Annotated in this window: 101 protein-coding genes and 5 pseudogenes (2 of these 106 running past the window's edge); 51 read left to right on the forward strand and 55 right to left on the reverse strand. The window is 68.6% G+C overall.

The window, feature by feature from the left end:
- A protein-coding gene (locus tag ACIGWZ_RS03655; protein ID WP_400060392.1) for a TetR/AcrR family transcriptional regulator crosses the window boundary here: on the reverse strand, positions 1 to 410 show its 5' portion. It extends 226 nt beyond the left edge of the window; 410 of the gene's 636 nt are visible here — the first part of the coding sequence; it begins with the start codon at positions 408 to 410; the stop codon falls past the left edge of the window.
- Positions 411 to 513: 103 nt separating this feature from the next.
- Here ACIGWZ_RS03655 and ACIGWZ_RS03660 point away from each other — a divergent pair, with 103 nt between their 5' ends.
- Positions 514 to 1233 carry a hypothetical protein gene (locus ACIGWZ_RS03660; protein WP_400060394.1) on the forward strand — a complete coding sequence of 240 codons (720 nt, stop codon included), beginning with the start codon at positions 514 to 516 and terminating at the stop codon, positions 1231 to 1233.
- A gap of 234 nt (positions 1234 to 1467) precedes the next feature.
- Positions 1468 to 2580: an ABC transporter substrate-binding protein gene (locus tag ACIGWZ_RS03665; RefSeq protein ID WP_400060396.1), complete on the forward strand. Its 1113-nt coding sequence runs from the start codon at positions 1468 to 1470 to the stop codon at positions 2578 to 2580.
- Between the two features lie 48 nt (positions 2581 to 2628).
- Here ACIGWZ_RS03665 and ACIGWZ_RS03670 read toward each other — a convergent pair whose 3' ends face one another.
- The 4 genes from ACIGWZ_RS03670 to ACIGWZ_RS03685 all read right to left on the reverse strand — a co-directional run bounded on the left by ACIGWZ_RS03670 (position 2629) and on the right by ACIGWZ_RS03685 (position 6530).
- Positions 2629 to 2928, reverse strand: coding sequence for a dihydrodipicolinate synthase family protein (locus tag ACIGWZ_RS03670; protein ID WP_400060398.1), 300 nt, complete (start codon positions 2926 to 2928; stop codon positions 2629 to 2631).
- A 75-nt stretch (positions 2929 to 3003) separates the two neighbouring features.
- The gene (locus ACIGWZ_RS03675; protein WP_400060400.1) at positions 3004 to 3444 is read right to left on the reverse strand and encodes a GNAT family N-acetyltransferase; all 441 of its coding nucleotides are present in this window, start codon (positions 3442 to 3444) and stop codon (positions 3004 to 3006) included.
- A gap of 236 nt (positions 3445 to 3680) precedes the next feature.
- A complete protein-coding gene (locus ACIGWZ_RS03680; protein ID WP_400060402.1) occupies positions 3681 to 5900 on the reverse strand; it encodes a hypothetical protein in 2220 nt (739 codons plus the stop codon).
- Positions 5901 to 5972: 72 nt separating this feature from the next.
- Positions 5973 to 6530 carry an SUKH-4 family immunity protein gene (locus tag ACIGWZ_RS03685; RefSeq protein WP_400060404.1) on the reverse strand — a complete coding sequence of 186 codons (558 nt, stop codon included), beginning with the start codon at positions 6528 to 6530 and terminating at the stop codon, positions 5973 to 5975.
- A 584-nt stretch (positions 6531 to 7114) separates the two neighbouring features.
- Between ACIGWZ_RS03685 and ACIGWZ_RS03690 the strand changes: the two genes are divergently transcribed.
- Positions 7115 to 9184 (forward strand): flavin monoamine oxidase family protein, encoded by a 2070-nt coding sequence (locus ACIGWZ_RS03690; RefSeq protein ID WP_400060406.1) that lies wholly within the window; start codon positions 7115 to 7117, stop codon positions 9182 to 9184.
- Between the two features lie 178 nt (positions 9185 to 9362).
- Here the strand turns inward: ACIGWZ_RS03690 and ACIGWZ_RS03695 are convergent, their stop codons facing one another.
- From ACIGWZ_RS03695 to ACIGWZ_RS03705, 3 genes are all read right to left on the reverse strand, one after another.
- Positions 9363 to 9809, reverse strand: a complete 447-nt coding sequence (locus tag ACIGWZ_RS03695; protein ID WP_400060408.1) for a PaaI family thioesterase — start codon at positions 9807 to 9809, stop codon at positions 9363 to 9365.
- 261 nt (positions 9810 to 10070) lie between these two features.
- On the reverse strand, positions 10071 to 11519 hold the full coding sequence (locus ACIGWZ_RS03700) for an MFS transporter (protein WP_400060410.1): 1449 nt from the start codon (positions 11517 to 11519) through the stop codon (positions 10071 to 10073).
- 469 nt (positions 11520 to 11988) lie between these two features.
- A complete protein-coding gene (locus ACIGWZ_RS03705; RefSeq protein ID WP_400060412.1) occupies positions 11989 to 13059 on the reverse strand; it encodes a D-alanine--D-alanine ligase in 1071 nt (356 codons plus the stop codon).
- 294 nt (positions 13060 to 13353) lie between these two features.
- Between ACIGWZ_RS03705 and ACIGWZ_RS03710 the strand changes: the two genes are divergently transcribed.
- The 6 genes from ACIGWZ_RS03710 to ACIGWZ_RS03735 all read left to right on the forward strand — a co-directional run bounded on the left by ACIGWZ_RS03710 (position 13354) and on the right by ACIGWZ_RS03735 (position 20398).
- Positions 13354 to 14232: a GNAT family N-acetyltransferase gene (locus ACIGWZ_RS03710; protein WP_400060414.1), complete on the forward strand. Its 879-nt coding sequence runs from the start codon at positions 13354 to 13356 to the stop codon at positions 14230 to 14232.
- Positions 14233 to 14798: 566 nt separating this feature from the next.
- Positions 14799 to 16331 carry an FAD-dependent monooxygenase gene (locus tag ACIGWZ_RS03715; protein WP_400060416.1) on the forward strand — a complete coding sequence of 511 codons (1533 nt, stop codon included), beginning with the start codon at positions 14799 to 14801 and terminating at the stop codon, positions 16329 to 16331.
- A gap of 111 nt (positions 16332 to 16442) precedes the next feature.
- Positions 16443 to 17105: an SGNH/GDSL hydrolase family protein gene (locus ACIGWZ_RS03720; RefSeq protein ID WP_400060418.1), complete on the forward strand. Its 663-nt coding sequence runs from the start codon at positions 16443 to 16445 to the stop codon at positions 17103 to 17105.
- A 375-nt stretch (positions 17106 to 17480) separates the two neighbouring features.
- Entirely contained in the window at positions 17481 to 18140 is a 660-nt protein-coding gene (locus ACIGWZ_RS03725) for a DUF4097 family beta strand repeat-containing protein (protein WP_400060420.1), read from the forward strand.
- A 188-nt stretch (positions 18141 to 18328) separates the two neighbouring features.
- Positions 18329 to 19111, forward strand: a complete 783-nt coding sequence (locus tag ACIGWZ_RS03730; protein ID WP_400060422.1) for an alpha/beta fold hydrolase — start codon at positions 18329 to 18331, stop codon at positions 19109 to 19111.
- A gap of 348 nt (positions 19112 to 19459) precedes the next feature.
- On the forward strand, positions 19460 to 20398 hold the full coding sequence (locus ACIGWZ_RS03735) for a MerR family transcriptional regulator (RefSeq protein WP_400060424.1): 939 nt from the start codon (positions 19460 to 19462) through the stop codon (positions 20396 to 20398).
- 27 nt (positions 20399 to 20425) lie between these two features.
- Here the strand turns inward: ACIGWZ_RS03735 and ACIGWZ_RS03740 are convergent, their stop codons facing one another.
- A complete protein-coding gene (locus ACIGWZ_RS03740; protein WP_400060426.1) occupies positions 20426 to 21298 on the reverse strand; it encodes a hypothetical protein in 873 nt (290 codons plus the stop codon).
- A gap of 364 nt (positions 21299 to 21662) precedes the next feature.
- On the opposite strand from ACIGWZ_RS03740, the gene ACIGWZ_RS03745 reads away from it, so the two are divergent.
- From ACIGWZ_RS03745 to ACIGWZ_RS03755, 3 genes are all read left to right on the forward strand, one after another.
- On the forward strand, positions 21663 to 22898 hold the full coding sequence (locus ACIGWZ_RS03745) for an MFS transporter (RefSeq protein WP_400060428.1): 1236 nt from the start codon (positions 21663 to 21665) through the stop codon (positions 22896 to 22898).
- 539 nt (positions 22899 to 23437) lie between these two features.
- Entirely contained in the window at positions 23438 to 23950 is a 513-nt protein-coding gene (locus ACIGWZ_RS03750; protein WP_400060430.1) for a lamin tail domain-containing protein, read from the forward strand.
- 156 nt (positions 23951 to 24106) lie between these two features.
- A complete protein-coding gene (locus ACIGWZ_RS03755) occupies positions 24107 to 24391 on the forward strand; it encodes a hypothetical protein (RefSeq protein WP_400060432.1) in 285 nt (94 codons plus the stop codon).
- Positions 24392 to 24678: 287 nt separating this feature from the next.
- On the opposite strand, the gene ACIGWZ_RS03760 is transcribed toward ACIGWZ_RS03755, so the two are convergent.
- Positions 24679 to 25542, reverse strand: coding sequence for a hypothetical protein (locus ACIGWZ_RS03760; RefSeq protein WP_400060434.1), 864 nt, complete (start codon positions 25540 to 25542; stop codon positions 24679 to 24681).
- Positions 25543 to 25836: 294 nt separating this feature from the next.
- Between ACIGWZ_RS03760 and ACIGWZ_RS03765 the strand changes: the two are divergent.
- Positions 25837 to 26343: pseudogene (locus tag ACIGWZ_RS03765) on the forward strand (transposase); the annotation flags it as partial.
- Between the two features lie 442 nt (positions 26344 to 26785).
- Here the strand turns inward: ACIGWZ_RS03765 and dapA are convergent.
- A complete protein-coding gene (gene dapA, locus ACIGWZ_RS03770) occupies positions 26786 to 27709 on the reverse strand; it encodes a 4-hydroxy-tetrahydrodipicolinate synthase (protein ID WP_400060436.1) in 924 nt (307 codons plus the stop codon).
- Positions 27710 to 27779: 70 nt separating this feature from the next.
- Between dapA and ACIGWZ_RS03775 the strand changes: the two genes are divergently transcribed.
- Positions 27780 to 28700 carry a LysR family transcriptional regulator gene (locus ACIGWZ_RS03775; RefSeq protein WP_400060438.1) on the forward strand — a complete coding sequence of 307 codons (921 nt, stop codon included), beginning with the start codon at positions 27780 to 27782 and terminating at the stop codon, positions 28698 to 28700.
- A gap of 368 nt (positions 28701 to 29068) precedes the next feature.
- Here the strand turns inward: ACIGWZ_RS03775 and ACIGWZ_RS03780 are convergent, their stop codons facing one another.
- Positions 29069 to 29881 (reverse strand): sulfite exporter TauE/SafE family protein, encoded by an 813-nt coding sequence (locus tag ACIGWZ_RS03780; protein WP_400060440.1) that lies wholly within the window; start codon positions 29879 to 29881, stop codon positions 29069 to 29071.
- A gap of 84 nt (positions 29882 to 29965) precedes the next feature.
- Between ACIGWZ_RS03780 and ACIGWZ_RS03785 the strand changes: the two genes are divergently transcribed.
- The gene (locus ACIGWZ_RS03785) at positions 29966 to 30775 is read left to right on the forward strand and encodes an AraC family transcriptional regulator (RefSeq protein WP_400060442.1); all 810 of its coding nucleotides are present in this window, start codon (positions 29966 to 29968) and stop codon (positions 30773 to 30775) included.
- A 172-nt stretch (positions 30776 to 30947) separates the two neighbouring features.
- Here the strand turns inward: ACIGWZ_RS03785 and ACIGWZ_RS03790 are convergent, their stop codons facing one another.
- Both ACIGWZ_RS03790 and ACIGWZ_RS03795 read right to left on the reverse strand, forming a co-directional pair.
- A complete protein-coding gene (locus tag ACIGWZ_RS03790) occupies positions 30948 to 31139 on the reverse strand; it encodes a hypothetical protein (RefSeq protein ID WP_400060444.1) in 192 nt (63 codons plus the stop codon).
- Between the two features lie 40 nt (positions 31140 to 31179).
- Positions 31180 to 31938, reverse strand: a complete 759-nt coding sequence (locus ACIGWZ_RS03795) for a helix-turn-helix domain-containing protein (protein WP_400060446.1) — start codon at positions 31936 to 31938, stop codon at positions 31180 to 31182.
- Positions 31939 to 32160: 222 nt separating this feature from the next.
- On the opposite strand from ACIGWZ_RS03795, the gene ACIGWZ_RS03800 reads away from it, so the two are divergent.
- The 3 genes from ACIGWZ_RS03800 to ACIGWZ_RS03810 are packed head-to-tail and all read left to right on the forward strand — an operon-like array spanning position 32161 to position 34602.
- Positions 32161 to 32823 carry a DUF4097 family beta strand repeat-containing protein gene (locus tag ACIGWZ_RS03800; RefSeq protein WP_400060448.1) on the forward strand — a complete coding sequence of 221 codons (663 nt, stop codon included), beginning with the start codon at positions 32161 to 32163 and terminating at the stop codon, positions 32821 to 32823.
- 28 nt (positions 32824 to 32851) lie between these two features.
- Positions 32852 to 33814: an ATP-binding cassette domain-containing protein gene (locus ACIGWZ_RS03805; protein ID WP_400060449.1), complete on the forward strand. Its 963-nt coding sequence runs from the start codon at positions 32852 to 32854 to the stop codon at positions 33812 to 33814.
- Positions 33811 to 34602, forward strand: coding sequence for an ABC transporter permease (locus ACIGWZ_RS03810; RefSeq protein WP_400060451.1), 792 nt, complete (start codon positions 33811 to 33813; stop codon positions 34600 to 34602). Before ACIGWZ_RS03805 ends, ACIGWZ_RS03810 begins: the two co-directional genes overlap by 4 nt.
- A gap of 1095 nt (positions 34603 to 35697) precedes the next feature.
- Here ACIGWZ_RS03810 and ACIGWZ_RS03815 read toward each other — a convergent pair.
- Positions 35698 to 36237, reverse strand: coding sequence for an RNA polymerase sigma factor (locus tag ACIGWZ_RS03815; protein ID WP_400060453.1), 540 nt, complete (start codon positions 36235 to 36237; stop codon positions 35698 to 35700).
- A gap of 150 nt (positions 36238 to 36387) precedes the next feature.
- On the opposite strand from ACIGWZ_RS03815, the gene ACIGWZ_RS03820 reads away from it, so the two are divergent.
- Positions 36388 to 36525, forward strand: a complete 138-nt coding sequence (locus ACIGWZ_RS03820) for a hypothetical protein (protein WP_400060455.1) — start codon at positions 36388 to 36390, stop codon at positions 36523 to 36525.
- 355 nt (positions 36526 to 36880) lie between these two features.
- A complete protein-coding gene (locus ACIGWZ_RS03825; RefSeq protein ID WP_400060457.1) occupies positions 36881 to 37879 on the forward strand; it encodes a RimK family alpha-L-glutamate ligase in 999 nt (332 codons plus the stop codon).
- A gap of 231 nt (positions 37880 to 38110) precedes the next feature.
- On the opposite strand, the gene ACIGWZ_RS03830 is transcribed toward ACIGWZ_RS03825, so the two are convergent.
- The gene (locus ACIGWZ_RS03830; RefSeq protein ID WP_400060459.1) at positions 38111 to 38836 is read right to left on the reverse strand and encodes a dienelactone hydrolase family protein; all 726 of its coding nucleotides are present in this window, start codon (positions 38834 to 38836) and stop codon (positions 38111 to 38113) included.
- Positions 38837 to 39174: 338 nt separating this feature from the next.
- On the opposite strand from ACIGWZ_RS03830, the gene ACIGWZ_RS03835 reads away from it, so the two are divergent.
- Positions 39175 to 39747: a hypothetical protein gene (locus ACIGWZ_RS03835; RefSeq protein ID WP_400060462.1), complete on the forward strand. Its 573-nt coding sequence runs from the start codon at positions 39175 to 39177 to the stop codon at positions 39745 to 39747.
- Positions 39748 to 39931: 184 nt separating this feature from the next.
- Here ACIGWZ_RS03835 and ACIGWZ_RS03840 read toward each other — a convergent pair whose 3' ends face one another.
- On the reverse strand, positions 39932 to 40591 hold the full coding sequence (locus tag ACIGWZ_RS03840) for a hypothetical protein (protein WP_400060464.1): 660 nt from the start codon (positions 40589 to 40591) through the stop codon (positions 39932 to 39934).
- A 290-nt stretch (positions 40592 to 40881) separates the two neighbouring features.
- Entirely contained in the window at positions 40882 to 41850 is a 969-nt protein-coding gene (locus ACIGWZ_RS03845) for a DUF5937 family protein (RefSeq protein WP_400060465.1), read from the reverse strand.
- Between the two features lie 73 nt (positions 41851 to 41923).
- Here ACIGWZ_RS03845 and ACIGWZ_RS03850 point away from each other — a divergent pair, with 73 nt between their 5' ends.
- Positions 41924 to 43156: an MFS transporter gene (locus tag ACIGWZ_RS03850; RefSeq protein WP_400060466.1), complete on the forward strand. Its 1233-nt coding sequence runs from the start codon at positions 41924 to 41926 to the stop codon at positions 43154 to 43156.
- Between the two features lie 240 nt (positions 43157 to 43396).
- Here the strand turns inward: ACIGWZ_RS03850 and ACIGWZ_RS03855 are convergent, their stop codons facing one another.
- A complete protein-coding gene (locus tag ACIGWZ_RS03855) occupies positions 43397 to 43948 on the reverse strand; it encodes a GNAT family N-acetyltransferase (protein WP_400060811.1) in 552 nt (183 codons plus the stop codon).
- A 48-nt stretch (positions 43949 to 43996) separates the two neighbouring features.
- Here ACIGWZ_RS03855 and ACIGWZ_RS03860 point away from each other — a divergent pair, with 48 nt between their 5' ends.
- Positions 43997 to 44617 (forward strand): TetR/AcrR family transcriptional regulator, encoded by a 621-nt coding sequence (locus tag ACIGWZ_RS03860; protein WP_400060468.1) that lies wholly within the window; start codon positions 43997 to 43999, stop codon positions 44615 to 44617.
- Positions 44618 to 44681: 64 nt separating this feature from the next.
- On the opposite strand, the gene ACIGWZ_RS03865 is transcribed toward ACIGWZ_RS03860, so the two are convergent.
- Both ACIGWZ_RS03865 and ACIGWZ_RS03870 read right to left on the reverse strand, forming a co-directional pair.
- Complete coding sequence (locus tag ACIGWZ_RS03865) at positions 44682 to 45593, reverse strand: tyrosine-protein phosphatase (RefSeq protein WP_400060470.1); 912 nt, start codon at positions 45591 to 45593, stop codon at positions 44682 to 44684.
- Positions 45594 to 45767: 174 nt separating this feature from the next.
- Positions 45768 to 46946, reverse strand: a complete 1179-nt coding sequence (locus tag ACIGWZ_RS03870) for a cytochrome P450 (protein ID WP_400060472.1) — start codon at positions 46944 to 46946, stop codon at positions 45768 to 45770.
- A 215-nt stretch (positions 46947 to 47161) separates the two neighbouring features.
- Here ACIGWZ_RS03870 and ACIGWZ_RS03875 point away from each other — a divergent pair, with 215 nt between their 5' ends.
- On the forward strand, positions 47162 to 47650 hold the full coding sequence (locus tag ACIGWZ_RS03875) for a MarR family winged helix-turn-helix transcriptional regulator (protein ID WP_400060474.1): 489 nt from the start codon (positions 47162 to 47164) through the stop codon (positions 47648 to 47650).
- Positions 47651 to 48042: 392 nt separating this feature from the next.
- Here the strand turns inward: ACIGWZ_RS03875 and ACIGWZ_RS03880 are convergent, their stop codons facing one another.
- From ACIGWZ_RS03880 to ACIGWZ_RS03890, 3 genes and pseudogenes are all read right to left on the reverse strand, one after another.
- Positions 48043 to 49647, reverse strand: coding sequence for an amidase (locus ACIGWZ_RS03880; RefSeq protein ID WP_400060476.1), 1605 nt, complete (start codon positions 49645 to 49647; stop codon positions 48043 to 48045).
- Between the two features lie 200 nt (positions 49648 to 49847).
- Positions 49848 to 50000 (reverse strand): annotated as a pseudogene (locus tag ACIGWZ_RS03885) (CbtA family protein); the annotation flags it as partial.
- Positions 50001 to 50423: 423 nt separating this feature from the next.
- Positions 50424 to 51596 carry an epoxide hydrolase family protein gene (locus tag ACIGWZ_RS03890; protein ID WP_400060478.1) on the reverse strand — a complete coding sequence of 391 codons (1173 nt, stop codon included), beginning with the start codon at positions 51594 to 51596 and terminating at the stop codon, positions 50424 to 50426.
- Positions 51597 to 51708: 112 nt separating this feature from the next.
- Here ACIGWZ_RS03890 and ACIGWZ_RS03895 point away from each other — a divergent pair, with 112 nt between their 5' ends.
- A complete protein-coding gene (locus ACIGWZ_RS03895) occupies positions 51709 to 52284 on the forward strand; it encodes a CGNR zinc finger domain-containing protein (RefSeq protein ID WP_400060480.1) in 576 nt (191 codons plus the stop codon).
- Positions 52285 to 52518: 234 nt separating this feature from the next.
- Here the strand turns inward: ACIGWZ_RS03895 and ACIGWZ_RS03900 are convergent.
- Positions 52519 to 52866: pseudogene (locus tag ACIGWZ_RS03900) on the reverse strand (transposase); the annotation flags it as partial.
- A gap of 34 nt (positions 52867 to 52900) precedes the next feature.
- On the reverse strand, positions 52901 to 53275 hold the full coding sequence (locus ACIGWZ_RS03905) for an alpha/beta hydrolase fold domain-containing protein (RefSeq protein ID WP_400060482.1): 375 nt from the start codon (positions 53273 to 53275) through the stop codon (positions 52901 to 52903).
- Positions 53276 to 53329: 54 nt separating this feature from the next.
- On the opposite strand from ACIGWZ_RS03905, the gene ACIGWZ_RS03910 reads away from it, so the two are divergent.
- A complete protein-coding gene (locus ACIGWZ_RS03910) occupies positions 53330 to 53719 on the forward strand; it encodes a MarR family winged helix-turn-helix transcriptional regulator (RefSeq protein WP_400060813.1) in 390 nt (129 codons plus the stop codon).
- A 370-nt stretch (positions 53720 to 54089) separates the two neighbouring features.
- Here the strand turns inward: ACIGWZ_RS03910 and ACIGWZ_RS03915 are convergent, their stop codons facing one another.
- The gene (locus ACIGWZ_RS03915) at positions 54090 to 54911 is read right to left on the reverse strand and encodes an AraC family transcriptional regulator (RefSeq protein ID WP_400060484.1); all 822 of its coding nucleotides are present in this window, start codon (positions 54909 to 54911) and stop codon (positions 54090 to 54092) included.
- Between ACIGWZ_RS03915 and ACIGWZ_RS03920 the strand changes: the two genes are divergently transcribed.
- The gene (locus ACIGWZ_RS03920; protein ID WP_400060486.1) at positions 54910 to 56406 is read left to right on the forward strand and encodes a DHA2 family efflux MFS transporter permease subunit; all 1497 of its coding nucleotides are present in this window, start codon (positions 54910 to 54912) and stop codon (positions 56404 to 56406) included. The two genes, ACIGWZ_RS03915 and ACIGWZ_RS03920, sit on opposite strands and share 2 nt — an antisense overlap.
- 325 nt (positions 56407 to 56731) lie before the next feature.
- On the opposite strand, the gene ACIGWZ_RS03925 is transcribed toward ACIGWZ_RS03920, so the two are convergent.
- Positions 56732 to 57226, reverse strand: coding sequence for a hypothetical protein (locus ACIGWZ_RS03925; protein ID WP_400060487.1), 495 nt, complete (start codon positions 57224 to 57226; stop codon positions 56732 to 56734).
- Positions 57227 to 57273: 47 nt separating this feature from the next.
- Positions 57274 to 57453, reverse strand: coding sequence for a hypothetical protein (locus ACIGWZ_RS03930; RefSeq protein WP_400060489.1), 180 nt, complete (start codon positions 57451 to 57453; stop codon positions 57274 to 57276).
- A gap of 23 nt (positions 57454 to 57476) precedes the next feature.
- Between ACIGWZ_RS03930 and ACIGWZ_RS03935 the strand changes: the two are divergent.
- A pseudogene (locus tag ACIGWZ_RS03935) lies at positions 57477 to 57930 on the forward strand (transposase); the annotation flags it as partial.
- A gap of 27 nt (positions 57931 to 57957) precedes the next feature.
- Here the strand turns inward: ACIGWZ_RS03935 and ACIGWZ_RS03940 are convergent.
- The 5 genes from ACIGWZ_RS03940 to ACIGWZ_RS03960 form a co-directional block, all read right to left on the reverse strand.
- Positions 57958 to 58572, reverse strand: coding sequence for an SUKH-4 family immunity protein (locus tag ACIGWZ_RS03940; protein ID WP_400060491.1), 615 nt, complete (start codon positions 58570 to 58572; stop codon positions 57958 to 57960).
- 1117 nt (positions 58573 to 59689) lie between these two features.
- Complete coding sequence (locus ACIGWZ_RS03945) at positions 59690 to 60178, reverse strand: carboxymuconolactone decarboxylase family protein (protein WP_400060493.1); 489 nt, start codon at positions 60176 to 60178, stop codon at positions 59690 to 59692.
- A 253-nt stretch (positions 60179 to 60431) separates the two neighbouring features.
- Positions 60432 to 61424, reverse strand: a complete 993-nt coding sequence (locus tag ACIGWZ_RS03950; RefSeq protein ID WP_400060495.1) for a hypothetical protein — start codon at positions 61422 to 61424, stop codon at positions 60432 to 60434.
- 1060 nt (positions 61425 to 62484) lie between these two features.
- Positions 62485 to 62850 (reverse strand): DUF1330 domain-containing protein, encoded by a 366-nt coding sequence (locus ACIGWZ_RS03955; protein WP_400060497.1) that lies wholly within the window; start codon positions 62848 to 62850, stop codon positions 62485 to 62487.
- A gap of 85 nt (positions 62851 to 62935) precedes the next feature.
- Positions 62936 to 67630 (reverse strand): hypothetical protein, encoded by a 4695-nt coding sequence (locus tag ACIGWZ_RS03960; RefSeq protein WP_400060499.1) that lies wholly within the window; start codon positions 67628 to 67630, stop codon positions 62936 to 62938.
- Between the two features lie 750 nt (positions 67631 to 68380).
- On the opposite strand from ACIGWZ_RS03960, the gene ACIGWZ_RS03965 reads away from it, so the two are divergent.
- Positions 68381 to 68701 carry a hypothetical protein gene (locus ACIGWZ_RS03965; RefSeq protein ID WP_400060500.1) on the forward strand — a complete coding sequence of 107 codons (321 nt, stop codon included), beginning with the start codon at positions 68381 to 68383 and terminating at the stop codon, positions 68699 to 68701.
- A 33-nt stretch (positions 68702 to 68734) separates the two neighbouring features.
- A complete protein-coding gene (locus ACIGWZ_RS03970; protein ID WP_400060502.1) occupies positions 68735 to 69004 on the forward strand; it encodes a hypothetical protein in 270 nt (89 codons plus the stop codon).
- 126 nt (positions 69005 to 69130) lie between these two features.
- Here the strand turns inward: ACIGWZ_RS03970 and ACIGWZ_RS03975 are convergent, their stop codons facing one another.
- From ACIGWZ_RS03975 to ACIGWZ_RS03990, 4 genes are all read right to left on the reverse strand, one after another.
- Complete coding sequence (locus ACIGWZ_RS03975) at positions 69131 to 69781, reverse strand: alpha/beta fold hydrolase (protein WP_400060504.1); 651 nt, start codon at positions 69779 to 69781, stop codon at positions 69131 to 69133.
- Between the two features lie 413 nt (positions 69782 to 70194).
- Complete coding sequence (locus ACIGWZ_RS03980) at positions 70195 to 71349, reverse strand: ABC transporter substrate-binding protein (protein ID WP_400060506.1); 1155 nt, start codon at positions 71347 to 71349, stop codon at positions 70195 to 70197.
- Between the two features lie 818 nt (positions 71350 to 72167).
- The gene (locus ACIGWZ_RS03985; RefSeq protein ID WP_400060507.1) at positions 72168 to 72527 is read right to left on the reverse strand and encodes a hypothetical protein; all 360 of its coding nucleotides are present in this window, start codon (positions 72525 to 72527) and stop codon (positions 72168 to 72170) included.
- Between the two features lie 174 nt (positions 72528 to 72701).
- Positions 72702 to 74156 carry a serine hydrolase domain-containing protein gene (locus tag ACIGWZ_RS03990; RefSeq protein ID WP_400060509.1) on the reverse strand — a complete coding sequence of 485 codons (1455 nt, stop codon included), beginning with the start codon at positions 74154 to 74156 and terminating at the stop codon, positions 72702 to 72704.
- 139 nt (positions 74157 to 74295) lie between these two features.
- Here ACIGWZ_RS03990 and ACIGWZ_RS03995 point away from each other — a divergent pair, with 139 nt between their 5' ends.
- Entirely contained in the window at positions 74296 to 75021 is a 726-nt protein-coding gene (locus ACIGWZ_RS03995; protein WP_400060511.1) for a TetR/AcrR family transcriptional regulator, read from the forward strand.
- Positions 75022 to 75330: 309 nt separating this feature from the next.
- Here the strand turns inward: ACIGWZ_RS03995 and ACIGWZ_RS04000 are convergent, their stop codons facing one another.
- A complete protein-coding gene (locus ACIGWZ_RS04000; RefSeq protein WP_400060512.1) occupies positions 75331 to 75765 on the reverse strand; it encodes an ester cyclase in 435 nt (144 codons plus the stop codon).
- 446 nt (positions 75766 to 76211) lie between these two features.
- Here ACIGWZ_RS04000 and ACIGWZ_RS04005 point away from each other — a divergent pair, with 446 nt between their 5' ends.
- Positions 76212 to 76745 carry a DUF4232 domain-containing protein gene (locus ACIGWZ_RS04005; RefSeq protein WP_400060515.1) on the forward strand — a complete coding sequence of 178 codons (534 nt, stop codon included), beginning with the start codon at positions 76212 to 76214 and terminating at the stop codon, positions 76743 to 76745.
- Between the two features lie 537 nt (positions 76746 to 77282).
- Here the strand turns inward: ACIGWZ_RS04005 and ACIGWZ_RS04010 are convergent.
- Positions 77283 to 78887, reverse strand: coding sequence for an FAD-binding oxidoreductase (locus ACIGWZ_RS04010; RefSeq protein WP_400060517.1), 1605 nt, complete (start codon positions 78885 to 78887; stop codon positions 77283 to 77285).
- A 72-nt stretch (positions 78888 to 78959) separates the two neighbouring features.
- Here ACIGWZ_RS04010 and ACIGWZ_RS04015 point away from each other — a divergent pair, with 72 nt between their 5' ends.
- Positions 78960 to 79598, forward strand: a complete 639-nt coding sequence (locus ACIGWZ_RS04015; RefSeq protein ID WP_400060519.1) for a TetR/AcrR family transcriptional regulator — start codon at positions 78960 to 78962, stop codon at positions 79596 to 79598.
- Between the two features lie 214 nt (positions 79599 to 79812).
- On the opposite strand, the gene ACIGWZ_RS04020 is transcribed toward ACIGWZ_RS04015, so the two are convergent.
- The gene (locus ACIGWZ_RS04020; RefSeq protein ID WP_400060521.1) at positions 79813 to 80727 is read right to left on the reverse strand and encodes a hypothetical protein; all 915 of its coding nucleotides are present in this window, start codon (positions 80725 to 80727) and stop codon (positions 79813 to 79815) included.
- Positions 80728 to 80814: 87 nt separating this feature from the next.
- Positions 80815 to 80973, reverse strand: a complete 159-nt coding sequence (locus ACIGWZ_RS04025) for a hypothetical protein (RefSeq protein WP_400060522.1) — start codon at positions 80971 to 80973, stop codon at positions 80815 to 80817.
- Positions 80974 to 81133: 160 nt separating this feature from the next.
- On the opposite strand from ACIGWZ_RS04025, the gene ACIGWZ_RS04030 reads away from it, so the two are divergent.
- The 3 genes from ACIGWZ_RS04030 to ACIGWZ_RS04040 all read left to right on the forward strand — a co-directional run bounded on the left by ACIGWZ_RS04030 (position 81134) and on the right by ACIGWZ_RS04040 (position 83812).
- A complete protein-coding gene (locus ACIGWZ_RS04030) occupies positions 81134 to 81436 on the forward strand; it encodes a hypothetical protein (RefSeq protein ID WP_400060525.1) in 303 nt (100 codons plus the stop codon).
- A 277-nt stretch (positions 81437 to 81713) separates the two neighbouring features.
- Positions 81714 to 82997 (forward strand): NAD(P)/FAD-dependent oxidoreductase, encoded by a 1284-nt coding sequence (locus ACIGWZ_RS04035; RefSeq protein WP_400060526.1) that lies wholly within the window; start codon positions 81714 to 81716, stop codon positions 82995 to 82997.
- Positions 82998 to 83326: 329 nt separating this feature from the next.
- Positions 83327 to 83812 carry a transposase gene (locus ACIGWZ_RS04040; protein ID WP_400060528.1) on the forward strand — a complete coding sequence of 162 codons (486 nt, stop codon included), beginning with the start codon at positions 83327 to 83329 and terminating at the stop codon, positions 83810 to 83812.
- Positions 83813 to 83900: 88 nt separating this feature from the next.
- On the opposite strand, the gene ACIGWZ_RS04045 is transcribed toward ACIGWZ_RS04040, so the two are convergent.
- A complete protein-coding gene (locus tag ACIGWZ_RS04045) occupies positions 83901 to 84416 on the reverse strand; it encodes a hypothetical protein (RefSeq protein WP_400060530.1) in 516 nt (171 codons plus the stop codon).
- 170 nt (positions 84417 to 84586) lie between these two features.
- Between ACIGWZ_RS04045 and ACIGWZ_RS04050 the strand changes: the two genes are divergently transcribed.
- Positions 84587 to 85645, forward strand: a complete 1059-nt coding sequence (locus tag ACIGWZ_RS04050; protein WP_400060532.1) for a tetratricopeptide repeat protein — start codon at positions 84587 to 84589, stop codon at positions 85643 to 85645.
- Between the two features lie 208 nt (positions 85646 to 85853).
- On the opposite strand, the gene ACIGWZ_RS04055 is transcribed toward ACIGWZ_RS04050, so the two are convergent.
- The 3 genes from ACIGWZ_RS04055 to ACIGWZ_RS04065 all read right to left on the reverse strand — a co-directional run bounded on the left by ACIGWZ_RS04055 (position 85854) and on the right by ACIGWZ_RS04065 (position 88230).
- On the reverse strand, positions 85854 to 86705 hold the full coding sequence (locus ACIGWZ_RS04055) for a hypothetical protein (protein WP_400060534.1): 852 nt from the start codon (positions 86703 to 86705) through the stop codon (positions 85854 to 85856).
- Positions 86706 to 86714: 9 nt separating this feature from the next.
- Positions 86715 to 87482 carry a TIGR04255 family protein gene (locus ACIGWZ_RS04060; protein WP_400060536.1) on the reverse strand — a complete coding sequence of 256 codons (768 nt, stop codon included), beginning with the start codon at positions 87480 to 87482 and terminating at the stop codon, positions 86715 to 86717.
- Positions 87483 to 87624: 142 nt separating this feature from the next.
- Positions 87625 to 88230: a hypothetical protein gene (locus ACIGWZ_RS04065; RefSeq protein ID WP_400060538.1), complete on the reverse strand. Its 606-nt coding sequence runs from the start codon at positions 88228 to 88230 to the stop codon at positions 87625 to 87627.
- 52 nt (positions 88231 to 88282) lie between these two features.
- Here ACIGWZ_RS04065 and ACIGWZ_RS04070 point away from each other — a divergent pair, with 52 nt between their 5' ends.
- The 5 genes from ACIGWZ_RS04070 to ACIGWZ_RS04090 all read left to right on the forward strand — a co-directional run bounded on the left by ACIGWZ_RS04070 (position 88283) and on the right by ACIGWZ_RS04090 (position 94071).
- On the forward strand, positions 88283 to 88420 hold the full coding sequence (locus tag ACIGWZ_RS04070) for a hypothetical protein (RefSeq protein WP_400060540.1): 138 nt from the start codon (positions 88283 to 88285) through the stop codon (positions 88418 to 88420).
- An 870-nt stretch (positions 88421 to 89290) separates the two neighbouring features.
- The gene (locus tag ACIGWZ_RS04075; RefSeq protein WP_400060542.1) at positions 89291 to 89992 is read left to right on the forward strand and encodes a histone-like nucleoid-structuring protein Lsr2; all 702 of its coding nucleotides are present in this window, start codon (positions 89291 to 89293) and stop codon (positions 89990 to 89992) included.
- 185 nt (positions 89993 to 90177) lie between these two features.
- Complete coding sequence (locus ACIGWZ_RS04080) at positions 90178 to 90738, forward strand: cysteine hydrolase family protein (protein ID WP_400060544.1); 561 nt, start codon at positions 90178 to 90180, stop codon at positions 90736 to 90738.
- A 937-nt stretch (positions 90739 to 91675) separates the two neighbouring features.
- Positions 91676 to 92257 (forward strand): dihydrofolate reductase family protein, encoded by a 582-nt coding sequence (locus ACIGWZ_RS04085; RefSeq protein ID WP_400060547.1) that lies wholly within the window; start codon positions 91676 to 91678, stop codon positions 92255 to 92257.
- Between the two features lie 1292 nt (positions 92258 to 93549).
- Positions 93550 to 94071 carry a hypothetical protein gene (locus ACIGWZ_RS04090; protein ID WP_400060549.1) on the forward strand — a complete coding sequence of 174 codons (522 nt, stop codon included), beginning with the start codon at positions 93550 to 93552 and terminating at the stop codon, positions 94069 to 94071.
- Positions 94072 to 94929: 858 nt separating this feature from the next.
- Here the strand turns inward: ACIGWZ_RS04090 and ACIGWZ_RS04095 are convergent.
- Positions 94930 to 95120: pseudogene (locus tag ACIGWZ_RS04095) on the reverse strand (alpha/beta fold hydrolase); the annotation flags it as partial.
- 21 nt (positions 95121 to 95141) lie between these two features.
- Between ACIGWZ_RS04095 and ACIGWZ_RS04100 the strand changes: the two are divergent.
- A complete protein-coding gene (locus tag ACIGWZ_RS04100; RefSeq protein ID WP_400060551.1) occupies positions 95142 to 95678 on the forward strand; it encodes an RNA polymerase sigma factor in 537 nt (178 codons plus the stop codon).
- Positions 95675 to 96136 (forward strand): hypothetical protein, encoded by a 462-nt coding sequence (locus ACIGWZ_RS04105; protein ID WP_400060553.1) that lies wholly within the window; start codon positions 95675 to 95677, stop codon positions 96134 to 96136. Before ACIGWZ_RS04100 ends, ACIGWZ_RS04105 begins: the two co-directional genes overlap by 4 nt.
- Here ACIGWZ_RS04105 and ACIGWZ_RS04110 read toward each other — a convergent pair.
- Positions 96130 to 97047 (reverse strand): alpha/beta fold hydrolase, encoded by a 918-nt coding sequence (locus ACIGWZ_RS04110; protein WP_400060555.1) that lies wholly within the window; start codon positions 97045 to 97047, stop codon positions 96130 to 96132. The two genes, ACIGWZ_RS04105 and ACIGWZ_RS04110, sit on opposite strands and share 7 nt — an antisense overlap.
- A 425-nt stretch (positions 97048 to 97472) precedes the next feature.
- Between ACIGWZ_RS04110 and ACIGWZ_RS04115 the strand changes: the two genes are divergently transcribed.
- Positions 97473 to 98102 carry a DUF1524 domain-containing protein gene (locus ACIGWZ_RS04115; protein ID WP_400060557.1) on the forward strand — a complete coding sequence of 210 codons (630 nt, stop codon included), beginning with the start codon at positions 97473 to 97475 and terminating at the stop codon, positions 98100 to 98102.
- 310 nt (positions 98103 to 98412) lie between these two features.
- Here the strand turns inward: ACIGWZ_RS04115 and ACIGWZ_RS04120 are convergent, their stop codons facing one another.
- On the reverse strand, positions 98413 to 98742 hold the full coding sequence (locus tag ACIGWZ_RS04120; RefSeq protein WP_400060559.1) for a hypothetical protein: 330 nt from the start codon (positions 98740 to 98742) through the stop codon (positions 98413 to 98415).
- Positions 98743 to 99035: 293 nt separating this feature from the next.
- Here ACIGWZ_RS04120 and ACIGWZ_RS04125 point away from each other — a divergent pair, with 293 nt between their 5' ends.
- From ACIGWZ_RS04125 to ACIGWZ_RS04135, 3 genes are all read left to right on the forward strand, one after another.
- Complete coding sequence (locus tag ACIGWZ_RS04125) at positions 99036 to 99401, forward strand: hypothetical protein (protein ID WP_400060561.1); 366 nt, start codon at positions 99036 to 99038, stop codon at positions 99399 to 99401.
- A 309-nt stretch (positions 99402 to 99710) separates the two neighbouring features.
- A complete protein-coding gene (locus ACIGWZ_RS04130) occupies positions 99711 to 100712 on the forward strand; it encodes an NAD-dependent epimerase/dehydratase family protein (RefSeq protein ID WP_400060563.1) in 1002 nt (333 codons plus the stop codon).
- Between the two features lie 236 nt (positions 100713 to 100948).
- Positions 100949 to 101464, forward strand: a complete 516-nt coding sequence (locus ACIGWZ_RS04135; RefSeq protein ID WP_400060564.1) for a DinB family protein — start codon at positions 100949 to 100951, stop codon at positions 101462 to 101464.
- Positions 101465 to 101479: 15 nt separating this feature from the next.
- On the opposite strand, the gene ACIGWZ_RS04140 is transcribed toward ACIGWZ_RS04135, so the two are convergent.
- Positions 101480 to 102415 carry a GlxA family transcriptional regulator gene (locus ACIGWZ_RS04140; protein ID WP_400060814.1) on the reverse strand — a complete coding sequence of 312 codons (936 nt, stop codon included), beginning with the start codon at positions 102413 to 102415 and terminating at the stop codon, positions 101480 to 101482.
- Between the two features lie 72 nt (positions 102416 to 102487).
- Between ACIGWZ_RS04140 and ACIGWZ_RS04145 the strand changes: the two genes are divergently transcribed.
- Together ACIGWZ_RS04145 and ACIGWZ_RS04150 are read left to right on the forward strand one after the other, a co-directional pair.
- Positions 102488 to 102823: a cupin domain-containing protein gene (locus ACIGWZ_RS04145; RefSeq protein WP_400060566.1), complete on the forward strand. Its 336-nt coding sequence runs from the start codon at positions 102488 to 102490 to the stop codon at positions 102821 to 102823.
- A gap of 265 nt (positions 102824 to 103088) precedes the next feature.
- Complete coding sequence (locus ACIGWZ_RS04150) at positions 103089 to 103589, forward strand: hypothetical protein (RefSeq protein WP_400060568.1); 501 nt, start codon at positions 103089 to 103091, stop codon at positions 103587 to 103589.
- 331 nt (positions 103590 to 103920) lie between these two features.
- Here the strand turns inward: ACIGWZ_RS04150 and ACIGWZ_RS04155 are convergent, their stop codons facing one another.
- Both ACIGWZ_RS04155 and ACIGWZ_RS04160 read right to left on the reverse strand, forming a co-directional pair.
- Positions 103921 to 105894, reverse strand: coding sequence for a collagenase (locus ACIGWZ_RS04155; protein WP_400060570.1), 1974 nt, complete (start codon positions 105892 to 105894; stop codon positions 103921 to 103923).
- Between the two features lie 374 nt (positions 105895 to 106268).
- Entirely contained in the window at positions 106269 to 107243 is a 975-nt protein-coding gene (locus tag ACIGWZ_RS04160; RefSeq protein ID WP_400060572.1) for a LysR family transcriptional regulator, read from the reverse strand.
- Between the two features lie 169 nt (positions 107244 to 107412).
- Between ACIGWZ_RS04160 and ACIGWZ_RS04165 the strand changes: the two genes are divergently transcribed.
- Positions 107413 to 108579: a M6 family metalloprotease domain-containing protein gene (locus ACIGWZ_RS04165; protein WP_400060574.1), complete on the forward strand. Its 1167-nt coding sequence runs from the start codon at positions 107413 to 107415 to the stop codon at positions 108577 to 108579.
- 70 nt (positions 108580 to 108649) lie between these two features.
- Here ACIGWZ_RS04165 and ACIGWZ_RS04170 read toward each other — a convergent pair whose 3' ends face one another.
- The 3 genes in view from ACIGWZ_RS04170 to ACIGWZ_RS04180 are tightly spaced (each overlapping or abutting the next) and all read right to left on the reverse strand, a layout consistent with a single transcriptional unit that may run on beyond the window.
- Positions 108650 to 109630 carry an ABC transporter ATP-binding protein gene (locus ACIGWZ_RS04170; RefSeq protein WP_400060576.1) on the reverse strand — a complete coding sequence of 327 codons (981 nt, stop codon included), beginning with the start codon at positions 109628 to 109630 and terminating at the stop codon, positions 108650 to 108652.
- The gene (locus tag ACIGWZ_RS04175) at positions 109627 to 110631 is read right to left on the reverse strand and encodes an ABC transporter ATP-binding protein (protein ID WP_400060578.1); all 1005 of its coding nucleotides are present in this window, start codon (positions 110629 to 110631) and stop codon (positions 109627 to 109629) included. Before ACIGWZ_RS04175 ends, ACIGWZ_RS04170 begins: the two co-directional genes overlap by 4 nt.
- Positions 110631 to 111292, reverse strand: the 3' portion of a protein-coding gene (locus ACIGWZ_RS04180; protein WP_400060580.1) for an ABC transporter permease. It continues 325 nt past the right edge of the window; only the last 662 of its 987 coding nucleotides appear in the window; its start codon lies beyond the right edge, outside the window; the stop codon is at positions 110631 to 110633. Before ACIGWZ_RS04180 ends, ACIGWZ_RS04175 begins: the two co-directional genes overlap by 1 nt.

The raw sequence follows: 111292 nt of genomic DNA on the forward strand, positions 1-111292 counted from the left end.
GTGGACCGCTCCTCGTCGTTGTCACGGCTCAGCAGCGCTTCGAGGTCGGCGTCGCGGTGGGCCTGGATCATCGCCTCCATGACGAGGGCGGGGACCAGCGGCTGCGTGGCGGGGGCGGCGAGGAGGTCGACGGTGTCGAGAAGGGCGGTCCACGGGTCGTCGGAGGCGCGAGCGGCGGCGAGGCGCTCGGACTTTCCGACGCCGTCGTGCTCGTCGTCCTCGAAGACGGCGTGGAAGATCGCGCGCTTGTTGGGGAAGTAGTGGAACAGGTTGCCCGCGCTCATGCCGGCGGCCTTGCAGATTTCCGCGGTGGTGGTGCGCTCGAAGCCTTTGACGGCGAAGAGCTCGGTTGCGGCGTTGATGATGTGCCGGCGGCGAGCACGGTGCTTGGCCGGGTCGACGGTTCTCATCGCGGGCTCCTTCTGGTCGGCTGTCGGCTCGTCACCTAATGATAGATCGAGCGCTCGGTTTATGATGGCGTCGGTTACCGAGGAAGCGAGGGGGAACATGAGCATGAGCAAAAGTCCTGAGGGGGACCCGCAGGCGGACCGGTTCACCGTGCTCGGTCGGTCGACGTGGGGCACCGTGTGCGTCTACGTCGCGTTCGTGCTGGCGGGGGCGGGCGTCGGCTGGCTCGTCGGCATTCTTGCCGACTGGCTGGTGACGCTGCCCTGGGCGCCTTGGCAGGGACCTGCCCGGCTCCTTGCGTCGATCCCAGGGCCCGTGCTGCCCGTTGCGGGTTCGGTGGCGGGGCTGCTGGTCGGACTCGTCGCGCAGCACGAGGAGTTGGTCATTCGCCTGACGGACGAGCGCGTTGTGCTCCGCCGCAAGGGCCGGGACCGGGAGTTCCCGCACGAGGCCATCGCCACGGCGTGCCGGGACGGCAAGTATCTCGTCCTGCTCGGCCACAACGGCGGGGAACTCACGCGGGAGGAGTGCGACCTGGAGGCCGGCCGCGTTGCCGGCGCCTTCAGCGAGCACGGCTACGCGTGGGCGGACGCAGATCCGTACGAAGGCGAGTTCCGCCGCTGGGTCCCGGATACTCCCGAACTGCCGGCAGCCGCAAGCGCCCTCCTCAAGGCCCGCCAAAGGGTCCTGGAGAAGAAAGGGCCATCCGACGACGATGTGCGAGGGCTCCGCGACGAACTGGCCCGTCTCGGCGTCGTCGTGCGGGACGAGAAGCGACGTCAGTACTGGCGGACGTTCCAGCAGTCGGGTCCAGCCGTGGAATGATCACCCGCCTGCAAGGCAACCAGCCGCCGCAGCGGACCGAAGGGGCCGGCGCCGCCGAACGGCAGAGCTGCCCGAACCCCCTCAGGCTTGATCGGCGGCGCGAGGGTCGACTGACGGCTACGGGACGGGGCGCCGACTCCGGCCATTCTCGGCTCAACTAATCTCGACGCCAATGACGTTCACTCTGCGATCCGGGCAACCGCACCCGAATCGCCACTCGGGAGATGCCAACGCATGCATACGCGACCAACGTCACCTGGAGTGGAACGGACTGGCGGAACATCCGTCCGGATCGGCGCTCTCGTTCCGCTGACTCGGCCCGGCTGGGTCGAGGCCGGCCAACACTTGCTCGCTGGACTCGAGTTGGCCGTTCGCGAAGTCAATGACGCCGGCGGGATTGTCGGAAGGCCGCTCGAGCTGGTGGTCCGGGACACCGCGGCCGATCCACAGAGGGCCGCGGCGCACGTTGAGGAACTGGCTCACCTGGGCGTGGCCGCCTTGGCGGGGGAGTATCACAGCGTCGTCGCGCGCGCCGCTGCTGCCAGGGCCGACGCCGTCGGTCTGCCGTTCCTCTGCTCGTCAGCGGTTCTCGACGCGCTCACCGAACAGCCGACGGACTGGGTCGCGCGCCTCGCCCCGGCGCAGTCCCGCGGCTGGCAGATCTACGCAGACTTCCTCCTCAGCGCGGGCCACAGCCGAATCGCCGTAGCGGCCCAGCCGAGTGTCTACTGGGCGTCCGGGGCCCGCATTCTGCGGGACTACCTCGCTCCACGCGGCGGCACCGTCATCGAACTCGACATGCACGCGCTCGATCCCACGGCGATGTGCGACGAACTCGTCGACACTCGCGCGACAGCCCTTCTCCTTCTGGTCGGCCACCCGGAACCGGCAGTGTCGATCGTCAAGTCTGTCCGCCACGACCAGCGTCTCGCCGAGATCATGATCGGTGCTCCGGCCGGGCAACCGGAGTTCGCCGCATGGGCAACGTTGCTGGGCGACGACGGCGCCGCGATCCCGTTCCTGCGCTACCTGCCCGAGCGCCTCAGCCCACTCGGTGCACGAGTCGAGACGGCCCTCCGTGAGCGGCTCGCCGAAGCGCCCTCCTTCGTCGCCTTCGAGGGCTACGACACGGTCACCGTCCTCGCCGAAGTGCTGCGTTCTCACGGCGCGGACCGGGCGCGTATCGCCGAATCCTGGCCGCGCGTTGCAGTCGAAGGCACCCGCGGGCAGATCCGGTTCTCCCGCACGCCAGGCATCAGCGTGTGGCAATGGGCTTGGGCGCCGATCCAAGTCGTCGATCGAGACCCGGCGGAACCCGATCGCTTTCGGGTCCTCCACTCCGGCTGAGAGCGCTCGGCGGTCCGACTGTCCTGATCTGTCCTGCACTTGAGGTTGTCAACCCGTCGACCTGCCTAGCGGCGGCCAGTTCCGCGAACCGACGGGTGGCCAGGTGCGCTGAGGCGAGGATGCCGCCTGCCGCGCCCAGTGCCAACAGGGGGACAGCGACACGTCTTCGCCGGCCAGAACCGCGAAGTCGGGCGGAGGGTCGCCGAGCAAGTCCACGGTGTCCCGATCGATGCTGCCCTGCGCCAGCTTGGCACCCGCGACGCCGGGGAGCCGTCCCAGGGCGCGCAGGTCGGACGCGCCGAGATGCTGACCGGTGCGATAGGGGATGTGAACGATCGGCGCAGCCATGTCTTCCGCGGCACCATCACGTCACCGCCGCAGCGGTCGTCATCCGGCTCCGCTCGTGATCGGGCCGGACGGACGTCAGGCCAGCTTCTTGTACATGTGGACATCCTCGGCTGCGCCGGGGATCCCCAGAGTCCTGCCCGTCTCGACGTAGCCGTGGCGCTGATAGAACGCAGGGGCCTGGAACGTGAACGACGAGACGCACGCACGGTCGCAGCCACGGCGGCGTGCCTCCTCCTCCGCGGCCAGAAGGAGCTTGCTGCCCCATCCATCCCTGCGGCTTTCCTCGCGGACCCAGAGCATCTCGATGCCGAGCAGCCCTCCCCAAGTCCACGCGGACAGACCCCCGATGAGCGCTTGCGCGTCGTCGACGACCTTCACCGACAGCGCACCTTGATCGGCGGCAGTGGTACCTGTGGCGGGGAAATTGACCTCGTCCAGCCCTTGGGACAACCGCTCGTTGAGTACCGAGTCACGGTGGCCGACGCTCAACGTCACATTCGTATGATCAATCGCCATGCCGCCGAGTGTGGCACAGGCGCGCGAACCCAAGATCGCTGGGACAGACCCTGGTAGAGCACGGCGAGTTGTCGGGTCTGGGCGATCAGGACGCCTCGGGAGTCCCCGATGTCGCAGTCCTCCTCGTGGCAACCGCCGGCAAGCCGCGCGACTGCAGCTGCGGCTGCGCCGGCCGGTAGGGGCCGCTGGGCGGCCCGGGGCGCGACGGTTCGTGCGTGCGCCCCGGCCCGCAGCAGCTACAGATAGTCGTCTACAGACGGTTCCTGGTTTCTGGGAGGCAGTGGCTGGGGGGTCCTGCGCCGGTGGGTGTAAACCCAGATGATTACCGCGGCGACGGCCAGAAGACCGGCACCCACGGCCCAGATGAAGTAGCCACCCGTGGTGTCCGGGGACGCAGATTGTTCGGATTCCGATTCCGGCGCGATGCCGTTGGAGTAGTCCTCGGGCTCATTGCCGCCCGAGTAGTTGATGGTGCGCGCCTTGGGCCGGCCGGACAAACCGAGTACGACCCTGCCGTCCCGATCCCGGGTGATGTTCTGGAAGGAATCCTGCACTGCCTTCGGCAGGTCGGCGTGCTGCCGGCGGAATGCCGACGAACCCATCTTGTCGAGTGGGACATTGCTGAAGTCCACCCCACCATGGGTGTAGGTCACCTGGTAGGTCTTGCCGTTGATCGTCTTCAGCCGCTTGATGTTGAACTCTTTCTTGTTGTACGACTCGACGTAATCGTCGAAGACCTTGCGCGGAGACCACTGCTTCAAGGCCGGCCATCGACTGACGTCACCGCTGTCGACCATCGAGGCCAGCGCGCCGGGACGACGCTGGCGGTACCATTCGGCCGCGACGCGGCTCAGGTATACGCGGCGCAGTTCGGCGAATTCGGGCGCGTCGTTGACGGCATTTTCCACCCTGGGCAGAATCACTGTGCGGAATGCCGACTCCATGCGCTTGTCGGGAACGGCGCATGAGGCCGAGCCGCCGCCGTGTTGCTTCAGATACTCGGTCTCCATTTTCACTTCCAGCGGCGCGTCGACGATGTACAGTCCGCCGTTCTCCTCGTATACGGATGCGGGCTTCGGCACGATCCACTGCCGCATGTTGATGCAGCGTCTGCCCACTACATCGCTCGATTCCCAGAATTTCTTGCCGGTAGCCGTGTCAGGGTGGAGCAGCCGGCCGACGACCTTCTTCATCCGGAAGTCCGCCTCGAGGAGGATCCGGCCCACATCCGTCCCACCGAGCTTGGCGTCCACAATGCGATTGGGCTCGCTGGGGTTGAGATTGACCCAGAACGTCGACGGGGGCAGGCTCAGCCATACGAAGAACGCATCGGACATCTGAGCCGCGGCGACCTTTCCGTCGGTCACCTTGCGGTCATCGCCCTTGTCATTTCCCTTTGCCGGAGCGGCGTCGAGGGCATAGCGCAGTTGGCCGTTCTCGTCCTCGGACAGGTAGCGCAGTTCCAGGGTGGAGAAGTCGATCCCGCCGGGGTCGGCACCCTGATGGAGTGCCGTGGCACCGGCGCCCTTGGGGGCGGGGTTGCCGGGAGGCTGGAAGAGATGGCCGCCCATCACCGCCGGGGCATCGGGACCGGTGGGCATGCCGAGGCTCTTCCATTTCTCGAACCCCTTCTGGAGCAAGCTGTCCGAGTCTTCTCCCTTACTCAGCTTGTCCTTCGCCTCTGGGGTGCCTTCTTTCTTGAGCTTTGCCCGGCTCTCCAGATCGGTGACGAACTTCATGGTCTTCATGTCGTGGAACCAGCGGCTTTTCATGTTCTGCTGGCACCTGCTCGGGGAGACGTCGCAGGGTATCTTCTCCGACAGCCCGCTCGGCACCTTGTCGTGTGCGCCGGACATCTGCTTCTTGAGGAACCAATAGGCCACCCGCTCGGAGTGCATCCGTCCGCTCTTGAGGTCGGCCTTCAGGTCCGGGTCGGTACGCATGTCCCACCGAAAGCTCGGCGTGGACGACGTCCGCCAGTCGACGGGAGTCTTTCCGTCGGCTTCGAGGAGGGGTTTTCCCTCGGGATCCACGAGGTGCAGTTGCCCGCTCGGGTCCCGTTGGTAGAGGTCGATGAGCGCGACTTGGCTGTTCTGCGCGAACCCACTGACATTGGCTGTGACGATGACCCAGTTCACCTGGGTCTCTCCGCGTTGCTCGGCCCACTCGAACTCCGCCACGTTACGGGCCCAGCTGACGAATTCGTCTGGATTACCGCTGTTCTGGGTGAGGAACGTATGCCGTTGGCGATAGATGAGGATCGGTAGGTGCTGGGGATCGCCCTCGTCGGCCGGCCAGAGGACGTATCCGTGGCTGTAGGGCCCCGCGTAAGACGCAGGCGGCGCGACGAGCGCACCGAACAGGAGCGTGATCAGCGCCAGCAGTAGGACCAACCCGCGACGCAGGGCCTGGGTCGGTGAGGGGACCAGACGTAAGTGAACCACCGAGCGCATCATGGGCACTCCGATCTTGAGTTGTATGGTGCGCGGCTGCGGGGTGGTGAGGGGTGGTGAATTGTGCAGACGTTCCTAGCACTCGGCGGCGATCTGGTCCAGCATCGCGCCCCACCAATTCCGGTCGTCCGTCGTTACCGTGTGGTCGCGAGCACACAGCTGCCGCCAGACGTCTGCCACGGCATCCTCGAGTGTTTCCTGGGTCACCACATCCAGGTCCAGCACCCTGGTCTGGAAGATCCCCAGGAACAACACGAAGAGCGCGATATTGGAATTGATCAGTCGGTTGTACTGGGGAATGTCGTCCAGGTAGAACACCCGATCGGTGGCCACCTCGACGGCGAAGAGGTATCCGGGCTCGTCGCCTTCGGCCACGGCGACATACTCGTGTCCTAGCTGAGAGGTGGAATCGAGAAGGCGCTCGTCGTGGAGGGGGACGATGTCCCGCACCTGGACCGTGGGCAGGCCCACGGTCGTGAGGAACTCGCGGGTCGGCGTCGACAGGCGCGGGCTGACCAGGTCCGACGGAACGGGCCGGAGCCGATCCCCCCAGATGCGGCGAATCTCGTCCACGGTGACATCACCGATCTGGCTTTGGCTCTGGTTTTGGTTCTGGCCGGAATCCTCTGCCATCTTCTGCGGTTTCCTCTCTCCCTTGGCTGCTCGGTCGACCGACCGTATCCCGTTCGTCGATGGTGGCGATTTCCTATCGAAGCGCGCTCAGACTGCTTTCGGCGGCTACGGCTTCATCGGGCGGGATCGTTGGTTGTGCGGCGTCCTTCGGTGACCTGGACTCGCCACCGGGTGTTGGAGCTGCGTCGACCCCGATGGATCATGGTGCGGGGGAGAGGGCGAACTGCCCCTGGAGTGCAGGCTCGTGGGGCAGCCGATGTCGGTCGTGGCCTGTTTCGTGTCGCAGGAACCAGATGGTTCGGAAACCCTTCGAAGCCGCGGCACGGTCCGTGGCCCCCCGCGGGTCATGTCGCTTTACCGGGTTCCGCCTCGCAGATCCGTATCTCATGTGTACGGAGGCGAGTTGTTGCCCTCCTGGGGTGACCGGGCCAGGGCGTTGTGCCGAACATTGGGTCGATCGTTCCTGGGGCACAAGTGGACATACGTAAGGGGAGAGTCGCGTTAGGCACCGTCGAGTGGTTTACGGTTCTCGTCCGTGTGAATGTACTTCCGCTGTGTCGCTCGTATGCCAAGAGTGATGCGCGATGAGCACACAGGATATGAGCACTTCAGACGTCAGCATTCCGGCCACCGAGAACAGGAACGTATCGAGCGAGGAGCAAGTCGCTCCGGATACCTCACGCACCTCACACACCTCGCGCCCCTCACCAACGCCGCACGGTTCAGCGCCCTCGCGGCGTTCCGTGGTCACGGCGACCGGTGCCTCGGCGCTCGCTGCCGGGCTCACCGCCGCATCCGCCGCGCCCGCGACCGCGTTGAGCCCCGCCACCGCACCCTCGACGGCGCCGGCCGCGGTGCCGCCCGGCGTCGACCGCAAGGCGTTCACCACGGTCGCCCGCGCCATCGTCGTCTACGACGAACACGACAAACCCCTCGTCCCGTCCTACGTGAAAGCCATCGAGAACGGCCTGCCCGCCAGCCGGGCGAAGGCTACGAAGCGGGTCCTGATCGTCGGGGCCGGGCCAGCCGGCCTGCTCGCCGCCGACCTGCTCAACCGGGCGGGCCACGATGTCGTCGTGATCGAGGCCAACGGCAATCGCGTCGGCGGTCGTATCAAGACGTTCCGCAAGGGCGGCCACGAGAACGGGGAGCAGCCCTTCGCCGACCCCAAGCAGTACGCCGAGGCCGGTGCCATGCGGCTGCCCGACAGTCACCCGCTCCTCATGGCGCTGACCAAGAAGTTCGACCTCACGCTCCAGGAGTTCTACCTGGTGGATGTCGAGGTCGGCGACCCGACGAAGCGGGCCAACCGCACCTGGATCCATGTGAACGGCGTCCGCATGCGCCGAGCCGATTACGAGAAGAACCCCGAGAAGATCAACGACACTTTCGGTGTCACGGGCCCCCACCGCACGCAGACCGCCTCCGCCATCCTCGCGCAGGCTCTCGAACCCGCACACCGGCTCATCCGGGGCAAGGAGGGCACGGCCCTCGTCAACGGGTGGGTCAAGGTCCTCAAGAAGTACGGCCACTGGTCCATGTACCGGTACCTCACCGAAGTCGCCAAGCTCGACACCAGGACCATCGATCTCATCGGCACCGTCCAGAACCTGACCTCACGGCTGCATCTCTCCTTCCTGCACAGCTTCCTGTCCAGCGCGCTGATCGACCCCAAGACCAAGTTCTGGGAGATCAAGGGCGGCACCGGGAAGCTCGCTGACGCGCTGTACGCGCCCGTGAAGGGCAAGGTGAGGCTCGACAGGCGCGCCGTACACATCGAACGCCATGGCGGCAAGGTCAGGGTGCACACCGTTTCCGAGGGCTGCCAGACCGGCGAGGGGGGTGTCACGGAGGTCTTCGAGGGTGACGAGGCGATCATCACCGTCCCCTTCTCCGGACTGCGCCACGTGCCCTTCGACCCTCCCCTGACCTACGGCAAGCGCCGGGCCATCACGGAACTGCACTACGACGCCGCGACCAAGGTGCTGCTGGAGTTCTCCCGCCGCTGGTGGGAGTTCACCGAGGAGCAGTGGAAGGAGACGCTGAACTCCATCGAGGACAAGCTCTACGACAAGTACCGGTCGGGCCAGGTCAAGGACGGCAAGTACCTCGGCGCGCACAAGTCCGTGAAGGGCCTGGGGGTGACGATCCCCGACGAACTCAAGAAGTGCTTCGCCGCCTTCCGCCCCGTCATGAGCGGCGAACCCGATGCCGCCCACACCCGCGGAGGCGGCTCCGTGAGCGACAACGCCAACCGTTTCGTGTACTTCGAGCACTCAGGGGGTGCGGAAGTCGGGGACGGAGGCATCACGCTCGCCTCCTACAGCTGGTCCGACGACGCCCTCAAGTGGGACGCGTTCGCCGACGGCGAGCGGTATCTGCGCGCGCTCGCCGGTCTGCAGGCCATCTACGGTCGCCGCTGCGAGGTCTTCTTCACCAACAAGTGCAAGACCCAGTCGTGGATGCGCGACCACTATGCCTATGGTGAGGCTTCGGTGCTCTTCCCGGGCCAGCACGCGGAGCTGTTCCCCGACATCCCCAGCTCCGAAGGGCCGCTGCATTTCGCGGGGGACCACACCTCCATCAAGCCGGCCTGGATCGAAGGCGCCCTCGAATCCGCCGTCCGGACGGCATTGAAGGTCCACACGGGCTGACAGGGGAGGTAGGTCGGCCAGGACGGCGCCCCGCTCGTCGGGACGCCGTCCTGGGCTCCCCGTCCGCTCAGCACCCCGTGGTGCGCTCGTGGCGAAGTCGATTACTTTCCACGTCGAGTCCGTAGGGGAGTTGGGCGGTGGCACGCTGGTCGTGCGGGCCACTGAAAGGGCAGCGGTGTCACGCCGCGGTTTCCGCGTCGTCCAGAGGGATGACCCGAGCCGTGGCGCTGGCGGTGGCGATCACGGTGTCGTCCGCGTCGGTCAGCGAAGCTTCCAGGAAGGCGATATCGCCTACTCGATGCACTACGCGACCGTTCCCGAAAAGTCGCCCGGGACGGGCCGGGCGGAGGAACGACGTCTTCAACTCCAGGGTGGACTGAAACTGGTCGGACTGGAGTGTGGCGAGAAGAGCGGGGCCGACCGTGTCGTAGAGCATGGCCGCGAGAAAGGCCCCCAGCACGTTGCCCATCGGATTGGTGAAGTCCTCGGTCGCGTTGAACGCCAGACGCATCGTGCCGTTCTCGACGTCCGCGTCGAGGAATTCCCACCCCAGGGTGGCCGCCGCACGCGGCAGCGGCGAGCGCCCCTCCACCGCATCCCAGAACGAGCCGGGTCGTCCCCTCATCACATCTCCCTGGGCGACTGCCTGGCGCCGTCGTGCCGTCCATCCCTTCCCCGCGGTCCCTTCACCTGTCGCTCACCCACGGATGCTCACCCGAACAGCGCCACACAAGACAGCGCCACACAAGAGAGACCCTGAACGTCTTGCCGGCCGCGGTCACTCACCAGCACACGAAGTGACCACGACCACCGGGACCGTGAAGGCTTCCCGGCAACGCGATGACGTGAAGACGGGCCGGTGGGGACGGTGCTGCCGAAGTGGTGATCAGGCCGGCGGCGCGTCACTTTCTGCGGTCGGCTCGGCCTCGTCCTCGCGACGGACTTCGGCGGACCGGGTGAGGTGGTTGGCGCGTAACGCGGTGGGCACCCCAAGGGCGGAGACGGCAGCGAAGCCGAACAGGAGCCAGCGCGCGGAGTCAACGGTCGACGGCCCACCCACGTTGACCAAGAGGCCGGCGAGGGCTGCACCGAATGCGGTGGACATCGTCAGTACGGTCGCGATCGCCGCGGCGGCCTTCTCCCCTTCCTGTTCGTCTGTCGTGCCGGCCATCGCGGCCACGGACAGGTGAGGCATGGCCAGACCGATGCCCGTGCCCCCGAGCAGGAGGACCGGCAGCCAGGTGAGGGCGCCGAGCAGCGATGCGTCGCGATGCTGCAACAGGGCGAGCGCAGCAAGCCCGGCGGCCAGGAGGCCGGGGCCGGCCACTCGGAGCCACCGCAAGGTCCGTTCCCGGCGTGCCGACGAGCTCACGACCTGACTTGCCGACCAGCCGAGGGACAATGCCGCACCGAAGAACCCGGCAGCGACCGGCGGCAGCCCGCTCAGGCGCTGGCTGAACAGTGGCAGGAAGGTCTCCACGGCAACGCCGGAGGCGAGGAACGCCATGGTCAGGTAAGTCCACCGTAATGCGGAGCCGGCTTGGTAGGTCGCACGGGGAAGGACTCGCACCCTCCTCGCGTACTTCTCCGTCCTGGCAAACGCCACGATCAGCGCCAGCGCCACAGCGATGAACGCCGCCATCACCGCCTGGTTCGAGAGGAGTCCGGCGATGCTCACAGCACCCGCGGCTCCGACAACGAGCAGCAACGCGCCGATCGGTACCGGAGCCGCTTCCGCCTCCGTCCGGCTGCCTCGTGACAGCACTCGGGGTACGAACGCCGCCATCGCCCCCGAGGCGAGGGCGAGCACGACGAACGCCGGCCGCCAGGATCCGAACTGCGCGAAGAATCCACCCAGAGCTGGTCCGACGAAGTTACCCAGGCCGAACATGGCGGAGACCAACGCGCTGCCACGTGCCCACAGATGGCGCGGCAGTACGGAGCGAATCAGGGCGAACCCCAGGCCCGTCAGCAGGCCTGCCCCGAACCCCTGCGCGCCACGGCCGAGCAGCAGCACCGGCATGGCCGGGCTTATCGCGCAGACCACCGAGCCTGTGGCGAAGACGCCGAAGCCGATCAGGTAGGAGGCGACGTTGCCACGCCGGGACAGCACCCGGCTCACGAGCATGGTCGCCGCGACTTGGGCCACCAGGAACACGGTCATGTTCCACGAGTAGAGGCGTTCACCGCCGATGTCCGCGACCGCCGTCGGCAACAGGCTCGCGGCCAGGTAGATGTTGACGGCGCCGACGAGTACGCCACCGGCCAGCACCACGACGGTACCGAAATGACTGTCACGTGCCCGCCAGGCCCCGACGCTCTGACTGCTTTCCACGCGCGATCTCCGTCCTGTGTTGATCCTTTCCGCGCATCATGGCGGGGCCGGGAGACCCGGTAATCGGGAAAAACGGACGTGACTCGCGTCACATGCACCTGCCGTCGGACGCCGTGCTCGTCCCCCTCTGCATGGCCGGGCTGCCGACCATGAGCGGCGTCGGGTGCTCTCGGCACTGGCGAGAAGTCGATCGCCTGTGCAGGCACGCCCCGGATCGGTCAAAGGCTCCAGGCAGGCAGCGGGAAGAGATCACTTTTGGCGCGGGAGGCGGCAAGCCCAGTGCGTCGACGTGCTCTTCTGTGCTCCTGGCCAGGGCGGACTCGTCGCGGCGCACATCCGGCTGAGTCCGGTTCCGGGCCGAAGGCGACCACGGTCATCGGTTGTCGGTGCGCCGAGGAGGTCATCGAAGAAGTGCGGGCGTAGGCAGCCATCCGTCTCTCCAGATCGCCACCTGACCAACCCGGCGAACCTACGCGGTCACATCAAGAGCCAGCCCGCGAAGCGACTCGGCTTCCGTGCGAAGGGCGATGATCCGGCCGATCAGATCCCGGTAGGACCAGCCTGCCCCCGTCGCCGCCGCGCCCACGCCGCTGAGGGGTCGCAGGCCGGGGCAGGCGTTGACCTCGAGGCAGTGGGGGACGCCATCCGTATCGCAGCGGAAGTCGATGCGGGAATAGTCCTGCACTCCCAGGCCCAGTGCCTCGTGCGCGCCCCATGCCTGATCGCGCAGGCACGAGGCAAGTTTGAGTGGGATGTCCGCAGGGCTGTGGCAGCGTACGGATTCGGGGCGGGATTTGGTTTCGTAGTCGAAGAGGCGTCCCCTGTATTGGATCTCGACCACCGGCAGCACGGTGCGGCCGATCACGCTCACGGTGAACTCCCGCCCGGCCAGGAATGGCGTGGCGATCAGCACCTCGCCCGCGGGTGCGCTCGAGGAGACGCGCGCAAGCTCGTCGGCGTCATCGGCCAGCCGGAGCTCCAGATGGGAGGTGCCCCAGTTGGACTTGACCACCACCGGGCCCTGTCCCAGCAGCTGCGACACCGGTTGCGGCACCGGCTGGTCCGACGCTGCCGGGAAGCGGACGCTGTCCGTGACGGTGACACCCGATTCCCGCAGGAGCGCCAGCGTACGGTGCTTGTCCCACGCCAGGCTGCACTGCGCGCTGGCCGCACCTGCGAAGGGGATCTCCGCCATCTCCAGCAGCGCCTGGAGGTGCCCGTCGCCGCCCCATCCGCCGTGCAGTGCCGGGAATGTCAGATCGACGCCGCGCAGGAGCGGAAGCACCGTCCCGGCGGTGAGGGAGTGGCACATCAGCTGTCGCCTCTTCCCCTCGTCGAGCCGGCCCCGAGGGCCCGCCGCGTCGCGGGGCAGCGCGCTCGTGGTCCGGGTCGGGCCGGCCAGTACGGGTTCTTCGGCGGCCGGGTCGACCATCTGAACCTCGTGCCCGAGCTCCACCATGGCTGCGGCCACCGCCACCCCGGACTCCAGGGAGATGCCCCGCTCCGGGCTCGCCCCGCCGCACAGAACAGCGATCTTCATATGCCAAAGCCTTGCAACGCCCTGTCGTCGCGTTTCGGTATTCCGCTGAACGTGGGCACGGCGCAGCCGGTACTCGGTGGTGGTCCTGAGGGCGGGGGGACGCGGTCGACAGCAGTACGCAGGAGTGCGGCGGCCGGGCTGAACCCGGCTCGGCATCCATCGCCTCAGCCGAAACCGGGCGACCCAAGCCGCCACTCACCACCCCGCCCACGCTGCTGAACCGACCCCGTGCAAGTGCCCCCGTTGGTGACGGAACTCCACACCTGCAGCACGAGGAATGAGTCACCATGAAGCATGCAACCGGATGACTGGCACCTCTCCGAAGACGTCAACGACTTTCTCGCCCGAGCCGGAGACTTCCTGCGCTCGCGCCCCACCCTGCACACCATGCCGCTGACGGTGACCGAGAAGCTGCGAACAGGCGAGGCGGACGCATACGGCGCCCCAGCGCCCGTCTTCGGCCGACTGGAGCGAGCGGGCGAGGTCCGCGCCATCTTCTACCGCCTCCCGTCCCGTGGCCTGAGCCTCACCCCCCTCACCCCCGAGCATGCCGACAACCTCGCCGCCCACCTGGCCGCCCTCGGGCACTCCCTTCCGTACGTCAGCGCGGAGCGCAGCACCGCCACTGCTTTCGCCGAGGCATGGCAGCGGCACACCGGCGCAGTGCCGACACTCAGCAAGCGGATCCGTCTGTACCGTCTCGGCACGCTCACCCCACCGGAGCCGCTCCCAGAGGGCCGGGGTCGTCTCGTGGGCGAGCAGGACCATGAACAACTCGTTGGCTGGTGCGGCGAGTTCGTCGACACCGTCGGAGAGGTCCCCGCCGTGGACGCCGGCTCCTGGGCCGGCTCGCGCTTCGCCGACAAGCACTTCACGTTCTGGGAGACCCCGGACGGTACTCCCGTCTCCATGGCGGGCTCGACGTCGATGGTCGCCGGCATGGTCCGGGTGGACCCCGTCTACACCCCGGCTCGTCTCCGGGGCCGTGGCTACGGGGGCGCCGTGACGGTCGAGGTGAGCAGGGCCGCGCTGGCCGCGGGCGCAACGGAGGTCGTGCTGTTCGCGAACCCTGCCAACCCCACCAGCAACGCCCTCTACCAGCGAATCGGATACGTCCCGGTTACCGACTTCGCCGCGTACGACTTCTCAGGTGCGGTGCCGGAGCGCAACTAGTGGTTGGTCTCGCATCGTTGGGTGGGCAGCCGACGTTCCGCCTGACGGTCAGCAAAACTGTCCCCAGGACCTGCCCTCTGGGAGGTGGTGGCGATCGGTGAGCGGGTGCGCGAGCATTCCAGCCGGGAGACGCTGCGTCGCATCCCCGCTCTCCGGCAAGGTCTCCTGGCAGGCTGAACGCGTCGAGCGCAGCCAGCCGGTGCTGTGAGCCACTTCAACGGCCAGGACGCCTCGTGAGCGCCGTCGCCATCGACGGCGTCGACGGCCACATCGCGATACCCCCGTAGTGCCTGCTTGCCGAACTCTGCTTCGTGTTTGCCCGGCTCAGGAATCGAACGAGACGGTCCCTGGGGTTGAGACCTGTAGAGCCCTCCTCCTGGCTGATCGGCGCTTTGACCAGGGGCGATCGGGCGGCGGAGGTGTGGTGTCGGCGGCATGTCGGGGGCTGTAGGTCCGGTGTCGGTGGCAGATCGAGGACTGTCGGTCCGATGTCGGCGGGGTCTGGCAGCTTTCGAGAGGTCCTGCCGGGTGCCCATCCGGCTGTGGGTTGGAGAAGGGGATCTCTCATGCATGACGTAGTGATCGTGGGCGCCGGCCCGGTTGGTCTGTTCCTTGCCTGCGAGCTTGGCCTCGTGGGCTGCTCTGTCCTGGTGCTTGAGCGGGAGCCGGAGCCCCACTCCCCGTTCAAGGCGCAGCCGCTCGGAATGCGGGGCCTGTCCGTCGCGTCGGTCGAGGCGTTCTACCGCCGCGGGATGCTGCACCCGCTGCGGACGGCGTCGGGTGCCCACGACGATTTCGACGGGAATCCCGGCCCGAACCCCGACGCGGACGAGCCGTCACCCCCGCGTGGCGTGGGCCATTTCGCCGGCATGGTGCTCGATCCGGCCAAGGTCGACGTCGCCGCCCTGCCGTTCCGGCTTCCCGGCCCGGCGACGGAGCACATGCTGACGTACCTCGAAGCGGTCGAGACGGTGCTGTCCGAGCAGGCTTCCCACCTCGGCGTGGAGATCAGGCGCGGCGTCACGGTCTCAGCCATCGCGCAAGACGACGAGAGCGTGGTCGCGCACGCCGGCGAGCACGAGTTCGCCGCGCGCTGGGTCGTCGGCTGCGATGGCGGGCGCAGTGCGGTGCGTCGGCTCGCGGGCTTCGAATTCATCGGCACCCAGCCGCAGTTCACCGGCTACACCATGCACGCCACCGTCGCCGATCCCGAGAAGCTGCGCCCTTGGTTCAACCTGACGCCGACGGGCATGTACCTCCAGATGCCCACGCAAGGGCACATCGGCATGATGGACTTCGACGGCGGCGCGTTCGATCGCTCACAGCAGCCGACTCGCGACCATCTCCAGGCGGTTCTGCGCCATGTATCCGGCACCGACGTGACACTGAGCGACGTACACATCGCCTCGAGCTTCACCGATCGGGCGATGCAGACGACGACCTACCGGCGCGGACGCGTCCTGCTCGCGGGCGACGCCGCTCACATCCACTCGCCCCTTGGCGGGCAGGGGCTCAACACCGGCATCGGCGACGCCATGAACCTGGGTTGGAAGCTCGCGGCGACCGTGCACGGGTACGCGCCGGACGGGCTGCTCGACACCTACACCCGCGAGCGCCATCCGATCGGCGCAGCGGTGCTCGACTGGTCGCGCGCCCAGGTGGCGGCCATGCGGCCGGACCCGCATGGCCAGGCGGTCCAAGGAGTGATGCGCGACCTGATCGAGACCCGTGACGGAACGACCTACGTGTTCGAGAGGATGTCGGGATCGTCGATCCGTTACGAACTTGGCAGCGAGCATCCACTGGTCGGCCGCAACGCCCCGGACCTTCGCCTCGAAGACGGCACTCGCCTCGGCGACCTGATGCGGGACGGACGGGGCGTCGCGCTCGATTTCAGCACCGACGAATACCTGCGCGGTTCAGCGAGGGGCTGGGAGAGCCGGATGCGGTATGCAGCCGGTCCGGCGAGAAACGACCTCGGATTGGGTGCCGTGCTTGTCCGCCCCGACGGCGTGGTCGCCTGGGCAGATGACCGCACCCCCGATCCTGAAGCGTTCGAGCGGGCCGCCGGCCATTGGTTCGGTGGTCCGGAAAGCTGAAGCAGCCGCCCCGTTCTCCTCGGCGGCTACCCTTCGCGCCCGTTTGGCGCCCGCAGGAATGTCAACGTTCTCAGCCACTTTCCTCTCCTCACCCGAGTTCAAGGAGCGCATATGACGATCACTGTCCGACCGGGAAGCACCGTGATGTTCACCGGCGATTCGATCACCGACTGCCAACGGCTGGAGAGCGAAGACGGCCTCGGGTTCGGCTACCCGCTGCGCGTTGCGGGCGAATGGGGACTCCGGCACCCGGACCGGCCCGTGACCTGGCTGAACACCGGGATCGGCGGCAACAAGGTGAGCGACCTCGAAGCCCGCTGGCAGGCGGACGTACTCGACGCCCGCCCGGACGTGGTGTCGATCCTCGTCGGGGTCAACGACATGGGCTGGCACACGCTGGACCCGGAGGGGCACGTGATCCCCATGGAGGAGTTCGAAGCGGGTTACGACCGCCTGCTTGCGCCCCTCGCCGAGGCGGGCACGAAGCTGATCCTCATCGAGCCGTTCCTCCTGCCGATCCACGGCGTCGTCGAGGCCGGTGTCGCACTCATCGGAGAGGAAGAGCGGAAGGAATGGCGCACCGACCTGGACCCGAAGATCCAGGTCGTGCGCAAGCTCGCCCGCAAGTACGGCGCGCAACTGCTCGCCGCCGACGGTATGTTCGCCGAGCTCGCCGCGACGACCGGGCCGGAGTACTGGGCCGCGGACGGCGTACACCCGACGCCGGCCGGTCACGCCGCACTCGCGGCGGCCTGGCTGCGCCTGGTCGCGTGACCGGGCCTCGCGATCACCCGCGCCACCGGCGATCGCGAGGAGGTTCGCCGGCTGGGCCGCCCCGGGCGGGCCGCAGGAACCTGGGCTGGGTCATGCCGAGCCCGAACAGCCCGCCTCCCGGCATCGCGATCGCCTCGGCGATCCTTCGTGCCGAGCCTTCGTGGTGGTCCCTGATCCCTCCGCTGTAGCGTTCACCTCTTATCCATTGCAATGACCAAAGCGGCTGTCGTTGCGTTATCGCCGAGACCGTTGCAACAGTTTCCTGCGCTTCACCTGCATGAATGTTGATTCTGTGCAACGAACGTGTTGTCGAACTTTGGAAAGCAACGTAGCTTTTCCGGAGTCAGAAACAACGAGCGAGCACAGGAGAGCACGATGCAGAAGTTCGACACCCCCGCCCCGATCGCCGCCGTCCTGAACATCCCCGCCGGACGCGTCCAGTTCATCGCCGCAGACCGCGCAGACACCACCGTCGAGGTCCTGCCCGCCAACCCCTCCAAGAGCCGCGACACCAAGGCCGCCGAGCAGACCACCGTCGCCTACGCCGACGGCGTCCTGCGGATCCACGCCCCCGAGCCCAAGAACCAGCTCGTCGGCCCTTCCGGATCCCTGGAGATCACCGTTCAGCTGCCCGCCGGCTCCCGCATCGAGGCCAAGGCCGCCAGCGCCGAACTCCGGGCCGTCGGCCGCCTCGGCGACGTCGCCTTCGACGGCGCGTACCGCCAGATCAAGATCGATGAGGCCGCGAGCGTCCGCCTCACCGCGACCGACGGCGACGTCGAGGTCGGCCGGCTGGGCGGACCTGCGGAGATCAGCACCGCGAGGGGTGACATCCGGATCGCCGAGGCCGTGCGCGGCAAGGTCGTGCTCCGGACCCAGTCCGGTGACATTTCGGTCGCCGCCGCAGTCTCGGCCTCCCTGGACGCCGGCACCTCCTACGGCCGCATCAGCAACGACCTCAAGAACGACGGCACCCCCGAACTCGACATCCACGCGACCACCTCCCAGGGCGACATCACCGCCCGCAGCCTCTGAAGAAGCAGAACCAGGACGGTCCGGCCGGGCCCACCGCGATCGAGATCCTCTCGGTCGTCGCCGAGGGCGCGGCCGTCCGTCCCGAGGCGCTGCGATCCACGTGCAGGGCCTGAACAAGCCGTACAAGACGCCTCACACGACCAGGTGGAACACTTGACGAAGAACAGCATTTCCTCGACCGGTTCGCAGTGGACCGGCACGGTGCCGGTCGACGATACGGCCCTGGCCGTCACCGACACCGGCGGTCCCGGTATCCCCGTGGTCTACCTCAGTTCGCCACCCAGGGGTACTGGCGGCGGGTCATCGCCGAACTGGGAACGGGTTGGCGGCACATCACCTATGACGAGCGGGCCCGCGGCAAATCGAAGCGTTCGGCGGACTATTCCTTCGAGGCGGCCGTCCGGGACGTCGATGCCGTTCTCGCGGCCAGAGGTGTGGACCGGGCGCTACTGGTGGGCTGGTCCTACGGGGCGGTCGTCGGGGCGCACTGGGCCAACCGGAATCCGGAGCGCGCCCTGGGCGCGGTCCTGGTCGACGGCGCGTTCCCGCACGACTGGCTCGACGAGGCCATGGAGCAGCGGATCCGGAAGCTGTTCCGGCGGATGAGCTGGTTCCTGCCTCTGCTGCGCCCGACGGGCCTGGCCCCGCGGATGACCGCCGAACAGCAGGCGAACAGCAACATCGAGCTCGGCAGGCTCTCCCGCGAGCGCGAGCTGGGCCCCGTGCTGGACAACATCACCGTCCCGGTGCGGTACGCCGTCGCTTCGGGGACGTCCTTCGGGAGCCGCCGTGGTGAGCACGAGCGCATACGCATCAGCCTCGATGCGGTGACCGCCCGCAACCCGAACATCCAGATCAGCGCGAAGGTCGCCAGCAACCACGGCGCGATCCTCAAGAAGGACTTCACGGCCATCGCGGAAGCCGTACGCGAGGTCGCCGCCCTCGACCGCGGGGCGGCGCTGACGACATGACCTGCGGACGGACGACAACTACACGCCCTCGCCGTCGTCATCGTCCAGCTCGACCGCGTCCGGGTCGCGCAGGGGCTGCGGTCCTTCGCGCGGGACGGACGGGGGCGGTGTTCCACCGGTGAACATCGAGGAAACGGCCGCGTTGATCCCCGGAAGGCTTCGGTGTATCGGCGCATCGACCGTACGGCAAAGGTCAGTGATCAGGGAATCTGCGAGTGTTCATGGGAGATGACGGCACTTCGGGAGATCGAGTGCGCCACCTGTCGGGACCTTGGAGAGCAGGGTTCGGTCGGCCGGAGGGCATGCCTGCTTGAGTCTCCAGTAGGGGGAGACAGCAAGGTGGAGGACATGAACGGCGACGCGCTCTACGCGATTGGTGAACTTGCCCGGCGAACCGGGTTGACGGTGAAGACCATCCGGTTCTACTCCGACGCGGGGATCGTGCCGCCGACCGACCGAAGCCCGGCCGGCTACCGGCTCTACGACATCGACGCCGTCACACGTCTCGATCTCGTGCGTACCCTGCGCGACCTCGGACTGGACCTTACCGCCATCAGGAAGGTTCTCGACCGGGAAGTTTCCGTGCCCGAGGTGGCGGCGGCGCATGCCGATGCCCTGGACGTGCAGATTCGTACGCTCCGTCTGCGGCGAGCTGTGCTGAGAGCGGTAGCCAAGCGCGGTTTCACAACCGAGGAATTGGATCTCATGCATAAACTCGCCAAGCTCTCCGACGCCGAACGACAGCGACTCGTCATCGACTTCATCGATGACACCTTCGGCGGCATCGACGCCAACCCCGAGTTCGTGGCCATGATGCGTTCGGCCATGCCCCAACTCCCGGACGATCCCACCCCCGAGCAGGTCGAGGCATGGATCGAACTCGCCGAACTCTGCCAGGACACAGACTTCCGGGCCGCTGTCCGAAGGATGGCCGAGCACCAGGCAGCGGAGCGGACTCAGGGCGACACGACTGGACTGCACCATGAGCTGACCACAGCAGTAAGTGAGCAGGTCGGCGAAGCTCTCGCAGCAGGAATCCGACCGACGTCCGACCGGGCGGCGCCCGTCCTCGATTCCCTCACCGCTCTCTATGCCGAGACGTTCGGACGCTCCGACGACGCTGACCTACGGAGGTGGCTCGTCACCCGGTTGGAGGCCGGCGCGGACCCTCGGGCGGAGCGCTACTGGCAGCTTCTGTCGACCATCAACGGCTGGCCGGTACCGCCTACGCTCGCGCCGGTCTTCCGTTGGTTCATCACCGCTCTGCGCACTCAGCTGAGCCAATGAAGTGCTGCCGGAAGGTGCTGCCGGCCGTCAGGTGCCGGGCGGGCGCAGTCCGGCGACCGCCCATTGCGCCTGCGTGGACAGCCGGCTGAGCGCCTTCGCCGACTCCTTGCCGATCGTGTCCAGCAGGAGCCTGCCGTGTGCCATCGTCGTACGTGCGAGGTGCGCGTCACCGGCCTCGACCGCGGCGAGCGTCAGCTCACGCAGCAGCGGCAGGTCGCCGTCACGGCGGTCGTACTGCGCCGCCCGCAGCACTCCCGCCCGCAGCACCGGATCCGCGGCCTCCTCCCGCGCGCCGAGATCGCCGGAGCGCATCCGCTCCAGCGCCTTTCGGCCCGGGTCGAGGACGATGTCGCGCAGGGGCTGCCGGAAGGAGTCGTCGAGCCGGTACGCGCAGAGCTCGCGGGAGTTGAGCAGGACGTGGTGCGGCTCGGTACGCCGGGCGGCCGACTCCGACACGGCCAGGAGCTCGGCCAGCGGCCGGTCCGGCAGACCCAGTCCCTTGACCAACGCCGCTCGCTGCATGTCCAGTTCGGGGGCGAATTCCTCCCGCGCCTCGTCGTCCGCCGCAGCCACTTCGGCGAGCAGCTCCTCCTCGTCCAGCTCGGTGGAGAGGCGCTCGCACCACTCGGGCAGCCGGACGAGGATCTCGAGCGCCTCGCCGACGCTGTCGGCGAGCAGGACGGCGTCCCCCTCGGAGGACGCGTGGAGCACGGCCGTCCCCCCGCACAGGAAGTACGTGCCGCCGGTGTCGTCGCCGGCGATCGGCTCCAGCGACGCGCCGGATGCCAGGTGCACCGCCTCGACGTGGTCCGCTCGGCTCACATCGAAGTTGAACGGAAACGCGGCCAGTTCGGCCAGGTCAGGGCGGGTGCGCAAGAGTTCCAGAACGCGGTCGGTCATACGACCGCACCCTAACGGAGCTCCGGCGAGTACATCCGGCGCAGGTGGCACTGCGCTCGTGACTGCCGCTCATCACGCGCTCACCGCCCAGGCGCGCCCGACGCCGCGATCGATACCGCCTGACGCATGCTCAGGCTGCCCACCATGCGCGCCCAGGTCACCGACACCATCCGCCCGCGCCGAACGCGAAGGGTTCTCGTACGCGGGTTTCCTCGCCGAGCTGTTGATGGCCGAGTGCGAGGAACGCGACCGCTGCCGGGCCGAACGCCGCATCCCATGGCAATGGCAACACTCTTGCTCTTGCAAGTAATATGCAACAAGCTTGGCGGGTCCTTACCTCTTGCCTGCAACGTGGAGCCTTCTCATGCCCCGCCTGATGCCGGATGCCGGACCGCAGCGCGTGCTTGCGGCCTCGAACTTCGTCTACACCGTTGGCAGCGGCCTCTACCTGACCGCCGGGGTGCTCTATTTCACCCAGGCAGTTCACCTACCGGCAGACCAGGTGGGCCTCGGGCTCGGCATCGCCGGCTTTGTCGCGCTGGCCCTGGGCGTCGCGGTCGGCCACCTGGCGGACAGATGCGGGGCACGCGGCGTCTACGCGACCACCCTCGTGATCCAGGCGCTGGCCACGGCCGGCTTCATACTGACGGACAGCTTCTGGCCGTTCGTCCTTGCCGCCGGCGCGGCCGCCGGGGCGAAGGCGGCAGGAATAGCCGCCCGCAGCCCGCTCATCAGACACTACGGAGGGGATCGGCCACAGGAGTTCCGGGCCTATCTCCGCTCGGTGACCAACGTCGGCGTCTCCCTCGGTGCCGTGGGAGCGGGATGGGTTGTTCAGGTGGGCACGGTCACCGCCTACCAGCTCATGGTCATCGGCAACGCGATCGCCTTCGTGGTCTCCGCGGCGCTCCTGGTCTTCCTCCCGCCGGTCACGCCCGTCCCCACCACCGGCGGCCCTCGCTGGATCGCCCTCCGAGACCGCCCCTACCTTCTGCTCACCACTCTCGACGGCATCATGGCCATCCAGTTCAAGGTACTCACCGTGGCCATCCCACTCTGGCTGGTCGGCGCCACCACCGCCCCGCACTGGCTCATCTCGGGCACCATGCTCACCGGCACCGTCATCGTCGTCGCATTCCAGATGCGAGCCAGCCGAAGCGTCGACTCCCCCACAGCCGGCGGAAACGCCTACCGCCGAGCCGGCGTGGCCTTTCTCGTCTCCTGCTCGCTGATCTCCCTGTCCGCAGGGATACCCGCGTGGGCGGCAGCAACTCTGCTCATTGCCGCAGTGGTGATCCACACGGTCGGCGAGCTCTGGCACTCCGCCGCCGGCTTCGAGGTGTCCTTCGCTCTGGCCCCACGGCACGCCACCGGCCAGTATCTGGGCGTGTTCGGTTTGGGCGCCGGACTGGCCGAAGCCCTCGGGCCGGCTCTACTCATCTCGCTCTGCATCACCTGGGGCCGCCCCGGGTGGTATGTCGTGGGAGCCCTGTTCGCACTGACGGGCCTGGCAGCACCACTTGCTGTCCGCTGGGCACAACGCCACCAGCACGCTTGGCACACGCAGCTGGAACCTGTCGAAAAGGCGTCGGCTGCCTGATCCGCCCCGATGCATCGGTGGGTGCCAGATCGAACCGCCTTCCGGAGTCACCACCGGTGGTGCACTTGCTCTGTCACCTGAGTGGCCGCTCGGGCCCCGCTGCGGGGACTGCTTGCCGACGGGCGGGGTATGCGCAACGCCGCTCCCCGTCGGGTACAGAGCTACGGCATCGTGGCCGATGGTCAACTCGCGTCGCATCAGCCATGGACAGTCCGGCGCCACGCCCGGTGGCCCGTAGCGCGCCAACTCGAACAAGGCGACGCAGCGATGTCCGCTGCCACGAACCGAAGCGGTCTGCACCGGGGGTAACTCCTTGGGGCGCCTGGATGGGTGTACGGGACGTCGCGTCGCGGCCGTTGGGCGCGGGGGAGTGCGCTCCTGGCGCGGCCAAGGCGTGTATATGTCCGTGTTTTGTAACACCAAAATGGATTTCTTCCGCCAAGGCATGACCGGGCGTCACAGTGTGGGGGCCCAGCCAAACCGGCCGGGCATCCGGTTTCCGGCACTCGTAGGTGGGTGCCGTTTGCAGGGGGGTTTTCGTGCTCCTTACCGCTTCACGCATCGCCGCCGCGCTCCTGGGCTCGGCCGCGCTCACTGCCACCGTGGCCCTTCCGGCGGCAGCGGCAGGCCACGGCCACGGCCACGGCCACGGCCACGGCTCTCCGTCCCACCGCTCGGCGGTGGTGCTCGGCGCGATCCAGTACGACAGCCCCGGGCGGGACGACCGTTCCAACCGGAGCCTGAACGCCGAGTACGTCACGGTGAAGAACACCGGCCACAGGGCGGTCAACCTCCGCGGCTGGGCCCTCTCCGACCGCAGCGGGCGCACTTACCGCTTCGGCAACTTCCGCCTGGCCGGCCACTCCCAGGTTCGCGTCCACACCGGTGTAGGCCACGACAACCGCTGGGACGTCTACCAGGACCGCCGCGCCTACGTCTGGGACAACGACCGTGACACCGCCACCCTGCGCAACGATCACCGCAGGATCGTCGACTCCGAAAGCTGGGGACGTCACGGCCACCCCGGTCACGGGGGCCATCACGGCCGTTGATCTTCCCTGAATCACGGGTGAGACCTGGCCGTTAGCACCGGCCACACGTGCGCCGCAGGGTCCGGAACCTGCGGCGCATCGCTATGTCCCGCCCCCCCAGCTGACCCTGACAGCCCTTCGGGCAGGGCAGGGCAGGTCCGCCCGACGCTCCGTCCTGTGGATCCCACAGGACGGTCGACTCTGGGAGGCGGGCCGGAAGCCCAGATCGACGTCGAGACCTATGCCAACGACCGTAAAACCGTCGAAGAGTTCGAGGCCACCGCGGCCCCCTACGAGGAGGCCGCCGAGTTCCGGCGGATGTGCGGACGTCCCGACTACTTTCTCCGCTTCGCCGTCGCCGTCGCCGTGGCCGATCACGCCGCCTACGAGACGTTCCTCATGCCGCCCCGGCCACCTCGGCATCACCCAGCTCACCCGCACCTCCGGCCGACCACGTCCTGAAGTGGCCGGCTCCACCGCGGCTGACCGTGGTCAATACATGTGCCATACGCCACGGACCTTGGTGAAGTCGCCCGCCCTCAGCGCAGGGACGGCAGCGACTGCACCCACGCCTGGACGTGCGCGTGGGCACTCTCCGGGTCACGCCCTGCCGGGACGAGTTGAACGGTCTGCTCTCCGTAGGGCAAGCCCGCTAGCAGCAGCTCAGCAGAGCCTCCCTGCCCACCTGGCCTTCTGGTCGAAGCAATGGTGATCGGCCGGCTCTCCTACCGGTCGCGGTCCAGTGCCGGTCAACGGAGCCCCTGGTACGTCGGGAGCATGAGGTCCAAACGGGCAGCGTATTGCGGACGGTTGAGCTCCTGATAGGCGCGTGCCCACAACGGGTGCAGTTCCACGAACCGCTCATAGTCATCATGGAAGGCATCTGTCAGACCCGACAGAGCGGTTGCCGGAAAGCCCGCGTCCAACATCTCGGCGGCGTCGGCAAGGATTTCCTCGACTTGATCCGAGAAGAAGAAATTGTCGGCAAATGCGTGGGAGGGCGCCAGAACTCCGATGCCGTACGCACCCGGTTCATGACGCCAGCCGTCCGGGACGGCGAGGTCCAGGGGCACCAAGACATCAAAACCGTCACTGGTGATGCCGAACTCAGGAGTGGGATGAAGATCGAGCTCGGTCGCAAGGCGGACGATCAGGGCGCGGTCGGCGTCATCGAGGTTCTGCTTGCGCAGGCCGAGCGAGAGCATGAACTCCAGACCGGCCCGGGTATCCCGGCCGATGATGCGCGCTCCGGGTTCCTGAGCGAAAACGGCGACCGGATGATCGGTTGCGCCCAGTTCCGGTGCCGGGACCACCCACCCGACCTGGGTGCCGTTACCCAGGTGGCCAAACGGCACCAACTCGGGCGTGGCGAACGGCGGAGCGGAACGCGGGAAGCGTGGCGAAGGGCCCGGATAGCAGTACTCCCGGCCGTCGGGCGCCGAGGGAACCGCCTCGAGATCAAACATGAAGTCGTAATAGGTCTCCAGAAGGCCCTCGTCGTATTCGTCGTCCTCGGTGAACGCATGCTCCCAAGCAATGTCGATCAGCTTGGCGAGGGCAGGCGGCGTGGGGAACGAGAACAGGTCATCGTCCCAGTGCGGACGTGAAGTCATGCTGATCAGTATCACGAACGACGCCGCATCGTACGTGCGTTCCAGGGCATCGCATGGAAAACCTGGTCCACGGTGAACAGAAACAGCGGCGCCCCGCAGCCGGGACGAAACCCGCGGATTCTTTGGGCCGCTACCGCCGCAGAGATCCGAGTTCGCAGACCCACCGGACAGCCCTTAGCGCGCTGGCCAGGAACGTTCACCGGGTCGAGTGATACGCCGGTCGATGTGCGCGGCACCGGGGGCTTTCGGCCTCACTCTCGATGGCAACATGATCGCTGCTGGGTGAGGTCATGGATGGCAGGGCCAGTCAGAGCACGACGGTTGGCTGATGAAGAGGGACAGAAGCTGCAGCAGATGGTGCGGCGGGGTGGATACGAGTCGGTGCGGGTCCGCCGGGCATTGATCATCATGGCGTCGGTGTCGGGTACCACCGTGACGGCGATCGCCCGGTTGGTGGCTGCGCACGATGACACTGTCCGGAACGTGATCCATGCGTTCAGCACGAAGGGCCTGGCCGCACTGGACCCCAACGGGCGGGAGGCCGTCCCCGCCTGATCAGCGATGACGAGCGCAAGTTCATCGTCGCGACGGCCAGAACCCGCCCGGCCGAACCGGGACGCCCTTCACGCACTGGAGCGTCCGTAAACTCGCCGACTACCTTGCACACAACCGGGGGGCGACGGTCGTCTGTGGGGTGTGTCCCGCCGCCGCAAGGGCGGTGACCACAGCCTGACGGCGCTGAAGTCGATCCAGGCCGCCCGCCCCGACGGGGCCCCCATTTACGTGATCCTGGAGAACTTGCGGCGAACAAGACCCCGGCTATCCGGACCTCGAGGTGCACCGCCAGCTCGACACAACGAGTCTGCAGGTATCCGTCGAGCAACATCTCCTCTCCCTGCCGGTGAAGGACGGCCACCCGCCGATCGGCCGACTCCATGCCCAGCCGCTGGGACAGTCGCACCCACGCTGCCCGGGCCTGCTCAGCCACAACAGCGGGGCCGGCTGCGGCAGTTTCCTCGCTGCGGGCACGCACCCCGACGTTCAGCGCGGAGTCCGGCAACGACGTATCTGCGAGCCGCGCGTAATACCGAACCGGTGACACCGGTTCTGCGACGACGACCCGCCCGCCTCGGCCGCCTGGAGAGCTCGCCTGCGTGAGGCGTGTGGTGGCACGGGAGCGGGCGGGCGCAATCGGCTTGCATCGAAGCTCACCAGGTTCCCCCGGGGGGACCACATGCCCGTATCAGGCCGCGGCCTCTTGGTGGGTTTGGTGGGTCCGGGCGGTGGCCAGGTCCGCCGCCCGCCGGACCGAGTCGGCGGAGGCGGCCAGCAGCGGCAGCCGGACGGCCGGGCTGGGGATGCGGCCCTGGGCGTGCAACACCCCTTTGATCACGGTCGGGTTCGGCTCGGCGAAGAGCGCGGCGGACAGCCGGGCCAGCGCGGCTCCCAGCCTGCGGGCCGGTTCGGCAGCGTCGCGCTGCCACAGCGAGATCAGCTCGGCGAAGTCAGCGGTGCGGACGTTGGCCGACGCCAGGATGCCGCCGTGGGCGCCCGCCGCGAGCAGCGGCGAGATGACGGCGTCATCGCCGCCGAGCACCGCGAAGCCTGGTTCCGACGAGCCGAGCAGCTCCATCGCGGCTGCGTCGATCGCGCCGGTCGCGTACTTGACTCCGACGACTTCCGGTAGGTGCCCGAGCGCGTTCAGGGTGCTGGTGCTGAGGGGCTGACCGGTGCGGTACGGGATGTCGTAGACGACCAGCGGTAGGCCCCCGCGCTCGGCGAGTGCCGTGAAGTGCGCCAGCGTTCCCGCCTCACCGGGCCGGGTGTAGGGCGGCGCGGGAACCAGCGCCGCGGTGACGTCACCGCTCTGAGCGAGCTCCCGCAGTGTCATGAGGGCGGCGGCGGTGTCGTTGGTGCCGACGCCGACGATCAGAGGAGCTCCGTGTGCCCGGCAGGCGGCCGAGCAGATGCGGACCACGGCCCGCTTCTCCTCGGTGGTCAGCGTGGCTGCCTCCGCGGTGGTGCCCAGGGCAACGAGTCCGCGAGCGCCGGCCGACAGCGCCTCGTTGGCGAGGCAGGCGAGCGCGTCCGGGGCGAGGTGCAGGTCATCGGTGAATGGAGTCACCAAGGGGACAAACAGGCCGGTGAGGTTCGCTTCGGGCTTCATACGCTCAGCCTGACCGACACAAACCAGTAGATCCAGTTCACGTTTCTTCAGTTCTGCATAAGATTACCTTATGCTTGATGTCCGACGTCTCCACCTGCTGCGCGAACTGGACCGACGCGGCACCATCGCGGCCGTGGCCGAGGCGCTGACCTTCACCGCCTCGGCCGTCTCCCAGCAGCTGAGCGTGCTTGAGCGCGAGGCCGGCGTACCCCTGCTGGAACGCAGTGGCAGACGGGTGGTGCTCACACCTGCGGGCCGCACCCTCGTCAGCCATGCCGACGCCGTTCTCGAACGCCTCGAACTGGCGGTCTCCGAGCTGGCCGGGGCACGCGAGGGCATCGGCGGGCCGCTGCGGATCGGGACGTTTCCCTCCGGCGGCCCCGCGATCGTGCCCGCCATGCTGGCCGAACTGGCCCGGCGGCATCCCGCGCTGGAACCGATGGTGCAGGAGATCGACTCGGCGCGAGTCTCCGACGGACTGCGCGCCGGCGAACTCGACGTGGCCCTCGTCCACGACTACGACTTCGTTCCCGCGTCACCGGACACCACGGTCGATCAGGTGCCCCTGTTGGAGGAGCCGATGTACCTGGCCACGGGCAGCGCTCCCGCTACCGGTTCTGCCGTCCGCGGCGACACGCTGGCGGAGCTGCTCGGACCGTGGGCCGCGTCCCCATGGATCACGGCCCGGGACGGTACGACGGGTCACGCGATGGCCGTACGCGCCTGTCAGGCGGCCGGTTTCCAGCCGCGCATCCGCCATCAGGTCAACGACTTCCGTACGGTCCTGGCACTGGCCGCGATCGGGCAAGGTGCGGGATTCGTACCGGAGATGGCCACCGCACACGCCCCCGAGGGCGTGGTCCTGACCCGGCTGCCCCTCTTCCGTCGCTCGAAGGTCGCCTTCCGCGCGGGCGGCGGCACGCACCCCGCGATCGCAGCACTCGTGGCGGCTGCGCGAACAGCGGTGGGCGCCACGGGCGGTGCCTCCTAGTGCGCTGGCCACGATCCTTCGCGCGGTGGGGCCACCTCGCTGAGGAATACTCCGGAGAACGCCGACGGGTCCAGCAATGCGGCTTCCCGTGCGGCGACGGCGCCCGAGGAATGCCCCACGAGTGGCACAGGGGGCTCCAGGAGACCCGCGACGGCGACGATGTCGGCTGCCTCGATGGTCATCGAGTGAGGTGGTGCGATGTCTGCTTCGGGAACATGGATCCGTCGTCGGATCCTGGCAACACGGAAGTCATCAGACAGGTGCCGACATCCCGTGCTGCCGACAGCAGGCGGCCGTCTCGGCTGAGAGCCACCCGTCCGGAGCCTCAGAAGCGAACAGCAATCCGATGAACCTTTCCCGTCACCGCACTAGCCGTGTCGTCCCGACAGCACCATCGCCACCGCCACCAGCGCGAGCAGCCCGACGTACGCCCGGGCGTAGACCCGGTCCGGGATCCGGGGCGGCCGTCGCCGCAGCACGGCGATGACCGGCAAGCCCCCCGCGAGCAGCGCCGCGGCGGCGCCGGTATCCACGAGACCCACCAGGTGCACCTGCGCGTCACCGGCGGTCGGGAGCGCGGCGCCCGCCAGGGAGACCACGGTGGCCGGGAGCGCTATGGCCAGGGTCAGGGGGTTGGCCAGCGCGGTCGCCACCCGCATCGTGTGCCCGGCCCGCCGCACCGCAGGCACCGTCATGACGCTGCCGCCCACGCCGAGGAAGGCCGCGAGCGCACCGATGGGCGCGCCGAGCGAGGCCGACAGCGGCCGCGGCGCGGCGACGGTCGCCTCGTCGCGGGTGCGCGGGCGCAGAAAGCCCGGGCGCAGGAGCAGGTCGACGATGGTGAGTGCCACGTATCCGACGAACGCCCAGCGCACCAGTGCGGCCGGGGCGAGACGGGTGGCAAGCGCGCCCATCGTCGCGCCGGCCGCCAGCAGCACGAGCAGCCGGGCACTGCCGCGGAGGGCGGCCAGCGTCCGCCGTGGCGTGACGGCCGTAGCGAACCCCGCGTTCACCACCATCACCAGGGCCGAGGTGGCGGTGGCCACCCGCATCGCGTCCGCGCCGAGCGCTGCGTCCGCCCACACCACCACAGGGACGGCGACGAACCCGCCGCCGAACCCGAACAACACGGTCGTCACCCCGGTGAGGAGGCCGATCCCCAGCAATGCCACAACGTCCACGGGACCACCCCACCACCTTCCACCCCCTTCCGACATGCGAAGGTCGGCACGGATTCATCGCGTCTCGGCCAGTACGGTGACCGGATGAAGAACGTCCCCTTGGACACCGTCGACCACACCGACCGGGCAGTCCTGCCGATCGGCACCGACTATCCGCCCGGCCATCTCCTGGACTGGCACCAGCACCGACGCGCGCAGTTCCTCTACGGTGCCATCGGCGTCATGGTCGTCGACACCGATGAGGGCGCCTGGACCGTTCCGCCCGAGCGTGCCGTGCTGATTCCGGCCGCCACCCAGCACCGGGTCCGGATGTTGGGGGTGAGCACCCGGAGCCTGTACATCGAGCCGGATGCGGTCCCGTGGTGGCCCGCCACCTGCACTGTCGTGGACGTGCCTCCGCTGCTGCGCGAACTGCTCCTGAGCGCCGTGGAGTTCGACGCCGACTACTCCCTGTCCGGACGGGAGGGGTGCATCGCGACGCTCCTCCTGCACGAGATCGCCGCGCGCACCCCCCTCCCGTTCCACGTCGCGATCCCTTCCTCCGGCGACTTCGCGGCGCTCTGTCGCGCGTACCTGGCCGCCCCGGACGTCGGCGTCACCAACGCGGAATGGGCCGACCGGACGGCCATGAGCGAACGGGCCTTCACCCGCCGATTCCGCTCGGAGACCGGTGAGAGCCCCGCCGTCTGGCGAGCCCGCGCTCGCCTCCTCGCGGCCGTTCCCCTGCTGCGCACCGCGTCCGTCAGCCAGGTTGCCGGCCGCCTGGGCTACGCCTCTCCCGCCGCGTTCACCGCCGCCTTCACCCGCGCCTTCGGCCTGCCGCCGTCCCGCTTCACCACGACCCACCCCAACGGCGATCCCGGCCGCACCCGCCGTCCCCTGCCCGTTCCCTAGGTGGTGTCCGCAAAGTCCCGTCGTCCGCCCGGAGGGCGGGGCTCGCGGCGTCTGGTGCGTGCGATCGCAAGGCGGAGGGTCGTCCTCGTAGTGGGCTACGTGGACGATCCTGACAACGCAGCGAGCGTGCGTGCCAGGCGCCGCGAGCCAGGCGGGACTTTGCGGACACCACCTAGAGGCTGAAGCGGATGTCCAGCTCCTTCAGGGCCGCCTGCGCGGGCTCGATGGTGTCCGGGTCCCCATTGATCCCCGCCACGCAGATGCGGGAACCGGCAGGGGCTCCGGCGACCATCTGCTGGAGCAGGCCCGGCGCTCCTGTGCACTCGAATCCGACAGTGGGGCGCAGCGGCAGCTGACCGAACACTTCACCTCCCCGATGTCCCGGCGGTGGCCGCTGCGGCTGTCTATCCGCGGTCCGGGTTTGGCGTGGCAGTGCTGTCCGGGGTCGTTTCGGCTTTTGTGTAGAGGATGTCGCGGGCCTGTTCTGCGGCGCGGGCCAGGCTTTCGCTGACGAAGTCGAGGAAGCGGGCGACGTTCTCCAGGCGGACGGCGGCCGGAGTGCCGGGGCCGAGGATGCCGACGCCCTGCCGTGAGACCTCGACCTGCTGGGTGAGGGCGCGGACGCTGGCGACCATCGACTGGTACCAGAGGTTCTCGTCGATGACGTAGCGCTCCCGGCGGCCTTCGTCGCGCTCCCTGCGGACGAGTGCCTGGCTCTCCAGGAAGGTGATCGATTTGGAGATGGACGCCGGGCTGACCTGGAGGCGCTGGACGAGTTCGGCGGCGGTCATGCTGCCGGAATCGGTGGTGAGGAGGCAGACCATCACCCGCGCCATCATCTTGTTGGACAGGCCCGATTGCATCATGACGGTGGTGAACTGCTCTTCGTACTCGGCCACGGCTTCGGGGTCGCGTCCGTGCGGCAGGGCGGCCGGCTCCGCTCCCCGGGACGAGGCGGGCTTACGCCGGTGGGCGCGGCGCTCGGTGGCGCGGTGGGCAAGGTCTGCGCGGTAGCCGGTGGGGCCGCCGTTGCGCATCACCTCACGCGTGATCGTCGAGGTCGGACGCTCCAGGCGTCGGGCGATCTCGGCGTAGGGGAGGTTGTCGGCCAGCCCCAGCGCGATCTGCTGACGGTCCTTCTGGGTGAGCCTGCCTCCCGGCATCGCGTCCTCCTTTGTGTTGTCCGATGCCTCCAGAATAGCGTTCACACTCAATTCATTGCAACATTCGATGAGCTTTAGTTGCATTACGCTCAGGGCTATCGCAACGATTACTGGGCTTCTACCTGCATCTATGTAGTTTTTACGCAACGAGTCTGTTGCCAGCTTCTTGAACGCAACGTAGCTTTTCCAATGTCAGAAACGACAAGCCGCAAGGAGAGCACGATGCAGAAGTTCGACACCTCCGCCCCGATCGCCGCCGTCCTGAACATCCCCGCCGGACGCGTCCAGATCATCGCCGCCGACCGCGCCGACACCACCGTCGAGGTCCGGCCCACGAACGCCTCGAAGAGCCGCGACGTGAAGGCGGCGGAGCAGACCACGGTCGAGTACGCCGACGGAGTCCTGCGGATCGAGGTCCCGGTGAAGAACCAGTACCTCGGCGCCTCCGGATCCATCGAGGCGACCGTCCAACTGCCCGCCGGCTCCCGCGTCGAGGCGAAGGCAACGAGCACCGAATTCCGGGCCGTCGGCCGCCTCGGCGACGTGGTCTTCGACGGGGCGTACCGCCAGATCAAGATCGATGAGGCCGCGAGCGTCCGCCTCACCGCGACCGACGGCGACGTCGAGGTCGGCCGGCTGGGCGGACCTGCGGAGATCAGCACCGCGAGGGGTGACATCCGGATCGCCGAGGCCGTGCGCGGCAAGGTCGTGCTGAGCACCCAGCAGGGCGACATCTCGGTCACCGCCGCCACCGGCGTCTCGGCCTCCCTGGACGCCGGCACCTCCTACGGCCGCATCAGCAACGACCTCAAGAACGACGGCACCGCCGAGCTCGACATCCACGCGACCACCTCCCAGGGCGACATCACCGCCCGCAGCCTCTGACCCGCAGCTTCCAGAAGGAGCACCCCTCATGACCAGCTTGGCCATCGCGGCGCACGGGCTGCGCAAGTCGTACGGCGACAAGGTCGTGCTCGACGGCATCGACCTGGCGGTGCCGACCGGAACGATCTTCTCCCTGCTCGGCCCGAACGGCGCCGGAAAGACCACCGCCGTCAAGATCCTCTCCACCCTCATCGGCGCCGACGGCGGCGACCTGCACGTCGCCGGCCACGACCTCGCCGCCGACCCGCAGGCCGTGCGGGCCGCGATCGGCGTCACCGGGCAGTTCTCCGCGGTCGACGGGCTGATCACCGGGGAGGAGAACATGCTCCTCATGGCGGACCTGCACCGTCTGTCCAAGCGCGAGGGACGGCGGGTCAGCGCCGAACTGCTCCAGCGATTCGACCTGGTGGAGGCGGCGAAGAAGCCCGCCGCCAGCTACTCCGGCGGCATGAAGCGTCGCCTGGACATCGCCATGACCCTGGTCGGCAGCCCGCGGATCATCTTCCTCGACGAGCCGACCACCGGCCTCGACCCGCGCTCCCGGCACTCCATGTGGGGCATCATCCGCGAGCTGGTCTCCGACGGCGTCACCGTCTTCCTCACCACCCAGTACCTCGAAGAGGCCGACGAACTCGCCGACCGCATCGCGGTACTGAACGACGGCAGGATCGCCGCCGAGGGAAGCGCCGACGAGCTGAAGCGGCTGATCCCCGGCGGGCATGTGCGGCTTCGCTTCGCCGACCCGTCCGCCTACCGGTCCGCCACCGTCGCCCTGCGCGAGGTGACCCGGGACGACGAGGCGCTGTCGCTGCAGATCCCCAGCGACGGCAGCCAGCGCGAACTGCGTGCCCTCCTCGACCGGTTGGACTCGGCCGGCATCGAGGCCGACGAGCTGACCGTGCACACCCCCGACCTCGACGACGTGTTCTTCGCCCTGACCGGCTCCACCGTGCCCGCCCAGAACAACCAGCCCAAGGAGGCTGTCCGATGAGCGCCCTCTCCCTTGCCGTCCGCGACTCGTCCACGATGCTGCGCCGCAACCTCCTGCACGCCCGCCGCTACCCGTCGCTGACCCTGAACCTGCTGCTCACGCCGGTCATGCTGCTGCTGCTCTTCGTCTACATCTTCGGCGACACGATGAGCGCAGGCATCGCCGGCGGCGGCGCCGACCGATCCGACTACATCGCCTACGTCGTGCCCGGCATCCTGCTGATGACCATCGGTTCCACCGTCATCGGGGCCGCGGTGTCCGTCGCCACCGACATGTCCGAGGGCATCATCGCCCGCTTCCGCACCATGGCCATCCACCGCGGGTCCGTGCTCGTCGGACACGTCGTCGGCAGCGTGCTGCAGTCCGTCGCCAGCGTGGTCCTCGTCGGCGCCGTCGCCGTGGCCATCGGCTTCCGCTCCACGGACGCCACCGCCCTGGAGTGGCTCGCGGCGTTCGGCCTGCTGGTGCTCTTCGCCCTGGCCCTCACCTGGATCGCGGTCGGCATGGGCATGGCCAGCCCGAACGCCGAAGCCGCCAGCAACAGCGCGATGCCACTGATCCTCCTGCCCCTGATCTCCAGCGCCTTCACCCCGATCAACGCGATGCCGGGCTGGTTCCGGCCCATCGCCGAGTACCAGCCCTTCACCCCGGCCATCGAGACCCTGCGAGGTCTCCTGCTCGGCACCGAGATCGGCCACAACGGGTGGCTCGCCCTCGCCTGGTGCCTGGTGCTTGCGGCAGTCGGATACCGCTGGTCGACCGCCTCGTTCAACCGCGACCCGAAGTAACTGGCATGAACACGCGGGCCACTCCCGCACCTCGTCCCACCCGGGGCGGCGTCCACCGACACCACGTCGCGGACGCCGCCCCGTCGGCGTTCCCGCCATCGGGGACTTCGTGACTGGTGGCCGATGACTGAGGGACGAGGGCCGAGGGACGAGGGCCGAGGGGATACGCGCCGCATCGGCCATGACCGATCTGACCGCCGCAGGCTGAGCACGCCGCCGAGGTGTGTGGTCAGGTGCGGCGCAGCCGGCGCCGCGAGGTGGCGCGAGGTAACGGGCGGGATCCCCAGTCATTGCCCGAACCCGGCCTTGAGGTGGCGAAAGGCCCGGCGAGAAAAATTCTCGCCGGGCCTCGGTACGTCCCGGTCGGTGCGTTGGTGCCACCTCGATCGATCCACCCCTCACACGGCACGGCACGGCACGGACGGCGCAGCAGCCCTCCCCATTGGGCTGCTGCGCCGCTCGGTCCCACCTCTGCCTACGCCTTTGCGCACTGCCTGACGCCTTGCGGCCCCCCCCGTACAGGGCCGCAAAGCATCCGGACGCCGATCAAGAGCACCTGACGCGGATGTGCGCAGAGAGCGATGAGCCATGAGGTGATCAGGTTCTGCCGCCCGATGGCCGAGATCTCCAGCCGTAACGGGCTGCGTTGTTCGCTCACCGGTGCACCACCGGTTGACCTCGCTCTGCCCCCTGCCCGGACTCGTACCAGGCAATCGGCGACTCGTAGGGAGGGCCGTAGGTGCCGTGGGTTTCGAGTTCATCTGTATCTGGGCTGGCCGCACTGTCTGCACTGTCCGCGCTGTCAGAAAGTGCCCGGTACAGCGACTCCCCATCGTGTTCGCTGCCCAGGACTGGAGGAATGAGCTGGTCCCCCTCTCGGAGGTAGGCCAGCATCCTCTCCTGGGGAGAGGCGTGACGGTCGTTCATAGATGCTCCAAACACTGTCGGATAGCGGTGTAGCCACCGCGCTGAAGACACGGCCCGTCGTGTTGTGGCTTCATGTCCTCAGCTCGGGTTCCATCCGCTCGACACGCCTGCGCCACGGCCGGGGCGCGGCGGCCGCCAACAGACAGCCGCCGGGAGCCCGGTCTCGGTCTACACAGGTTCCGCTTCCTCCTCGCCCTGCTGGAGCTTGGCCTTCGCCTCGGCCTCGGCCAGTTCCCTACTCACCGTTGCCGAGGAGATCTCCAGCAGCTCGGCGATCTCGGTACCCTTCAGCCGCCACACGTGCTTGAGCTCCCAGACGGCGGCCTGACGGTCGTTGGCGATCGCGGCCTTCACCGACTCCAGCAACTCCAGGTACGCGAGCCCGGCAGTCGGATCCATGCCCAACGGGCGTGAGTCTTCCGGCAGATCGCCATACGGCCTTTCCAGGCAGGCATGCTTGCGCCGGTAATGGCTGTAGATCCTGTTGCGGGCCACCACCGTCGCGAAGACGATGACCGGCTTCTCGAACTTCGTGCCCTTACGGAACTCTTGGAAGACCGCGAGACACACCTCCTGGGTGATGTCCTGCGCCAAGTGATAGTCATGGGTGATCCGAGTGACTGAAGCGATCAACCGCGGCTCGATGGTCCGCAGCGCCTCCTTCAGTTCCTCTTCCCTGTCTTTCGACAGCCGAGGGGGCGGATCCACGGAGCAGTTCCCCCCTGAGCGCTGTCCCATGTCGTCCCTTTCCTCATACCGGGCACCAACCCCGGGCTCACCTACAGGACGCGGCCGCCGACGTGGTTTTTTCATCGACCGGGCATGAAAATCTCCGCGCTCCACACGGGCCCTGGAGGCATGGACCTTCGTACTGCCTTCGCCCTCGTACTGGGCGGACTTGCCCTCTACATCGCCTACTACAACCCGGAGCTGGGGGCCGCGATCGGCATCGGCGCCGTGGTGGTCACCCTTTTCCTGATGCTCTTGAAGAAATGAACTCCCGATAAGGGGCAGGCGAGACGGCCATCGAGGAGGGCCGCCGCGCGGGTCGGGTGGGGTCAGCGCGCTCGCCGCCATGCGCTGTTGGCGTACGCCGGGCGGCGGGCGGCGGTCCACTGGGCGGCGCCGACTGGCGCGGAGCGTAAGCGAGAACGTGCTGCATTCCCGCCGAGCTTGAGTCCCGGCGTCGCGACGTCGGACGCGAAGTGGTCAGCTGCCGTAAGACTGCGGTTGTTCGTGCCAAGAAGGACGGACGCTGCGTTCTACGGTCGGTGACATTGTGTTTACGGAGCTGCGAGACTTGTCCTTTCGGCCGTCGGGGCCCCGGGCGGCGCAGAGCTGAGGAGTCGGAGTGGTCACACAGGACCGTGCCCTGCCAGGGATTCCCGCACCCGCTGACGTGTGGATGCTGGTACGGCAGCATCCGGCCGTGCTGCGCCGGTCCACCCGGGAGTTGGCCGCAGCCCTTGCCGACGCCCATGGCCCCCGATTCGCGGTCTGGCACACCGACGAGCTCCTCTTCGGTGTCCAAGGAGGACGGCTGGTGCTGCGCACCTTGGGCGGAGTGGAGCTGCCTGCCCCTGAAGTGGTGTGTGTGCGCCAGGTGCCTGGCCCCATGCGCGACGACCGCGAGGTGACGTTGCTGCGGCACTTGGAGCGCATGGGCAGCAGCCTCATCAACACAGTCGATGCCCAGCTCAAGTCCCGTAACAAAATCTGGCAGCTGCAGGAACTCGCCCTGGCTGGGCTTCCGGTGCCCGATACCCTCTCCTACGCCACCGCCCCCTTGGAAGGCGTCGTCCGCAGCCTCCACCAGGACATGCCCTGTGTGGTGAAGTCCGTCACCGGTGCCAAGGGCGGGCAGGTCTTCCTCGCCCGCGACCCGGGCCTGCTGCACGACGTGGCGGGCAGTCTCACGCAGGACGCGCCGTTTCTCTTCCAGGAGCATGTTGCCCATTCGCACGGTCGTGCCCTGCGTGTGGTCGTGATCGACGGCGAACCGGTGGGCGCAGTGCTGCACACCTCCCGCAACGGCGCTTTCGCCGCCAACATCGCCAAAGGCGGCTGCGCCACCCTGTGTACGGGCCGCTATCCACAGGCAGAAGACCTGGCGGCGCGCGCGGCCCGAGTCCTGGGGCTGGACATCGCAGGGGTGGATCTGCTGTTCACCCCCCAGGACACCTACACCCTCTGCGAGGTGAACGCCGTCCCGGGCTGGCGCCCGGAAATGACCGCGGTCGCCCCTGCCATCACAGCCTGCATCGCCCGTCGCCTGTCCGCCCGCGCGGCACTGCCACCAACCGTGGAGTCGCCCGGCGGACGCTTTGCGCAAGGTGGAATCTCAAGCTGATGCTTGTTCTCGATCCCTCAAAGCTGTGATGCAACCCCTGTGCGCGAGCTGCGGGCAGCGAGCGCCGAGGGCCGGGCGGCGTCTACGCACCTCAGCGACAAGGTGGTAGCCCGGTCGCGGGTCCTGGCCGGCGAAGGAGAACTCGCGTCCGGCCGGACGCGCCGGCAAACCGGAGCCGGTGGCGGTCGACCCGGCCCGGTCCGCGGCCCGGAATTGAGGTTGCCGGTCAGATCACTCCGTTACGGGCAGGCACTCGGCGAGCAGGTCGACGACGTCGTGCCAGGCTCGCTGCGCGTGCCGTGGGTGGTAGCCGACGCCGGGGCGCACGGTCTGGTCGACCGGCGGGTGGTGGAAGGCGTGCAAGGCGCCGCCGTAGACCACGAGGCGCCAGTCGACGCCCGCGGCCTGCATCTCGGCGGCGAACGCGTCCCGTTGCGCGGGCGGCATGATGGGGTCTTCCGATCCGACCCCGGTCCACACCGGACAGCGAATGCGCGCCGCCTCGCCCGGTCGGCCTGTGGTCAGTGCGTTGACCGTCCCGATCGCGCGCAGGTCGACGCCGTCGCGCCCGAGTTCCAGCAAGATTGCGCCCCCGGTGCCGTAGCCGATGCCGGCGATCCGGTCGGGGTCGGTCCGCGGTTCGGCGCGCAATACGTCGAGCGCCGCGTGGCCGATGCCCCGCATCCGGTCGGGGTCGGCGAGCAGCGGCATGCAGCGCGCCATCATCTCCTCGGGGTCGGTGAACCAGCGCCCGCCGTGGATGTCGAAGGCCAGCGCCACGTACCCCAGCTCGGCCAGGGCGTCGGCCCGGCGGCGCTGGAAGTCGTTCAGCCCCGTCCCCTCGGGCCCGACCAGGACCGCGGGCCGGCGGCCGACACCGGCCGGGAGCGCGAGGTGCCCGATCATGGTCAATCCGTCGGCCGGGTACTCGACCGTGCGTGTTGTCATCGTTGTCATGGGACTTGACCGTAGTGATCGTCGAGCCCGGTCGGACTGGTTTTTCACCGCTGGCAGAACAGCGCGGGTGTGCCTCCGAAATGCGGCCCGACCGACCAGAGGCTCGGAAGCTGAAGTTGTGGTGCCCCGGTCGCCCCTCAGGCCGCTCGGCGAAGGCTGCGCCGTATCCCTCGGCGAGGAGTACGACCACCCGGCCGGTGGGTGGACGACCGCCCACACAAGAGGCGTCGGTGGTGAGTTCTCTGCGAACGAGCAGATCTGGACTGCCTTCTCCTGTCAGGGGTGATAGCGTCCGTGGTATTTCAAACAATCTTTCGACTCGCTTCGGAGGAAAGCCCGTGAGTGACGCTTACTCTCCCGTTCCGGAACTCAACAGGCTCAAGGAGTTCGACGAGCGATGCGGACGCGAGTTCTATGCCAACGGGTTCGAGCTCGTAGAGTTCGGCAGATCCTGCGGCGCCGAGACGTACTCGGACGAGCAAGAGTTCATCGTCAGCTTCTTGTGCTTCGCCCGCGCCAACCGTTCTGGTTCGGACTATGCGCTCTGGCGCATCGACGATCGCGAGGACTTGGCCACCTTGCCTGTGGTGGTCTTCGGAGACGAGGGCGGAATCTGTGCCGTCGCCCGCAACCTCAGGGATCTGTTTCGGCAACTCGGATGTGACTGGTGGCAGTGGGCATCCTGGGACGGAGCTCCGTTCGTAGAGCCCGACATCGGCGACAAGCCCAGTCCACGCCATGGGGATTATCTCGCATGGCTGAGTGAGAACTTCGGTCTTGTTCCACCGGACAATCCCAATGAGCTCCGGTATGCCGCAGTGGCCGAGTTCGGTGCTCAGTTGGAAAGCTGGGTGGATCGTTTTTACCAGGACGAGGACGAGGACGAGGACGAGGACGAGGACGGGTTGTAACCCGCGGAGCCCCGCATACAGCGCAGTCCATTTTGCGGTCATGCGGCGGTACCCGGTCAGCGATGCGACCGCCGCCTGAAGAGCCGGCTTGGACCGATGTGTGTCCCACGTCCGGCGGTGCCGCTGACGGTGGCCCCGGCCGCGCTCATGGAGCCATGTCGTCGCGGACGGCGAGTCCCTGGTCTTATTGTGCGGGCCCGAAGACGGGTGGCATCTGGTCGTCCCCGGCGGGGCCGGCGTCGCCTTCCTTCCAATGAGGGTCATAGGCGCAGGGCACGGTGGCGTTCCCGATGAAGTACTCCCGGTCCGGGAACCAGGTGAAGGACATCCGCTCGGCCCCGTCGTCCCGCTGGACGAACAGGTCCCAGTTGTCCTTGGCGCCATCACGGTAGGACGTGACCTCCCAGCCGTTGTCCTTGAGGTGCTGGTGCAGTCGTCGGAGACCGGGGACGGCTCGGCTCGCGGGCACGTGGTCCAGCGCCCATCTGTGGCTCATCCGATAGGCGCCGTCGATGGTCTTGTCCTCCAGCCCCAGCAGGCCCCCGTCGTAGCAGAAGCTCGAGCCGTATGTGTTCTCCGTGCTGACGCCGATGTTCTCGACTCCTGGTTTCACCGTGCGCTTCAACCCCACGATGTCGTACGCCTCCTGGGATTGCCGGAAGGCGCGGCTCGCCATGTCCTCGGGCGCGATGCGGGGAATGTCCGTCGACCCCCATGCGAGCTTGACGACCACAATGAGTACGACGACGAGCGCGGCGCAGCCGCATCCGAGTCTCCCCAGGACGGAAGAGAGGGATCTGGACCCCGTCGTGGGGGTGGTGGCAGCTGCGGTCTCCTCGGGCATAGAGGGACGGTATGTCGGCGGGGGAGCGCGGCGGATGGGTGCGGCTACCCGGCAAGGAGTGGGTACGCGTACTCAATTGTGCACACCTGGATCGAACTGCGTCTGTTCTTCGTCCCTGTCTCTGTCCCCGTTCCCGTCCCCGTCCCCGTCGCCGTCGCGGCGCTGCCTCCCCCCTGCCAGGCGGCCTTGAAGCCAGCGCGAGGGGCAGCAGACGAGGCAGGGGATAGCGGACTCAGGCAGAAACGTGGCGCCGAACGCGGCGGCCACCGTGCAAAGCCGTCCGGAGCAGCTCACGTACCCAAGAGCAGCTCGGCCGCCCTGGTGCGCCGGTAGAGGACCGTGCGGCCGGTGCGGTGGCGGGCGAGGAGGCCGGCCTCGCGCAGGGCGGTCAGGTGGTGGGAGACATTGGGGGCCGACAGGCCGGTGCGTTCCGCGAGTTCGGTGGTCGAGGCGGGGGAGTCCAGCTCGGCCAGCAGCCGCGCGCGGGTGCGGCCGATGACCCGGGCGAGGCCGTCCGGGACCGCGGCGCCGGCGCTCTCCCAGAGCGTCGCCACGCCGCGCGGCGGGTAGACCAGGCCGGGTTGCCACGGCGGGTTGATCTGCGAGAACACCCCGGGCCAGGCGAACGTCGTGGGCACCAGGACGAGGCCGCGCTCGCCCTCCAGCCGGCGGTGGCCGTCGATGAGACGGTGGCCGATGCGCAGGGTGTCGCGCTGCCAACTCACCTGCGGGTGCAGATCGGCGAAAAGCGCGGCCGGGCCGCCGGTCGCCATCTTCCGGGCTTGCCGCAGGATCTCGCCCTCGGCCAGCCGCTGGATGCGCGGCCAGTGCGGGGCGATCGCGGCGTCCCAGTACGCCCGTATCTCCGCCGCCAGCCGGGCCATGCCGGCCTCCGGGTCGGCCTCCAGCGCGGCCACCAGCGGCGGCAGTTCACCGTCGATCCGGGCGAGGTCGCGGCGGACCGCGCCCGGATCGGTTGCGGCGAGGCCGGCCAGCTCCTGCTCGATGGTGCGCGTGGAGTCGTCCGGGACGGGGGTGAGGAAGTCCGCCACGTACACCGTGGGGAGCCGGACCAGCTGGGAAAGCAGCTCCCAGCCGACGCCGGACAGGCGTTGCCGGGCCTGCCGCACCCATGGCAGGTGGACTCCGTGTCGGCCCGGGTCCTTGAGCACCTCGACGCTGGTGGTGACTTCGCAGAGCGGCGAGCAGGCGAACCTCGTCCGGGCCAGGTCCTGCGCCGAGAACTCCCAGGTGTGCACGGTGACCCCCTTCGAGGATTCGATCAGGATGGAATCTATGGGCAGGGGAGCTCAGCCCGGACAGCCTCGGTCCATGACCGCTGTCACGCCCACCCCGCTCCGGGACCGCCTCGGCCTCCCGGATACCACCGGCCGCTCCCGCCTGGTCGGCGCTCACCTGATCGACAGCCTCGGCACGGGGCTGATCCTGGCCTTCACCGTCGTCTATTTCGCGCGCTCCACCACCCTCACCGTCGCCGCGATCGGCGCCGCCATCTCGGCCGCCCGGCTGCTCGCCCTGCCCACTTCGATCGCCGTCGGCCCGCTGATCGACCGGTACGGCCCCCGGGCGGTGGCCGCCTGTGGCAATGCGCTCTCTGCGCTCGCGTACGGAGGGTTTCTGCTCGCCGGGCAGGCCTGGCAGGTCGTGCTGGTGTGCCTGCTCGCCCAGATCGGGCATGTCGCTTACTGGACCTCCAGCACCGGCCTGGTGGTGCTCGCCTCCGTCGACGGCGAGCGGACCCGCTGGTTCGCACTGGTGCAGACGCTGCGCAACACCGGGATCGGCCTGGGTGGGGCGCTCGGCGCCGTGCTGGTGGCCGGCGGGGGGACGGGCGAGCTGCGGGCCCTTGTGGTGCTCAACGCGGCCAGCTACGCCGTCGCGGCCGGTCTGCTGGCTTCCTGGCGCCCGGCTCCGGCCCCCGCAACGGCAGCGCGCGACGGCAGGGAACCCGGCGGCTACCGTGCCGTCCTGCGCGACCGGCGCTATGTGCTGCTGGCCGTCGTCCACCTCGCCTTCGTCTTCGGCTCGATGATCATGAGCATGCTGCTCGCCGTCTACCTCACCGAGGGCCTGCACCGCGAGGCCTGGGTGGCCGGCACCCTGCTCGTCCTGAACGGCGTCCAAGTGGTGCTCACCCAGAGCGCCGTCGCCCGCCGACTGGAGCGGTTCCGCCCGACCCGGGTGGCCGCGGCCGGAGCGCTGCTCAACGCGCTCGCCTTCGGCCTGTTCGCTCTGCTGGCCGCCGCCCCCGGCTGGGCCGTCCTGGCCGGCCTGTACGCGGCGATGGTCCTCTACAACCTCGCCGAGACCGTCGCCACCCCCTTCGTCGAGGAGCTCAGCGTCTCGCTCGCCGCCCCCGAGCGGCGCGGCCGCTACCTCGCCGTGTACCAGCTCTCCTGGAACGTGGGCCAGGCGGTCGCCCCCGCACTGCTCACCCTGCTGCTCGGCCGGGGCGCCGCCTGGCCCTGGCTGTTCCTGCTGCTCCTCAGTCTGGCCGCAGTGCCCGGACTGCTGCGTCTGGAACGCATGATCCCGACCCCCTGATCCGAGGGGGCGCGGAGCCTGGTCTGCCGGGATGCCGGTGGGCGTTGTTGTGCGCGCTGCCCGCCGACCAGCGCGAACGCGACCTCCAGGATCACGACGTGGCCCGCCTGTTCCCGCTCTGCACGTGAGTGGGAACAGGCGGCGACAGCCATCCCCGTGGTCGCACGGCGGAGTTCCTGGTCGCTGTCGCTGTCGCTGTCGCTGTCGCTGTCGCTGTCGCTGTCGCTGTCGCTGTCGCTGTCACTGGCGATGGGTTCGCCATTCGGGGGCGAGGATCGCCCAGATCTGCTTGTCATGGCGGGCGCCCCCGTACGGCCAGGCCTCGCGCCGCACGCCCTCGAGCGTCATACCTAGCCGCTTGGCCACCGCGGAGCTTCGCTCGTTGTCGGCTCGGCAGTTCCACTCGGCGCGGTGCAGCCCCCGGGTGGTGAACGCCCAGTCCAGCAAAGCGCGACACGCCTGGGTGACCAGGCCCCGGCCCTCGGCGGCCGGCTCCAGCCAGCAGCCGATCTCGCATGATCCCAAGGCAGTGCTGAATTCCGTGAACATCACGCCGCCGACCAGCGTGCCGTCGAGCCAGATGCCGTAGAGCCGGGCGCCGTCTGCCGCCTGGCGCTCGGCGTACCGGCGCAGTGTGCCCCGGGCCCCGTCGAGGTCGTCGGTGACAAAGCCCGCCCCGACCCACGGCCGGATGTGCTCGCGAGCCCGGTCCAGGTGGGCAGCGAACTCCTCGGCATGCTCTGTCTCGAGCGGCCGGAGTCCGGCGTTGTCCCGCAGCGGGAGGGAGAACATGATGACCCCATTCACATAACAAGCGTTACGATTATGTACGGTAGCAGCATGCCACGTACCAAGGGCGACCATGAGGCCCGCCGCCGCGACGTATCCGAGGCGGTCTGGCGAGTGCTGGCTGCGCACGGCTTCGGCGGACTGACCCTGCGCGCCGTCGCCACCGAGCTCGACGCGACCACCGGCCTGCTGACCCACTACTTCCCCACCAAACGCGACCTGGTCGCGCACGCCCTCGACCTGCTCGAACGGCGGAGCGCCTCCCGCCCCCGACGCACCGCCGGGGAAGGCCTGTCCGCCGTGAGGGCCGCCGTCCTCGACGTCCTGCCGCTGACTACCGAGGCCGCCGACGCGAACCGGATCTGGGTGTCCTCCTGGGACGCCGCGCTCGCCGACCCCGAGCTGAGCGGCGATCACGCCCGCAGGTACGGGCAGAGCCGCAACAAGCTGCGCGACCTGGTCGCCGCAGCCCAACAACTCGGCGAACTGCCCACCGGAGACCCGGCGCGCATCGCGGCCGGCGCCCAGTCCTTCATGCTCGGCCTGGTGGTACAGGCCCTGTTCGACCCCTCGGCGTTCCCACCCCATCGCCAGGTCGAACTCCTCGATGACTACCTGGCCGCGCTGGCCTCCCCGCCCTCATCCAGTGGCGATCGGGCGGTGCCCTCCTGACCTTGTCGTTCAAAGCCAAAGCCAAAGCCAAAGCCGATGCCAATGCCGATGCCGCTGGCTCTGATCAGCCGACGAGGCGCCCGCGCAGCTTCGCCAGCGTCGCCGCATCGAGCCCCAGGCCAGCCGTCAGGAACTTGCCGAATGATCCGTAGTCGGCCGTGGCCTCGTCGACGAATGCCGCCAGGTACTCCCTGCGCACCTCCTGAAGCGGGATCAACAGATCCGGATTCTCCATGTACCCCGCGGCCTTGACCTGGTCCCTCAGCGCCTTGTCCACTCCGGCGCGCAGCGCGTTCGACAGCAGATAGTCGCCTTGTGCCGTGGACTCCGGCACTCCGACCGCCCGCAGCACGGAGAACGCAAGGACGCCGGTCCGATCTTTCCCCGACGAGCAGTGAAACAGCACCGGTTTCGACGACGACGCGATCCGCTTCACCGCCGCACCCAGCGCCGCGCGGTTGGCGGAGTTCGTCACGAACCCCCGGTACAGGGACTCCATCCGTTCCTCAGCCTTGCCGCCGCCAAGCTGCTGTTCCTGGTAGACGGGATCCTTGGAGCGCACCACCTGACCCATGAACGCGAACAGGCTCGTGTCATCCACCGCCAGCGGAACCGACGTGACGCCGGCGGGAAGCTGGTCCGCGCCGTCGGCTTGGACTTCCGGTCCCGTTCGTAGGTCGATGGCTTCATCCAGCCCCAAACCGGCCAGCGCCGCGACCCCATCCGCCGTCAACTTCGAGAGCGACTCCGTCCGATACGCGACGCCCCATCGGGTCGACTTCCCGTCGTAGGTGGCGTATCCGCCGATGTCCCGAGCGTTCACGAGCCCCGGCACCGCCAGGACCCGACCGGCGCGCGGATGCGCTCCAGCAATCGCCGAAGGTGCCCCATGCCCCTCTGCAGCAGCGGGCGCGACCGGCGCGAGAACAGCCAGCGTCACGGCCGCCGCGACGACCGCTCTGGTATGCAGCTTCATCCGATGGTCCCTCTCCTTCGACGGCGAGGGCCGGAACGTAGCGTCCCGAACCCAAGGAAGGAAGACACACGCGTGAACCGCAGGAGGACGCCCGCGTTGGCCGCGATCAGGTGGGCCGTGGTGCCCCCGGCCTCGGAGCACCACTGGAGGCCGGGGGCATGTTAAACCGTCACGTCAGCTGTGCAGCGTGACGGGGAGGGTGGCCAGTCGGCTTCCTTGTAGACCGCCGATGGTGGTCTGCCGGAGCTCGGTGAAGGGGACGGTGAGGCGGGCGTCGGGAAAGTCGGTTCGCAGCACCGTGGTCGCCGCTCTCAGTTCGAGCTGTGCGAGTTGGGCGCCGACGCAGAAGTGCGGGCCGGCGCCGAAGGCCAGGTCCGGTCCGGGTGAGCGGGCGGGGTCGGTGTTGATTCCCTGGATGTCGACGAGCACGGGCGCCCGGGCGGGAAGCCGTATTCCGGCGAGTTCGATCTCGGTGGTGGTGAACCGCCAGAGGGTGAACGGGGCGGGCGGGTGCTGCCTGAGCGTCTCGCGGACCAGTTCGTCGATACCCCCTTGGCCCACACCTCCTTCGTCCACTGAGTTTTGGTGCAGCCCGCCCGCGAGTGCGCGCGCCATCAGAGTGCCGAGGGCGGCGTCGGTGGTGAGCTGTCCGGCGAAGATCAGCGCGAACAGGTGGTACTGCAGCTGCTCTTGGGTGGTGTGTGCGGGGACTCGGTCACGCAGCTCGGCGGCGAGTCCCTGGCCGTTGTCGAGCCCGGAAGCGGCGAGTTCGGTGAGTGCAGCGATCGCGCTGCCCTGTGCGCCGGGCTGGTTGCTGAGCATCCGTCTGCAGGCGTCGGCGGCTTGATCGACGTAATCGAGGGGGATACCGAGCAGGTCGAGCAGGACGGTGAGCGGATAGCGGGTGGTGAAGCCGGCCATCAGGTCGATCTCCGTGCGGTCGGCGGCGAGCTCAGTGAGTAACTTCCGGGCAATCGCGTGGATCCGGTCGGACTGCTCGCGGATCCGTTGGGCGTTGAGGAGCGGAGCGTGGGCGCGTCGCAGGTCGGCGTGGTCGGGGCCGTCGAGGGTGGTGAGGGATGGCTGCTCGGCGGCGGTCTGCTCAAGTCCGGCGGTGCGACGATCCCAGCCGGGAGGTGCGAACGCCGGGTCCTTGGCGATCCGGGGGTCGTTGAGCACCTCGCGTGCCGTGGTGCTGTCGGTCACGATCCATGCCCGTCCTCCGGCCGGGGCGTCCACTTGGACGATGGGGCCGGCGGCGCGCAAGGCGGCGTGGACCGGATCGGGTTCGGTGAGGCCGCGGAGGGTTGCGGCGAACGGGTCGACGCCGTCCAGGTAGGGCGCGTTCAGCATCTGTGGGGCTCCATGAGTAGGGGAGGGGAATGGGGGCGAGCGATTGCGGTCCGGTGCGTGCCGCAACCCCTTTATGCCTCCACGTTAGAGCAACTCCATGACTAGAATACTTCACGATGAAGTGACTTCGCGAGGAAGCTATGCTGTTCGGTGACAGGTTGTCAACGCGTGCCGGCGACATGAATCGTCGGCGGCAAAGGGAAGGGAGGGGCTCGGTGGACGAATCGGAGCCCACCGGCGTCGCGGCGCAGCGCGAGCGGCTGGCGGAAGAGCTCAGGGCCTACGGTGCGAGCTTCACCGAACTGGGCCGACGCTTCGCCGCTCAGATGGACGTGCACTCCACCGATGCTTTCGCTCTGCTGGAGATCGCCTCGGCCGAAGCCAGGGGTGTCCCGCTGTCCCCAGCTCTGCTCAGCGGTCGCATCTCCCTGTCATCGGGAGCCATGACCGCACTGCTCAACCGCCTCGAACGGGCCGGGTACGTCATCCGCACCCGCGAACACACCGACCGGCGGATCGTCACCCTGCGCAGCACCCCCCAGGTCAAGGAACGCGCTGATGCATTCTTCGGCGCCGTCAACGCCCGCCAGGACGCCGTCTTGTCGCAGCACCCGCCCGAGCTGCTTCAGCAGCTCGAGACCGTCCTGACCCAACTGCGCTCCACCCTGGACACTCAGCTCACGCGGCAAACCGGGGACATGTGACGGGCGATCGACCGTCCGCCCTCCAGCGGGACCCCCTCCGCAGGCAGTTCTGCCTCCCTCGCGAACGAGACTTCCGCGGAATCCGGACTGTCGGAGACGCTGGCTCCCGACGATCTCAAAGCACCTGACAACCCCACAATTCAGCGGCTCCCCCTCTGACACATGTACTTCCCCTGACAGATGTACTTCGACAGGACAGTGCGGGTGATCGTGCTGGGGGTGGCGGGTGGCCGCACCGGCTGGGGTGGATCTGGCGGAGCCGTACGTGTCGGCGGGCGACGGAGCCGGGGCCCAGGGGGGTACAGGCGGACAGGTAGGCGGCGGCGAGCACGCGGCGACGGCGGCGGCCCGGCGGTACGCCGCGCCGGGCCGCCGCCTACCGCGTGGCCGGGTCACCGGGCGGTGCCGGGACCCGCCGTCGGCAGATAGTGCGGCGCTCGCCAGGCGTGCAGCCGGCGTTCCACCGCGGCGCCCAGCGACAGGAGGTGGGCGTCCTGGCGGTCACCGGCCATCAGGAGCAGGCCCACGGGGAGCTCGCGCACGAACCCGGCGGGCACCGACAACGACGGGTATCCGGCCACGGCAGCGGGGGTCGACGACGGGATGACGTCGTTGTCGCCCCGCGCACAGTCGGTCGTCCAGGCGGGCGGGTTCGTGGGCGAGGCGAGGGCGTCGAGCCGGTGCGCGGACAGGGTCTCGTCGATCGAGCGCCGGGAGAGGTCCTTCAGCTCGGCGCGCATGGCCCGGTATCCCGGGTCGGTGGTGGGAGGCGCGGCGAGGGCCCGCTCGAACAGCTCCTGGCCGGCGAAGCAGGTCCGTTCCGCCGGTTGGGTGCGGTCGAACGCGATCAGCTCGCGGAGGTCCCGCGGACCGTGACGGGTGGCGAGGTAGGCGTCGATGTCCCGATGGAACTCGCTCAGCAGCGCGGGGAATTCGAGCGCGCCGAGCCGCTTCTGGTACGGCGGTGTCACCTCGACGACCTCGGCTCCCGCGCGACGCAGCTCCCTCGCGGTACGGCTCATCAGCGCATCCACCTCCGGCCCCAGCGAGGGCAGCCGCCACAGGCCGATCCGTTTGCCGCGCAGGGTCCCGGAGTGCGTCGGCCCGTCCGGGAGGCCGGCGGTGCCGCCGGCGAGCGAGGCGTCGCCACCGCTGAGCACCGCAAGGGTGAGCGCGGTGTCGGTCACATTGCGTGCCATGGGCCCCGCGGTGTCCTGCTCGGCGGAGATCGGGACCACTCCGGCCCGGCTGACGAGGCCGAGGCTGGGCTTATGGCCCACCACCCCGTTCATTCCGGCCGGGCACACGATGGAGCCGTCCGTCTCGGTGCCGATCGCCACCTGCGCCAGCGACGCGGCGAGCGCGGCGGCCGAACCGGCAGACGACCCGCACGGATTCCGGTCCAGGACGTAGGGGTTACGAGTCTGGCCGCCCACCGCCGACCAGCCCGACGTGGGCTTCTCCGCACGGAAGTTCGCCCATTCGGACAGATTGGTCTTGCCGAGGATCACCGCCCCGGCGTCCCGCAGCCGGGTCACCAGGGCGGCATCGGCATCCGGCGGGCTCCCGGCCAGCGCCAGCGATCCGGCCGTCGTCGGCATGTCGTGGGTGTCCACATTGTCCTTGAGCAGGACGGGAATGCCGTCGAGCGGGCCGCGGGCGGCACCGCGCCGGTGCCTGGCGTCGCTGGCGGCCGCCTGGCGCAGCGCCGTCGGGTCGGTCCTCAGTACCGCGTTGATCCTGGGGCCGATGGTCTCGATCCGTCGCAGATAGGCGGCCGTCAGCGCCGACGAGGTGAGCGAACCGTCCGCCATGCGGGCCTGTAATTCCGGGATCGTCACGGTGTCGAGGGCGACTCCCGGCCCCGGGGACGCACCGCTCCCCGGCGGACCGCCCGCGCCGGGCCCGGCGCTCGCCGCCTGCGGATGCGCCGCGCCCGCACCGAGGGAGCCCACGACCAGGGCGGCGAGCAGCGCGGCGATGCTCCACTTCTTCATGCTCCTCATGGAATCAGCGGACTATGGGCCGGCGCTCCGGCGCAAGAGCGTTTCGCGCCGCCGGCGCGGGCACGCGGCGGTCCCTGTGTCCGCGGCGCGTTTCCCCGGGCCACGCCGCATATGAGGCCCGTGCCGGTCGCGCCCCCGGCACGGGCCCCTCGTATGCGGCCCTCAGCAGGCCGTGGGCGCCTTCGACACCCCGGCCGGGCGCGCGGCGAGACCGGCCGCAGGGCCCGTTCGGCGAGGAAGCCGAAGAGCACGCCGAAGGAGGCCCACAACAGCGCCTGGATGCCGAGCGAGGCGAGGCGGAACTGCCACAACACGGGGGCCGGGAAGCCTTTGGGCGCCTCGTCGACCTCGAGAAGGAGCCCTGACCGCGCGGGTCCGGGCCAGTTCAGCCGTCTGCCGGCAGCCGACGGGCCAGGCTCCCTGCCAGGCGGCGGGCGGCGAAGGCTCCTTCGCCGCCTCCTGAACTCAGGAGCTGCAGCAGCTCCACCGCCGCACGTGCCGCGCTGCGGGTCTGCGGGTCTGCGGGTCAGCAGTGGCAGGCGTTGTCGTCGGCATCGATCACGTTGTCCACCAGAGCCATTACACCCGGCTCAAGATCCTGACCACCTTCTCTGAACTACCTCCGAAAGACCTCGACACGCTCCACGCTGTCTTCGCCGCGCCCTGCCTGACCACGTTCTGCCGTCTCGAGGAACTCGGTCTGGTAAGCCGTCGGGCAACGCCTTGAGCCGGATCAGGCGTGATCGGGTGCCGGCATCCAGCCGCGTTCACCGATTAGCGGCCAGCACTGCCGCGAGGCCCTCTTGCAGATCTTTGACGAAATACTCGGGAACCTCCAGCGACGGGAAATGCCCCCCGGTTTCGGGTGACCTCCATCGGACGATCTGCCGATACCGCTCCTGTGCCCAGGTGCGCGGACACTTCTCGATGTCGCGGGGATACATACTGATTGCTGACGGGACGTCGACCCGAAGTTCGGGGTCGAGCGAGTCGTGGCTTTCGTAGTAAATGCGGGCCGCCGATGCGCCGGTCCGTGTCAGCCAATACAGGGTGACATTGTCAAGAATCCTGTCTACGGAAATCGCCTCGAACGGGCTGTCTTCCGTATCTGTCCACTCGGCGAACTTGTCAAGGATCCAGGCAAGAAGCCCGACCGGTGAGTCGACGAGCGCGTACCCGATGGTCTGCGGTCGGGTCGCCTGCTGCTTCGCGTACGCGGCGCGGTGGCGCCAGAAATCGCGGGTCTCCTCGGTCCACTTGCGCTCGACCGCCGTCAGCCCGTCCGTTGTCAACCCGGGCGGTGCCTGCGCCAACGTTGAGTGGATGCCGAGTACGTGGTCAGGGAACCTGCCGGCGAGGATTGTGGTGATCACACCTCCCCAGTCGCCGCCGTAGGCCGCGAACTTGCTGTAGCCGAGCCTTCCCATCAGTTCCACCCACGCGGCCGCGATCTTTTCGGTTCCCCACCCGGTGGTGGCCGGCCTGTCGCTGTAACCAAAGCCTGGTAGCGAGGGGACCACGACGTGGAATGCCGGCGTGTCCGCATCTTTCGGATCTGCCAGCTCGTCCACTACGTCGACGAACTCGGCAATGCTGCCCGGCCAGCCGTGCGTCAAGATCAGCGGAGTGGCATCCGCGCGCGCGGATCGGCGGTGCAGGAAGTGGATTCCCAGACCATCAATGATCGTGCGGAACTGGCCGATCCGGTTGAGGCGCCCTTCGAACGCCCGCCAGTCGTACCCGGTGCGCCAGTAGTTCACGACGTCCACGAGGTCGGCGAGCGGAACGCCCTGTTCCCATCGGCGAGGGTCGGGCGCGGCACGGTAGACCGTCTCGGCCTCCGGCAGCCGCGCCGCGGCCAGTCGCGCGCGCAGATCGTCGAGGTCGGCGTCCGATGCGTGGGCTTCAAATGCTTGTACGTCGCTGGTGAGACGGGGCATGAGACCTCCTGGCCATCGTGGAACCGGCTGCGAGCCATCGCGAACCGGCTAAGGCGGTTCTACCGGTTCTACCGCGCCTTCATGCCGGCGTGCAACCGGCTAAGGTGGTTCCATGCGTGCTGGCTTCCCTGAATTCCGTCTCGGTAGCGTGCTGGCGACCAGCTTCACGGGGACTCTGTCGGAGCGTCATGGCGACGCTGTGGAGCGCATCCCCACGCCGCACCGACTCGTCGACTGGCTGGCAGTGAGCGGCCTCGCCGTGGACTCCTGCACCACTGCCCAGCTCGACCGCGCTCGGGAACTGAGGGAGTCGATTCACGCCGCCGCGACAGCGGCCGCGCTCCAGGACGCTCTCCCTGCGTCTGCTGTCCAAGTCATCAATGACTGCAGCACGCAGGGTCGGGCCGCAGCGATCCTGACGCCCGAAGGCGAGCGGCGATGGCTACTTGGCTCGACTTCCTGCGTGGAAGATGCGCTCAGCGTGATCGCCGCCGACGCGATCAGCATCGTTGCAGGCGAACGAGACGGAAAATTGGCCTTGTGCGCATCACCAACCTGCCAAGCCGCCTTCTTCGACACCAGCCAAAGTCGCACCCGCAAATGGTGTGACATGAACACATGCGGGAATCGCCAGAAGAAAGCGCGCTTCAATGCCAACCAGCGCAAAAAACCCAGATCAGCGGAGTGATCGTTACCTCGGTACATCCAAGTGGGCCCCACGCCTGCGACACATCTGTCGCGTTGGGTGCACCCCAACGGCACCACTCGGGCGTGTATTGAGTCGTGATCAACAGGTGGTCCGGGTGAGGTCTTTGATCCAGATCATTGAGGCGCACAGGTGAAGGCCGGCGAGGTGGCTGTCCGGGGTCTTCGGGCCCGCGGGCCCGTATCTTCTTGAGCACGGGGATGAACTGCGGGCTGTCCGCTGCCTAACCTTCTCCTCCTCGGCGGCATTCTCCAGCGCGGTGATGACATCCTGGCCCAGATGTATCCCGGCAGCATCGTGGTTAGCGCGCGCGGTGGTGGAGTCGACGCCGACCAGGGACAGGTCCACCTCACCCCGCTTCGCGGCCTCTGCGATCAGTCCGTCCGGCAGGGCTTCGAAGACGCCTGCGTCACGCCACTGCCGGAAGCGGTTGTGGACGGTCGATCAGGCGCCGAACCCGGCCGGCCTCTCCCGCCACTGCCCGCCCGTCTTGAACCGCCAGATCACGCCCTCGAACTGCTGGCGCAGCCGCTCGGGGTACGGGCCGTACTCGCCGATCGGCAGGTACGGATCGACGAAATGAGACCGTCCGCAGGCTTCAGTCTGCCGACGTGCGTGCCGTGTCCCTGGTGCGGATGTGCTGGCTGAGAAAGAGAGCGGCGCGGTCCAGTGCCTCGTCGGCCTCGTCCAGGACGCCGGCGAACGCCTGGAAGACATGTGGAACGTCAGCGGTGATGTCCAGGACGACGTCCACTCCGGCGTCCCTCGCGCGCGTGGAGGTGCGTATCGAGTCGTCCAGGAGCATTTCGTTGGTACCCACCTGCAGAAGCATCGGGGGGAAGCCGGTCAGGTCGGCGAGGGTGGCGGGGCTGAGCATGGGCTGGTGGGGGTCATGTCCCGCGCGATACATGGCTCCGGTGTGTTCCAGGCCCTCACGCGTGAAGAACGGGTCGATGCTCGCCTTGGTGTCCATGCTCGCGCCTGTCCGGGTCCCGTCGAGTCCGGGGGAGAACGCCACGACAACGCGCTGAACGACCTCCTTCGTGAGCGGCACGGGATCGTCACCTCGCAGTTCGAGTTCCTGCGCTTCCTGCGCGACCACCCCGGGTCCCGGGTGGCGGACCTCGCCACCGAATTCGCCATCGGGATCGGCGCGACCAGCAAGGGCATCGACCGCCTGGAGAAGCAGGCATGGGTCATACGGCGAACCAATCCATCGGATCGTCGCTCATCACTGCTGGACCTGACCGCCGGCGGCCTGCAACTCGTCGAGGCGGCGGAGGCGACGTTCACCAAAACACTGGCCGAGCTGACCACAGACGTCCTCGGCGGTCCCTCAGCACTGGCCGCCGTACAGATCCTCTCGGAGCTGCGCTCCGTGCTCGAACGCGACCAGATCGGCCTGCCCACAGGCTGACCGGCATGCGCATCCAGTGCGATGCGACTGCCCGTTGGCTGCGTGATCAGTGTGTGTTACGAGGGCGAATCCCGCGAATTGATCACGACTCGATACGCACCCTAAGAGCCATCCGTCGCCCTCGATCAACGTCGTCTTCCAGGACGGAAGTTCTTCCTACGCTGCCCCTCCACAAGACCTCGACACGCTCCTCGCTGTCTTCGCCGCGCCCTGTCTTTCGCCCGCTGCTTGATGTCCGGCGGGAGCATCGAGCACCTCACACAGGCTTCTCTGAACCAAGAGGTCGTATAGCCCTTCTGCAGGGTTGGCCGTCAAGCCGGAATCACGTGGGGAGGGGCGTTGTTGCCTGCTGTCTCGGGCTCGCTTCGGGTCAGCCCTCGGCCCGGTGGTGCAGGCCGTGTTGGTAACGGCCGGGAGTTTGACCGATGACCGTGGTGAAGGCGTGAATGAAGGTGCTGGGGTTGGACCACCCGCAGGCGTGAGCGGTAGCGGTGACGGTGTGTCCGTCGGAGAGCAGAACCAGGGCGTGATGAAGGCGCAGTTGGGTGCGCCATTGTTGAAAGCTCATGCCCAGTTCGTCGTGGAACAGCCGGCTGAGGGTGCGTTCGCTGGCGCCCACGGCCTTGCCCAGTGCGGCGAGCGAAGCGGTGTTGGCGGGGTTGTCATGGAGCAGGTGGGCCAGGGCCCGTAGGCGGTCATCTTGAGGTTCGGGCAAATGGAGAGGTTGCTCTGAAGACGCGCTGACTTCCTCGACGAGGATGTTGCGTAGCCGGGTGCGGGTGGCCGGGCGGTAGGAACGGTTGCCGGTGAGTGCAAGCAGGACTTCCCGGGCCAAGCCGGAAATGGCGAGCACAGCGGGCCGGTTGGGGAGGGCGCGGGCCAGGGAGGGCGCGATGAACACGATGCGCATGTCGGTGCGGCTATGGGCTTGGTGGTGGTGTTCGGTCCGGGCCGGGGTCCAGGCTGCCCGGTTGGCGGGGCAGATCCACCTGCCCCGCTGGGTGGTGACGGACAGGATGCCGCTGGCGGCATAGACGAGGTGTCCGCGCTCATGCTGGTGAGGGGGACTGATATCGCCATGGGTCAGGTCGTGAGAGATCCACCCGGCCCTGGGCAGATGGCGGGCAACGAGCACAGCGTGGCAGTCTATCGGTAGCCCGCCGGACAGCGCATCGGTGAGATTGTGATCCATGTCCGCACACCTTCACTTACCATCGACTGCTGCAATCCGGGCTACCCTGGCGGGGCCCTCGGGGCGGCGCCGCCGGCTGGCGGTGCTGGGGATCTGCGGTCTGAGCCTGTTCATGACCTATCTGGACAACACAATCCTCAACGTCGCGTTGCCCACGATCCAGACCAGTCTGGCCTGCGATCTGACCGCATTGCAGTGGGTGATGGATGGCTATCTGTTGGTGCTGGGCAGCTTGCTACTGCTGGCCGGCTCCATCGGCGATCGGTTGGGCCGACGTCGACTGTTCCTGTTCGGGGTGCTGGTTTTCACCGTGGGCTCGGCGCTCTGCAGCGTGGCGGTGAACCTGGGCACACTGGTCGCCGCACGAGTGGTTCAGGCCATGGGAGGGGCTGCGCTGACACCGACTTCGTTATCGATCGTGCGCGATGTCTTCCGTGACCCTGGTGAGCGGGACAAGGCGCTGGGGATGTGGGGTGGAATCTTCGGCGTAGCCACCGCGTGTGGGCCGCTTGCCGGCGGGCTGCTCGTGAGTGCTGCGGGGTGGCGCTCGGTGTTCTGGGTCAACATCCCCCTTGGCCTGGCCGCGCTGGTGCTCGCGCGCCGGTTCGTACCCGAGTCCCGCGCACCCCGGCCCCGCCGAGTGGATCCGCTCGGACAGGGCTTGATCATGGTGTTTCTTGCCGCATTGACCTACACGCTGGTCCAGGGACCCAGGGATGGATGGGGCAGGCCGCTGATCGTGAGCGGTTTTGTGCTTGCTGCCGTCGCACTCATCGCGTTCGTCGTGGCCGAACTGCGGCAGCGCGAACCGATGCTGGACCTGCGGTACTTCCGGAACATGCCGTTCACCGGCGCGAATGTCATCGCTCTGCTGGCGTTCATCGCGCTGGCCGGTTTCCTGCTCGTCAACACCCTGTATCTGCAGCAGGAGCGTGGACTGTCCGCCCGAAGCGCCGGAGTGGCCCTGCTTCCGGCCACGGTGGCGATCGCTGCCGGAGGGCCGTTGGGCGGCTGGTTGGTGGCCCGCTATGGGACGCGCCCGCCGCTGATTGCCGCCGGCCTGTTCATCACGGCGGGCAGCGCGGTGCTGCTCGGGTTGAGTCCCTCCACCCCCTACGTCGAGATCGCGTTCGCCTATGTGCTGCTGGGCGCCGGATTCGGCCTGGTCAATCCGCCGATCACCAGCACTGCCGTCAGCGGCATGCCGGCAAGCCAGGCCGGGGTCGCCTCGGCGGTGGCCGCCACCGCGCGCCAGTTCGGCAATGCCCTGGGCGTTGCCATCCTGGGAGGACTCCTGACGATCAAGCTTGGGTCATCCACAGGTCCTCATCTCCTCAGCAACGCCACGCACCTGCCCTGGGCGTGCCTCTGCCTCGACGGTTTGGCCGTCACCGCCGTCGCGGTGTTCACCACCGGGCAGCGACCGCGGGACGGCGGAGGGGCCGGCTCGGTCAGCACGACATCCCTGGAGGGGAAGCGGGTTGCCGGTCACTAAGGGCTTGGCTTGGCGACACCCTCATGGTCGGCCGGTTGTGCCGGTGCCGACGGCGGTCGGGCATACCGAGGTCGACGGCCTGCCGCCGTCGGGCATCCTCGACCTGTCTGAACTTCCGATGCGAACGGCCTCGTTGCTCCAGCACGAAGGCCGAACGGAGGCCGAACGGATCCTCTCCATGGGGTTGGCGGGACGGAACCAGGGCTTGTGATCGTCGGATGCCGAGGTTGACTACACCGCGGTCAGAACGGTTGCCGGGCAAGTCGGTCGCGCTTTTCATCCGCGTCAGCGAGGCTGACGCGGTCAGGCACGCGCCTTGCGACCCTCAGCACATCTTCCCGATCGTCAATGCTCGCGCCCGCTCTCCGGCGTCCTCTGGGCGGATTCGCTCGGCCAGGCACTGCCGGTGGGAGATGATGGTGTGGCTTCCTGGACCGTCGTTGCTCCGCGAGTCCAGGACGAGGGCGTCTCCACCTGGGCTCAACGTGATCCGTTCACCACAGAAGTTGCAGCGCCAGGCCAGCGACTCCAGGTCGGCAGGTCGGATGCTGAGCCGCACTGATACCGGCGGATGCCAGCGGTGGATTTGCTCGATCACTGCATCGATCTGCGAACCGATCGGTGGAAAGAGCGCGAGTAGTTCGTCATGGCTGCTTGTGGTCTGGGAGAACTGCTGGATCATGTCGATAGAGGCCGACAGACCGGCGTTCTCGTAACCGATGATCTCAACGACCACACCCCATGGGTGATGGCTGAGGACCCTGGCCCGAACCTTCTGACCAGGCATAAGCGCCAGACTCTCTGTCTCGAACCTTTCCATGAACCGCTTCCCCATCCTCTAGTCCAGCAGGCCGCGCCCGGTAGCGCTCATGCGCACGTGTCGTCGACGGCGGAGCCGGTCACCGAGCTCAGGACCCGCAAGGCATTATCGTATTGGAGACGGTCAAACGGGAACGGACCGAATGCCGCATAGTCGCGGGTCTTGCGGTGCGGTTGCTCGAAGGCGTCCCAGGTCACGAGGTCGGCTGTCGCGGTGATGCGGGCCATGAGCGGCCGGATCGAACGCCACATCAACGGATGCGTTGTTCATCGACAAGGTTCGTGAAGTTGTCGGGCTCTATCTCGACCCGCCGGGGAAGGCCTTGGTCCTGTGGGTGGACGAGAAGTCGCAGATCCAGGCCCTGGACCGGTTTCAGCCGGCTCGACAGGCAGGACCCGGGCGGCTTAGAGGTCCGTCTCATTATCGACAACTACGCGACCCACAAGACGCCCGCGGTCAAGAAGTGGCTGTTGGTGCATCCCCGTTTCCACCAGCACTTCACGCCTACGAGCTCGTCCTGGCTGAACCTTGTGCAGCGGTGTTTCCCCGAGCTCACGCAGAAGAAGCTCAAGCGCGGCGTCCACCGATCCGTCCAGGCTCTCGAACGCGACGTCCGGCCCTGTCCCGCCGACTGGAACACCAACCCCCTACCGTTCTTCTGGACGAAGACCGCCGACGAAATCCTCGACCGAATCGCCGCCTACTGCCACCGCGCCTCTGACTTCAGGTCACTAGTCGTCCCGGTACTCGCATTCCTCCCGTATCTCTTCCAGCAGGTCTTCCCAGAAACCCGATTCATCCGGGCCCTGGCCCAACTGCTCGAGCAGAGTGGTGAACTCGTCCAAGGCGGCGAATGCGGCCGACACGTCAGCATCGTCGAATCGCTGCTGGTAGAGCGTGAACAGTCCGAGCGCGCCGATGAACTCGGGCACCGACGGGGCCGCGTACCCGCCGTATCCCGCCGCATGGTCCCAGCCGTCGGGGTTGTAGATCTCGACCGCCCCGGTGTTGCCGCTCACCATCAGGTGCAACTGGCTGAGCTTGCCTATGCAGTAGGAGTACCGGGTCGGAGGGGAGTGGTCGTCCGGGTAGCGGTTGCCGAACAGCTCGTCCGGGTCCGCCTCCCACATGCCCCGCTCGGGCAGGTCGGCCGAGTCGTAGGAAAGAGCGTGGAGCTGCACCGCCGGGATCCCTGTCTCGGTCAGGAACGCGCGGGTTTCCTTGTCCTGCAACCCGGCAGGCAGCGCAGCTGGGCCGGGGCGCCACAACGTACCGGGCCCGAAACAGGACTCCAGCCACTCGATGGTGGGGCTTTGGGCGATGGCCAGCAGTTCAGACGTGTTCAACGATGTTCCCCCGATCAGCACGACAGCAGTTCCATTCAACCGTGCGGCACTGACAATCCCGACCACGGGCCCAGCCGGCGGGCACCTGCAACAACCGCCGACAGGCATCTCCTGCCGGTTCGCAGGGTGATCCGAAAGAATCGGCCCAGGCGTGAGTATGACGATGACCGCCGTGCGGCCCCGTCCCACGGGTCACCCCGGATACAACGTGACGCTGTCGAGCGAGCCGGAAACGGCCACCGCGGGCCGACGTCGCTCCGCCGGCCGGTGCCCCTGACCTCGGGCTGGAGCCCCGAGTCGGGCCGCGGCCTGGTCCTCGTTGATGCCACGGCAGACAGTGGGGCACCGACCTCCTGAGCTGGGGCACGCGCGTACGGGCCGAGCTGAAGGTGCAGCTGTGAGCGATGCCCCGAAGGTTGGGGACCTGGTCCGCGATATGGCCCGCGACTGCGAAGCGGTGGTGAGGACTTCCGCTCGGGGGTGCCTCTCCTGCGACCCCGCCACGGCGGTGGGGAACCGTGGCCGGACTCTCGCCTCTGGCTGGGGATCGTTGCCCGCCGTGGCGAGTGGGTGCGGCCGTGAGCTTGTTCTTCAACCTCCGAGCCATTGCGGTGTTGCTCAGAACTGTTGCGGTCGGGAAGCCTGACCGAGGGGACGCCGCTGCCCACAGCCGACGGGGACACCCTGCGCCGTGCCCAACCACACGCCGTGCTCGTCTTCACCGAGCCGGGTAGCGGTCCACTGCGCGCTCAAGTTGCCGTCGTACTTCCGAATGTCGACCAGCACAGAGGCGCTCCTTGTGATCACTCCAAGACGCTGATCCGACAGCGCCGACCAAGAACCCCCGCCCGCGTCTCACAGCAGGCTTCACCGGAAGACCGGAGGTCGCGTAGCGGCCAGTCCTCGGGCAGTGCTCGTAGCTGCAGAGCGACCGAGGCGGCGACGCCGGGCGGGTGCTCGACGAGTCCGATGTCTGCGGCGGCCGCAGCCATGGCGAAGGGCGTCCGTTGGCTCGTGTGTGGCTACCGGCCTGAACGCCCTTCGGCGGCACGGCATGTGTTCTCGACGGCCATGTGGCCCCGCGTCGCCGCATGGGGCCACCCCGCTCCCGGACAGGTCAGTCCCACTGCTCGTCCGCGAGGGAGCTGACCGGCTGCGGCTTGCCGATGACGGCAAGGGCGATGAAGAAGTTGATCTGGCCGATCGCGATGGTCAGGGTGGCCAGCGCCTTCTCGTCGTAGTGCTTCGCCACCTCGGCGTACAGCTCGTCGGAGACGCGCTCCTTGCCGTGCGGGGCGGGCTGGAGGGTGGCCTCCACCAAGGCGAGGGCGGCGCGCTCGGCGGCGGTGAAGTACGGGGCGTCCTGCCAGGAGGAGACGGCGGTGATGCGCTCCTCGGACTCCCCGGCCTTGCGCAGGAAGCCGGTGTTCAGGATTGTCAGGTAGGTGTTGCCGACGATCTGTCCGGCACGCAGGTGGACGAGGTTCATCGTGGTGCGGGGCACCGAGTGGTTGCCCGTGGCCCGGAAGAGGGCGGCGCTGATGTCGTTCAGCTCGGGCACGAACTCGGCCGGGTTGGGCATCCGGGAGATGGAGGTGTTCGTCATGACTGCTCTCCTTCGCTTCGGCCTGGTTGGCGTCTTCACAGCACTGACGGATCGGCGCACGCGGATGTGACCGGAATCCGGAAAGTTTTCCGGGGCGCTCCGGGCCTGGTGACAAACCTGTCCTTTTGGGGCCGCGCCCAGGTTGTGTCAGCAAAGTGGTTGCCGTGTCCAACTCCCTCCAGCCGCCCGTGGCCGGCCGTTCGACCCGCAGATCGAGTGATGGCCTACGCGGGATCGTCTGGTCGTGCATGCACTAGGCCTCACGGTCTTCCTGGGTGCCGGGGAAGAGTTCGACGCGGAGGTTGCCGCCGTCCTGGATGACGTACGTGGGGCCCGTTCGGTGAGTCCAGCCGAGGGGGAGGAGGTAGTAGCGGCCGTTGCGTTCGATGAGGCGGCGAAGGCCGGTGTAGCGGTATCGGTAGTGGTTCTTGGCGCCGAGGTCCGTCACCTCCAGTCCGGGTCCGGCCAGGCTGAGGCGGTCGGTGCTCAGGAGGACGACGGCGGGGCGGCGTATGAGGTTGGCGGCGGCCTCCCGGGCCTCCTGCTCGCCCAGTGTGCCGGTGGCCAGGCTGAGCCCCCACGTCACCAGCAGGCCGGCTGTGAAGACCGGCACCGCCCGGCTCCATGTCCGGGACGCAACGGCGATGGGCGGGGCTGCGGCCTGCGGGGATGTGGTCTGCGGGGCTGCAAGGTCGCCGTCGGTGACCCGGCTTGCGGCCCATGGGCTCTGGCCGAGGAGTATGCCGACTCCCAGCAGGAGCGGGGCCGCCCATCTGAACACGCCGAGCCAGGGCCAGGCGATCAGGAGGGCCAGCCCGGATCCGACGACGTAGAGGTGTGCCCGGGCGACGGCTCGTAGGGCGCGCACCAATCCACGTATCAGGCGTTCCTGGAATCCCTCCTCGTCGGTGTCCGACGGCGTGGCGGGGGTGGGAGACGTGGCCAGGTGCCGGGCTATCAGGACGGCGAGGACGCAGACGATCGCCAGCGGGGCGGTCACGACGTTCAGGCTCTGGATCGCCATCTCCGCGAAACCGAAGCCGAGGCTGAAGGAGTCCAGACGGAAGTAGCTGTAGAAGGCCGTCAGATAGACCGCACCGAGGAAGTACATGACAGCCACGAGGAAGGATGCCTGGGCGACGACGATGCCGAGGAGGCCGGCCGCCGTACGCTGCTCACCGGCCGGTGCGGACGGCTCCGCGGGCGGCGCGGAGGATGGGGACGGGTGCGCCGGGGTGCCGCTCATGTGCCGGACGGGGACGGACAGGTCGCGCTCGGCGAAGGGGTGCCCTCCGGGGAGGCCGGACCCGTTGTGCCGGGCGACTCGGACGGTGACGGCGAGCCGTCAGAAGGCGGACATTCCCCGCCGCCTGATCCACCGTTGGGGGGCGTGCTGGTCCCATCGTCCGGTCCGCCGTTGCTGCTGGGCTCGCTGGGCTCGCCACCCACGTCTCCGCTGCCACCGTCGCCGCCGCCTGTCGGGTCCACACCGCCGCCCGCCGGTGGTCTGCCGTGCCCCTTGGACGGTTTGTCGACCGGCGGCACCGGATCCCCGCCGTAACCGGGTCCGCCATGGCCGGTGCCGCCGCTGGTGGGGGCATCCCCCTGCGTACCACCCCCGGAGGAATCGTCGCCCGACGTGCCCCCCAGCGCCCCGCCGGACTCCGCGCCACCCGCCGCCCCACCCGCCGTTGAGGAGGCACTGGAGGACGGCGCAGGCCGTACGGAGCCGGATCCGCCGGAACCTCCGTGCGCGCAACCCGTCGCGACGATGAGCGCTCCAGCGGCAGCGGCGATGCGTAAGAGAAGTCCCTGTGCGTGTGTCTCTCGGCGTCCCATGTGAGCAGCTCCCCTCTCCCTCACAGGGTGCATACCTCTCCCTCACAGGGTGCATAGAGAACAACGCCCGCCGACCGGTCCCGGTTCCCTTGGATCCGGAACTGCGCGGACGCCGCAGAACGATCAACGGCCCGTGTTTCTTGCACAGTTGGCGAAGCTCTTGTGGAATCCCCGCTCGCGACCACTCCTGCCGTGACCGACTCCACCCCACGGCCCCGAAGACGTCGTGCTGCGCGCCGAGCACGACTCTCTCGTGCTCGTCATCCGGTTCCGGGTACGGCTGTACGGGCGCGCGTGCACCACCGCTCCGTCCGGGTTCTCGAACGCGGCATGCGGGCGTGGTCGGTCGACTGGAACGAACACCCCGGGCCGCTGTCCGGACGAAGACAGCCGACGAGATTTTCGACGAAATCGCCGCCTGCTGCCACCGAATCTCCGACTCGGGTCACTGGGCCGTTTTGTTCGGATCACGCCTCGGCGTCACCGCCCGGCCGCCCCGCCTCCGCCCGAAGCTTCGCTGCCCGCTCGCGAGGGTCGTACTGCGGCCCGACGCCCTCGATCAGCAGCAGGTCTCCCTCGATGTGATCGGTCCGAAGCCGCAGGATCTCCTGGTATGCGGGGGACGCATACCAGGCACGAGCCTCGGTCAGGTCGGGGAACTCGATCAGCACCATGCTGCCGGGCCAGGTGCCCTCCACCACCTCGGCCGGCGGACCGTGGATGACGAAGCGTCCATGGAAGGGGGCGAGGGTGGCCTGGATCCGCTCCAAGTATTCCAAAATGTCGGGGTGATGACGGCGGCTGTGCAGATGCGCGAAGCCATAAGCGGACACGTCGGGTTCCTTTGCCGGCTCGTCTGCGTCCCCGTGCGGGACGACGCTCCGAACGTAATCATGAGCGTCAGCGCACGGCGATTACCTATGAGGTAATCGCCCGCCGTGACCAATGTGCCGGGCCGGCCCACAGGATCCGGGCACGGCCGCGCGCACCGGTCCTCGCCAGCACTGTGCTGGACAGACCCGCGTTCCGGATGAGGAGAGTCCACGGCCATCCCGGCCGGCCGGCCGGCTGTGCTGTTGCCGGCCGGCTGCGGGATGGGGCGTCGGGTGGGGGCGGGTGGTTCCGGTCGTCTCCTGAGTTCGGGTTTTTCGGTATGCGGGATGTCAGGGGCCGTGGTGGACCAGGGGTGTTCGGGATGCGTGGTGGAGGAGGGCGGCGGGGGGTCGTGCGGGAGTCGGGCAGGGGCCAGTAGGGGTCCTTGCCGGTCAGGGCGGCGAAGAGGCGTTGCCAGGCGTCGTTGTCCGTGCCCAGGAGCTTCCCGGCCAGGGCGGCCAGTTCGCTCGTGGCGTCCTGGACGGCGGCTTGGAGGGCGGTGGGGACTTCCTGGCGGACGGAGGCTTCGGCGAGGTAGTGGAGCATGCGGTTGGCCATGGCGCCGCTGTGGATGATGTCTTTGCCGGAGAGCAGACCCCGTTCGAGAAGGGCGTCGAGGACGGCGGCCCACTCCTGTCGCCGGAGCGAGAGGTTCGGGATGTTTGCGATGGCCGCACGGGCCCAGTGGGAGCCGCGGTCGGTCAGGGTGCGGTCGATGAAGCAGGACCAGTACGCGAAGGCCGCCGGCGCGAGCTCGTCCGGTGCGTCGGGCAGCCGGGCGATGGTGCCCCATACCCGCGAGCGGAACGGATCCTGTGCGTGGGCCCGGATCAGGACGTCCCAGTCGCGGGTGTAGGGAAGGTCCAGGATCTCCTCGTGTTCGTACTCCCCACAGGTGCGGAGCTTGGCGACGAGGCGCTCGGTGCTCAGTTCCTTGTCGAGACGGGCGGTGAGGACCGCGTCCGCGTCGGGCGCGGACAGCGCCTTCGTTGCGATCTTGGCGGCGCCCGCGCTGAGCAGGCCGCGGTCGATCAGCGAGCGGAGTCGGTCGGGGCCGCCGTGGCGCAGCGCGTTGCGCGCGGCCAGGAGGTGGTCGGGAAGCGGAACGCGCTTGCCCCACGAGGCGAGCGCGTGCTCCACGAGTTCGGGGTCGGCCGCTTCGACCAGAACGCGGTGGTGCTTCGCCGTCCGCTTGTCGAAGTAGGGCCGTGTGAGCAGCCGTTCGCGCAGGTGTGGGGCGAGCGGGAGGAGATCGTCCGGGCCGTGGGCGGTGCGGCCCTGTGGCCGGCGGGAGAGGATGATCCGGCGGATCTCGACGGTCGAGCTGCTGCTGTAGATGTCCCCGTACAGCGTCGCGTTGATCGCGGGGTCGTCGACCGCCAGGAGCCGCAGATTCAGGTCCCGGTGGCGAGAGCTTCGCGCCAGGGCGAGCAGCGCGGTGCGGTCGTCGTGGGTGAACAGATGCTCCAGGAGGGCGTCGGGCAGGTGGTTGGTCGCACAGGCGCGCTCGATGAGGGTGAGCGTGGCCTGCGCGTCCAGCCGCGGCAGTACGGCCGCGAGGGCGTCGGCGCCCGCGTGAAGCAGGAGTCCGGCGCCTGCCGGAGTGAGCACGGTAAGGACCGCGTCCGCGCTGCCGTGCTCGAGCAGCTCGACGAAAGGCCGCTCGGCCCGGTCGGTGTCCATGGCGGCGAGCGCGCGCAGCCACCGCTCGGGGTCGGTGCCGAGCCGGTCGGCGACGAGCCGGCGCGCGGCATGCACTGCGGCCTCGGCCGGCCTGTCGCGGGTGAACCAGTCTCTCGGCAGTGGGGACATCTCGCGTGCGGTCATCCGGGCGACCATCTCGCTGGGTGCGACGATCCCCTGCCGACAGGCCAACAGGTCAGGTTTCGCGGGCCGGCCGGTCTTCTCGGCGAGGCGCCGTCGGGTGTCGGGCGAAGCGTGCCGGTCGCACGCCTCCACGAGCCACTCCGGATGGGAGAGCCCAGGGAATTCGCTCGGGTGCGCAGCGGCGAGGACGTCGAGCACAGAGGGCTCGGTGGGCAGTGGCGCGCCCGCGACGAGCGTGCGGAGCAGGTGTGCCGAGGCCAGCGCCGCGTCCGGGTCGAGGATCCGCTGCTGCTCCTTTCGCTCGGCGTAGGTGAGCGCGGGTGCGGGGGCCGCGGCGGGGTCCGGGGTGTGCATGGCGTGGGCGTGCGCGTCGAGGCGGGTCAGCTCGTCGGCGTCGGGCCGCGGCCCGGCCACGTTCGCGGCTGTGGTGATCAGTTCGGCGAGTGAGCCGGCGAAGGTTTTGAGCAGGCTGAGCGCGATGACCCACGCTTCCGGGTGACCGGCCAGATGCTCGCGTACGAGGTCGACGGCGGGCCGGCGTGCCCGCTCGCCGAAATGGCCGAGGTGGGCGAGTGCCGCCGCGGCCGGCCGGGCGGTGTCGACGAGCCGCTCGGGTCCCAGCAGGCCCTGCTCGACGGTTTCGACGAACCAGCGGTGCAGGTTGGCGTCGTACGGTGTAACACGCAGATGATCGGTCGGATCGGTCGGATCGGTCGGATCGGTCGGATCGGTCGGATCGGTCGGATCGGTCGGATCGGTCGGATCGGTCGGATCGGTCGGATCGGTCGGCTCGGAGTCGAGGGTGCTTGCGCGATTGGTGAGCGCCCGGCGGATCGCCTCGTCGACGTCCTCGTGGCGCAGGAGTTCCTCGATGGGCTCGGGCTCGAAGGTGTGCTCGTGGTGGGCGGCGATCAGGCGCGGGAAGTCGTACGCGTACGGCTCGTGAACGATCTCCCGCATCAGTCGGCGGGTGGCGTTGCGTCCGCGCGGGGTGGCCAGGACCCGGGGTAGCGCTTCGGGGTCTTCGTAGGGCTCGAGCCCGTCGCGGAACCGGTCCAGGCCGTCGGGGTGCTCCAGCGCGGCGGCCGCTTTGGCGAGGATTGAGCGCGGGTCGACGTCGGGGACCAGAGCAAGGAGCCGGCGCACGGCGGGCGGGCCGCCGCGTTCCCACACCCGGACCACCGAGAAGTGGCGCGCTCCGTCGCTCGCCCACCATCCCCCCGAGCCCCAGGAGTGCAGGACCAGTTCGGGGTCACCGCTCGTGATCAGTGGGCTGCGACGGAACCGGTCGTCGGTGGCGAGGAGTTCGGTGCGCAGCTCGGCGTCGAGGTGGACGAGCTCGGTGCGGCCCGGGGTGCGGGGAACGCCCGAGGCGATCGCGCGGCGCAGGGAGAGGGTGGCCTTCTGGTTGCGGTAGACGGCGGCGTTGACCGTCGGTTCGTCGCAGTCGGTCAGCCGGCGCAGATCCCGAATGCCGAGGGTGGCGTTGCTGCCGATGGCGGCCCGCGCGCGGGGGTCGGATGCCGCGAGCGCGGTGTCGAGGGCGTGTTCCGGCAGTGAGCCCTTGCCGAGCAGGGCGTGCAGCAGCTCGTCGGGCAGATGCGGGAGCAGCCCGCGCAGATCGTCGGGTTCGGCGGCGTACAGCAGGAACCGGTAGGGCTTGGTCAGGGCGGGCGGTGTGACCGAGGGGGCGGGCTCGGGCACCGTGCCGTCGGCGATGTGGGCCAGGAGGTCGGTGAGGGTGCCCTTGTACCGGGACAGGGAGGTGCGCAGGGTGGCCCAGCGCCGCGGATCGGCGCCGAGCCGGCGGTGGAGGAGGATGCGCAGGGACGCGGGGGAGGGGCCGAGTTCGAGCAGAGCCTGGGCCGCTGTGCGTGCGGGGGTGACGGTGTCGAGGACGAGTGCGCTGAGGTCCGTGTGGTCGCCGCAGGGGCCCAGCCTCGCGGCGATCTTGCGGAGTTCGGGGTGGCCGGGCGTGCGGACGGCGGCGCGCAGCAGGGCCGGACAGGGGGGTGCGGCCTCGGCGACGGCGGCGGGGTGGGTGCGGTACAGGTCGGCGAGCAGCTGCTCGGGACAGCCGGGGTGGGCGGCGAGGACGCGTATGACCGGCTCCGGCAGCGGCGTGCACTGATGAGCCTTCACGAGGGCGTCCCAGTCGAGGGTGCGGCGCCAGGCCCATTCGGCTTCGCCCGCGTGCAGTCCGGCCACCATGCCCTCGGGTCCCTCGGCGGTGGCCACCGCGGCGCGCAGCCGGGCACCGCCGGTGTCGCCGTCGCTGTCGGTGTCGAGTGCGCTGTGGGCGATGGCGGCAACAGTGGGGTGCAGGAGGGCGGGGCCGGTCGTGGGGGTGAGCAGCGCGCGGAGCCGGTCGGGATGCGGGAACAGCCCGAGTACGGCACGCAGCTGCTCGGCTGTGGTCAGCGCGCGGCCGCAGGTGCGCAGGGCGTGCTCGGCCAGCTCGGGTACTTCGCTCACCACGGCCGCACCCACGAAACGGGGGAGTGCCGGCGGCTCCTGGGTGGTGGCGCGGATACGGGTCAGCAGGGCGGCGAGGGCGGTGGGCTCGGGGTGCCGCCCGGGGGAGAGGATGAGGCGGCGCATCCACGGGCGGGCCTCTGCGTGCTCGTAGACGCATTGATCGACGACCGGGTCGGGGCGGTCGAGCAGCGCGGCCAGGTCGTCGGCGGTGAGATCTCCGGCCCGGGCCAGGGCTCGCCGTACGTACACGTCGGGGTCGCCGGCCGCCTTCGCGCGGGCCTGTGCGGGGACGGGCACCCAGGTGAGGTAGCGGGGCTCCTCTTCGCCCAGCCGGCGGCGGATCCGCCCGGCATCGCCGGGGGCGGCCCCGGCGAGCAACAGGGCGAGCAGCTGGGCGCCGTTGCGGTCGTAGCGGGTCACTGCGCCTGGTGTCACCGATCGTGTCCCTTGCGTCTGTCGTGTGCGTCGTCTTTGCACGGGGGCCGACGGGAACACCCCATCACACAGGCGCGGACCGTTCTCCCGGAGGGTTCGTCAGGGTTCGGGTTCGTCAGGGTTCGGGTTCGTCAGGGTTCGGAATTCCCTGAAGGTGCATAAGAGTTGAGCGCTGTGGCCGATGGTGGGGCGGGCGCGTGGGAGGACGCGGGTGCCAATGGCCTTGGAGCGCATTGTGTAGCTATGCCGGGTTCCTGCGTGACCTGTGTCGGGCTTCTGTGAGATCGGCCCGCTTCCACCGGATGGAACAATAGGGGTGATATCGCCACCCGCTGCGACACACACCCCGGCCGCTGCCTTGCCGCGATCGTCCTCGCCGGCACCCTCATCCGGCGCGACCGGTGGCTTGTGACCTGTGGTCGCCATCGCTTTTGACCTGCGGTTTCTTTGCTCTGTGGACGTGGATGTGGACGTGGACGAGGAACCTGTTGCGGCGTACGTGAAGCGCGGGCTCGAGTGGGCGGCAGTGAGGCGGCAGTGAGGCGCCAGCGAGGCGGCAGTGAGGCGGCAGCGCAACGTTAGGCCAGGGAGCGAAGCTTCTTGAGCACACCAGGTGATCACGGGGCCCACACAGGGCATCGAGCGCACCGAACACACGCATTTCACAGGGGAACCCGCAGAAAAGGAAAGTCCGTAAAGGCTTGGGCCTGCGCGGCACGGGGACCCCGACTCAAGGGGAGGAAGATCCGCATGACCACCGGAATCAAAGGCTGCGACAACCAGTCGAATTCTTTCGTCTCTTTCCTCAATGAAGAGCACGCCGGAGACAGCCAGTCCGTGAGCCCGAGGTCGCACAGCGACGCGTATGCGTGGATCTCGCAGCACAAGGAGAAGCCGCTGAGCGTCCAGACCGGACGGGGCCGCTGCATCATCTGGGACGACGACTGGAAGGTGAAGGGCGAGTGGGACGACGGCAGGGGGGAGTTCGTCCTCGCCAATGTCGAGCACAGCCCGCAGGACTACCAGATGACGGTCAGCGGCACGGGTGACATCAGCCTGTCCGCGGTCTGATCCGCGGTCGGGTCCGGGAAGAGGGGGATCGTAATGCCGATGCAGGACTGGCGTCCCACGAACGCCATGGAAAATCTGACGGGAAACTGGGTGTATTACGTGTGCACCGCCGTCAACGCATTCGCGAACATCCATTTCAGTCGCCACGTGGACAACTCCGCAGAGGACCACATGGCGACGAACGACGGCGCCTATTACTACTACGGCGTGACCGGCACGTTCAATCAGGCGGCGCAACAGGCTGATCAAGCCGTCAGGCAGGCGCTCTATGACGCCTGGCAGGACTACTTCCGGGTGCGGTGAGACCTGCCTGGGGCGGTAGCCGCCGCGGGTCCTGCCCGCTCCGACGGCCGGGAACAGCAGGACTGTTCCCGGCCGTCGGGCTGTCCTGGTGACGCGGGCCTGACCCTCCCTTCGGCTATGGATCCCTCAGGTTCCGGCGGGCCGGAGTGAGGGGAGGGGGGTGCGCAGGTCGCCATCGCGAGCCCGTTTCAGGGCCTCGGCCAGTGGCGGGGGCGGGGCGGCGATGCCCAGGGCGTCGTGGACGAAGCAGGCCGTCGTGGCCCAGACATCGGCGGAGCGACGCAGCAGGTAGCGCCCCTCGCCGGGAGCCTCCAGGCGGGCCAGGTCGGGAACGACCGATCGAGCGCGCCGGGCGTAGGCGAGGGAGCGGCGGGCGCTTGCGCCGCTGCGATCACGCTCTCCGTGGACCATCAGCACCCGTCGCCCGGCCAGATGCTCGACTTCTTCCTGGTCGGGCAGCCAGGGTGCCACGCCGACCACGGTGGTGACGCGCGGATGGCCGGCTACCCGGAAGGCGGCACGGCCGCCCAGGGAGTTGCCGACCACCGCGATGGGCACCTCCCCATGCAGCTCCCCGATCATTTCCAGCGCCCAGCGGGCATCGACGGCGGTGTCGGCACGTCGGCCGTTCCAGCCGCGGCAGCGGTAGCGCAGCAGGTGGACGGCCGGGCCGTCGCCCTCCCCGGTCAGCAAGGGGAAGAGGTTGCGCAGCTCGATTTCAACGAATCGCCAGTACCGGCCGCGGCTGCGGATGAATCCGCCCGGCAGGACCAACACCGCACCCGCCTTCGCCTCGCCTCCGCAGCGCACTAACTCGGGTTCCCGCTGCGGGCCGCCTGGCCCAATTCTCAAGTTCTCCATGCGCCACAGCTCAGGAAGACGCCCCCGTCACTGATGCCGACAAGGGAGGTGTCCGTGTGCCGCCCGTTGTGCGCAGGCCCGTCGGCTTCGGCGACCGTCCGGGCATCAAATTTACGGCCGGGTCCGCCGACGTTTTTCGCGGCCAGGGCGGCCTTGATCTTGTTGGCCGGCAGTGTGGCCAAAGCCAGGTGGCAGGTGGCAGGTGGCAGGTGACAGGTGACAGGAGTGAGCGGCCCCGGCTGCGGGTGGTGCGGCAGCCGCAGCCGGGGCTTCGCCCTGCGTGGGCAAGTGGGGGTGGAGGGTGTCAGGTGGGCTGTGGTGTGTTGTGTTTATCGGGAGACGGCGTCGTCCCAGTTCGGGGCGATGAAGGATTGGGCGCTGCTCTGCTGGGATTCGGTGGGGAACTTCGGTGTGCCGGAGACCTTCGGCAGTTTCGCTGCCGCGGTTTTGTCGAGGGTGCCGGCTTTCCTCATGGCGTTCATGAGGGCGGGGCGGGCATATCCCTTGAGCCTGAGGTTTTGGCCTTCAGGGCTGAAGAGGTATTCCTGCCACAGGCGTGCGGCTGCGGGGTGCGGTGCGTCGATGTTGATGGCTTGTGAGTAGTACTGGGAGAACTTGCCGTCGGTGGGGACGGCGACCTTCCAGTCGAGGCCTTTGGACTTGAATTTGTCGGTGTAGCCGGCGTTGAGGTAGTCCCAGTCGATGCTGATCGGCGTCTGGCCCTTTTCGATGGTGGCGGGGGTGGATTCGACGGGGGTGTAGTTGCCGTTCTTCTTGAGTTCGGCGAAGAAGTCTATGCCGGGCTGGATGTAGTCGAAGGAGCCGCCGTTGGCGAGGGCGGCGGCGTACACGGCGCCGAAGGCCGAACCCGACTTGGTGGGGCTGCCGTTGAGTGCGACCTGCCCCTTGTACTGGGGCTTGAGCAGGTCCTTGAAGCTGGTCGGGCAGGTCTGGACACGCTTGGCGTCGCAGCCGAAGGAGATGTAGCCGCCGTAGTCGTTTGCCCAGCGGGCGATCGAGTCCTTCTGGGCATCGGGTATGCCGGCGTAACCCGTGACCATGTACGGCGCGAGCAGTCCCTCCTGGGCGGCGTTCTGTGCGAAGGAGCTGCCGAGGTCCAGGACGTCGGGCGCGCTGTCCTTGCCCTTGCGTGAGGTGACTGCGTTGATCTCGTCCTGGCTGGCGCCGTTGGGGTTCTCGACCTGGACCTTGATGCCGTACTTCTTCTCGAAGCCGTCGATCAGAGCGCCGTAGTTGGCCCAGTCGCGGGGCAGGGCCACCGCATGCAGCGTGCCCTCCTTCTTGGCCGCTTTGGCGAGGGCGCCGATGCCGCCGACGGCCTTGGCGGTGGTTGCGGTGGCCGCGCTCTTGCCGTCGGGGCCGGTCGAGGTGTCGGAGCCCGCGCCACAGGCACTGAGGGCGAGGGCGGCGGCGCCGGTGAGGACGCCGGTGAGGACGGCGGTCCTCGGCGGGAACACGGTCACGGTCTCTCCAGGGGTACGCACTGAGGGGTTGAGGGGATTCATGCGGGGCCACACAGGGGATGCACGTGGGGGGTGGCACTTGTCCGGCGGCTTGTCTGAACAAGTCGGGCCTCAGTAGGCCCACAGATAGTGTCCAACAGGTGAACAAAGATTAAACTAATGGCCTAGTTTCCCTCACAATCGCAGCTCGCAGGGGTTGGCGCGGTCCCTCGTCCAGCCGGCCGCGCTGCACACTCTGCGCACAAATCCGCGGGGGAGAGGAGGCGCGCGGCGGCACGGCACGAGCGGATCGCCGAAGCGCCGCGGCGGGCGATTGGCCGCGAGGACGAGGACTGCGCCGCGGGCAGCCTGCTCCCTGCTCCCCGCCCCCGCTCCCCGCCCCCGCTCCCGCTCTCTGCGCGGACCGGACCCGCGGCCTGCATTCGTGCCCCGCTGCGGTGTCTCGCGCGGCACGGTCCGCCGGCCTACCGCAGTCAGACCTCGACCGGACTGTGCGGTTTCGTGCAGCGGGCCGCATGCGCTGGGCCGCGCGGCGTCCGGACACGTGCTGTCGTCCCCCATGCCGCCCCGCGGCGCCGGAGAAGGCTCCGTACGGCTCCAACTCCCGCCCGGCACACCGGTGTTGTGCCTCCTGTGGTATGCGGCCCGGATGGCGGGCAGGTGCTGCTGGAGCGGGCCGTGTACGCGGGCTGGACTGCCCCACCGTCGAGCGCATCGAGCGCGGGTGCCCGGCCCGGGTGCCCGCCCGCGACGCAGCGGCTGTACGGGGATGACGGTGACGGCGACGGCGAGGGCCTGGTCCTCGGATACGGCGGGCATCAGCGGCGTAGTGACTGCTGGGCCATGGCCAGGGTGACCTTGATGTCGTCGTCGGTCCAGGAGCAGACCTCCAGCCATGACAGATAGCCTGCCGCGGCGAAGGCCAGGACTTCGCCGGGGCAGTCGCCGTTGTGGGCGAGGATCGGGGCTTCGGCTGCCACGACTGTGCCCGGTCCGGAGGGGGCGGGCTGGACCGCGTTCGTGTCGAGGTCGAAGTAGGTGGTGCCGCACCCGCAGGTGCAGCGTCCCAGGATGCGCAGGTGGGGTATCTGGGCGCGGAGCGCGGCGTGCACCGGGTCGTCGCTGCTGAGCAGGGCGTCGAGCACGTCGGCCACCTCGAAGGGGAGGGCCTCGATCATGTCTGCACCGTAGCGGTCTGTGTGAGGTGGGTCGACGGGATATGGTCCGGTCCGGCTTCGGGGGCAAACGGTCCGGGTCCGGGGGCAAACGGTCCGGGGCCGGTGCCGGACCGTCCGGGGCCGGCGGCACGGGAGGCAGGCCGCAGGCCGCGGCCCCGGAGGCGGCCTGCGCTGCTAGGCGACCTTGGGGCCGCAGCGCATGCCGATGTAGATGCAGGCCGTGCCGTCCTGCAGTGTGGAGAAGACCACGGGCATGTAGTCCTCGCTGAACGCCGCGCCCACCCCGGTACCCGCGAAGACCGTCTCCGTCACCGGTATCAGGTCTATTTCCAGGGGCTCGGAGAAGTCCTTCATACCGTCGACGAATTCGTACACCGCGTGGCCCGCTCCGTCCCGCTCGGTCACGGTGATGACCACGCCCTCGCGCCGGTAGATGCCGGTGTACGGCGTGAAGTCGACCACGGGCGGCTGGGCCGGCGGGGCGAAGGGCTCCGGCATCGTCACCCCGGCCAGCTCGGCCAGGAGTTCCCGGTAGAGCGCCGCGTACAGTTCGCGCGCACCGCCGCCGTTGGTGAGGAGCACGACCGCGACGCCCGCCGACGGCACCACGCGCAGATAGCCGTACTGCCCGATCGAGGCGCCGTCGTGCCCGTATCCCTGGACGCCGTTCCAGTCGTACAGGGTCCAGCCCAGGCCCCAGCCGTCCGCGCTGACGGTCCACTTGTCGGGGGAGTCGACCACGCGCTGCTGCATCAGCGCGACCGTCTCCTCGCGCAGCACGCGCGTGCCGTCTCGCGCCACGCCGCCGTTGAGATGCATCTGCGCGAGCCGCGCGACGTCCCCGGCCGTGGCGATGACCCTGCCGTAGGGGCCGGCCGAGCGCGGCATCAAATCCCACGAGGGTGCCGGGTCCGGGTCCTGGCCCGCCTCGCCCAGGTGCCCCATCGCCGCACGGAAGCGCAGCGCCTCCTCGGGAAGCGTCATCGTGTGCGTGAGGCCGAGCGGGGTCAGGAGCAGGTCCTTCAGGGCCTCGTCCCAGACCTGGCCCGTCACCACCTCGACGATCCGGCCGAGCACGTTGTACGCGATGCCGCTGTAGGAGATCGCGGTGCCGGGCGGGCAGTCGAGCGCCACGTCCTTCGCGGCCTCGACGTACTTGGCCAGGCAGTCGTCGCCGCGCCCGCTGTCGTAGGTGAAGTCGCAGGTGAGGCCGCTTGTGTGGCTGAGCAGCTGGCGCGTGGTGATCGCCCTGGTGGCCTCGGGGTCGGCGACCGAGAACTCCGGCAGCACCTCCACGACCGGCGCGTCCAGGTCCAGTCGGCCCGATTCGACGAGCCGCATGATCAGGGTGGCGGTGTAGACCTTGGCGATCGAGCCCATCTGGTAGACCGAGTCGGTCGTCGCCGTCACGCCCGTGCCGCGGTGGAGGACGCCGCTGGCCAGCTCGTGGACGGTGCCGTTTACGAGGACCGCGAGGGAGGCGGCCGGGACGTGGTGCTTGGCGCGCAGCGCGTCGAGGCGGTTCTGCCAGTGGATGAGGTCCAGTTTCCTGCCCGTCGAGTCCCTGGCCCCCCAGTCTCCCTTGGCTTCCCAGTTGCCCTGCGCGTCCCAGCTCACGTTCTCCGACATGTCAGCTCCCACCCCTTGCGTACGGCGTTCTCTCGATGCGAACACTGTACGCATGAAGTAACGCTGTACGCAAGGTGCGTACAGCGTGCGCTAACGTGGTGGGGACGAGGGCCGTGGGACAAGCAGAGACGAGGGCCGCATGCCAGCCGACCAGAAGCCGACCGCCTCGGTGTGGACCCGGACGCGCCCGGGGCGGCGGGAACACCTGACCCGCGAGCAGATCGTCGCCGAAGCGATCCGCCTCCTGGATGCGGAGGGCGTCGAGGAGCTCAGCATGCGCAAGCTCGGCACCCGCCTGGGTACGGCGGCCACCTCCCTCTACCGGCACGTGGCCAGCAAGGACGAGCTGATCGAGCTGGTCGTGGACGACGTCTACGGCGAACCGGACCTGCCGGCCGCCGTCGACGCCGCCCGGTGGCGGGCGGCCGTCACCCGCACCGCCACCGAGCTGCGGGCGATGACCCTGCGCCACCCGTGGATCGCCCCCGAACTGGGCCAGGTCGGCCTCGTCCACATCGGCCCGAACGCCATGCGGATGTCGTCGGCACTGCTTGCGCAGTTCGAGGCGGCGGGCTTCGGTGCGGACGAGATGGACCAGGCCATGGGCACACTCATGGCGTACGTCATCGGGATCGCGACCTCTGAGGCCGCGTACCTCTCACTGATCGCCCGCAGCGGCAAGACCGAGCAGGAGTGGGTGGCGGACCTGCGGCCGGCCTTCGACGAGGCCGCACGGGAGCACCCGCGGCTGCGTGCGGGAAGCTCCGCCCGGCAGGACGTGCACCCGCAGCGGATCCGCGATGACAACTTCGCCTACGGGCTCGAGCGCGTCCTCGATGGCCTGGCGGCCCGGCTCACACCCTGATTGCGGCAGCAGTACCAGGGGTGTCGTCAAAAAATCTCGGGTGGCGGAACGCGGCGGAGTGACAGCCCGCAATGAACTGCACGGTGCTGAGCGGGAGTTGGTCCGGCCGCTGCTGCCCGAGCCCGTGCGGGGCCGGAAGGAAGCGGTTGGACGACCGCACCGCGCTCAACGCGATCGTGCGGAAGTTGCGCACCGGCACGGCCTGACGGGATCTGCCGGAGCGGCACGGCCCGCGTGGGCCACGCGTGGACGTGGATGTGGGCGTGGGCGAGGGCGAGCGCGTGGGCCTGGTCACGACGGTGGGCCTGGTCAGGACGGGAGGGCGCCGAGCTGACGCAGCTGCGCGAGGACGTCGACGACGCCTCGGATCTCGACGATCCGCCCGCCGGCGAAGCGGAAGATGAAGATCTCGTTGTAGGTGACGGCCTTTCCGGTGGGCGGCAGACCCTGGTACTCGCCCTGGTGGGTCCCGGTCACCGTATTCCTGGAGACGACCTTGTCGCCCTGGGCGATCGTCTCCTCGACGGCGACGTGGATGTCGGGGAATGCGCGCAGGAGTACCTCCCACACCCGCTTCAGGGCCTGCGCTCCCGTCGCGCCCATCGGTAGGGGCGCCTGGAAGAGCACATCCTGTGCGACGCACTCGTCGATGGCCCTCGAGATGATCTCCGCATCGCCGCTGTTCACGGCGGAGTGGAAACGCTTGAGCGTGGCTGTGTTGTGTGTTGCCCGGGCTGCAGACATGCGGTCTCTCTTCTGCTCTGTGCTGGACGGTGTCCCCGCAGTAGGACGACACAGCCGCCGAAAGTGTGACGCGACGCGTGGACGACGGCCTCGGTGCCGTGCCGTGCCGTGCGGTGCGGTGCCGTACCGGGCCTGGTGGTGCCGTTCGAAGGCTTCGGCGCCACCGCGCGCGGACACGGCCGGCAGCCGCTGCGCGTCGGAGATGCGTGCGCCGGCCAGGTGGGGGAGAGCGCCGCCTGGGGTGCGTAGCCGTGATGCCCGCGCCGGATGCCGCCGAACGGGCTTCTTCGTGCAACCAGTTGGCGCTCTCGCCGGTCATCGCTGGTGGTAGGTGGCCGCTCGCCTCGGCTGTTGTCACGGCGTGCACCACCACTGGCCAGGAACAGCACAGACCAGACCAGCACAGGCCAAGAACAGCACAGGCCAAGAACAGGGGAAATCCGCTCATGCGCGCTCGATTGTTTCTCGCGGCACCGACTGCCGCCGCTGCCGCCACTGCCGCCCTTGCCGCGCTCGCTCCTGCGGCGGGTGCGGCGACGGGATCTGCGGCACCGGTACCGACCTGCAAAGAGTCCGCGGTGCGGGTGTCCGCGGCCGCGGCCCAGCGGCCTGGCGTACTGCACCTCAAGGTCACCAACAGGGGGGCCGGCTCCTGTGTCGTCGACCGGATCCCGACGGTCACGTTCGGGACCCTGGACGGCGCGGCGCAGCCGGTGCCGCCCGCCGGGAGCGCCCCCTACCGTCTCGCCGTGGGCGGCACGGCCCACGCCGCGGTGCGCACGGCCGACCCGGCCGGCGGTGCGCAGATGCGGGTCGTGGACTTCGTGACTGTGGCCGCCGACCCCTCCCACCGCGGCCGCACGATCAGCGCCGACGTCCTCGGGCTGCCCCAGGGCGTGCGGGTGTGGGAGCCGGTGACCACGTGGTGGCAGCCGTCCTGGGCGAAGGCGGATGCGGCGCTCCGGGGCGCGACGCGCTGAGTGTGATCTCCCGGTTCGGTGACGGTGGTGGTGAGAGTCGGTGACGGTGGTCCGGCCGGGACGGGGCTGTGCTGCCGTGGGTGTTGGTGGTGCGTCGTTTGCTGGAGCGGCGGCAGGCGGGGGAGTTGTCGACTGGCATGTGCGTGCGGTCGCTGAAACGGTGGGTGTTTCGGAGCGTGTGGTGTGGCGCCGGCTGGAGCAGTCCCAGTCGGCCGGGCGGAGGGAGGCCGGGGCCGGCAGGGGTACGCACCGGGAGCCCGAGGTGGCCGGGCCGCGCAGGCGGATCCGCTCAGTGAGCCGGCCGAACCCACCCGGGGCCACCGGTACCGACCTGCCGGATCCGGCGCTGCCCTGCCCGTATCCCGCATACCGCCCCACGCGCCTGGGCTGAAGGGTGTGGCAGAAGTCTGTCGGGCGGGCATTTCCTACCGGAGCCTTTGGCGGCACCCGCCCGGACAGCTCGGGCAACCGGTCGGGGCCAGGCGCTGCGCCCTCTCACGCCTGGACGCTGTCGGTCACCTCAACTGCAACGACGCCTCAGTCGATCAGAACGCCCGGGTTGAGGATGCGATGGGGGTCCAGGGCGTTCTTGGCGGCGTGCAGTGCCAGCGCGAAGGGTTTCGGGCGCTGGAGGTCGTAGCCGGGGCGGTGGTCGCGGCCGACGGCGTGGTGGTGGGTGATGGTTGCGCGGTGGCGGTGCAGGACGTCGGTTGCGGCGGCTTTGATGTCGTCCCAGACCTCGACCTCGTCGCCGGGTCGGCCGGCGACGGCCACGGTGAAGTAGGGGGCGGCGCCGTCGGGGTAGACGTGGGTCAGGCGGCAGTTGACGGTGGCCGGGTGACCGGTGGCCTTCAGGGCGGCGGCGCCGACCTGGGTGCGAACGGCGTCGATCAGGGCGGGAATCGTGTCCCAGGTGGCGGCGGTCTCGAAGGTCTCGACGACGGCGCCCATGCGGGCCAGGCCGTCGCGCAGATAGGGCATGCGCAGGAACGTCGAGCGCCAGGCGCGCACGGCCGCGTCGGCCGGGGCGTCGCGGTCCGTCCTCGGCGCCCCGGCGCGGCCGCCGTGGGCGCGGGCCAGGTCCAGGGCGCTCGTGAGGCGGTCGTCGACGCGGGCGGTGGCGGATTCGAAGCCCAGGACCAGGACGGCGGAGCCGTCGTGCGAGGCGCCGGAGAGCAGTGCCTCGCCGGAATCGAGCAGGCGGCAGTTGGCCGGGGCGAGGTCGGACCCGGCGAGGGCACGCACGGCGTCCAGCGCCTGGTGGAAGTCGGCGAAGGCCACGGACGCCGAGGCCTTGTACCGCGGGCGTTCCTGCAGGCGCATCCACGCCTCGGTGATGACGCCGAGGGCGCCTTCGGAGCCCAGGAACAGGCGGTCGGGTGACGGTCCGGCACCGGATGCGGGCAGGCGCCAGGACGTGCCGGCTCCGGCGGGCGTGACCACGTCCAGGCTTTGCACGAAGTCGTCGATGTGGGTGCGGCCGGTGGCGTAGTGGCCTCCGGCCCGGGTGGCCAGCCAGCCGCCGAGGGTGGAGAACTCGAAGCTCTGCGGGAAGTGGCGCAGGGTGAGGCCGTGGGGCCGCAACTGCTCTTCCAGCACGGGACCGAGCGCGCCGGCCTGGATGCGGGCCGAGCGGCTGACAGCGTCGATCTCCAGGACCCGGTCCATCGAGGTCAGGTCGAGCGACAGCACGGCGCGGTGGGCGTCGCCGCGGTACTCCACGCCGCCGACCACCGAGGAGCCGCCGCCGAAGGGGATGACGGCCACGCCGTGCCCGCCGGCCCAGTCCAGCAGGTCGGCGACCTCCTGGCCGTCGGTCGGCCGGGCGACCAGGTCGGGGATCCGGCCGGGGCGGCCGCGCAGGGCCCGGATGACGTCGCGGTAGGCCTTGCCCATGGCGTGCGCGGCGCGCGCTTCGGGATCGGCGGTGACCAGGTGCGCCAGTGCGGCCGGGGGTGCCACGGCGGGGCGGGCGACGGTCAGGTCGGCGATCCGGGGTATCGGCAGCGGGCGGGCCAGGGTGCCCGGCAACAGGGCGCCCATGGCGGTGCATTCGGCGTCGTCGGGGTGGGCATCGGCGTAGCCCCAGCCCCACCAGGAGCGGGTGCGGGAGGTACCGGGGCGGGACGGGACAGCAGGCATGAGTGTGCTCCCAGCGAGGTCCGGGCAAGCAATTTACCCAACGGAAAATTACCCTAAGGTAATATCCGGTTCATGACAACGCTCCCCTCCAGGGCCGGCACCAAGGGCGTACCCAGGGCCGCCCGCGAACGACAGATCCTGGCCGCGGCCACCGAGCAGTTCGGCCGCCACGGCTACGAGGCCACCACCGTGGCCGCCGTCGCCGCCCGCGTAGGCGTCACCAAGCCATTGCTGCACCACTACTTCGGCAGCAAGCAGGACCTCTACCTCGCCTGCCTCAACCCGGTCGGCGACCGCCTGCTGGACGCCATCCGCGCCGCGATGACCGAACCCGCCTCCGGCACCCCGCCCACCCCCCTGCGCGTGCTGCACGCCCTGTTCCTCGCCCTGGACCCGCAGCGCGAGGCATGGTTCGTCCTCTACGACACCTCGCTGCCGCCCCACAGCGACGCCGCCCGACGCGCGGCGCACTACCGCGGCGCCATCGACGACCTCGCCGCGACCGGCACCGCCGACCTCCTGCACGCCGCCGGATCCGGCGACCCCCTCGACGCCGACGCCCTCAAATACGCCTGGCGCGGCCTGTGCACCGCCCTGGTCCACTGGTGGGTCAACCACCCCGACCAGTCACCCGAAGCCATGGCGCAACGCTGCGCACGACTCTTCGCGGCCAGCCGCACCGCCCTCGCCACCGGCAACGACAGCACATGAGCCGGAACGACCCCACCCCGGACACCTCCAAGGCCCGGCACCCCGGACACCTCCAAGGCCCGGCGCCGCCATCGCACCGCGGCCCGTCCCACCGAACACGCGGCCGGCGCGGGACAACGGGAAGACCACGACGCCACCGCCCCGCCGAGACAGTCCAGTGACGGTAGAGGGTGGTTCTGGGCCCTGCGAAGCCGTGTGCTGTACGGCCCTCGATCTAATCGTCGTGTTCGGTCCCACCGAAGAAGTGCAACTGTCCATGCCATCGGATCGGCTGGCCGACCGGGAGATGATCCCGCCCCAGATCGGGCAGGGTCACCTTCGACCAGTCGATCAATGGTTGTCCCTCGGCCGTGTGACCAAGTGCCTCGCGCAGCTCATATCCTTCGCACCTGTTGTCGGGGACGTGAGTCCACACACTGAATTCGTCGTCAAGACTGAGGCCGCGGTTGGCCAGCCATGCGTCAAGGTAGCCGTCCACGGAGCTGCGGACTGAGGACGGATCGCTGAGCAGCCACACCCAGCCCTTGGTGCTCCCGCTGTGACCCACGAGGTGGGTCATCTCCAGCAGGTGGAAACCGTGCGGATGGTGGGTGATGAGCCCGCTCGGCGGCTCAGAGAGCTCGACGTTCTCCAACTGCTCAATGCGGGCCTTTGCGATGTGGTCGTAGGGATCGAGACGGAGTGCCTCGCGATAGGCCGCCGCTGCGGCGTCATGGTCGCCCATCCAATGCAGGCCACACGCGCGCGAGAAGACTGCGAGGTTGTTGGTCTGTTGCAGGGCAAGAGTGCGCTCCGCGGCCCGTACCACTTCGGCGGCCAGCGCCCGGCCGTGCTGGTCGTCTTCGTCCAATCCGGCGGGTGGGTTGTGTTCATCGTCGAAGTGGTCGTCTGCGGTGCCGATTTCGTCGTTCAGGTGCGCCCGCAGATTTCCCCATTCCAAGAGCGTCAGGCAGATGGAGCTGACGATGTCGTCGGGAAATGCCTCCTGGATGGCAGAGCATGCCTCCCGGACTTCGGCTTCGTCATCCTCCAGGTCCTCGGGAGTGTCATACTCGGCCGCCTCCCAGTAGTACTGAAGAGATGAGCCTGCTTCTCTGCGTACCGCTTCGATGTCTGTTGCGCCGTCCATGGCCGCCGGAGCCTAGTGGGCCTGGGGTCCGACTCGGACCTCTGGTCGCGAGAAGGCTGGTCTTCTGCAGCTCGTGGACCCCGGCTTTCAGGCGCGGCGGGCGCGGGCGGCGACGGTGCGGCGGTCCAGGGCGAGTTCGTACTCGGTGTGACCAGTGACGACCACGCCGGACAGGCGGCGGTCGATGATCGATGGTCGACGGGCGGTGAAGGTACCTGCCTTCCGGCCCGGTTGCCACACAGCCACTCCACACCGCCACTCCACACAGCCACTCCACAAGGCCCGCCTTCGGCCGGGTGAAACTGCTTGGGCAAGGGCTTCCGGCCGCGGCGTTCAGCGATCGTTGACCCCAGGTGGGCAGGATCACCGTGTAGTCGCACCACAACGACCACGAGGGGGAACACCTATGGGCGCCGTGCATTTCGGCGAGCTCGAATGCGTCAAGCAGGAGGACTGGAACGGCGCGGACGACATCTACATCACGCTCAACGGCCACACGGTCTACTCGACCCGCATGAGCGAGGGCGACAAGCGCTCCATCGACCGGTCCTTCCCGTTCAAGGGCGACGTCGCAACCGTCCGCATGTATGAGAGCGACGACATCGGCGAAGACGATCTTCTCGGCGAGCAGATCCCCCTTCTCGGCCCTGGCGAGATGAAGTTCACCGAGGACGACGCCTACTACACGCTCTCCTACGTGCTGCGCTGACCGCCCGCGGGGCCCGGCCGGCGGGCCGGGCCCCGCCAGGGATCCCCGGTTCCGACTCCTGCCACCGTTACCTGACGGGGCCCACCTCTGGTCGCGCCGGTCCGCTCGGGCGCAAGGTTGGAGAACGGCACCCTGGCCGAACGCACGGAGGAAGCCACCGCAGCCTGATCACACATCACCCGATCCGCAACTCTTGACAATTGATCATGTTCCTGACAGCAGTGGGGCACTGCACCACTCCTACGAACGGCACCACACCGAAGGGGGCGATCAGCGCATGACCAAGCCTGAGAGCGCGGGATACGACTACGACGTCGTCATCAGCGGAGCCAGCCTCGCCGGCAGCGCCGCGGCGATCCTGCTCGCTCGACGCGGTGCCCGCGTTGCACTGCTGGAACGCCGCTCGGACCCTGAAGCGTACAAGGCGCTCTGCACCCACTCCCTCACGGCCAGCGCCTACCCGGTGCTGGACACACTCGGCCTCATCCCCGCTCTCGAGAAGGCGGGAGCCGTTTGCAACAACGCCCGCTGGTACACCCGTTGGGGATGGATCGAGCCGAGGGCCGCACCGGCGGGCCCCGAGCTGCCGTACGGGTACAACATCCGGCGCAGCACCCTCGACCCGTTGATCAGGTCCCATGCGGCAAAGACTCCTGGCGTCGATCTGCTGCTCGGCCACCAGGTGACCGGGCTGCTGCCAGAATCCGGGCGAACCTCGGGGGTGCGCGCGTCGACACCACAGGGTGAGCGCGAGATCCGGGCCCGTCTGGTGGTCGGCGCCGACGGCAAGGACTCGGCCGTAGCGAAGTTCGCCGGGGTGCCTGCTCGGCAGTACGAGAACGCGCGGTTCGGCTATCTCGCGCACTTCCGCAACCTTCCGCTGCACGGCGGGATCGCTCACGCCTGGTTCCTCGAGCCCGACATGGCGTACGCGTTTCCGAACGACGACGGGGTGACGGTCATCGCGGTGCTCCCGGACAAGAAGCGGCTGCCGGCCTTCCGGGAGGACCTGGAGGGCAGCTTCCTCGAGTTCGTTCGTACCCTGCCCGAGGCGCCGCCCATCGACTCCGCCGAGCGCATCACGAAGATCACCGGAACGGTCAACTACCCGCTTCACAGCCGCAAGCCGACCGCGCCGGGCGTCGCGCTCATCGGCGACGCCGCCCTGACCGGCGATCCTCTTTGGGGAGTGGGATGCGGGTGGGCTCTGCAGTCCGCGCAATGGCTGGCAGAGGCGGTCGCTTCGGCCGCAACCGGTCGGGGCGACCTCGACAGGTCGCTCGCGGAGTACGCACGCGTACACCGGCGCCGGCTGAGCGGTCACCAGTACCTGGCTGCCGACTTCGCCAAGGTCCGTCCGTTCAATCCCATCGAGCGGCTGATGTTTTCTGCGGCAGCGCGCGATGAGTCGATGGCGCGGCACATGCATCTGTTTGCATCCCGCTTGATCGGTCCGCTGCGTTTCTTGAACCCGATGGCACTGGCCAAGGCTTCGGGCGTCAACATCAAGCATCGCGGGGCAGCTGTGCCACCCGCGCACCTGTCACGCACAGGGTCATGACCGGTTCCCTGAGCACGACACCGGGTGGGCCCGCGTGAAGGCTGTCGCTGTGCAACCCGGGATCGGCTCCACCGAGACCTGCGCACCTTGCTCCCGACGGCCCCAGTTGCGCAGACAACCACACCCGACCCGCGCACCCCGCAGATCCCCGCGCGGCAGGTCGCGGAGCGCGACGAGCAAGCCGTCACGCAGTGGAGGGAGGCGACCTGGGCCGAGGCAAAGGAAGCCAGGGCGGCCTGCGACGGCTGGATCTGCTTCGAGGACGAAGCAGGCTTCACCCGCAGGCCACCCAAAGGGCGCACCTGGGTCGGCGCGGTATCACCCCCGTGGTGACCGTCAGCGGCCGGCGTTCCGAACGTCTGTCCGTGGCCGGAGTGCTCGCCTGGCGAGCCGGCTCCCGCACGCGGCTGTGCCACCGCGTGCGCACCCACGCAGCGGGCACGGGCATGCGCCGCGGTATGAGTGAACGCGACTACATCGCTCTCCTGGACGGCGTCCATCAGTTGGTCAAGGCCCCGATCGTGCTCGTGTGGGACCGGCTGAACACCCACGTCTCCTACGCCATGCGTGAGTTGATCGCCGAACGAGAGTGGCTGACAGTGTTCCTGCTGCCCGCATACTCACCCGGCCCGAACCCGGTGGAAGGTGTGTGGGCGCACGTCAAACGCAGCCTGGCCAACCGCGCCGTCGTCGCACTCGACCGCCTCGAGGCCCTCGTACGCAACCGGCTCAAACGCCACCAGTACCGCCCCGACGTTCTCAACGGCTTCATAGCCGGAACCGGCCTTGCCCTCCATGCCCCCATGTCACCCTGACAAGCCGAAGTCAGTAAGTGCAGAGGGACAGGACCACAGAAGTTGAGCCAGAGCCAACTCGGGTTCTGGCTCCGCTTCTGTGGTGCGGTCACTGCGCGTCGTCTTCCATGTCTCGCAGGCGGTGGTAGGGGATGAGGGTGTCACGGAGGCGGTTGTCGGGACCGCGTAGGAACAGGGCGCGCAGCTCGCCGCCAGGATCCATCATCGGGCGGCCGTCCTGAGCGGGGTCGTCGTCGGCAGGTGGGTACTCGTCGATGCCTTCGCAGGGGATGATGACGTAGGGACGGTCGTACTCGGGGGCGACAAGGTCGGGTTCGGTCCCGTACTGCCATTGCGCGCCGGCTGTACGCACATGCACCTCACCCAGGTACCACGTAGCGGCGCCAACCGCGCCGCTATCACGCTCGGCCTTGATCTCCTCGCAGGAGGAGAACCGGCGCCGCATGAAGGCTTCAAGACGGTCGAGGGATTCGATACTGAAATCCCAGTCGTCCGCTTCGGGCAGGAAATGGACGTTGAAGGCCGCGTGCTGCTCGGAGATCCACGCGTCAAGGCGCGGATTGTTCGCCCATTCCCGCTCCTGGTCCTGCTGCTGTTCGTCCATGCCGCCGACCCTAACGTCACGGGGCAATACACCCGAGACGCCCAAAGAGCGATCTGGCGCCGGAGGTTGAAGCTCAAGCTGAGAGTGGTGTAGCCGGCCCACGCCTGGGATCCACTGTCGGCCGCGCCTGGCATGCTTGCGCGGAAACGCTCCCCAGAGAAAGCGTCGACATGGCCGATCAATCCCTGCTCGACTTCGACGGACGGGCCCTTCCGCTGCCCCCTGACCCCCTGAGCCCGGTGCCGCACGAGGTCGAGCATGGGCTGGCGACGTACAGGGCGGGTGATGCAGCGCAGGCACGGGAGTTGCTGACCGCGATAGCCGGGACGGGACGTACCAGTGCGTCTGGGCATGCGGCGATGGCGCTGGCGGGTATCGAGATCGGCGAGAACGGGCTCGGCGGCTCCCACCGGCGATGGCTGGAGCAGGTGGTGGCGGGAGAGGACCCCTGGCTGGGGCCCTTGGCCGCAGTGATGCTCACCCCGGAATTCCAGTCGGGTACGTCCTCGGACTCGGGCCGAAGGCTCCTCTCGAGCCTCGCGGCTCAGTTCACCGGCGACCTCGACACCGCCCGGGACGGGTTCGAGCATGCCTTCGAGGCACACAAGGGCACGGAGCCCGGAGACGTCGCCGGCCTCCTGCTCGGCAACCTCCTCGTCCAGAGCGGCGATCAGGCCGCGGCCCTGGAGCCGCTCAGCTACACGCGAGGAATGTGCGACGGCACATTCGCGGGCTATGCGGCTCATCTCGAAGGGCACGTCCTCATCGGGCAGAACGAGAAAGATCGAGCGAGCAAGGTGCTCCAGTACGCGCACCGCGAGTCCCACCCGGCCAGAGGCGGTGACAAGGGACTGCACCCTTGGGTCGCCGTCCGCTTCGGCGAGCTGCTGGCGAGTGACCCATGGGTGGATGTCGTCTACGACCAGGTGGAGGAGAGTGGTGTGAGCGAGGGCGTGGTGATCCGGGAGCCCTTCGAGTCCGCCCTCTACCAGAGAGAGGTCAGCACTCCCGCGCTCGCCGACATCGGCTTGTCCCTGTTCCCCGCGACGTTCGAACCCGTACACGCGGGTCTGGAGCGCCTGAAGGCCTGGAGCGACGAACGATACGAGCGCGGCCGCAGGCTGGTCCTCACGCTCCACACCCATGTCGAGGACAGTCGCGACGACGAACGTACTCAGGGATTGACGGACCTGCTGGCGAAGCTCGACCTGCCCAAGCCCAAGTACTGATCCGAAACGGTGGCAGTCGGTCCTGATGCAGCAGCGCAATGAAAGTCACGCCAAGGAGGCCGGGAGTGCTGAGCTCGGCGTGCCTGGCTGTACACGTCCTCGGGTAGCTCTTCAAGACCATGTAGGACACCGTCTTAGATGGAGGCGACATCGGTGAACAACCCGAGAAGGTGACACGCACTCGATACAGCAGCGTCTGAGTACGGTGCTAATCCTGGGCTGGTGGGGGCGGGGCAATGAGGTGTACCGGTGCTCGCTCGGCCTCGCGTTCTTCGGTTTCGGCGGCGGGGGGTGGTGTGGGGTGCAGGCCCTCGACCGGTTCCCATCGGGGTGTCGGGGTGGGGGAGGGGTAGAGGAGCGGCTTGGCGAGTTTGGAGAGTTGCCGGCGGCCTTCGGTGTTTTTGAGCATGCTGGTGCGCGGGGTGCCTGCCGCTTCGGCCTCGAGCCATTCGCGTGCCTCTGTGGTGCCGAGTGCGCTGATGAGCGAGGCGACGAAGGCGTGTGTTTCGAAGAGGTCCAGGGTGGGGCCGTCGTAGGGCTGGATGCCTTTTTTCCAGTTGTACAGAGATCTGCGGTAGCCGCCTGCCAGTTGTGCGGCCTCGGCCTCGCTCACCCCGAGCCATCCCGCGATGTCGTTGACCGCTTTGATGGCCCGTGTGGCACGGTCCTGTGGCACGGGGGCCTCTTCGGCGGCCTCTTCGGCCGGTGGAACGGCGGCGGTTGCCGGCGCATGAGGTGTGTGGGCAGGTACCTCCAGTGCAGGAAGAAGCGTTGTCTCTTCCTGCACCGTGGTGGTCCATGTGCAAAGCGGGCGCGGCGCCAGAAGCTGTGTCAGGCTTTCGCTTCTGGTGACGGTTCGCCGGCACAGATCCAGGTAGGCCATGAGCCAGCCGGAGGGAGCCTGAGCCTCCAGAACACTGGTGAGGTTGTGTGTCACTTGGGCCGCGGCATCTGCCGCCGGCTGCAGGCTGCCCGGTGCCGGACCTTCCGGCAGCCCTCTGTAGACCGGCGTCTGGTCGATCCCGGAGAATGCCTCAAGTGCCGCTGTGGCGTCTCCCATTGTTTCCCCCTAGGAGTAGAAGTCGCGCAGGGCCTCCGTGGTCCCTTTCTCGAAGGCGCGAAGTGCTGAGGTGTGCAGTTCCTCCGCTGTTTCCATGATCGAGGTGGATGCGAACGGACGTGCTCCCTGGTGTGAGCAGTCGTTGTCCAGGATGTACGTCAATCGGCCTGTGCTCTCGTCCTTCTGGAAGCCGTGCCGGACGACCAGGCTCTGTTCAGGAGTGGGCTGGAACTCCATCACTTGCATCGCTGCACTGATCGAGGGACCCACCGAGCTGTAGAGCTTTTCCTGGAAGATCTCCTCTCCGACGAAGCGCTTCCAGTCGAGCGGGGAGCGGACCTCGGGATGGGAAAGCTGATTGACGAACCGCAGGCCCACACGGTTTTCCACCCGAGGTGAGATGACCTTCTCCACGGCTCTCACCAGCCGGCCCAGCGTGGCGGAGAACTGATCCCATCCGGGGTAGTCCGTGGTCTCGATCGCGAAGTGATCGTTTTGCAGCGTGACCAGCCAGCCGCCGCTCTGCAGACGCCAGCCCCGGGCCAGAGGGTCGGAGCTGGGGCGCACGCTGACGTGCTGGTCGACCTGGACGTTTATCCCCTGAATGACATGTTCATTAAGAGGGACCTGCCAGCCGAGGGATTCCCGGATGCTGACGGCACGCTCGATGGAGCTGGCTGCATATTCCGTCTCGTGCCGGATCTGGCACACAACCAGCCCCACGGGCGGTCGCTTGAGAGGGCGGTCGTGCGGAGCGCCGGTAAGCCAGCCTGTCACATCTCCACCTCGCTCCCCGAAGCGAGCTCTCCCCTGGCTTGCAGCGGCAACTTTCACGAACTTGCACTCCTCACTGTCTCGCGGGGATCTACTTCCTGTCAACACAAAACCGGACTTTCGGTGACTCTTTGAAGACGGATAGCTACCCTTTGCTCAGGCTGCGGTGCGGCTTCCCCAGCACGGTCAGCTCCCGGTACTCCGTCACGGTGATCACATCCAGCCGCTGGAACTCAGGGCCTGCGATGATCAGCGTTTTCTCCGCGGAGGCCCTGAGGCGGTCCACCGTCTCCCGCCACCACCGCACGCACTCGCTGCTGGGGGCCTCCACGGCAGAAAGAAGAACGATCTTCGCGTGGGTCGGCTCGAGCCGGCTGTCGCAGTTGACGGCCCACTCCGCGATCTCGCGGTCAACGGTCTTCCACAGGGCTTTGTCGCTTCGGCGCAGGCTCTCCAGGGCGTCGTTCACGGGCTGCTGGACATGGTCGATGAACGCACTTCCCATCGCCGGCCGCCGCCTCAGCCAGGACAGGGCCTCGCCCACCACCTCCTGCTCGGTCTCGCTGCCGAAGGCCTGCACGGGGTGCTGCCGGGCCAGCCAGCTCTTCTCCACCGGCTGATCGAAGCGCAGGTCGGCCACCCAGAACCCGGGTGCGTGCAGGTGCAGTGCCGGGAGGTGGACGAAATGCACCATGTTCCCGTTGGAGATGTGGCCCCGCTGTCCGCCGTCCAGGTGCGCCAGGTCCACCACGGGTGCCACCTGGACAAACGGCTTCCTGGGCCTGAAGGCATCAGGTTCAGCGATGTCGCACGTCGCGGTAGTGATCATCGCCCAGGGTGCGGCATCGGCCGGGTCCACCATCATGGGCATGTCCGCCGACTGGGACCGGCCGTATCGTTTCGACGTCTGGACCAAGGGCGCACCCGGCGAGCCGAAGTAGACGAACGAGGGGCCCGGGACCACATCGCCCTGACGGAACTTCTCCAGCCCTTCGAGGACTCCCTGCGGCCACTCTTCACGAGCTGACGGCATGCCGTCTTCGACAAAGCTCGCCATGACACCCCCGATCGCACGCTGCTTCGTCAGGCGAAGTCAGGCTCCTGAGTCACAACCCCCGGTACTCCCGTAACCTGAGGAGTACGCAGAGTCACAATAAGGGATACAGTCGTATGGCGTAACCATTCCCGACAACTCCCATAGATCAACAAATGATGTGACTAACCGTCGTGACGCCTCGGCGCCGGTACGCACGCACGCCGAGCCCCCGCCGAAAGCGGGAAGGGCCGGCCTCCGCCCCGCAACGACGAACCAATCAAGAAGCGCAAGTCGGAGAAGAATCGGCGTACTTGTGCCGTGTCGGCGACCGCCCTGGCGAACCGTCATGTCCCGCACGTGCGCGGTGACGCCCGCGCCGCAGCCGGCAACACCGGGAACGCAAGGGCCAACAACGGCTGCAGAACGCTGCCCTCAGCACTGCTCGTGCGCCCCACACCGCGATGCGCCGTGGACACCGGCGAACTGCTGTTCGGGCGCATGCCAGAGAGTCGCAGCGGACGTCACGGGCACCTTCAGCTCACGCACCCTTACGACCCGGCCGACCGAGGGATGCTGTGCGCGGCGGCTCGTGCGCACGCGCCGCAGGCATCGGCCAGCCGCCACAGACGCTCGCCGCGCTCACAGGTCAGCACCAGCGCGATCGGGTCCGAGCAGCCACCCACCGGGCCCACCGCACCGGCACCGCCGACCCCGCGGCCCCCAGCCGCAGCGGCAATGATGTTGGACTTGACGACCCGGCCCACCTGGACGAGTGATGAACGACCTGGAACAGCTCAAACGCCTATGCCCCCGACCCGCCAGCCGTTCGGGCCAAGCCCCGCCCGCATGGGACTCAGTAGAACAAGGGCTGGGCACCAGGCTCCCGGACGACTACAAGAGACTCTTCGAGGAATACGGACCGGGTAGTTTCTACGATTTCTTGTCCCTCTACCAACCCCAGGCATACCTCGAGACGATCGATATAGAGGTGCAGACGCCAAAAATCATCGCCTCACTCGAAAAGCGACGCGAGTGGACCGGCTACAGTCTTCCGTATCCCATCGCCTCGCTTCAGCCAGTCGCAGTAACTGGCAACGGCGAATACGTCTTCTGGGTGGCCGAACCTGAAATCAATCCAAACCTGTGGAAAATTGCAATAAACGAGGCCAGTGGGGACGACTGGTTCGCATTTGATGGCACCATCACCGCATTCCTGAGAAAGCTCTGCGAGGGAGCCCTCGACGTGCCGTTGTTCCCTGACTCGCTTCTCGAAAGCCCGCCGTCTTTCCATCCGGCCAGTTACACCCCTGAAGACCGGCGACGGGCTCACGCGATCAACACTGCCCCAGCCACCGGACCGATAAATTCGGAGGACATCCGTGAATGGGCCCGGCGTCAGGGCTACGACGTAGCACCACGCGGACGGATTCCCGGTGCCGTCCTCGACGCATACGAGCAGGCGCACCGCGCTGAATGAGGCGCTTCACCAGGCGAATTCTTCGTGTTGTAGTGCGGCCTCGCGTCAGTCGGCAGCGGGCTGAAGCCGGGGCTCGCTGTCGAGGCCGAAGCCGTGCGCTTTGGTGGTCAGGTCACAGTGACCACTCATGCCACGTGAGAATGGAGCGAGCCGAACACCGAACCCGACTTCGTTCTGGGAGAGACATGAGTAGCGCGCTCCTCGTGATGGACGTTCAACGAGCCATCGTGGACATCGCCGACGACGGCTCCGGATACCTGCCACGCCTGCGCAGAGCGATCGACGGGGCCCGGGTGGCGAACATCCCCGTCATGTACGTGGTCATCGCCTTACGTCCCGGCTTCCCGGAAGTCGGCACGCGCAACAGGCCTCTCGCTGCCATCGCACAGGCCGGCCTCTTCGTAGAGGGCGCGCCAGGCACCGAGATCCACCCCGAGGTCGCGCCCCGGCCGGGCGACGTGGTGGTCACCAAGAGACGGGCGAGTGCGTTCTCGGGCAGCGACCTCGATGTGGTGCTCAGGGCACGCGGTATCGACAGCCTCGTGCTCACCGGCATCGCCACCAGCGCTGTGGTGCTGTCCACCCTGTGCCAGGCCAACGACCTGGACTTCGGCCTCACCGTCCTGTCCGACGGCTGTCTGGACACCGACCCGGAGTTGCACCAGGTCCTTATCGAGCGGCTGTTCCCGCAGTGGGCGGGTGTCCTGACCGTCGACGACTGGCTCATGACGATCGCACCTCAATAGCGACAGACCACGGTGACATGGGCGGTCGACGGCGACATGGGTGGTCGGTGCCGACGGGTACACACCATGTACGCGGATCCAGGGATCGGGCATGCGCGAGCAGGCCCGGTTCGCTGACGTGTCCTTCGGAGATCTTCATGACCGGGCAGACGCCGCGCGAGCCCGGCGAAGCTCGCCGCGATCGCGGAAGTCGCCCGGATGTGTGCAGAGACAAGTCGGGAGCGTCCGATGGAAAGAACGGCGGGCTTCGGCCGGCGGATGCGGTGGGCCGACGAAGACAGCGGCGGAGTCCAGGACCGGACACGAGCGGACCAAGTTCCACCTGCGGATCGACGCCGACCACGACGGCTGCAACATGCACTCCGAGGTCCTTGTCTCCGAGGCGGACAAGAACCCGCAGCAGGGCTCGGGGTGCCGCCCGCCCGGCGGCACCTGGCAGCTCCGCCCACGCCACGCACTCTGCGTCGCGAGCACGGCCACGACAAGCCGACGCTCTCACAGGACGCCAGCGCCCGCGCCGAGCAAGTCTGGGCGAACAATCGAAGCCACGACTGCGCCCCCACGCCTCCGAAACAAAGGCCATAGCTAACGACTGACAACGAATCATTCCCCAATGGGCCCGGGAACATGGCCGGGAATACGGGCCGCGGGTGACGTGCGCGTGGCCGCTCGCTGCGATACTGCAGAGCCCAGCTCCCCGGCCTCCCAGAGGGCCTGAGGAACAGTCAAGGCCTGTGGATCGGCGTGCCACGCTCTTGTTCCCCGCCGTGTCGCTGGCCACGTTGGCCTTCGCCACCGTCCTGGCCGCAGGCAGGCCGTGGGCAGCCCTTGGGCCGTATCCGGGGCGCCGGACTCCAGGAGTCCAACGGCGATGAGTTTCGCCGTGGTTCCCAGTCTGTCTCGTTGCACCCGATCAACCGCACTCGAGGAGAGCATCGTGACCGTTACCTATACCTTCGACGTCTTTTCCAGCCTCGACGGCTTCGGCGGCGTCACCAACGACAGCTGGGGTGGCTACTGGGGCAAGCAGGGCCCCGAGCTGCTCGAGCACCGCCTCGCCTTGTACGGCGAGGAGCAGCGGATGGTCTTCGGGGCCACCACGTATCGGGCGTTCGCGCAGATGCTGGCCGAAAGCACCGAGGAGTCCGGGGTGCGTGACCCCTGGGTCACCCGGATGAGGAGCATGCCGGCAACGGTGGTGTCGAGCACGCTGCACGGGCCGCTGGACTGGCCGGACGCGACCGTCGTGCGCGGCGATGCCGTCGACGCCGTCGCCCGGCTCAAGCGCGAGTCCGCGGTGCCGTTGCGCTCGCACGGCAGCCTGTCGTTGAACCGGGCGCTGATGGCCGCCGGTCTGGTCGACCGCGTCCAGGTGACGCTCTTCCCGGTGATCACCGGTCGGACCGGAGATGCCCCGATCTTCCAGGGTGCGGCCGATTTCGACCTCGAACTGCTCCAGAGCCGAACGCTCGACGGCCACATCCAAGAACTCATCTACCGGCCCACGCTGCACGTCTGAGCCCATCCATGCACCCATGCACCCATGCACCCATGCACCCATGCACCCCGTCAAACAGTCGAACCCGACCCGGCTCGGACGTTCTTCAGGTGTTGGCGTACGAGCCGAAGTGCAGAGCCGCGTGCTGCGCATGTGGACCGAGGGTGCATCACCCCGGATTTGGGGGGCGACAGGTCTCACGCAAATCCACAACTGGACATCGTCGGGACGAAAGGTGACTACCTTTTCGTACTTGCGGGGATAATTGCCCGACGGCCGCTACGCAGCAATCCGATTCATTGGAGAGGGAATCGGCGGGAGTCGAAAGTGCAGTCGATGGAATACGGTTTCTGGCGCTGACACCCAAAAGACCGGGTGGGGATCTTTCGATTACAGCAGGGGATCAACAAGGCCGGGGTCGAGGTTGCCACATTCAAGGGTAAGCGCATGATGTCCCACTGCATTGACGTGAGCGGGAGATGGCGGCGCACGCATCGAACGCGCTGCTTCACAGGCTTAGCCGAGCCCTCACGCCACACAGGGGCCAGTTCCCGCGCGGGAAGCCGGAACACTGCAGCTCAGCGCCGAGTCGGCCGCTTTGGTTGCGCAAGGGTTGGCGTGGAGCGGGGCGCCTCTGCGCAGCCTCTGCCGCATCCGCAGACATCGGCCCCAACGGCGCCGGCGACGAAACGAGCCTCGGCGCCCTGGTCGGACTCGGCATCTGAAGGGCCTCTGGCCGCCCCGGGCGGGCCAAGCCGGCTCGCCCACCCTGGCCGCCTCGCCGAAGCGGCCAGACCGACGGCGCCGAGTGCGTGAGGTGGGCCGGCCCTCACCATGAAGGCGAGCCAATGGGCACCGCATGCGCCACCGTGCAGGTGCAATGTCTGGCCCCTGGAGGGCAGCTGTACGACGCGGGTGCTGTCCTCACACGCGTTCTCTCCCCGCCTCCCGCTCGGGGGTCGTGGAGGCGGGGAGAACGCACCGGAGATGTTGTGCGTATGGCCAGCTTTGCCACAGGTGGTGGCGCTCGGCATCTTCGCGCGCTGCCCTTGTGGAGCATTCGGGTGTTGGGTGGGGTGGCTGGGTGGAGGCGGGTGCGCGGGATGAGGCCGGTAGGACTGGCTTCGCCGCCCCCTGCACCGGTCAAGTCTGCAAAGCTGTCATGGTCAACTACTGCTGCGGCAAGGGGGAACGTTGTGGTGAGGCGTATGAGGTGGGTGGCTGTCGTAGCCATAGTGACGGCGACGGCAACCGGATGCGGTGGCAGTACCGACTCAGGTACGGCGCATGCAGACCCGAAACCGAAGCGAACCGTGCCGGCGTACCACCGGCTGGTCATGCCGGACTCCCTCGCGCACGGCCACTACCGACGTGACCACGACGCAGCCGACCCGGACGAGACGCTGGCCGAGCTCATGGCGGGCCAGGTCGAGCATCCGACAGCCGCCTTCGGTGCGTACAAGTCCGTGAACAAAGACTCGCAAGCGCTGGTCCTGACGGTCACTGGCGTCTACGGCACCGTCCTCAGCCCAGTGACGGCGCGCGATGAACTCCTTCGGATCCTGGACCACCGCGACAACGAGCCGCGCCCCTTGACCGGCCCCCGCACGATCACCCCGCCCGGCTCCCAGGAACCGCTGCAGTGCCGTGTGACCGTTCGGAGGAGCCCATACGCGGACTTCGACATGAGGGAAGCGGCGTGCACTTGGGCGGACGCCTCGACTGTGGTGACGGTGTCGGAAGCCCTGCGCTCGAAGGTCCGCCCCGAAGACGTGGACCTGGACGCCTTCGCCGGCGAGGTGAACAGGATCCGCAACGACGTACGGGCAAACTGAGGCGCTGGGCAACGATCCCCGGGCGGGCATCGGCCGCCCGGACGGTGCTCAAGCAGCCGACCTGGGCGCCGGATGGCGAAGAGGCCCGGCACCGGCCCTGGCCATGGTGCCCGGCGACCGGCTGCCGATCCGCGCCGACGTCCATCCGCAGCGTCCACTCCGGCGGATCGGGAGTAGCGCGAAGCCTCACCCAGGTCGCACGGTTTCCCGCTCGACCGATCCGCCATCCGCGTGCCGGGACGTCAACCATTCATGTGAGGCCGCCGGGCAAAGTTGATCATGGTCTTCACGGCCGATGGCCGCACGATCCTGTCAGCGCACCGGTTCCGGGTCGAAGACGGCCCCCTGGGCGAAGCCCCTACTGTTCGCGGCCTCACCCGTCCCTGAACATCGAACGACGGGTCATCACCCCAGGGGGCTCGGCAGTGGGGAGCCCAGCTCCGTGCTGGGCCTGGTGATCATAGGCTTTGGGCATGGGAATCGGACTCGCGATTGCGTACATAGCTGTTGGTCTCATCGTGCTTGTCGATTGCGGGGGTTTCATCCGGCGCAGGTGTGCACGAGTACAGCGGAAGGCGGCCGACCGGCATCGCGAAATGCTGTGGCGAAACGGCCGTATGGAGACGCCGTACGTGCCGATGCTCAACGCCCGGCCAGGCTGCCTCCGCGCCATGGGAGCCCCGGTCGTAGTCCTGGGCTGCCTGCTGCTCATGTGGAAACTGGTGTAGATCGGAGTCGGGCGTAGCGGCCATTGGCTTCGGGCACCTCGCGGTAGAGGACGGCGCGGGAGACACCGAGGGTCCTGGTGATCGTCTGTTGGGCGTCGGCGAGAAGTTCTGAATGCGAAGCCGGCGGTCAAGGGCCCGGCGAGCGGTTGGAGTCCAACAGATCCGGGGCAATCACCCGGTAGCGGCCGCGAGCCTTGGTACCGCCTCGCGGGAGATGCGCGAGCTGGTGGGGAAGCCGTGCAGGAGCAGCGGCGCGGGCGCATCCACCGGGCCCGCCTCCCGGTAGAAGATCTCGTGGCCCGGCGATGGGGGATGAATCACGGCGCAGTAGTTTGTACGTCGATGAATGACGATGGCAGACCCTGGGACGTGGCCGCTCCTCTCGTGCGGGCCGCCCGGAGCGGCGACGCGCTCGCCATGGACGACCTGCTCGAACTCGTCACGCCGTACGTCACCCGGCTCTGCGCCCCCATCGCCCCGGCCGACACCGCCGACGCCGTGCAGGAGTCGCTGCTCGCCGTCTTCCGGGGGCTGCGCGGACTGCGGGACCCGATGGCGTTCTACGGATGGGTGCGGGCGGTCACCGTGCGGGAGGCCGTCCGGGTGGCCCGCCGGTCCGCGCGGGAGACTCCCGCCGAGCCGGCCGAGATCGCCAGGCTGCGCGACGCGCTGCCGGCGATCGACCGGTCGGAAATCGCTGCCGAAATTCGGGACCTGCTGGCAAGGCTGCCCGTTCAGCAGCGGGCCGTGCTGGTGCTGCGCGAGCTCGAGGGCCTCGACGAACGGACCACGGCCGGGCTGCTCGACATACCCGAGGGCACCGTGAAGTCACGACTGAGCAGGGCCCGTTCCTCCTTCCGGAAGGCGTGGACACGGTGAACGGCACCTCCGACCCGGTGGCCCGGCTGCGGGTCGTGGCCGCGGGGCTGCGCGCCCCGCTGTATGCCGAACGACGCATCGGGCTGCCCTTCGAACAGGTGTGGGCGGTGGTCGCCGACCTGGAGGGCGAGCTGCCTCATCTCCTCTCGTTCGTACGGGAGTTCCGCGTCCCCGCGGGGGACAGCGCGCACAAGTCGGCGCGAGCGGTGGATGCGATCGGGTTCCGCGGGACCTTCGACGTGCGGCTCGCCCCCGGCTGGTGTCTGATGCAGTCCCGTCTGGTGACCATGGGCATGGCGGCCGTGCCGGACGGTGACAGCACCCGGCTCGCGGTGTGCGGTGCGATGCGGCCCGCCGCCCTCGGCCCCGTGCAGCGGCTCTACCGGCGGCTGCTCGGGGAACGGCGGGCCCGTGCCTTCTTCCGGGAGGTGGAGCGGCGGGCCGCGCTCCGTCAGTAGGCGCTGCCCCCGGCCGGATCCGCCACCGGCGCTCCCTGGCACAGCTCACGAATCGACCTGGCCACCAACTCCGGTTGTTCTTGAGGGAGTTGGTGCCCCGCACCCGGTACGATCCGTACCGTCAGATTGTCGGCGTACGGGTCGCCCGCGAGCAGTGCCGGAGGGAACACCGGGTCGAGCTCGCCGCCCAGGACCAGCGTCGGCACGGCCAGCCTGCGACGGCGGTGGGTGCCGCGCAGGCCGGCCGGGATGTCGCGCACCACATACTGCCAGAACAGCGACTGGCCGGCGTGGGCTGAGGCCCGGGTCGCCTCGGCGTACTCGGTCAGCTCGGCCTGAGTCCACAGCCCTGGCCCGGCCGGACCGCGCCGCAGCAGATACCGGGTGAAGGCCGGCCAGTGGCGCAGCACCAGGCGGCCGAGGACCGGGTATTCGATGAGCGCCGTGAACCACATCCGCCACAGGTTGGGCAGGACGGCGCGGTGGGGCGTCCAGGGGTGAGCCATGTTCAGGGCGAGGAAGGCACGGAAGCGCTCCGGCGCCTGCTGGCAGAGCCGGAAGCCCACCCCCGCACCCCAGTTGTGGGCGGCCAGCGTCACCCGGTCCAGGCCCAGCGCGTCCAGCACGGCGAGCACATCGGCACCGAGCGCATCAGTGTCGTAACCCCGCCGGGTCTCCTGCGACCAGCCGAATCCGCGCAGATCCAAGCAGATGACCCGGTACGAACCAGCAAGGAGCGGGATCACCTTGTGCCAGGCGTACCAGTGCTGCGGGAAGCCGTGCAGCAGGACCACGGGCTCGCCCCGGCCGGCCTCGGCGATGTGGAAGCGGGCGCCGCGCACGGTGAGGTAGCGGTGCTCGACTCCGTCGAGAGGGGGCATCGCGCGCTCGCTGGGCAACGTGGTGTTCATGAAGTTCCCTTCGCCGGACGTCCGGACGGACGGTGCTGCGTTTGTCCTGCCAGGAGGCGGCCGGTCCGGCGAAGGTTCCAATGGACTTTCGGAGTCGATTGCTCAGATGTCGGTTGCTCCGGCAGCGGCTGACCGACCCCGGCCGGCGGTGTGTGCTTCGCAAGGCATCCGTCCGCGCCCGTCCGGCTGCGGGTCCGCGGCGTGGTGCCCTGCGGCCATCGTCCTCTCCGGCCGTGTTGGCGGGCACGCTTTCGGACCGACCCGGTTCGACGGCACAGCGACTGGGTTCGCTGTCAAAGGACACCAATGCGTAGGCAATGAGTGGGGAATGGAGTTGTCATGTTCAGTCAACGCGCGTAGCGCCGGGGACGGGCCCGCGCTTTGCTGAGGTGTCTCTCCAACCCCCCACATTTACGGAGACCTTCATGCGCCGTGCTGTCCTCGGCTCCGCTGCCGCTCTCGCCTTCGTCGGCCTCACCGCGGCTCCCGCGCTCGCCGAACCGCCCGCTCCGCCCAGTCAGTCGACTGCCCGTGCCGAACTCGCCGCCCTCACCGTCGCCACCCCGCACTCCATGGACGGCTACGCCCGCGACAAGTTCGACATATGGGCCAAGCAACCCGACGGCTGCACCACCCGCCAGGACGTCCTGGCCCGCGACGGCAAAGACGTCGTCGACGGGTCCGGCACGTGCCAGCCGGCAAGCGGAAAGTGGTACTCCGTCTACGACGACACCACCGTCACCACCGTCGCCCAGGCCACCATCGACCACATGGTCCCCCTTGCCGAAGCCTGGCGCTCCGGTGCCGACACCTGGACCGCGGACCAGCGCAAAGCCTTCGGCAACGACCTCAAGGACGCCCAGCTCGTCGTCGCCTCCGAGTCCTCCAACAGCTCCAAGAGCGACAGCGGCCCGGCCGACTGGAAGCCGACCAACCACGCCTTCTGGTGCACCTACGCCGAGGACTACACCCACGTGAAGTCCGTCTTCAAACTCACCACCACCAACAGCGAGAAGACAGCCCTCGCCTCCATGCTCGACACCTGCACCAACTGACCCGCACGGATGGCGCCTGCGCGTTGTGGTCGTCATGCGCGAGACACACGCACTGCAGTCCCCGGCCGGCTACCCCGTCCGGCCGGGGACTGGTGCCTTCGGCGTCGGACGGCGCGAGCCGGTGCCGTTCATGCCGGCCGTGTCCGCTCGCCCAAGCTTGCGGTCTTGCGTCCGGGTTTGGTGTCCCACTCCGAACCCCCGCGCATTGGGCCGGTAATGACTGGTGTCCTGCTGCCGGAAGTGAACGTGAGTGTCGGTGTGGCGCTGCCGTGCACGGGCAGGGCCCTTGCCACCGGCAAAGCCCGCGCTGTCAGCGGTCCAGTGACCACGAGAGCCACACCAGCAGGGAGATCGGGACAACGAGGGTCACTGTGCCCAGCGCGATTCCGGCCTGTGCCCGACGGCGGCTGGCTCCCCTACTGCCCCGCATTCTGTACAGCGTGCCGACTCCGAAGACGATGGCGCAGATCCCGAGGGGCACGGTGAGGTACAGGGGGATGCCGCGGATTAGCGGTGGCAGGAAGAAGAGAAAAAATGGGCTCCCGTACATGGCGACAGCGGCCGCACCCAGTGCCAGCGAAACCATGCCCGTCTCCTCGTGCATGACCTGGGCTTCCTGGGGGTGCTCATCGAGTTCCATGCCCCGAGGCTAGGTGGCACAAAGCCGACGCTGCATGGGCGTGATGACTCATATCGGCGTAGGTACCGCAGCCTTGCGGCTTCTTCCGCTTCTCGGTCGGCTGGGGCGCGGAAAGAATGCTCTCGGATCGCCGACATCCACGAGGTCCTGACCGGCCTTGCGCAGGAGCCCACTGCCGCATCCGGGTCGCGGACGAACAGGACGACGATGACCCAGGTGCCGTGCCGTGCCGTGCCCGGCGGCTTCCTCTACCTTCTCCGTGACGTCCTCAATGAGGAAGAACGGGCATACCAATGGGTCTTTACGTGTCGATCAGAGGATGGCTGGAGTGCGACGCGACACAACTCGTCTCCGTCCAAGAGATCATCTCGTCCCCTGCAGAGGATCACTACTCCAACGGATGGAGCACACCTCGGCAGCATGTCAACTGGACCCACTACATCTTCTATGGCGCCGACATCCGCGAGTCGGCCCTGGACTGGTTCATGAACCAGATCAGACAGATCGCCCGGATCCCGGCTCCTGACGACGACGGAGACCTCATCCGGGGCCTGTTCCTTGCCAGCCACGAAGTCGACGGGACGGCTGAGTGGCAGGTCCGCGAGGGTCAGCTCTTCATCGCCGCTGCCGACGCCAGACACCAGTATCTCGACGGATAGGCCCACCCGTTCCGAGGGTTCCCCTGCCCGACTCCACCGTTACGGGTCTCCCTCCCACGCAAACGCGCCGCCGTCACCGCCTTGAGCACCAAGGTCCTCGACCGGTCAGAGCCTGACTGGAGCGTCAACTGAGTGGCTGCGCAGGTCTCAACCGAGAGCGCTTCAAGTGGCCAGTTGTGCATCTCGGTTGGCCCATGAGTGTGACGGGAGCCGCCGGCCGGGCAGGCCGATCCGGTGTTCCCCGGCGGATCGCTATGCCCTCGGCGAAGCAGGGGCGCAGGGCCTCGCGGTCCGTGTTTGAGTGATCCGATGGACATCTTGGTGTTGGGCGGAACGGCGTGGGTGGGCCGCGAAGTCTCGCGGCAGGCACTGGAGCGCGGGCATCGGGTGACCTGCCTGGCCCGCGGGGTGAGTGGCGAAGTGGCCGAGGGCGTGGTGCTGGTCGCGGCGGACAGACGTGACCCGTCGGCGTACGAAGGCGTGGCGGGCCGGGACTGGGACGCCGTGGTCGAGGTCTCGTGGCAGCCGGGCTTCGTCCGCGGGGCACTGGCGGCGCTCGGCGCGAGGGCGAGCCATTGGTCGTACGTGTCTTCCATCAGCGCGTATGCCTCGCACGCGCAGCCGGACGCGGACGAGTCGGCGCGGTTGCTTCCGACGGCCGAGCGGGACGAGGTCGACCGCGAGGAGTATGGGGAGGCCAAGGTGGCCTGTGAGGAGGCTGCGGCGGCTGCGGTGGGCGACCGGCTCCTCGTCGCGCGAGCCGGACTGATCGGCGGCCCCGGTGACCACAGCGGCCGCACCGGGTACTGGGTCGGCCGCGCGGCGCGCGAGCCGCTGGCGCCCCTGCTGGTACCCGCATCGCCCGACGTCGCGACGCAGGCCGTGGACGCGCGGGACCTCGCGGCGTGGTTGCTCGACTGTGCGGAGAAGGGGACGACCGGAACGTACGACGCGGTCGGCCCGATCGTGCCGTTCGACGAGTGGGTCGCGCTGTCACGGGAGATCGGCGGGCACACCGGGCCGCTGGTGAAGGCCGACGCCGACTGGCTGCTCGGGCAGCGGGTGGGGCAGTTCATGGGCCCGGAGTCGCTCGCGATGTGGATGGCCGACCCGGAGTGGGTCGGCTTCAGCGCCCGCAACGGATCCGCGGCCGGCGCGGCGGGCCTTCGGCATCGGCCCCGAGCGGAGCTGCTGGCGGACACCCTGCGCTGGGAGCGGGAGCAGGGTCTGGACCGGCCCCGCCGGGCCGGCCTCAGCGGCGAGCGCGAGCGAGAACTGCTGGCGGCATGGAGCAGGGCGGTACGGGAGTAGCCGCGCGACCACGAGGTGGCTGCTGCCCTGGCCGAGTGCCGGTTGTATCCGAAACGACCAGGGCGCGTGCTGCCGCATCCGGTGATGGCCTGTGAGTGCTGCGATCTTCTGGTCACGCGAGACTGCCTGGAGGATGTGCTGTCGAGGCTTCCCCGCGGCGCTCGGGCAGACCAATCCCGGAAGAGCCCGCAAATCCAGGTGACCCTCTCCAGGCCGCCCCGGTAGCGTGTGCCGGCATGACATCGGAACTGCAACGCCCCCCGCTCCAAGCGGACGAACGCACCGCGCTCATCGGCTGGTTGGACCTGCAGCGGCAGATCCTGCGCTGGAAATGCGAGGGGCTGAGCGACGAGGACGCGCACCGCCCGGTCATCCCGACCTCACCGCTCATGACGATGGCCGGTCTCATCTCGCACATGCGCTGGACCGAGCACATGTGGCTGGAAGTGCTGTTCCTCGGTGGTGACGAGAAGCAGAACCCGTCGTTCGACGAGTCGAGCGAGGACGCCGACTGGCACACCGACGGCCGCCCCCTCGCCGAACTCCTGGCGGAGTACGGGGCCCAGTGCGCCCGCAGCAACGAGATCGTCGCCGCGGCCTCCCTGGACGACGTCGGCCGCCACCCCCACTTCCGCTCCGGCAGCGCCAACCTCCGCTGGATGCTGATCCACCTCGTCGAGGAGACGGGGCGGCACGCGGGGCATGCGGACATCGTCCGGGAGCTGCTCGACGGCACGAAGGGCTATTACTAGGGCCTGTCCGGCGGATCACGGCACCCGGAAGGCTCGCCGGTAGGCACCCGGGGTCGTGCCTGTTTCGGAGCGGAAGCGGCGGCGCAGGTTGACCGCGGAGGTGAGGCCGACGCGGGCTGCGATCGCCTCGACCGGCAAGTCCGTCTCCTCCAGCAGGGTGCGTGCTGCGGCCACCCGACGCGAGAGCAACCATGCACCCGGGCTCGTGTCGAACTGGTCGGCGAAGCGTCGGGCCAGGGTGCGGGGCGAGACGCCGAGGTACGCGGCCAGGTCGTCTACCGACAACGGTGTGTCGAGGCGCTCTTCGGCCCATTTGAGCAGGCCGTTGAGTGCATTCCCGGGCGGTGGGGGCGGCGTGTACTGCGCCCGACCGGCCTCGCGGTGCGGCGGCAGCACCATGTGCCGCGTGAGCAGAGCGGCGTGCGCGGCCCCGTGGTCGTTTTGGACCAGGTGCAGGCACAGGTCGAACCCCGCGCCCGCGCCGGCGCTGGTGGCGACGTCACCGTGATCCACGTAGAGCCTGTCCGGTTCCACGCGCACCCGGGGGAACTCGCGCCGCAGTTGCTCGGCACGCGCCCAGTGCGTGGTGGCCGAGCGGCCGTCCAACAGTCCGGTACGGGCCAGCGCAAACACCCCGGAGCAGATCGTGACCAGCCGCGCCCCGCGCGCGTGCGCCCGCAGCAGCGACCGGCACACGAGGTCCGAGAGCGGCTCCTCTGTCGGAAGCCAGCCCGGGATGATCACGGTGTCCGCGGTCTCGAGCGCCGATAGGCCCTGCGACACTGCCATCGCGTACCCGCCCGTGGTCGGCACTGGGCCGGGCGTCTCTGTGCACACTTCGAAGGCGTAGTGCTGCGGTACCGCTGGCCGCTTCGTGCCGAAGACCTCGACGGCGCAGCCGAGCTCGAAGACCGACTGCACCGGCCGTACCAGGGCCACCACGCGATGCATGGCAGGAAAGTACCCCATGATGTCATCGCAGTCTCTGTCCTGCCGCGGCTCACGCACGGCAGAGTTGCAGGCATGCATCCTGAGATCCTTGCGCAGGAGGGTTACACCTCCGCCTCTGTCGACGAATCCCCGGTCCGTGAGCTGTTTCCCGGGATCCGGCTACGTCCCCTGTGGCGGGGACCGGCCGGCGCGCACGCCAACGTGCTGGAGATGGAGGCGGGTGCCTCCTGGCCGCGCCGCGATGTCCACGAGCCGGGCCCGGAGGAGGTCTACGTGGTTGCCGGCACCTTCAACGACGGAGCACGCGACTACCCGGCCGGCACGTTCCTGCACGCCCCGGCCGGGTCGTGGCACGTGCCCTCGACCACCACCGGCTGCACGCTGTTCCTCTTTTACCCAGAGGGCTAGCGGTCCGCCGGGTCATGGGCGGAGCCGGAGCCGGAGCCGGAGTCGGAGTCGGAGTCGGATCGAGGTAACGGTGACGGTGCCGTGGAACATGGAGGCGCGCTTATCGGACCTCGTGGCCACGGCCCGGCTCCCCGCCCCATGGCCGTGCCAACGACCCGAGACCACGGCGGTCGCAAGATCCGCCGGACAGGCCGGTCGTCGGCGGGGCGGGGTGAGCGCTCCTCGCCGCGCAGCTCCGGAGCGCCGAGTGTCGTACCGTGGCCCGGTGGGGAACGTATTTGGTGGTGGGAAGCAGTCTCTGTACCTGTCCAACAGCGGCACGGAGGTGTTCATAGACGTGCTGATGCTGGCGGTATCTGATCTTGCCAGTGACGAGTGGGACTACCGCTTCGCGGCTCTTCTGACACTGCAGGACCAGAATGTGATGGGCCGAGGCGCCGTCGGATTCGAGCTGCAGGACATCGCGTGGGGCACCACTCCGCGGGAACGCGCCGAAGCGAAGGGCTTCGTGCTGCGCGCCACCGCACTCGCGTTGAGCCGCCACCGCTGGTGCGAGCTGGGCTACGACCCACCTTTCGCCCAGAACTACCTGTGCCAATTCAAAGCGATGGTCGAGTCCTTTGTGCCGACCGACGGCGCTCACCTCGCCGGAGGCTTCCCCACACCGGAGGAACGTGCGATGGCGTCATGCTCACAACATCGGATCCTCAGCGCGCTTCCGCACTGGAACGGGTGCTTCCGCTGCACCAGGCCAAGACAACCTTGAGTAGGCGAGTGGGCGAAGGCAGCAAACTGATGCGCTCGGTCTCATCCAGCCATCGACCGCGACAAGAGCCCTCTGCTTGACGCCGACAGGTGACGACGATGCGCAGCATCCGGCCCTGGAAGTGTCCTCCACGCTCCCCGTTCCGTCCGTGACCCGGTCCGCCGCGATACGCAGTCGGTGGAGTGCACGGCGCCCGCGGCCGGGGAGCGGGCGATAAACGAGCTGGACAGTGGAGAAGCCGGTGTCCCGCGCGCGCACGGTGCGCGGGACACCGAGTTCTCCTGGCTCAGTGTTCTCTTGGCTCAGTTCTTGCCGGTGGCCGAGGTCTCGGTCACCGTGCGCTCCGGGCCGGCAGTTGGCCGCAGTCGCCGCCGGCGCACTTGCTCAGCCAGTCGGCGAAGTCGGCGTCGTACTTGGTACCGATGGTGTCGCGGAGCAGGCTGTGGGCGGCGTCGTACTCGCCTGCGCGGTAGTGGCCGAGCAGGGTGGCCACATCATCGGGGTGTGACTGGAGCATGTACCGGACGCCCAGGTACCCCCACTGGTAGACACGGGTGGTGTCGGCGTTGTCGTAGGTGCTCTCGAAGAGCTGGCTGAGCTTGTAGGTGTTCTTGCCCGCCTCCTCGATCGCCCGGTCGTAGGTGACGCCGCGGTACGAGTAGGAGACGTACTCGGCGAAGCCCTCGACCCACATCACGGTCGGAGTGGTCTGCCCGGCCGCGAAGTCGCCGTACATGTCGAAGCGGCCGTCGAGGTAGTGGGTGTACTCGTGGTTGAGGTTCCAGATCTGGAAGGCGCCGTCCTGGGCCGGCTGCTCGTAGGCGATGAAGCGCGGCTGGTTGCCCTCAGCGGCCGGGTCGCCCTCCAGGTACATGCCGCCGTTGTTGGTGTCGATACCGAAGACGACACCGGCGTAGGTCTTGTAGTCGGTGCTGGAGTTGAAGGCGACGATCTCGATGTTGGTGTTCTTGTCGTCCTTGACCGGGCCGTTGTCCTTGACGATGCCGTGGAAGACCGGGTCCTGCTTGAGGATGCTGTCGCACGTGGCCGAGAGTTCGGACGCGGTCAGCTCCTGCGCGAGGATCTTCGCGCTCGGACCGCATTCGTGCTTGATCGTCAGCACCGCATCGCGCACGCGGTTCTGCAGGTCGCAGGTGTCGTACTCGGCGCAGTTCGCCTTGTCGAACTCATCGGTCATCTCGGCGAGGCCGACCCAGAGCGGGGCGGTGCGCCCGGTGATCTCGCTGCGTCCAAGCAGCTCCTTGACCAACGGCTTGACGGTGTCCTTGAGTTCGGCGTGCTGCAGGAAGCGGGCGAGTTCGCGTCCGGCGTTGCTGGCCAGGTAGGACTTGTCGGTGCCGAGCAGATCGCCGTGGGCGACGGCGAAGTCACGCAGTCCGGTGAGGACGCTCGGGTCGGCCTTCACGGCTGCCACGAATTCCGGCAGCTGGTGGCCGCGGAACAGCACGGTGTAGGTGTTGTTGACCGCCGCGAGCATCCAGTAGAACTGGTCGTACGACGCGTTGTAGTCCTTCTGCAGACGCTTGACCACGCCGAGGTAGCGGGCGTTCTCTTCGGAGCTGTCGATCAGGGTGACCGTCTCGGCCAGGGTTTCGCCGTTGGCCTCGGTGACGTCGAAGGCGTGGGACGAGCCGAAGAAGCCGTCCAGGGCGCCCTGTATGGCGCTCTTCAGCGCCGGGCCGTATTCGCCGACGTTCTCCGGCTGGTTGTACTGGATGTAGTAGCCGGCGCGCAGGTACAGCACCAGCTGGGCTGCGGAAGTGCTGTTGTCCCCTGGGTAGTTGGCCGCGACATCCTTGAACGCGTTCGCCACCGTGACCATCTGTTCCTCGCGGAAGAGGGCCTTGGAGTCCTCACCGGCCACGTTGAACAGCGTGTTGATGCAGGTGGTGTCCGACTTCTTGATCTGCTCGACCAGTTCAGCACCGGTCTTGGAGGTGAAGTCGCTGACGTTGCAGTCCGCCGCGGCCTTCGCCGCGGAGCGGGCCTTCTTGCGCTCTGCGGCGTTCTGGGTCGCGGGGAGCGGAGGGCGCTGCGCGGCGTTCGAGGGCCTCGTGGCCGATCGCGCGGGGTTGGCGGCGTGTCCGGGTGCGAGATCGGCGGCGAGCACGGTGGCGGAGGCGGGCTGTGGGGCGGGGGCCGACCTCGGCGCGGGCTTGCGCGCCTCGGCGCCGACCGGTGCCGCCCCGCCGTTGGGGGCGAGCATGGTCAGCCCCAGGCCGGCGGCGGCCACGGTGGATATCAGCAGTTGGGAGAGTTTCTTCACTGTGGGGGGTCTACGCATAGCGATGGCCTCCAGGCCGGTCGGCAGCCGCGAGAGGAGCACGGCAGTGGGGGGTGCGGACCTTGATGGCAACGGGAGTTGAGCACTCTCGGAGCTGTCAGGCCCGAGAAAAGTGTGACCGTACAATGTCACAGTTCACGTGTTAGTGAGAAGAGGGTTGCAAGCAAGAGAACAAGCCCTCTTTGCGTCCCTCCCGTGCGTCTCGCCGGGCTTCGGTGAGCGCCGCGGCGCCGGATTCGATGGAGAGGCCGGCCCGTCAACGGCCCTGACATGGTGGTTCTTCGGGACTTTCCATGAAGCCGGTGCTCTCTGGGGAGCCCTTCCGTAGCGGGGACCGCCGCCCGAGCGACGCCGCCGTCCGCCGGCCCGGTAGGTCAGGGCGCGAGCGGCACCGGCCGGGCCGCGTGCGGGTTCAGTTCCCGCCAGCGTGCGTACACCGGGCTGTCACGGCATGTGGCCAGATAGCCGTCGGCGACTCGGCGCAGGATCTCGATGCCGTACGGTGCGAGCGGGCCGTCGTGGTGCCAGGCCAGAATGTGCCGGTACCACAGGGGGTTTTCGGCCAGAGGGCGGACCGAGACGCCGGGTACTTCGATGAACGTGGCCTGGCAGAGGCTGACGGCCAGGCCTGCCCGCACGATCTCGATCAGCTGCCGCCCCTCCGCTTCATAGGGTGCGAAGGGAGTGCGGCCGGTCGAGGTGCAGACGGAAGCCCAGTACTCGGGGGTCCGGTCGCTGTCGGGCCGGGGGACCGCCCAGTCCTCCTCCAGGAGTTCGGCCAACGGGACCTCGTCCCGCGTGGCGAGCGGGTGGGCCGCCGGCAGAAGGGCGAAGACCGGTTCGCTGACGATCGTGTGGAGTGCCACGCCCGCATGCTGCGGTAGCTCCTGGCCGGGGTGGTCGCCGAGTACCGCCGCTTCCAGGCGGCGCGCGGCGAGGTCGTCGAGCAGGGCTACGGGGGAGTACTGGCAACGGCAGGTCAGGTCGGCCTCGGGCAGCAGTGCTTGGACGGCCAGGAGGAGGTGCCCCAGGAGCGGGGCGCCGACCGAGCCGATGCGGATCCGGTCCGCGGCCGTCATGCGGCGGGCGGCGCGGGCCGTGTCGGTGAGCAGTCCGTCGATGCCCGGGAGTACGGCGCGGGCCCGTCCGATGACCAGCTCGCCGAAGGGCGTGGGGACGGTGCCCGACTGTCGCCGGTCGAACAGGGGCCCGCCCAACGCGGCCTCGATACGGCGCAGCTGGGCGCTGAGTCCTGGTTGCGTCATACGGAGCGAGGCGGCGGCGCGGGTGAGGCTCCCCGCCTCGGCGATCGCGCACACCACCCGCAGATGCCGTATCTCCAGGTCCATGGCGCGGATGTTATGGACTGACGACAGCTTTCGGACAGGGGCGTGCGTCCGCAGTCTTAGGTGACATGACGCACGCGATGGGTATTTATGGAGAGGCAGTGATGACGTGAGGCGGCCACATCTTGTGCCGGGTACGGGGTTGGCGCCACGCACACGGTGGGCGTTTCTGGTGGTGTCGCTCGCCGCCCTGCTCCCGCTGTCGTTCCTCCTCGGCACCCCGGCCGCCCTCGGCACCCCGGCCGCCGACAGCGCGTCGGACTGTGCACTGCGCGGCACCACCGGCTGGACGGATGAAGGGCACGACACGGACTTCTCCGTGTTCCAGCGCCCGGCGGGAACAATCAAGGCAGCCATGATCTTTGTGGACTTCCCGGATGCCCCTGCCCCTGCCACCGAGTCCCCGGCCGACGACGCCGCACAGCTCACGCCCGGCGCGGACTGGCTGTGGAACGCCTCGTACGGCAAGGCATGGCTCGATATCACCCAGCACCAGCGCTGGGCGAGGATGCCGCACAACTCCACCGATTACGGATACGAGCGCGGGATGACGCACGAGCAACACGAGGCGTACCTCAAGGACGCGGTCACGGCGGCCGATCCGGACGTGGACTTCTCGCAGTACGACATGGTCTACGTCGTACCGACGAAGAACGCCTCGGCGGTCTCCTACACCCCCACGTATGTCTACGAGCCGGGGACGGCGGGCGTCGTCGCCGATGGCAGGCGGGTCAAGTGGGCGGTCACCTTCGGCCAGGACATGTGGCACTGGGGGAAGAAGCTGGTGGCCCACGAGACCGGCCATACCTTCGGGCTGCCCGATCTGTACGCCTTCGACAAGGGCGACGACGAGCACCGCTTCGTGGGCGGATGGGACGTGATGGGTCTGATAGGCGGGGCCGGGCCGCAGTACTTCGCCTGGCACTCCTGGAAGCTGGGCTGGATCGACGACGACCAGGTCGTGTGCCGGGCCTCGGCGGGCAGCGACACCGTGCACCTCACCGCCGTCGAGTACGGTTCCGGCACCAAGATGGCGGTGATACCCACCGGCCCCTCCACCGCGTACGTCGTCGAATCGCGGCGGGCCGTCCAGGCGGATACCGGCCTCTGCGCCGCCGGTGCGCTGGTCTACAGGGTCGACTCCTCCGTGAAGTCCGGTGAAGGGCCGATCCGGGTCATGGACGCCAAGCCGAGTGCCACCCCGGCATCGGGCTGTCGCCCCCTGGACGACGGCCCGTTCTGGGCCGGTGAGACGTTCACCGACTCCGCCGCGGGTGTCCGGATCGAGGTGCTGAGCGCCGACGGGTACGGCGAGACCGTGCGGATCACCACGTCGTAGCGTGACGCGGACGGTTGTGCCCCGGTTCCCGGGCGGGAGCCGGGGCACGGCTGTGCTCAGAGACAGGCTCTCAGACCGTTTCGGGGAAATGGCACGCCACCTGCCGCGCCGGGCCCGGTGCCGTGTACTGCAGGGAGGGCGCCTCGGTGCGGCAGATCTCCTGGGCCTTGGGGCAGCGAGGGTGGAAGGTGCAGCCGGGCGGGGGAGCGGACGGGCTGGGCAAATCCCCGAGCAGGGTGATCCGCTCCCGGTCCCGTTCGGCGGCGGGGTCGGGCAGCGGGACGGCGGACAGCAGCGCGCGTGTGTAGGGGTGCGCCGGGGCGGCGTAGACCTGTTCCTTCGCTCCGATCTCGACGATCCGGCCCAGGTACATCACGGCAACCCGGTCGCACACCCGCTTGACGACGGACAGGTCGTGGGCGATGAAGAGGTAGGCCAGGCCGAGTTCGCGCTGGAGCCGCTCCATCAGGTTGACGATCTGGGCCTGGACGGAGACATCGAGGGCGGAGACCGGCTCGTCGGCGACGACGAGGCGGGGGCCGGTGGCCAGTGCGCGGGCGATGCCGATGCGCTGGGCCTGGCCGCCGGAGAACTCGTGCGGATAGCGGTCGATGTGCTCGGGGATGAGCCCCACCAGCTCCATCAGCTCAGCGGCACGCTTGCGGGCGCCCGCTGCCGAACTGCCCTGGACCAGCAGCGGATCGGAGATGATCCGGGCCACCGTCTGGCGCGGATTGAGCGAGGAGTGCGGGTCCTGGAAGACCATCTGCAGGTCCTTGCGGAGCGGCTTGAGTACCCGCTGCGACAGGTGGCTGATGTCATGTCCGTCGTACGTGACGGAGCCGGCGGTGGGTTCCAGGAGCCGGACGATCGTGCGGCCGGTGGTGGACTTGCCGCAGCCGGACTCGCCGACCAGGCCCAGCGTCTCACCCTCCGCCACGTGGAAGGTGATGCCGTCGACGGCCCGGACCGGTGCGGATCGCTTCCTCCCGGGGAACGTCACCGTCAAGTTCTGCACGGACAACAGGGGTTCGGTGGTCGTGGTGGTCATGGGGCCATGCCTTCGTACGCGGGGAAGTGACAGGCGGCCGGGTGCCCGGTCGGGCCGTCGAGGAGGGGGAGTTCGCTCTCGCATCGGGCGCGCTCCTGGGCGGGGGCGTCGGCCGGCCGGGGGCAGCGGGGCGCGAACGCGCAGCCGGGGGCCGGGGTGAGCAGGGACGGCGGGCTGCCGGCGATCGTCCGCAGCGGTTCCTCGTCGCTGTCGTCGAGACGGGGAAGGGAGTCGAGGAGGGCGCGGGTGTAGGGGTGGGCCGGTGCCGCGAACAGGGTGTCCACATCGGCCCGTTCGACGGCCCTGCCCCCATACATCACCAGAACGTCGTGGGCGACCCGGGCGACCACTCCCAGATCGTGCGTGATCATGATGACGGCCAGTCCCCGCTCCTGTTGGAGCCGGGCGATGAGCTCCAGGATCTGCGCCTGGACGGTGACGTCCAGGGCGGTCGTCGGCTCGTCCGCGATGAGCAGCTCGGGTTCGCAGGCCAGGGCCATCGCGATCATCACGCGCTGGCGCATGCCGCCGGAGAACTGATGCGGGTACTCCCGCGCCCGGCGCCGCGGCTCGGGGATGCCGACCTCGCCCAGCGCTTCCACGGCCCGCTCGCGGGCGGCCCTTCGGCCGCTGCCGAAGTGCACGCGGTGGTGCTCGGCTATCTGCTCGCCCACGGTGTAGTACGGGTGGAGGCTGGACAGCGGGTCCTGGAAGATCATCGCCATCTTCCGGCCGCGCAGCCGGTTCAGATCGCGCTCCGGCAGGCCCGTCAGCTCCCGGCCGCCCAGGGTGAGGGAGCCGGTGACCGAGGCGCCGGTGTGCAGCCCCATCACCGCCAGGGAGGTGACGGACTTGCCGGAGCCGGACTCGCCGACGATGCCGAGGGTCCGGCCCCGGTGGACCTCGAAGCCGAGGCCGTCCACGGCCCGTACCGGACCGCGCGGGGTGGGGAAGGTGACCGTCAGGTCCCGGACCGAGAGCACGGTTTCGGGAGCGCTCATCAGTACCTCACTCGGGGGTCGACGACGGCGTAGAGCAGGTCGACGGCCAGGTTGGCGACGACGATGAAGGTGGCGGCCAGCAGCGTCACTCCGAGGATCACCGGCTGGTCGCCGCTGGAGAGCGCTCCGTAGAAGAGCCGCCCGATGCCGGGGAGCCCGAAGAGGGACTCGGTGATCACCGCGCCGGCGAGCAGTCCGCCCAGATCCATGCCGAAGAGGGTCAGGACCGGGGTCATACCGGCCCGTAGCCCGTGTTTGACCACGACCGTCCGGCGCGGCAGGCCTTTGGCGCGGGCGGTGCGGATGTACGGCTCCGCCATTGTCTCGATCATCGAACTGCGGCTCTGCCGTGCGTACATCGCCGCGTACAGGATGGCCAGCGCCAGCCAGGGCAGCAGCAGGTTCGACGCCCAGTCGAGCGGGTTGTCGCCGAACGGCACGTACTGGGGGTAGGGCAGCAGGCCCGCGATCCGGATCACCCCGTAGATCAGCATCACCGAGGTGAAGTAGACCGGCAGCGAAGCGGCGGCCACCGCGCCGACCATGAGGACGCGGTCGGTGAGGGTGTCCTTGCGCAGGGCCGCGGCGACCCCCGCGGACAGCCCGAGGACCAGCCAGATCACGGCGGCGCCGAAGGCCAGCGAGGCGGAGACCGGAAGGC

The organism is Streptomyces sp. NPDC053427 (assembly GCF_044544985.1).
Classification (GTDB): Bacteria; Actinomycetota; Actinomycetes; order Streptomycetales; family Streptomycetaceae; genus Streptomyces.

What these genes read in the sequence shown, in the direction of transcription:
- ACIGWZ_RS04170 (WP_400060576.1), bottom strand. Translation starts at nt 109,630, where the DNA reads ATGACCACCACGACCACCGAACCCCTGTTGTCCGTGCAGAACTTGACG.
- ACIGWZ_RS03805 (WP_400060449.1), top strand. Translation starts at nt 32,852, where the DNA reads ATGACCAGCTTGGCCATCGCGGCGCACGGGCTGCGCAAGTCGTACGGC.
- ACIGWZ_RS03870 (WP_400060472.1), bottom strand. Translation starts at nt 46,946, where the DNA reads ATGCTGAACGCGCCCTACCTGGACGGCGTCGACCCGTTCGCCGCAACC.
- ACIGWZ_RS03710 (WP_400060414.1), top strand. Translation starts at nt 13,354, where the DNA reads ATGCAACCGGATGACTGGCACCTCTCCGAAGACGTCAACGACTTTCTC.
- ACIGWZ_RS03865 (WP_400060470.1), bottom strand. Translation starts at nt 45,593, where the DNA reads ATGAAGCTGCATACCAGAGCGGTCGTCGCGGCGGCCGTGACGCTGGCT.
- ACIGWZ_RS03905 (WP_400060482.1), bottom strand. Translation starts at nt 53,275, where the DNA reads ATGGACACCAAGGCGAGCATCGACCCGTTCTTCACGCGTGAGGGCCTG.
- ACIGWZ_RS03795 (WP_400060446.1), bottom strand. Translation starts at nt 31,938, where the DNA reads ATGCCGGGAGGCAGGCTCACCCAGAAGGACCGTCAGCAGATCGCGCTG.
- ACIGWZ_RS03800 (WP_400060448.1), top strand. Translation starts at nt 32,161, where the DNA reads ATGCAGAAGTTCGACACCTCCGCCCCGATCGCCGCCGTCCTGAACATC.
- ACIGWZ_RS04145 (WP_400060566.1), top strand. Translation starts at nt 102,488, where the DNA reads ATGCATCCTGAGATCCTTGCGCAGGAGGGTTACACCTCCGCCTCTGTC.
- ACIGWZ_RS04070 (WP_400060540.1), top strand. Translation starts at nt 88,283, where the DNA reads ATGTCGCACGTCGCGGTAGTGATCATCGCCCAGGGTGCGGCATCGGCC.
- ACIGWZ_RS03685 (WP_400060404.1), bottom strand. Translation starts at nt 6,530, where the DNA reads ATGGCAGAGGATTCCGGCCAGAACCAAAACCAGAGCCAAAGCCAGATC.
- ACIGWZ_RS03945 (WP_400060493.1), bottom strand. Translation starts at nt 60,178, where the DNA reads ATGACGAACACCTCCATCTCCCGGATGCCCAACCCGGCCGAGTTCGTG.
- ACIGWZ_RS03690 (WP_400060406.1), top strand. Translation starts at nt 7,115, where the DNA reads ATGAGCACACAGGATATGAGCACTTCAGACGTCAGCATTCCGGCCACC.
- ACIGWZ_RS04015 (WP_400060519.1), top strand. Translation starts at nt 78,960, where the DNA reads ATGACAACGCTCCCCTCCAGGGCCGGCACCAAGGGCGTACCCAGGGCC.
- ACIGWZ_RS03665 (WP_400060396.1), top strand. Translation starts at nt 1,468, where the DNA reads ATGCATACGCGACCAACGTCACCTGGAGTGGAACGGACTGGCGGAACA.
- ACIGWZ_RS04110 (WP_400060555.1), bottom strand. Translation starts at nt 97,047, where the DNA reads ATGAACACCACGTTGCCCAGCGAGCGCGCGATGCCCCCTCTCGACGGA.
- ACIGWZ_RS03930 (WP_400060489.1), bottom strand. Translation starts at nt 57,453, where the DNA reads ATGGCCCGCATCACCGCGACAGCCGACCTCGTGACCTGGGACGCCTTC.
- ACIGWZ_RS04125 (WP_400060561.1), top strand. Translation starts at nt 99,036, where the DNA reads ATGGGTCTTTACGTGTCGATCAGAGGATGGCTGGAGTGCGACGCGACA.
- ACIGWZ_RS04140 (WP_400060814.1), bottom strand. Translation starts at nt 102,415, where the DNA reads ATGCATCGCGTGGTGGCCCTGGTACGGCCGGTGCAGTCGGTCTTCGAG.
- dapA (WP_400060436.1), bottom strand. Translation starts at nt 27,709, where the DNA reads ATGAAGCCCGAAGCGAACCTCACCGGCCTGTTTGTCCCCTTGGTGACT.
- ACIGWZ_RS03775 (WP_400060438.1), top strand. Translation starts at nt 27,780, where the DNA reads ATGCTTGATGTCCGACGTCTCCACCTGCTGCGCGAACTGGACCGACGC.
- ACIGWZ_RS04035 (WP_400060526.1), top strand. Translation starts at nt 81,714, where the DNA reads ATGACCAAGCCTGAGAGCGCGGGATACGACTACGACGTCGTCATCAGC.
- ACIGWZ_RS03995 (WP_400060511.1), top strand. Translation starts at nt 74,296, where the DNA reads ATGCCAGCCGACCAGAAGCCGACCGCCTCGGTGTGGACCCGGACGCGC.
- ACIGWZ_RS03715 (WP_400060416.1), top strand. Translation starts at nt 14,799, where the DNA reads ATGCATGACGTAGTGATCGTGGGCGCCGGCCCGGTTGGTCTGTTCCTT.
- ACIGWZ_RS03785 (WP_400060442.1), top strand. Translation starts at nt 29,966, where the DNA reads ATGAAGAACGTCCCCTTGGACACCGTCGACCACACCGACCGGGCAGTC.
- ACIGWZ_RS04020 (WP_400060521.1), bottom strand. Translation starts at nt 80,727, where the DNA reads ATGGACGGCGCAACAGACATCGAAGCGGTACGCAGAGAAGCAGGCTCA.
- ACIGWZ_RS03670 (WP_400060398.1), bottom strand. Translation starts at nt 2,928, where the DNA reads ATGGCTGCGCCGATCGTTCACATCCCCTATCGCACCGGTCAGCATCTC.
- ACIGWZ_RS04160 (WP_400060572.1), bottom strand. Translation starts at nt 107,243, where the DNA reads ATGGACCTGGAGATACGGCATCTGCGGGTGGTGTGCGCGATCGCCGAG.
- ACIGWZ_RS03810 (WP_400060451.1), top strand. Translation starts at nt 33,811, where the DNA reads ATGAGCGCCCTCTCCCTTGCCGTCCGCGACTCGTCCACGATGCTGCGC.
- ACIGWZ_RS04130 (WP_400060563.1), top strand. Translation starts at nt 99,711, where the DNA reads ATGGACATCTTGGTGTTGGGCGGAACGGCGTGGGTGGGCCGCGAAGTC.
- ACIGWZ_RS03950 (WP_400060495.1), bottom strand. Translation starts at nt 61,424, where the DNA reads ATGAGCGGCACCCCGGCGCACCCGTCCCCATCCTCCGCGCCGCCCGCG.
- ACIGWZ_RS03745 (WP_400060428.1), top strand. Translation starts at nt 21,663, where the DNA reads ATGCCCCGCCTGATGCCGGATGCCGGACCGCAGCGCGTGCTTGCGGCC.
- ACIGWZ_RS03890 (WP_400060478.1), bottom strand. Translation starts at nt 51,596, where the DNA reads ATGCCCCGTCTCACCAGCGACGTACAAGCATTTGAAGCCCACGCATCG.
- ACIGWZ_RS03855 (WP_400060811.1), bottom strand. Translation starts at nt 43,948, where the DNA reads ATGTTCTCCCTCCCGCTGCGGGACAACGCCGGACTCCGGCCGCTCGAG.
- ACIGWZ_RS03720 (WP_400060418.1), top strand. Translation starts at nt 16,443, where the DNA reads ATGACGATCACTGTCCGACCGGGAAGCACCGTGATGTTCACCGGCGAT.
- ACIGWZ_RS04175 (WP_400060578.1), bottom strand. Translation starts at nt 110,631, where the DNA reads ATGAGCGCTCCCGAAACCGTGCTCTCGGTCCGGGACCTGACGGTCACC.
- ACIGWZ_RS03675 (WP_400060400.1), bottom strand. Translation starts at nt 3,444, where the DNA reads ATGGCGATTGATCATACGAATGTGACGTTGAGCGTCGGCCACCGTGAC.
- ACIGWZ_RS03915 (WP_400060484.1), bottom strand. Translation starts at nt 54,911, where the DNA reads ATGGATCACAATCTCACCGATGCGCTGTCCGGCGGGCTACCGATAGAC.
- ACIGWZ_RS03760 (WP_400060434.1), bottom strand. Translation starts at nt 25,542, where the DNA reads ATGACTTCACGTCCGCACTGGGACGATGACCTGTTCTCGTTCCCCACG.
- ACIGWZ_RS04055 (WP_400060534.1), bottom strand. Translation starts at nt 86,705, where the DNA reads ATGGGAGACGCCACAGCGGCACTTGAGGCATTCTCCGGGATCGACCAG.
- ACIGWZ_RS03895 (WP_400060480.1), top strand. Translation starts at nt 51,709, where the DNA reads ATGCGTGCTGGCTTCCCTGAATTCCGTCTCGGTAGCGTGCTGGCGACC.
- ACIGWZ_RS03830 (WP_400060459.1), bottom strand. Translation starts at nt 38,836, where the DNA reads ATGACAACGATGACAACACGCACGGTCGAGTACCCGGCCGACGGATTG.
- ACIGWZ_RS03970 (WP_400060502.1), top strand. Translation starts at nt 68,735, where the DNA reads ATGCCGATGCAGGACTGGCGTCCCACGAACGCCATGGAAAATCTGACG.
- ACIGWZ_RS03880 (WP_400060476.1), bottom strand. Translation starts at nt 49,647, where the DNA reads ATGAAGAAGTGGAGCATCGCCGCGCTGCTCGCCGCCCTGGTCGTGGGC.
- ACIGWZ_RS04100 (WP_400060551.1), top strand. Translation starts at nt 95,142, where the DNA reads ATGAATGACGATGGCAGACCCTGGGACGTGGCCGCTCCTCTCGTGCGG.
- ACIGWZ_RS04010 (WP_400060517.1), bottom strand. Translation starts at nt 78,887, where the DNA reads ATGCCTGCTGTCCCGTCCCGCCCCGGTACCTCCCGCACCCGCTCCTGG.
- ACIGWZ_RS03820 (WP_400060455.1), top strand. Translation starts at nt 36,388, where the DNA reads ATGGACCTTCGTACTGCCTTCGCCCTCGTACTGGGCGGACTTGCCCTC.
- ACIGWZ_RS03695 (WP_400060408.1), bottom strand. Translation starts at nt 9,809, where the DNA reads ATGAGGGGACGACCCGGCTCGTTCTGGGATGCGGTGGAGGGGCGCTCG.
- ACIGWZ_RS04005 (WP_400060515.1), top strand. Translation starts at nt 76,212, where the DNA reads ATGCGCGCTCGATTGTTTCTCGCGGCACCGACTGCCGCCGCTGCCGCC.
- ACIGWZ_RS03735 (WP_400060424.1), top strand. Translation starts at nt 19,460, where the DNA reads ATGAACGGCGACGCGCTCTACGCGATTGGTGAACTTGCCCGGCGAACC.
- ACIGWZ_RS03680 (WP_400060402.1), bottom strand. Translation starts at nt 5,900, where the DNA reads ATGATGCGCTCGGTGGTTCACTTACGTCTGGTCCCCTCACCGACCCAG.
- ACIGWZ_RS04080 (WP_400060544.1), top strand. Translation starts at nt 90,178, where the DNA reads ATGAGTAGCGCGCTCCTCGTGATGGACGTTCAACGAGCCATCGTGGAC.
- ACIGWZ_RS04155 (WP_400060570.1), bottom strand. Translation starts at nt 105,894, where the DNA reads ATGCGTAGACCCCCCACAGTGAAGAAACTCTCCCAACTGCTGATATCC.
- ACIGWZ_RS03965 (WP_400060500.1), top strand. Translation starts at nt 68,381, where the DNA reads ATGACCACCGGAATCAAAGGCTGCGACAACCAGTCGAATTCTTTCGTC.
- ACIGWZ_RS04000 (WP_400060512.1), bottom strand. Translation starts at nt 75,765, where the DNA reads ATGTCTGCAGCCCGGGCAACACACAACACAGCCACGCTCAAGCGTTTC.
- ACIGWZ_RS03860 (WP_400060468.1), top strand. Translation starts at nt 43,997, where the DNA reads ATGCCACGTACCAAGGGCGACCATGAGGCCCGCCGCCGCGACGTATCC.
- ACIGWZ_RS03920 (WP_400060486.1), top strand. Translation starts at nt 54,910, where the DNA reads ATGTCCGCACACCTTCACTTACCATCGACTGCTGCAATCCGGGCTACC.
- ACIGWZ_RS04030 (WP_400060525.1), top strand. Translation starts at nt 81,134, where the DNA reads ATGGGCGCCGTGCATTTCGGCGAGCTCGAATGCGTCAAGCAGGAGGAC.
- ACIGWZ_RS04045 (WP_400060530.1), bottom strand. Translation starts at nt 84,416, where the DNA reads ATGGACGAACAGCAGCAGGACCAGGAGCGGGAATGGGCGAACAATCCG.
- ACIGWZ_RS03985 (WP_400060507.1), bottom strand. Translation starts at nt 72,527, where the DNA reads ATGATCGAGGCCCTCCCCTTCGAGGTGGCCGACGTGCTCGACGCCCTG.
- ACIGWZ_RS03740 (WP_400060426.1), bottom strand. Translation starts at nt 21,298, where the DNA reads ATGACCGACCGCGTTCTGGAACTCTTGCGCACCCGCCCTGACCTGGCC.
- ACIGWZ_RS03925 (WP_400060487.1), bottom strand. Translation starts at nt 57,226, where the DNA reads ATGGAAAGGTTCGAGACAGAGAGTCTGGCGCTTATGCCTGGTCAGAAG.
- ACIGWZ_RS03660 (WP_400060394.1), top strand. Translation starts at nt 514, where the DNA reads ATGAGCAAAAGTCCTGAGGGGGACCCGCAGGCGGACCGGTTCACCGTG.
- ACIGWZ_RS03725 (WP_400060420.1), top strand. Translation starts at nt 17,481, where the DNA reads ATGCAGAAGTTCGACACCCCCGCCCCGATCGCCGCCGTCCTGAACATC.
- ACIGWZ_RS04135 (WP_400060564.1), top strand. Translation starts at nt 100,949, where the DNA reads ATGACATCGGAACTGCAACGCCCCCCGCTCCAAGCGGACGAACGCACC.
- ACIGWZ_RS03705 (WP_400060412.1), bottom strand. Translation starts at nt 13,059, where the DNA reads ATGAAGATCGCTGTTCTGTGCGGCGGGGCGAGCCCGGAGCGGGGCATC.
- ACIGWZ_RS04115 (WP_400060557.1), top strand. Translation starts at nt 97,473, where the DNA reads ATGCGCCGTGCTGTCCTCGGCTCCGCTGCCGCTCTCGCCTTCGTCGGC.
- ACIGWZ_RS04075 (WP_400060542.1), top strand. Translation starts at nt 89,291, where the DNA reads ATGAACGACCTGGAACAGCTCAAACGCCTATGCCCCCGACCCGCCAGC.
- ACIGWZ_RS04120 (WP_400060559.1), bottom strand. Translation starts at nt 98,742, where the DNA reads ATGGAACTCGATGAGCACCCCCAGGAAGCCCAGGTCATGCACGAGGAG.
- ACIGWZ_RS03840 (WP_400060464.1), bottom strand. Translation starts at nt 40,591, where the DNA reads ATGCCCGAGGAGACCGCAGCTGCCACCACCCCCACGACGGGGTCCAGA.
- ACIGWZ_RS03990 (WP_400060509.1), bottom strand. Translation starts at nt 74,156, where the DNA reads ATGTCGGAGAACGTGAGCTGGGACGCGCAGGGCAACTGGGAAGCCAAG.
- ACIGWZ_RS03850 (WP_400060466.1), top strand. Translation starts at nt 41,924, where the DNA reads ATGACCGCTGTCACGCCCACCCCGCTCCGGGACCGCCTCGGCCTCCCG.
- ACIGWZ_RS04050 (WP_400060532.1), top strand. Translation starts at nt 84,587, where the DNA reads ATGGCCGATCAATCCCTGCTCGACTTCGACGGACGGGCCCTTCCGCTG.